We start from the raw sequence: 113725 nt of genomic DNA, 5'->3' as shown, positions 1-113725 counted from the left end.
ACGACGGTGGCGTCCAGGCAGATCATGAAGAAGCTGACGCACAGGGCGTACAGGGCCGCCCGGGGGCTCGCGGACGGGCCGGACGAAGAGAGGTTACGGAGCAGACGTCGCAATTTCGGTCGTGTCCTTCGAGTGCCCGCCCCGGCCGCACGTGACGGCGCGGAGGACCGGAGCGGGGAACGGAAGCCCTTCGCGGGCGATGACGTTCACACACGCTTCGATCAGCACAGCAGGACTCCCGAGGAACTCGACGCAACCGGCTGCCTTGATCGGCACCACTTTCATCATCGCTGCCGGCACCGGCCTACGGGCATCCCCCGGTCAGACGATTCACCGGGGGATGCCCGTAGGCCGTCCTGGCGGCCCCGCTGCCGTCCGCTGCCCGGCGGTCGTGGGTCCCACGGGGAGGTGGGACCCACGGGACCGCTCGGAGGGTCAGAGGGTGCGGCCGAAGTACGCGGCGATCCGGTCGAGTGCGGGGGCGTCTTCCGGGGCCTCGTTGGAGGGGCCGAACATGCCCGTCGCGCCGCGGACGGCGTCGGGGTAGTTGCCGTACCGGGTCTGGAAGTCGGCCTGCACGGCGTCGGGGTCGCCGGTCGCCGGGCCGGCGGTCGCCGATCCGGTCCCGGAGGAACACCGGCCGGCTGTGCGCCGCCCCCGAGACGCCAAGCCGCCGGAGGGCGGTGGGCCGGTCCGAGAGGTCCAGAACGTCGGAGACGGGGAGGCGCCGGACGGCCGCGCGGCCCGCCGACCCGCTGCCACCCGACGTCGCCCCACACGTCATCCGAACGTGCGTAGCCATCCCCAACCACACGGAGTGAAGTAGGTCAGAACCCACCGCCCGTGACCGGAAGGGACGCGCCCATGGCAAGCACACCCCCCGTCACCCCAACCGCCCCCATCGGCGGGAAGGAGCTCGCCCTCGTCCTGGAACTCCTGGGCACCCCGGACCCACGAAACGACTCACCGGCAAGCGGCCTCGCCTGCTTCAGCTGCTTTGGCGTGGCGAAGACGGCAGCCCCGCACCGCACCCTCCACTAGGCAAGCCGCCCCACGGCGGTGGCCCGACCGCCGGCAGTCACCATGGCCGACCAGCCACGGCGGCGACCACCCCCTCCGCCGGGTCGGCACCCGGTCGTGGCGCACGGGCGCGCCGTCCGCGCCCTGAGCGCGGCCGTTCCCTGCAGTGCTGTTCTCCCCCCGGCCCCTGTGCCCATCGCGGCCTCGACAGGGGCGCCGGAGGACTATCGTGGGGGCGGCCGACCCCTGAAGGGACCACCGTGACGACCGCTCCGGGACACCCCTACGGTGTTCCCCCGATGCCCGAGCGCAGCATTCCCGCCCTACGCGCCGCGATCGCCGCGCACGCTCCCGACCTCCTTGCCGATTTCGAGGCCGGGTGGCGGACCAAGGTGGCCGACACCTACGACATCGGCGCGGCCCCGGCGTTCCTGGCCCGATGGTGGGCCGAGTACGCCCTCGCCCGCGATCCCGAGCTCGACCGGTACGTCCGCGACCTGGAAGAGCGTGCCGCGCACTCCACGGACCCGGACAAGGCCCTCCTGGAGGAAGCGGTCGCGATCCACCAGCGTGCCGGTCAACTCGGACCCGGCGAGTGAGCGAGGAGTTCTCCGGGCCGCCCTGGGCCACCGCGGCCGGCTGCGCTACACCTTCGTACGCCGCGCCGCCGAACCCCAGATCGTCATCGAGACCGTCTTCTGGCAGTAACCCCTCACCGAGGGCGCCCACCCGTTCGGACAGTGACTCTCCAACCAACGCCGGCCGAAGGCGGCCGACCGCGCGCACGAAACCGATGCCCACTGTGGCCGAGCGCTTTATCTGGCGGGCCCGCCAGATAAAGCGCTCATACGGAACCGAAGTTTCCTACGGTCGGCCCTGGTCCTGGGCGTATTGAGCCGCGTGCCAGCTGGAGTCGATGGCAGGGTTGCGCAGGGTCCCCCAGAAGCGATCGTCGGGTACCGGTGGCAATGGCGGGCTGCCCAGGTCCGCGTGCAGATCCGTACGCCAGTCGACAGCGAGGCGGCCGCGGATGTTCGCGCTCTCACACACGGACCTGTAGGGCGAGCCCCAGATCCCGTGCACCATCTTCTCCGCCGCCCACCGGCGAGGAGCGTCCCGGTGGGTGTCCGCCTGAACGATCACCGTGCGCAGTCGCAGGGCGAGCGGGCCGGTTTGTCTCGGAGGGGGCGGAGCTTCGCCCCGTTCCAGCGCGTCCAGGACCGTCTTGATCTCCGGGTACTTGTTCAGGCCCGTCTCGACGGCCACTCTGCGCAGCTGCTTGCGTGCGGCTTCGGCCACCTGCTCACGTGGCAGGACCGCGAGGAGCGCCCCGATCTCCTCCAGCCCCTCCAGGGCTCCGACGTGGAGGGCATCGGTGGGGCTGCAGGACAGGTCCAGCTCCGGCACGTCCTCATCCGGCCCGGGAAGGGGGTCGTCGGCGCTGCCCCAGTCCGGGCGGGGAGGCAGGGCCGACTCCCAGAAGAGTCGGCCGTTGAACGTGACGGCGCCCCCGTCATGGCCGCTCTCCAGCCGGTCGGCCAGGTCTTCCAGATACCTGCCCAGCGAGTCGGCCCGTCCGAAGTCGGTGCCGGTCTCGTCGAAGAACCGTCCGATGGCACCGTAGGAGTCCTGCCCACGGCGGCAATCGACCGTCAGACCGTCAGATGTCACCCCGTAGGAACCGAACTTCAGGTACTCGTCGATCCAGTAGTACTCGGCGTCCTCCACGTCCAGGCCCTCGGCGATGTCGCGCATCCACTGCGTGTCCTCGACGATCTCGTCCACTCCGAGAAGCCGGTCGTCCGTGCTGAAACAGAACGCGTCCGGCCCGTCCACAGCCCCGTTGTGCCGAAGCAACGACGCGACCAGGTCGGGAGGAAAGGTGACGCCCAGAACCTCCTGCGCTGCCGCGATCTCCTCATGCCCAGCGGGCGGCCTCAGCGTGGCGAACGTGCGAGGCGCGTGCTCACGCAACCAGGCATCGATGCGGTCCCATGATTCCTGGACCAGGTCATTTCTCATGGGCTGACCCTAGAGACAGCCACTGACAGCTGCGCGCCCGGCGGCCCGTACCGGATGAACCGTCATGCCCGAAACCACCGCCCTGCCGCTGTCCCAGTGACCCCGCACTCGGCGATCAACGCGTTCGGTTCCCTCCGCACCGTCCAGGCCTGGGACGTCGAGGCCGCCCGCGAGTTCGCCGGCGCCGAGCCGCGGAAGGCCGAGCTGCTCGTCGACAAGGTCAGCCGGAAAGCTCCTCGCACATCCACGGTCACCGGTGTGACCGTGTCCCACGTTCACGCGTTGGGGGACTCCGTTGCCGGCGGAATACCGCACCGCCGGCAGTCGTTCGCGTGGTCGTCCTGGCAGACGTAGCGGATGGCGCCATCCACGCACCATTCGGCGGCCTCCTCGGACAGCAGGTCGGGTCCGGCAAGGAGCAGCCGACGAAATTCCGTGGTGTCCGCAATGTCGGCCGGCCGGTTGGTGAACCACTCGTCGAACCAGGGCCTGTCCCGGTGTATGCGCCAGTGCGCGTTCTCCCGGTCGTCGACAGCGTCAAGGAACCGATCGACGATGCGCCCCCAACTGGGTTCTCCGAACCAGCCGTTGTCAAACGCGCAGAAGGATTCGATCAGGGTTCGCAAGCCGAACTCCTTCTCGTTGAGGCAGCACCTTCGCCCCCATGAGATCGCGGCCTGTGCCATCCCCGCGAGTTCCACGCGCGGATCAGCCTCGTGTGCCGGGTCGTCAGGATCGTGGCAGGCCAGCCCGAGCTCGAGAACGGACTGCCCGGTCGGTAGAACCCGGGACGGGTTGACGATCGCGAGACCGAGAGCGATCCAGTCGACATGGTCGAACGACAGCATCGAGCGCACGAGTCGGGTGGTTGCCGTGTTGATCCGCATCATCGTGCCGTCGTGGAGCGGACTCTTCCCGGCATGCCAGTTCTCGACGGGTGTGTTGCGCCACACGGCGAGCGTGATGCGGGTGGCAGCGAGCCACAGCAGGGCGTCGTCGTCGAGGTGCCCGAACCGCTTGGCACACTCCTGGGCGCCGTAGGTGATCAACTCTTCCGGGGTCGGCCACTTGTGGGTTTCGGGCCCTTCAGGCCCTTCAGGCGCGTACTCGTAGTCGTCGGCGTACTCATCGAGGATCACGCTCAACTCGGCCGCGCTGTAGGCCTCGTTGTACTCGGAGCCGTCCGGGTCCTCGACGGTGTACATGTCGTGGTCCCAGGAGACGTACACGTCGCCCCAGAGCACGACGTCATCGCACTCGCCGGCGTCGTCCGTCACCACCGGCCTGATGGTGATCGGGGCAGTACGCCCGTCGGTGCGCTCGCCGTCCTTCTCGGCGGCCCATGCGGTGATGACCCCGAGCGGCTTCGGAAGGAGAGGACCGATCTCGGTGATGCCGAACGGCTCGTCGCCGTCATCGGACTCGAACCGACTGTTGACGAACGCGACCGCCTCGGAGGGCGTGCTGACGATGGACTGGCTACCACTCCCGTTGTCGACTACGCGCCACAACGCCGTGTTCTTCACAGTGCTCTCCGATCGCGGTGAGTGCACCCGGAGCGGGCGCGATGCGCCGGGTCGCTCGGCACTGAGACCAGCCTATGAGCTGATCAACCCATCCGTAGTCCCGAAGGTGCTTGTCGGCGACAACCGGGTCGGTTCCCCACCAGGTGATCAAAGACCGCGCGGCGCCCCGACGGCCTTCGGCATCCCGGTCCGGTGCCGGTCGTGCCCGATCGAGCGTCAATCTTCGGCCGTCCGGTGGGCGATGGCGGTGTACAGCCCGCAGTGGCGCACCGCTCCGGCGCACGTGACCGGGTCGGCCAACAGGTCCGGAGCGAGGTCTACCGGCGGGACGGGATGGGGAAGCCGGGCAAAGCAGGAGTCCGCGCACATCCTCGGCGGATTCCTCCACCTCGATGGCGAACCTGGTCGGCGATCCGCCGGGCGACCTGAAGAACCAGCGGTGCGCGTCGGTCTGGTCGCCCGGGCTGTCACCGTTGCCCGCCCGCCCCGATCCCGAAACGGGCGGGAAGGGCGTGCACGGTTCGCATAGGGTGATCCTTTCGGGGGACGGGGCACGGTCAGGGCGGTTCCGGGGCGGGTACAGGGCTGTCGCACGCGACCCCGTGTGGGGTCTTCCGCCCTCGGTGGGCCGTGCCGGCCCGTTCCGCGGCGCACGCGTCCCGCAGGTGAGGAAGGAATCGGCGTGAGTTTCGGCGGCCAGAATCCGTACGGCCCGACGTGGTACCCGCACAACGGCCAGGCACCGCCTCCGCCGGGCATGCCGCCGCAGGCCGGCCCCTACCCGCACAACGCGTACCCGGCCTCGAACCCCTACACGGTGCCCGGCCAGTACCCGTACCCGGGGGCACCGACCTCCTACCCCTACGGGCCCCCGCGACCCCGTTCGCTGGGGCAGCAGTTCCGCGACGGGGACTGGCCGACGCTGCGGGAGCTGCTGCGACGCGCGCGCGTCCCCGGGTGCGCGTGGGTCGCGGTCCTGTTCTGCTTCTCGCCCGTGCTGCTGTTCCTCCTCCTCTACCCCCTGGTCCGCTCGGCCCGCGTGCGGGCACACGCCAAGTTCCCTGCGCACGCCTACCGACGCGTCCCCGACCCGCAGGTACTGCGCGTGCAGAAGACCAGGGCCGTGGTGGCCCTGGTCGCGTCCTCGCTGATCCTCGTCGTCTACGGAACCGAAGCGGACTTCGCCGAGCTCCAGGGGCAGTACATGCTGCGGCTAGCCATCACGCCGTGGCTGCTGCTCCTCACCGCGCCCGCGGTGATCCTGCTCCTGTTCCGGCTCGCACCCCCGGCCGCGAGGCCGGGCATGCGGGCCCGCCTGCGGCCCGCCGTGCGCTCGGCCCTCTGGTACTTCGGCGCGTTCACGGCCGTGCCGCTGCTCTTCGTGGGCGTGATGCTGCTCGGCGAAGTGCTGCCCTCCCCGCTGATCACGCTCGGCCTGCTCCTGGCGCCGTTGTGGCTGCTGCTCTTCGTCGGCTTCGCCTCCCTGACGGTGGTCCGCCACGCCTTCGGCACCTCCGAGGTGCACGCCGCGCTTCCGGCCCTGCTCACGGGCGTACTGGTGTGGGAACTCGCCGCCATCAACCTGGCCGTGACCGGAATGCCGCCCGGCCCGCCGTTCCTCCAGATCAGCGCCCTGATCGGCGGACCGGCCTCGGTCTCGGCGGTGGCCTGGTGGGAGATCTTCCGCCTGCGCACGAGGTACGGGGTGAGGCTACGGAGCCACTAGCCCCGACGGGAGTGCCGTAGCCACCGGTCGATTCCGACCTGGGGGCCGCTTCCCGGCCGTCCCGGTGATCCACCGCACACCACCCCGCCTGGACTCCTGTCAGCGGTCCCGCGTAAACATGGGGTCATGCTCGAAGAGTCACCCGCTCCTGAACCCCCGCTGATACAGAGCCTGCGCACAGCCGTGGCCGCCGCCCCCGAAGACGTCCCCCTACGCCTGCACCTCGCGGAACTGCTGCTCTCCGCCGGTCTGCACGACGCGGCCGTGACGGAGGCGGCCGCGGCCCTGCAACACGCGCCCGGGGACGCGGCGGCGCGGGAGTTGATGGTGCGGGCCATGGGGGCGCCCACCGCCCCCGCACCCGTGTCACCGAGCGCGCCCACGATCGCCGATCCCCTCTCGCCCGCCGCCCCGCCCACCTCGGCGCCCACCTCGGCGGCCCCGGCCGAGCCGGTGGAGGGCCCCGCCGAACCCGACGAGTCGCCCCGCCCGGCCGGGTTCGACTGGCGGGCCGCCGAGCAGGAGGTCGACGGCATCGTCCAACCCCGCTTCGTCGAGCCCCCGCTCAGCGCCCTCGGCGGCGACCCCGAGAACACCGACGCCACCGACGCCTGGGAGGTGTCCGCTCCCGGCACCCTGCGGCTCGCGGACGTCGGCGGCATGCAGGAGGTCAAGGACCGCCTCGAAGCCGCGTTCCTCGCCCCGATGCGCAACCCCGAACTGCGCAAGCTGTACGGCAAGAGCCTGCGCGGGGGACTCCTCCTCTACGGCCCGCCCGGCTGCGGCAAGACCTTCATCGCCCGTGCGGTCGCCGGTGAACTCGGCGCGAACTTCCTGTCGGTGTCCGTCAACGACGTCCTCGACATGTGGATCGGCAACTCCGAACGCAACATGCACGAGGTCTTCGAGACCGCACGACGCCAGGCGCCGTGCGTGGTCTTCCTCGACGAACTGGACGCGCTCGGTGCCAAGCGCAGCCGCACGCAGCACAGCGGCATGCGCAACACCGTCAACCAGCTCCTCACCGAGCTCGACGGCATCGACTCCGCCGCGAACGAGGGCGTGTTCGTCCTCGCGGCCACCAACGTCCCCTGGGACGTGGACATCGCGCTGCGCCGTCCCGGACGCCTCGACCGCACCCTCCTCGTCCTGCCTCCCGACGCCACCGCCCGCGAGGCGATCCTCCGGTACCACCTGCGCGAACGGCCCATCGAGGCGGTCGACCTCGGCCGCCTCGTCAAGGCGACCGACGGCCTCTCGGGCGCGGACCTCGCCCACGTGTGCGAGTCGGCCGCCGAGAGCGCCCTGCTCGACTCGGTGCGCACCGGCCGGATCCGCATGATCACGACGAAGGACCTGCTCGGCGCCGCGAAGTCGGTGGTCCCGTCGACCGAACCGTGGTTCGCGGCGGCACGCAACGTGGCGATGTTCGCCAACGAGGGCGGCATGTACGACGACCTCGTGACGTACCTGAAGAAGAGGCGGAAGCTGTGAGCATGGATCCGGCGGTGCAGCGCGCCGGCGCGCTGCAGGCGGCAGGACGGTACGAGGAGTCCAAGGCCCTGCTGGCCCCCCACCTCGCCGAGGAGCCGGACGACGAATGGGCCTGGCAGCTGCTCGCCGTCGCCCACGAAAGGCTCCACGAGTACGAGCTCGCCGAGCGGGCGGGCACCGAGATGCTCCGGATCACGCCCGGCCACGTCGGCGCGCTCATCCTGCTGTCCCGCGTGCTGCTGCGCCTGGGCAAGCGGTCCGAGGCCCGGGAGGCGGCGGAGGAGGCCATCCGCAGGGCGCCCGACAAGTGGCCCACGCACTTCGCGCTCTCCGAGGTGCTCGCCGCCTACCCGAACGCCCCGGCCGCCGACCACGAACGGGCCTACGTCGCGGCCTGCGAGACCGTGCGCCTCGCCCCGAACGAACCCGACGCCCATCAGGCCCTGTGTTTCACCGCCGTACGCACGGGGCGCCAGGACGTCGCGAAGCAGGCCCTGGTCGAATGGCTGCGCCTCGACCCGTCCAACACGACGGCACAAGCCATGTACACCGAGGCGATGGCCAGCGGCCCGGAGGTCACGGCCACCCAGGCCGCGGAGATGTACTCCGAGGGCCTGGCGGGCGCGCCGCAGTCCGCGATGCTCCACAGCGGCCTCGACCACGCCACGTACCGCCTGCTGCGGGGGACGCGCTGGCTCGCGCTGGCCTGCCTGGCAGCCGCGGGAGTGACGATCGACCTGTTCGCCACGGCCAAGGACCCGATCCTGCGGGAACTGCCCGTGCCCCTGGGCAACCGACTCTGGGTTCTGGTGATCATGGCCGCGATCTGGGGCTTCGGTGCGCTGTTGCGCTACCGCCGTCTGCGCACCGGAGTACGGCTCAACATCCGCTCCCTGGTACGCCGTGGCCGCTGGTCCCGGGTCGTGGTGGGGCAGGCGGTGTGGACCATGCTCTGCGCACTGGTGATATCCCAGGTCCCGTGGACCGATCGGGAAGTGCCGACGATCGTCTTCTGGGCCGGCTTGGCGGTACCGCTCGTGACGATGGCGTACGACCGCAGGAAGACCGTCTGACGGGTCGCCCCCGACGCGGCGCACCGCTCGGGGCTGTTGCCGAGCGGTGCGCCGGTTCGGGCGCGCGGGCGGGGGTTCACCCGGCCGCCTTCAGCGCCGCGTCGATCTCCGTGGTCGAGCGCGAGTGGACCGCTCGGGCGAGCAGGTCCCGGACGTCCTTCTGCTCTCCGTAGGGGAAGCGGACGTGCCAGTGCGCGACGACGTGCTCCAGCAGGTCGAAGCGGCCCGAGCCGGCGATCGTCGACGCCGCCAGCAGGCTCGGCCCGACACCGAGCGTGCTGGTCGGCGGGTCCTGGTAGTTGCTCTTCCGGACGGCCATCAGGGCCTGCATCGCCAGTACGGGCTCGCGGGACGTGTAGAAGTCCGCGTTGCTCGTCCACGGCGGAAGCACGACCTCGCGATCCGGGGTCCAGTCCTCGAAGTCGGCACGCAGTGCAGGAAGTACCGGCACCGGCTCCTCGCGCCGGCCGAACGGGCGCCCGGCGAGCACGGCCTCGATGCGGGCTGCGTCCAGGGATCGCGTCCTCGTGGACTCGCCGCGCACCAGACGGGCGTTGAGCCAGGGGTCGTCCTGGGCGAGCAGCTCCGGGAGGAGGAGGTCCTCGCACGGCTCCTCCACGTCCCAGCTGAACGGATCGGCGGGACTCTTGAGCCGGGAGGCGTCCAGCAGGGCGTCCCACACGAGTCGGTTTCCGTGCCGCACCAGGGACCGGAGCACGTCGGCGCTCCGGGTGGTCCTGACCAGTACGACGCGGGTGGGAACGTCGAGCCGGCCCACGACGGCGTCCACGACCTCGCCCGGGGCGAGCCCGAGGAGGGCGGCCGGCGCTCCGTGGAGAACGACCGCCCGGCGCGGGCCGACCCGCGGCCCGTCCGTCGCGGCGTCGAGCAGCTCGGGCAGGGTTCCCTCGAAGCCCGCGGTGAGCAGGCAGACGGCGTGCGCCCAGGGTTCGGGGGTTTCTCCCAGTCGGTCGCGTACCCGCTCAACAGCCTCGACCGGCCCGGGGCCGACGAGGAAGTCGGCGGCGGGCACCACGTCGAGCGGCGCTCCGCCCTCGCCGAGCCGGGCGGCGGTGTGCAGGAGCCCGGGCAGGGGGCCCGCGAAGTAGGGGGTGAGGCTCCGCAGCGCGAGCCACAGCCGCGCCTCGGTCGCCGGAGTCGTCGCGCCTTCGTGCCGCAGGAGCTCGGTGACGAGTCGACCGAGCGGTTCGCGGGGGACGTGGGGAAGCAGGCGCTGGACGGGGCGTGCGTGCCGGAGCACGTCGTCGAGGGTGACGGCGGGCGCCCATCCCGGCTGGTGGCGGGTTTCCCTCACGGCGAGACCGCCGGCGCCGGAGAAAAACGTGGGTGGGATGAAGATGTCTTCGGCCAGTGCCTTGACGCCCATGGCTCGGTCGGCGTAGAGGCGCAGCAGAGCGAGTGCGTTGAGATCGCGGCCGGTCAGGGTGGTGGCGATGTCCGGCGGGCAGTCGGCGCGGGCTGCCAGGATCCCGTACCGGTCGCGCGCCCGCTCCTGGTGGTGGCGCATCGCGGGGTCGGCGAGGCGGCCGCGGACGAGGTCCCAGTCGATCCGGTACCAGGGGTCTCGGGTGATGTCCCGGCTCGCCGCGGCCAGTTCGGCCTGGGTGTACAGCCCCGACTCGTACGACGTCAGGTCGCAGGGCATGCGGTGGCGCCACACGTTCAACGCCTCGTCCAGATGGTCGTCGCCCTGGTTCTGCCGCGCCGACGCGGCCGTGCGCAGCGGCTGGGCCGATCCCTCCGCCAGCGCGGCGGCGAACGCGTCCCGCACGTCCTGGTCCCGAATGTCGTCGCTCCGTTCGTCCAGGAGGACGCGCAGTGCGTCGGTCCGGCCCGATTCCCACAGCCGTATGCCGGCCACCAATTGCTGGTACGCGGTCAGCAGCCGTTCCCCGCCCTCGGTCGAGGCCCGAAGTGCCTGGGCGACGAGTCCGGGTTCGCGGGAGTCGTAGCAGAGCCGCAACAGATCGGCCTCCCACGGCACGGCCGGCGGGGCGGCGATGAGGGCGTGCACGGCCGGGGTCCGCGGCAGCGGGTCCACGGCGTCGGGCCCGAAGGGGCGGCCTTCCAGCAGGGCCAGTCGTAGGGTGGGGGCCAGCCGGTATCCCCGGTCCGGGTCCGCTCCGGCGAGGCCGGTGAGCAGCCACTCGTTGATGTGCGGGTCGTCCCGGAGCAGGAAGGCGCGCTCGACGTCGGCCGTGCCACCGCTGCGATGGACGCGACGGTACTCCCCGCCGAACAGGGATCGCCACACGTCGCGGTCGGCGGTGTCGATCAGCGGCTGGACGAGTCGACGTCCACTGGTTTCCCCGCTCAGTCGGTGCAAGGGCCAGGGGGCGATGCGGGCGAGGAGACGCGGTCGCAGATCACGCGGCGCGAGTGCGATCAGCCATGCGACGTTGCTCTTCGGATCCAGGCGTACGTCCGCCGCCGCGTCAGAGTCCGTGTCCGTGTCCGGGTCCGAGTCCGGGTCCGGGTCCGTGTCCGCATCCGTGTCCGTGTCCGTGTCCGTGGCCGGTGCTGTGTAGCGCGCGGCGGCGTCGAGGAGGGTCGTCAGATCGCGCGTGAAGCCCTTCGCGAGCAGTTCGAAGGCGTGGCCCCATGCCCGTTCGTCAGTGCCCAGCCGTGCCCGGACCCGCCGGGCCACCTCCGGCAGCGGCAGGTCGTTGCTCCCGACCCGGAGGAACCCGGGAGGGGACGCCAGCCACTCCCTCTCGACGCACCCGGCCGTCACGGCGGCGCGCCCGCCGCCGACCGCCGCGGTGATGTCGGGTCCGAGACCCTCGCGTGCGGCGACGAGTGCGGCCTGACGACCGGTCAGCCCCCAGCGGTCAAGGAGAGCTTCCACTTCGTCGGCCTCGCCGTGCTCCGCGACCCAATCCGCGAAGCCCTCGGGGACGGACCCCCGTTCCCGCAGGATGTCCGCCCGTTGCCGCGGTCCGAGTGCTTCGGCCACGAGCGCCGCGGCGTGATGCCCGGCGTGCCGGAACAGGTGGAGAAAGGTTTCGCCGCGTTCTTCGGCCATGTCTGTGCTCACGTCACCGCACGCTACCCCTGCGGGAGTCGGGTGGATCCACGGGGCCGGCGCCGGGGCACGCGGCGGCGGCACCACGGCGGATCGACGGAGCCGTCACGGCCAGGGACTGACTAGGCTGCGTGGCCATGCGAATACTCAAGCGCGCCGCCGGAGTCCTGACCCTCGCGGTGTCGGCGGTCTGCTGCGCGGGGGCGTGCACGGTGGTGGGCGCCCTGACGGGCTGCTCGGCGCGCGACGCGTCCCTGTCGGTCGATCTGAGCAAGGATCCGATCCTGGACGCCGCACGGCCCGGCTCCACCCGGGTCGGTGAGCCCTACAGCGGGTGCGACGAGGACGACGGCTTCGCCTACGCCGGCCGGACCTACGACCACCCGGGAAGCCGCGCCGACCTCATCGCCCACTACCGGGCCGCCGCGACCGCGCACGGCTGGCAGCCCGACCTCAGTGAGGCCACCGGTGGTCCGCACTGCTTCACCCGACGGCAGGGCCCCCTCACCCTCCACCTCTCGCTCGGCTTTTCCGACGCCTACGACATCCCGGGCCAGGCGCGGTCCAAGCCGAGCGAGTACAGCATCGAGCTGACGGCCAGCCACGACGGATCCGCCTGGTGCTGACCGGCCCCGAGCCCGGACCGGCCGGCCGCCCTGGCGAGGGGGGTACTGGCGTTCCCTGGGAACGGCAGGCTCTGGTTGGCCGTCCCGGCCGGGCGCAGAGTGGTCCGCATCCGCCCGACGCACCGGCCACCGCCGGGGCACCGGGCCGGCCCACCGGGACCGGCCCGCACAGCAGACCCAGGAGCACCCCATGAGCTACCCCACCCTCGCCGCCCGCACCGCCGTCGTCACCGGAGCGGCCAGCGGCATCGGTGCGGCCACCGCCCGCCTGCTCGCGACGGGCGGTGCCCGCGTTGCCCTGCTGGCCCGGCGCACCGACCGGCTGGACGCTCTGGCCGCCGAACTCACCGCAGCCGGAGGCCAGGCCCTCGCCGTCACCGCCGACGTCACCGAACAGGCATCCGTCGACGCCGCCGCCGAAGCCGTCCACGATGCCTACGGCCGGGTCGACCTGGTGGTCAACAACGCCGGCGTGATGCTGCCCAACCCCCTCTCCGAAGGCCGGCTCGACGAGTGGACCCGCATGATCGACACCAACCTCACCGGCGCCCTGCGCGTCATCCGCGCCTTCGTCCCCGACCTCACCGCCTCCGCCGCCGACGGCCGCACCGCCGACCTGGTCAACGTCTCCTCCATCGCCTCCCACGTCCTCTTTCCCGACTACGCCGTGTACGGGGCCACCAAGGCCGCCCTCACCCAGCTGTCCGCCGCACTGCGCACCGAGCTGGGGCCGCGCGACATCCGGATCAGCACCATCGAGCCGGGCCTGACCGACACCGAACTCGGTGGGCACATCGACAACCCGGAACTGCGCGAGCAGCTCGGCGGCATGTTCACAGCGATCCCGGCCCTCACCGCCGAGGACATCGCCGACCTCGTCGCCTACACCGTCAGCCGTCCCCGGCACGTCAACCTGCGCCAGTCGATCGTCCTGCCGACCCGCCAGGCATGACGTTCCGGAACCCTTGTCGGAGCCGAACGGGGGCGCGTCCCCGCATGGTCCTCGTGACCGGGCGACCGGCGCGGCACCGTCGACGGCGGCCCGGTGACCGCCATCCCGGCGGCGGCGCGCCTCACCAGCCGCCGGGCGTCTCCCGGTAGGGCTGCGGGTCCGTCACCCAGCCCGCGGCGAGCACCAGGCGGGAGACGCGGTGCACGGCGAGGAAGCCGAAGGGCCGCCGGAACGACGCGTGGACCTCCTTGTTCACGTACGTCGGCTCCGGCATGCGCGCGCTGCCTTCGCCCACTTCGAACGCGGTGACCACGGCGGCCTCGAAGCCCTCTTCGGTGAAGGCCGCCGTGGCCGACTGACGGGCACTGAAGCCTGCGAGTGGACGGGCGCTGATGCCGGGGAAGTGGCCCTCCGACCGGTCGGTGGCCGAGCGCAGACCGAACACGTCGGGGTGGGCGGTGAGGTCGTGGCCGGCGGCGATCTCGAAGGCCACCGTCGCGACGTGCAGCTTCGGCCGTACGGGATAGAAGTTGCGGACCGCCTCCACGGTGAGCCCGGGCCCGACCTCGCCGTGGGGCAGCCGGTCGCCGGGTACGAGGGCCTGCCGGCCGGAGAGGATGTCCACGCCCGCGCCGAGCACCCGGTCCGCCGGCATGTCCCGCTCGCCGAGGAGCAGGTGGACGTCGATGCCGCGGTCGCCCACGACGCGCAGGTCGGTGACGTGGCCGGCGGGGGTGTCGGCGACACCGATCCGGTCGAGGAGGGAGGTGGTGCGCGACAGCCCGGCCATGTCCCGGCCGGCCCACGCCCCCGTACCGGAGGCGTGGTCGGCGGTGAAGGGGCGGATCCACCGGGTCGCCAACGCGAGCGCGCTCGCCAGCACCAGGAGACTTCCCGTGCCCAGGTCGACCGGCATCTTCTCGATCCGCCCGCCCGTGTGCTCGGCCGCCCAGGCGTCGAGCGCACGTCGGTCGACGGCCCGGAAGCCCGTCAGCTTGCGGTGGCTGTGCGGCGGCAGCCCGGCGATCCACTCCGGACGCACCTTCAACTGCCGGCGGGTCCACAGGCCCAGGGCCGCGTCGACGCCTCGCAGTTCCCGCAACGCGACGAGGAACTCCCGCGCCCTTTCGGCCGCCTGGTCGGCCGGGAGTCCGACGGCTGCCGCGAGTTCGGTCCGCGTCGGCCCGTCCGCGGCGTCGGCCAGGAACGCGAGGAGGGGCCAGACTCCGGCGGCGGAGAAGACCGTGCCGCGCTTCGCCCCGTCGGACCCGGGGTCCGCGCCTTCGGTGGCCGCGGTCGCCCACCGCGCGGTCAGGGCGTTGACCGCCGCGACCGTCTCCTCGACCCTGCTCCGTGCCCCCGCCGCCGTCGTCGTCCGCATGTCGCCCCTCCATCGCCTCGGCATGTCCATGAACATTGTCCGACACGACGGGGCGGCGGGATCCGCCTCCGGGGGTTGCGGCTCGGCGCGCCGGCCGCCGGTGTCCGTTCCGCGAGCGGCTCAGTGGCCTCGTCGCAGGAACTCCTCCACGCGCTGAGGGGCGAAGTCGGACCAGAGCTCCGCCGCCTCCCGTACGCGAAGACCCGCGGCCTCGGTGTCCCCCGCGCCGCGCAGTGCGTGCGCCAGGGCGACGAGCGCGTCCGCCCGGCCCCTCGGATGGGCGTTCGCCAGCTGGAGCTCCACCGCTTCCGTGGCCCGAAGCGCTGCCTCGGTGTGGTTCCCCTCCTGGCAGGCCGTCTCGGCCAGGAGCGTCAGCGCGTAGCCCCGGAAGAGCCGATAGCCGTTGGTCGTGGCCTCCTCCAGCAGTTCCTCGGCGAGCGAGCGGGCCTGTTCGGTCCGCCCCAGCGCGAGGGAGCAACGCGCGAGTCCGGTCAGGGCGTCCAGCTCGGGTTTGCGCGAGGCGCATTGCCGGGCCAGCTCCCTGGCCCGCTCGAAGCTCCGCAGAGCGGCCTCGTGTCCGCCCGTGCGTTCGGAAAGCATGCCGCGCGCGGTGTGCAGGTGTGCCTCGGCCCTGACTTCACCGCCCGCGAGGGAGAACCCCTCCTCCAAGTGTGCGAGGGCGCCGGCCCGGTCGCCGCACTGGAGTGCCATGACCGCCTTCCAGAAGAGGGTGTAAATCAGGTTGCTGGGTCCCTGACCGGCCCTGCGCTGGATTTCCTCGGCCCGTGCGAGGAGTTCGGCGGCCCGCACCGGTTGCCCCCGGTCGTGCAGGAGGGCGGCGAAGTTGCGGAGGATGTAACCCTCGGTGGTCGGCGCGTGGGCCATGGCCCGGCCGCCCATCATGCTCTCGTAGAGTTCCTCGGCCTCAAGGAGCATGCCCGCCTCGTGAAGGATGGCGCCCAGGTTGGAGCTGACGATGAGTTCGGGGACGACCTCACTCGAGCTCTTCGCCAGGGTGAGACCGCGGCTTCCGTGGGCGACCGCGTCGTCCAGCCTGCCCGCGTACCAGGCGGCGAGTGCGAGGCTGTTGCAGGCCGCGGCCTCGGCGGAAGCGGCCCCCAGGCTCCGGTAGAGGCGTGCCGCGGCCAGGTCGTGCCTGGTGCTGTCCTCGTACCGGCCCAGGACGAGATGGGCGCTCGACAGGATCCGGTGGGTCGCCGCCTGACCGAAGGCGTGCCCGTCCGCCTCCGCCGCCGCGAGACCCGCCTCTCCCACGGCCAGCCAGTCGGCGGTGTGTGCGGAGTGCATCAGGTAGGGCCGGAACACGTCGGCCAGGCCCCACGCGAGTTCGAGGGGTCCTTCATCGGCGGCCCGTTGCACCATCGCCACGATGTTGGCCCGTTCGGCGTCGAGCCAGCCGGCGGCGTCGTCCAGCGTGTCGAAGGCGAGGTCGGCGCCGTCCGCGTACGTCCGCAGGCGCACCATCTCGGGTTGGATCATCCTGGCGGCCTTGTCGACGTTCGCCAGGTACCAGTCGTACAGACGCCGCAGGGCGGCGTCGCGCTCGCTGTCGGGTTCCTCGGCGTGGGCCCGTTCGCGGGCGTAGGCGCGCAGGAGGTCGTGCAAGGCGTACCGGCCGACGGTCCGTTCCTCCAGGAGGTGGGAGCGGGTGAGGGTGTCCAGGAACGCACGGGCGCGGGCGGGGCGCGTACCGTCGAGCGCCGAGGCGGCCCCGGCCGTGATGTCCTTGCCGGGCAGGAGACCGAGGAGTCGGAACATGCGGGCGGTGTCGGCCTCCAGGGTGGCGTACGACCTCGCGAAGACCGTGCGCACCGCGCTCTGGCTGTCGCCGGGCAGTTCCAGGGCGGACAGGGCGTCGGTCCCGGCCAGGAGCGTGACCTGCTGTGCCAGGGTCCGGTCCGGGTGGAGCGCGAGGTCGGCGGCGCTGATGCCGACGGCAAGGGGCAGTCGGGCGCAGGCGGCCGTCAGCGCGGCGGCCGCTTCGGGCTCCCGCGAAACCCGTGCGGGCCCGAGGATGTTGACGAGCATCCGCTCGGCTTCGGAGGGCTCCAGGACCGGCAGGGGCACGGGCAGCGCCCCGTCGCGGGCCACGAGGCCGGAGAGGGCGAGTCGACTGGTCACGATCACCATGCAGTCCGCGCTGCCGGGGAGCAGTGGCCTGACCTGCTCCTCCGACCGCGCGTCGTCCAGGATCACCAGCAGCCGCCGGTCGGCGCACAGTGAACGGAACCGGGCGGCGGCGCGTTCCTCCGTCGTGGGGACGTCGCGCGGGGCCACACCGAGCGCCTCCAGGAACCCGCTCAGCGCGTCGATCGCCCGCAGGGGCCGGCCACCTCCGTGACCACGAAGGTCGACGTAGAGCTGGCCGTCGGGGAACCGGTTGCGTCGGCTGTGGCCCCAGTGGGCTGCGAGAGCCGTCTTGCCGACCCCGCCCTGGCCGGTGATCCGGACGACGCGGGCCGCTCCCGGCAACCGTGGTCCTGCGGCGGGCATCAGCTCGTCGAGTCTTCGCAGGGCCTCCGTGCGCCCGGTGAACACCATGGTGGTGGGCGGGAGTTGACGGGGAAGGTCGGACGGCGCGGGGCCGGTGGATCCGGTCCCGGTGTCACCGCGGTCGTCGGAGTGGCCGGACGGAGCGCTACGCGGGGGCACCGCCGCGGGTCGGTTCTCCATCAGCGCGGGATCGTCGGCCAGGACGCGGGTGTGGAGTGCGGCGAGTTCGGGGCCGGGCTCCAGGCCGAGTTCCCGAGCGAGGTGTGCGCGGGCCTTTCGGACGGCCGCGAGCGCGTCGCCGCGCCGTCCCGAGCGGTAGAGGGCGAGTACGAGTTGCACCTGGAGCCGTTCCCGGAGTGGTTGCCGGGCGGTCTGGGTGTGCAGCTCGGCGATCACGGCGGCGTGCCGCCCCAGCCTCAGGTCGGCGTCGACGCGCTGCTCGAAGGCGACCATCCGGGCTTCTTCGAGGCGGGGCCCCTCCACCTGGCGGAGGTAGTCGGAGCGGCTGCCGGCCAGCGCCTCGCCGCGCCAGTGGGACAGCGCCGCGTCGAGCCGGGCGGAGACGGTGACGTCGTCACCGCGTGCGGCGGCCGTGGCGGCGCTCTGGACGAGCCGCTCGAACTCGCCGAGGTCCAGGAACTCGCCGTCCAGCCGCAGCAGGTAGCCTCCCGGCCGGGTCTCCAGCAGTTCCCGGTGGGCGTTCGTCGGGGGTTGGAGGACTCGACGCAGCCGCTTGACGTAGTTCTGCAGCGTCGTGCGCGCGGTCGTCGGCGGTGTGGTTCCCCAGAGTCCGTCGATCAGCTCCTCCGCCGGCACGGTGTGACCGGCCTTCAGCAGCAGCAGGACGAGCAGATCACGTTCCTTGGGGGCGGTGACGGCCACCGCCTCCCCCGCGCACCGCACCTCAAGGGGCCCCAGTATCCGGAAGTCGAACAACGCGCCTCGCTGACCATGCATGACGGGAGCCTACGTCAGCCGCCCCCGCCCCTAGTGATCCGCTAGCGGGGTCTCCTCATGCTGCGCCAACCTGCCGGAACCACATCGGAGTCTGAGCCTTGACGACGTACGCATCCCGAGCCTGGCGGAGCCAGGAAAACGCGGTGACACACCTGCGCCCGGCATCACATGACGGCGAGAACGCCATGCCCCTGGGCGCCCTCGGACTCGACTCCGGCACCGAGACGGTCTACCGACTCATGCTGAAGCAGCCTTCCTGGGACGTCGACCAGCTGGCTCGGGCGCTGGGCCAGGACAGGTCGGTCGTCACGCGGGCGCTGGACTCGCTCGCCGATCTCGCCCTGCTGCGCACGGCGGAGACGGACGGCCCGGACCCGGGCACCCCGCTGCTGGTGCCGCCCCGGGCGGGCCTCGGCGCGCTTCTGGAGCGCCGTCAGAACGAACTCGCCCGCACCCGGCTGGAGATCGAGGCGAGCCGTTCCGCCGTGGACGCCCTCCTCGCCGACTACGTCGCGCACGGCCGTACCGGCGCGGGGAGTGTGGAACGGTTCACCGGCGCCGAGGCCGTACGACGGGTCCAGTCCGACCTGTCGGCGCAGGCCAGCGGCGAGCTCCTCGTCCTCGCGCCCACCGCCGTGGCCGGTCGCGGCCCTTGGGACCTCGACGTGCCGGTCCTCCTCGATCTGCTCGACCGGGGGGTGCGCGTGCGCGTCCTCCACCTGGCCGGCGCTCAGCGCCGCAGTGCCGTGCGGCCCCTGGCGCAGGCGGGCGCCGAGACGCGCACCCTGCCCTCCCTGCCCCTGCACCTGCGGATCGTCGATGAAGCGCGCGCCGTCCTGCCCCTGGATCCGCAGGTTCCCGACGCCGGAGTCGTCGCGCTGACCGAGTCGGGCGCCCTCATGGGCCTGCGCGCCCTCTTCACGTACCTGTGGGACCTGGCGGCCGAGGAGGAGTCCGAGGGCGAAGCCCCCGCCGACTGTTCACCTCAGGAGCGGGCGCTGTTGCGCTTCTTGGCCGAAGGGCTGACCGACGAGGCGGCGGCGCGCCGGCTCGGCATCTCCCTGCGCAGCGAACGACGGATGATCACCGCCCTTACGGAGCGGTTCAAGGTCAGCAGTCGATTTCAGCTCGGGCTCCAGGCCGCGCAGCAAGGCCTGATCTGACACAACCGTGCCAGGGGAAGTTCATGTCAAACCAAAAGGATGACAACGCCCTTGAACGAATGTCAGAGTTGTTTTCAGAACGGAGCGGGGAATGGAACGGAACGCCACATGGCGAGCCGGGTCCCATCCCGCCCCGGAAGGTTTCGACGCTCCCGCCGGAACCTGTGGAAGAGAACAACGGAAAGAAAGGCTCCACATCATGGAGAACGAGCAGAACCTCGTCATGGAGATCCTCGAAGACGACAACTACGACTTCGAGGCCGAGTTCCACCCGCGTCGGGACGTCGGCCACTGAGTCCGCACCGTCACGTGGTCGGCCGTCCTCACGGACGGCCGGCCGCGCCGGCCGTACCTCCCGAACGAGTGGTGAGCTGAATGAGCATCGACATGAGGACCTGGAAGGCGTTCGCGGCGGCTCACGCTCCGGGCTTCTCCCGCCCCGTCTTCCTTCCCGGCCTGGTGACCGACCCGCAGCGGCTGGGTCGGCTGATCGACCGCAGCCTGCGGACGGCGACCCGCCGGGCCCCCGGTGACCTGCGTCTGCGAGCCTTCCGCCCCGGCGCCTTCGACTACCGGCTCACCAAGCGCTTCGTGGATTCGCCCCTCGCGGACGACGAGAGCGCGGTGGAGTGGCTGGCCCGTACCGCCGGCGACGACGAGGCGTGCGTCGCCGTCAACGACGTCTCCGCATGGGACCTCGGGCTGTCCACCGCGGTCTCCGAGATCGTCGAGGAACTCGTGACCGACGGGGTCCACGAACTTCTCTCCGGAACCGATGCTTACACCTTCATCGCCCATTCCGGATGGACTCCTTTCGGTATTCACAAGGACGACGAGCCCTCGCTGATATTTCACCTCGGCCCGTCTGCCAAAGAGGTCTGGATCTGGCACGAGAACCCGTTCGACGCCTCCCGGACGATCCCGAGCCCTTCCTTCGGCCATATCTCTTTCGATATCGATGAACATCTCGGCTCCGCCGACCGTTACCTCCTGCGACCCGGCGATTTCCTGCTGATTCCGCAGGACACCCATCACGTGTTCCGCAACCTCGGCCCCTCCGTTTTCCTCGGACTCACCCCGTACCCGGCCAGGACCCGATCCGTGATCACCGAGGCACTGTGGCGCGCGGCGGGTCCGGCCGATCCCCTCCCCGCCTACCCGCCCGCCACCGCCGTCGCCGACCGCGCCCGCGCCCTGCTGACCGAGGACACCGCCCACCCGCCTCTCGCCGAGCGCGTCGCCCACGAACTGGCCCTGGGCCGACTCCGGTTGCGTACGAACGGCCATCTCGGCCGGCCCCACCGCGCCGCGCTGCCGGACTCCGGCGCTGCCGTCACCGACGGCCCGTTGCGGTGGTCCCGACCCGGTGCCGTGGCGGTGGCCGCGCACGCCGGTCGTACGACTCTCGTCGTCCGTGGCCGCAGCGTCACGGTCCCCGTCGAGGACCGGGCCGCATTCGACGCCCTGGTGCGGGCGACCGCTTCCACCGCCCCCTTCTCCTTCCCTGAGCTGACGGCGCTCCTGCCCGCCGGGCTCGCCCCGGACAGCCGAGCCGAACTCGCCCGCACCTTGTACACCTTGGGAGCGGTGATCGCCGCATGACCGCGTTCGACGCCTTCCGGCACGCCGACGCGCTGCTCGCGGGCCTGGGAGACCGGCGGCCGCCGGCCGGCGGGGTCCGCCTCCACGAACCCACCGATCCCGACCGGGACCACGCCGCACGTGAAGCCCTGCTGGCCGGTGTCTGGTCCGCGCTGGCCCGACCGGGCGCGCTCGCGACCAACTTCCGGCTCGTCGAGTCCGGCCGCCCCGTCGACCGGAGCCGGTGGATGCGGTCGCGGGTCGGCGACGGGGAGATCCTGCACACCGCTCTCGTGCCCGCCTACCTGCACAACGCCGTCGAACGCGGGGCGACCCTCGTCATCAGCCACCTCGAAGCACTCGACGATCGGGTCACGCTGCTGCGCGAGGCTCTCGAATACCTCCTGTGCGCCCGCGCGTGGGTCAACTGCTACATCACCGCGGGCGACTCCTCCGCCTTCGACCTGCACAGCGACGGCCACCACACCCTCATCCTGCAGCTCCTGGGACGAAAGCGCTGGCAGGTCGACTCTCGTACCGGCGCACGCTCCACCGAGCTGGCGGACGACAGCCTCGACCGCGTCCTGACCCCGGGCATGTGCCTGTCCGTGCCGCGCGACACGGCGCACCGCGTCAGCGGCACCGGCGAACTCAGCATCCACCTCACCGTCGGATACGAACCGCTCGCCGAGCTCGACGACGCGTCCCAAACCGGCCGCCCGGCGGCCCTGCGCCCCGACCGCCGTGCCGGGGCCTCCCTGCGCAGTGCCCTGACCGGAGACGTCGGCCCGAGCACGCGGATCCGTTGGGCCGGCCGGTGGCCCCCGCACATCACCACGGACGACGCGCACGTGACGGTCACCACCATGGGCCGGCGCATACGTCTCGATCGCCGTCTCGAACGTCCCGTCGTGCTCCTGTGCGGCGGTGGCGCCTTCACTTTCGACAGCCTGCTCGCCGCAGCCGGCGTGCCCGCCGCCGACCTCCGTGCGCTGGTCGCCTTCGGCGCCCGCAACGACTTCCTGATCTGCGAAGGATGACCCGCCTGTGCTCACCGCCCCCCTCAAGGACCGGGCCGCGATATTCCGGGAGCGCCGCTTCGCGACGTTCTTCGCGGGTCACGCGGTCTCCAGCCTCGGCGACGCGGCCGTCCCCGTCGCGTTCGCGCTGGCCGCCTACCAGGTATCGGGGTCGGCCGGCGGACTCACGGCGGTGCTGCTCTCCCTGTGGGCGATCCGCTTCCTCCTCGTCGCCACCGGCGGCCGGCTCGCCGACCGATACGACCGGGTGAAGGTGATGATCGGCGCCGACGTGCTGCGGATCCTGGCCCAGGGCGCGCTCGCCGTCGTAGTGGTCAGTCCGCTGCCGCTGCAGACCTGGCACCTGTGCCTGTCCGCCGCCGTGTACGGGGCGGGCACGGCCCTCTACAACCCCGCGCAGATCGGTCTGACCCCCGAGCTGGTCCCCGAAGGCAAGCTCCACTGGGCCAACAGCCTGCTGTCCCTCCTCGCCGACGTGGGCTTCCTCCTCGGACCCGTGCTCGCCGGTGTCCTCATGAGCACGGTGGGCTTCTCCTGGGTGCTCTGGCTGGACGTGGCCTCGTTCGCCGTCAACCTCGGCTGTCTGATCCGACTCACCCGTCTGCACACCCCCGTCCGTCGGCGGCCGGAGCCGTCCGCGGAACCGGAGCACGGCACCGCCCCCGCGGACCGGGTGGACGAGGACGGCGACACCCGGTTCCGCGCCGCGCTCCCCGTCATGGCCCGCTATCCGTGGTTCTCCTTCGGCATGGCCCTGTGGTTCGTGGTATCCCTCAGCATCGGTCTGGCCGCCGTCGCCGGTCCGGTCATCGCCGTGGAGTCCCTCGGCGGCACGGGAGCCTGGTCCGTGCTCGCCACCTGCCTCGCCGCCGGTTCCCTCGTCGGCTCCCTGGCCGTCATGACGATGAACCCGCATCCGTGGAAGGCGGCGTCCGTCGTCGTGACCCTCGGTGTCGTCCTGCAGATGGCAGCCCTCACGCTGCGCGATGAACTGCCCACCGCGGTCATCGGCGCCGCCTTCGCCCTGGCCTCCCTGACCATCGCGGCCTGCGGCATCATCTGGGACACGACCTACCAGAGCGAGGTACCCGAACGGTTCCTCTCCCGGCTCGGCTCCGTGGACAACTTCGTCAACGCCGCCGGCGTCCCGGTCGGCATGCTCATCGGCGGCGTGTTCGCCGCCCACTACGACACCGTCTTCGCCGTCGTCGCCGTTCTCCTCGTCCTGTTGAGCGTTCCCGCCGCGCGCCTCGCCGGACAGACGAAGAAGGCGAACGCGTGAACCCCGACGCATCCGTCACACCCCCTGAACTCGTCGAGACCACCGCGGGCGACCGCATGCGCCGCACCCGGACCGCATTCATCACCACCAAGGACACCCCATGACCCGCATTCCCACCGTAACGCGGCTCGGCCGGGCACCCGACGGCCACGGATGGGCACGAGCAGTCGTCAACCACGGCACCGTCTGCGAGGTCCTCCAGCCCCGCGACGACGGCAGCCTCACCGCGCACACGGTCGGCTCGGCACCCTCCCTGCACGTCACCCCCGTCGCCGGTGACTGGGTCCGACTCGGCCACGACGGCCGCATCCACGCCGTCGCCCCCCGCACCACCACACTCGGCCGGGGTCAGAACTCCGGCCACGGACGCCAGGTCCTCGCGGCGAACGTCGAAACAGTCATGATCGTCGTCCCGCTGGAGGGCGGGCTGAACACCACCATGGTCGAACGCCTGAGCGTGATGGCCTGGGACAGCGGCGCCCACCCCGTCCTCGTCCTCACCAAGAGCGACACCACCGACGACGGCGGTGCCGAGGGCACGGCCACGGCCGAGCACCTCAGCCCCGGTGTCCCCGTGGTCCCCGTCAGCGTCCTCACCGGCGACGGACTCGACTTCCTGCGCGGCCACCTCACCCACGGCACCACCGCCGTCATGCTGGGTCCTTCCGGCGCGGGCAAGACCTCCCTGCTCAACGCCCTGGAAGGCACCTCCGAGGCGGTGGCCGCCCCCGGCCGCGCGGGTGGCCGCCACACCACCACCACACGCCGCCTCCACCTGTTGGCCGGCGGCGGGGTGCTTCTGGACATCCCCGGTATCCGCTCCCTGGACGTGGCGGCGGCGCAGGCATCGGTCGACGACGTCTTCACCGACATCGCCGCCCTGGCCGTCCACTGCCGGTACGGCGACTGCGGCCACGACGGCGACGGCGACTGCGCGGTCGAAGAGGCCGCCCGCACCGGAGCCTTGGACGCCGACCGCCTCGCCACCTGGCGCAAGCTCCAGGCGGAGATCGCCTACCACCGCCGTCGTGAGGATCCGGCGGAGATGGCCGACGTCCGCCGCCAGTGGAAGGCCGTCAGCAAACAGGCACGCCGCACCCCCCGTCGCGGCGGGCACCACTGACCGTGACAGTGCGGCCGGTGGCGGCCGTCGTTGCGTGGAGCCGGTTCAGGACGCGGCGCGAGAACACCGCGTGCATGGGCTCCACGAGTCGACCCGGCGCTTGTTTTCACGGCTGTGACGTGCGGAGCGGGTGCATAGGATCGCCGGCATGACACTGCGACCTGTCCTGGTGAACATAAAGGCTCTTGATGACTCGGCGGTCGGCCGGTTCTGGGCGGAGGCGCTGGGCTGGAGTGTTTCCGGCGAGGGGTCGGGCGCGACCGCCGCCAAGCCCGTCGGCTTCGACTGGCTGGACCCGGTCGGCGTATGCATCGACGTCATCGCCGTCCCCGAGCCCAAGACGGCGACCAAGAACCGTGTGCACGTCGATCTCGCCACCACCTCCGCCGCCCATCAAGCGGAGCTGGTCGCGCGCCTTTTGGGTCTCGGTGCGACGCCCACCGACGTGGGCCAGGGCGAGGTGCCGTGGACGGTCCTCGCCGACCCGGAGGGCAACGAGTTCTGCGTGCTGGAGCCTCGGGAGAGGTACCGCGACACCGGGCCGATCGCCCGGGTGGTGGTCGACTGCACGGATCCGCGGGCCATGGCCGGGTTCTGGGACGAGGCGGTGGACTGGACCCTGCACGAGGTGACGGACGACCATGCGGTGTGGCGCTCGGCCAAGGGGGTCGGCCCGTATCTCGAGTTCCTCCGCTCTCCCGATGTCAAGACCGTGCCGGACCGCGTCCATCTCGACCTGGTGCCGGACCCCGGTGACGACAAGGCGGCGGAGGTCGCCCGGCTGCGGGCCCTCGGCGCCGCCGACCTCGACGCCGGCCAGGGCGACGTCCCGTGGACCTGCCTCACCGACCCGGAGGGTCACGCGTTCTGCGTCCTCGCCCGGTCCTGACGCCGGGCATCACGCCGTGCAGCGCGGTGCGTCCTGCGGCCGCCTTTCATGATCATTACCCCGTCCCTATGCTGGCCCGGCACGGACGCGGTTCGATCAACAAGGGGGTCAGATGAGCAATGTGAGCGACAGCATTGCCGCGGAGTACAGCAACCTGGCGTGGCGGCACAGCAAGAAGGCCGGCGAGGCCTTCGAGAACTGGACGCTCCGCAAGAGCCAGGAGGACCACGCGGAGGCGATGCTCCACGCCCAGATGGCCACCATGTACGCGGGCATGGCCACCGCCACGAGACTGGGCAAGTAGCCCCGCACACAGCCGGGCCACACCGGCCGGCGGCCCGAGGTCGGGGCCTCTGCCCAACGGTGGGCAGAGGCCCCGGTGATCGGCGATACGGTCCGCGGTCGGGTGTCGACGCCTTGGCCCTGACCGCGACGGGCTGTTGCTCGCGGTCGTCCGGTTCCGCGCGCCGCGCGGTGGTTGGTTCCGCCCGGCCGGTGGACGCTGCTGCCGAACGCCCGGCTGGGACACCCCAGCCGGGCGTCGCCGACGGCCCTTCACTGCCCCACGAGAGGGGGCGTCCGGGTCAGGAGCTGATGGGCGTGGTGAGGATCGGAGTGTTGACCACCTTCGCGCAGATGGCGAAGACCTTCAGGGTTCCCGCGTTGGTGGTGTCCGTGTTCGTGGCGAACGCCCACCATGCCTCGCCGTTGATCGGCTGGGTCGAGTGCAGCAGGTACCGCTCGGCGTGCGAGTTTCCCGCGATCACGCTGGCGCCTCCACCGGTCCGGGTTTCACCGGCCGGGCAGGAGGCCGAGGCCGCGGCCCTGCCGGGGTAACCGCCGGAGGCGGCGGGGATGGTCACCGTGTTCTCGACGACGCGCACGATGTCGTCCGCCTGCGCCACGACGGCCGGCCCCATCACCATCGCCGCTGCCGAGGCGGCGACGAGAAGCTTCTTCAGCACGAGATGCCCTGCTTTCGCTTGGTGTCATAGGAGGCGTCACATCGGGGTGTGCGCCGCCACAGACGTATCGCGACACTTGAACGAACCTTCGGACGACATTTCGAAGCCCGCTCGGATGGCGCAAGTGATCCACTCCGACAGTCGCCCCCACCTGCCAACCCACCGCAGCACTCGGAACGCGGCCGTGCGCAGCCCATTTCACCCGGCTCGTCCCGTCCCCGCGTGGGACGGGGTCAACCGCCCGTCGGGATGGTCTTGAACTCGACGGGGCCGGTGCCCATGCGGAACTTGCCGTTGGAGTAGAGCGTCGGCCGCGCCTCGACGTTGCGTCCGCTGTACTGCTCCACGTGCCCGATCCGGACGCCCTCCTCGGCCGTGAAGTCGACCATGGCGATGGCCACCCAGTACGCCTGGGCCCGGGTGCTGAACAGGGGAACGGTGACCGTGGAGCCGCGGTTGTCCGTGACGACCACCCGCGCCCCGTACGACCGGAACGATCCGACGCCGTTCTCCACCGCGCTGTAGGCGCACAGCAGGACGTAGCCCTGGAGGTCGGGGCGGACGATGGAGACGGTCTCGCGCCCCGGTTGGCGGGCGTCGCCGTCCAGGGCGATGAACGGCGGGCCGACGAGCGAGCCGAGGCGGCGGTAGTACACGGTCAGGTCGGAGGCCTTCGGCCGCTGCCCCCGCGCGGTCACGAGGTGCCTCGGGACCGACAGGGCGTACAGGTCGAGGTCCGCGCCGGCCTGCCGGCGCCGGGCGCTCCCGCCGTCCCATTCGAGGGTCGCGGTGACGACGACGCGGGGATCGTCCTTGCGCAGCGAGAGCACGTCCGTGCCGGACTTGGTGAGGACGACGTGCCGCGCGGCGGGGGTTGGCGGGGCGACCGGCCGGGCCGGGGCCGGGATCCGTACGGGTGCGGGCACGACGGTCGGGGCGGGTGTGGCAGGTGTGACGGTAGGGGCGGGTGTGGCCGCTGCGCCAGGTGTGACGGTCGGGGCCGGGCCGGGGTCGTCGACGACCACGCCGAAGTCCGTCGCGAGGCCGGCGAGGCCGGTGGCCCAGCCCTGGCCCACGGCCCGCACCTTCCACGCGCCCGCCCGCCGGTACAACTCGACCACCAGGGCCGCCGTCTCCCCGCTCACCAGCGGCGGCGGCTCGAAGACGATCCGCGTACCGCCGCACTCGACCGCGGCCCGCGGCGTGCTCCTCGCGTCGAAGGAGGCCCGTCCGTCCACGCCGGCATCGAGCGCGGCGACGATCGCGACGCGCTCGACCGACGCGGGGACCGCGACCAGGTCCACCGTGATCGTCGCGTCCGCCAGCTCGACCCCGCTCTCCACCGGATGGTTGAAGAAGACCAGGTCGTGGTCCGCGCGCACCCTGCCGTCGGCTCCGAGCAGCACGGCGCACACGTCGATCTCCGCGCCGGGCGCCGCCAGCCGGACCCGGCACGAGGACGCGGGCAGTGGGGCGTTGGCGCCCTTGGCGAGTCTGATGTCCATCGGTGGCCTTTCGTCGTGTTCCTGCGGGGCGGCCCCGTCCGCGGGTACCCACCCCGTGCGTGCGATCAGCGTCCGGTGGCGATGAAGCCCGCCCAGGCGCTCAGGTCGTCGGGCACGATGCGCGGCAGCAGCCGCGCCAGCCCGTCGGGCGCGTGCGGCGGCAGTGCCCGGCCCGGGTCCGCCATCCACCGCTGCGCCAGCCTCAGGGCCTCGGCGGGTTCGCGTCCCTCGGCCCGCAGGTAGTGGTGGGTCATGAACATCAGCAGCGAGGTGGCCTCGTCGGGCACCGGCCACAGCGAGCCGACCACCGACCGGGCGCCGGCCGTCAGGAACGCCGTGGCGAGGGTGTAGGCCTCGTTGGTGCCGCGCCCGGAGACGTGGCTGCGGCAGGCCGCCAGCACCACCAGGTCCGGGTGGCCGTCGTCCGCGTCGCCGTCGACGGCCTCCGTCAGTTCCTCGGCCGCCAGGTGCCCGCCGTGCAGCAGGAGTGCCGCGCTGTGGCGTGCGTTCTCCACCACCGTGGCGTGGCAGGCCAGGTGCAGCGTGCCGCCCCGGCCGTCGCCGGACCGCAGCCAGGCGAGCACCTCCTGCGGACGGCCCGTCCCGGTGGGCGTCGTGGCGCCGCTGGTACCGGCGCGGCCGAGGAAGGCGGCCCGCGGGTAGTAGGCCTCGCGCACGGCCACCGCCTCGCGGCCGGCGAAGGGCAGGTCTCCGGTCGGATCGCCGACGATGAGCGCCGCGTCCGTGCGGGGCCGTGCCGGGCGTTCGGCCACCTCGCACAGCAGTCGGGCGGAGGCGGTGTAGGTGAACTCCGCCGTGTCCAGCGCGTAGTGGCGCCCGCCGCCGGCCTCGGCGCTCCGGGCGGCGTGCCACGGGACGGCCGACAGGTCGCCCATGGGCACGAGGACCAGGCGGGGCGCCCGGCCGGCCGGCGCGACCCGTACGTCCTGCCGCAGTCCGTGCGCCAAGGGGTCCGCCACCGCCCGCCAGGCCCAGTCGCACACCCCGTCGAGCCGCTGGGACAGCGGCCGCACGGGCTGGGGGACGGGGGCACCCGGACCGGCGCCCACGTCCCGCCGCGACCGCCCGGTGGCGAGGGAGGCGAGGCGGTCGAACGCGGCGACCGGGTCGAAGCCGGTGCCCCACCCCGGTCCGCCCGCTTCCGGCGCGGCGGCGGTACCCCGCGCACGGCGGACCGGCCCGTCCTGTGGCCGGGCGAGGAGCTGACGCATCGGCTCCGCGTCCTCGCGCAGCAGGGGCAGCGGTACGACGCCGGTCCGGCCGTCGGCCGTCACCACCAGCGCGGCCCCGGCGTCCTCGCCGACGGTTCCCGCCGGCCCGGCGGGAAGCAGGTAGACCAGGGCGTCGCGCCCGAGCGTCCGCAGGGCGGCGGCCGTACGAGGTACGCCCGGCGGGGAGAGCAGCCGGTCGGCCGCGCCGCCGTCCAGGGCCGACAGGACGTCCAGGACCTCGCGGCGCAGGGCGCTCGGCGGGGCGCCGGCCGCGAGCGCCCGTGCCCAGCGCTCCGCCAGCGGGCCGTACCCGGCGTCCGTCAGGCGTCGTTCCGCGGTCCGGGCCGTCGTCGCCGCGTGCAGGACGAGGCCGCGGCAGGCGTCGAGCGTGGCGGCGGCCTCGGCCGGCTGCCCGTCGGCCAGGCACCAGTGGGCCACGGTCGTCGCGGTGCCGCTCGCCCAGGCCGCGGCCGTCGCGGCGTCGGCCGTACCGGACTGGAGGAGCACGCCGTACGCGGTGGCCCGCAGCGCGTCCGCGGCGATGCTCCGGGCGGCCTGTCGATCGCCCCGGGCCCGGTCGTCGCGCAGGCGCAGCGACTTGGCGAGCAGGAATCCGATGCGGGCGCGCAGCGGGTGCTCGGGGCCCCTGGTCTCCCGGTACGTCTCTTCCAGGGCCCTGATGGCCTCGTCCAGCCGCCGGCGCCGCGACCAGGCACGACCGAGGACCGCTTCGGCGCAGCCGGCGAAGCCGAGGAGCGTGCCGGTCATGAGCCACAGGTCGTCACCGCGGACGGCCAGGTCCCGGGCTGCGCCCAGCAGGACGGCGGCGTCGCGCAGGGCGGTGCGGTCCTCGCGGTCCTGGGCCCGGGCCAGGCGGGCGGCGCCCATCATGCCCAGCAGCGCGGCGCGTTGCGGCGGCGGCAGGTCCGTCGTGGAGCGGACGAGCTCGTGCGCGGCGACCTCGTGGCCCACCGGTGCGGCGGCGGTCCGATCCAACCCGGGCCGCAGGGCCGCCCACCCCGGGTGATCGGGATCCAGACCGAAGTCCTCGGGGCGCAGGGCGGCGAGCGCCACGTCCCGCCCGTCGGCGGGTCCCGAGATCAAAAAGGTCGAGAGAACGGAGAAGGTGCGCCTCAGCGGAGCGAGGTCGGGCAGGCCCTCGCGTTCGGCCTCGGTCATCGCCTCCATGCGCCGGATCGTGTCCCGCAGCGCCCGCATGCCCGCCAGGACCTCGTCGTGGCCGCCGTTCATCACGCCGTGGAGGATCCTGAGGACGGCCCCCAGGCCGACTATGGCGTCCGGGTGCCCCGCCGCCGCCGGGCCCGCGCCGGGGGCGTCGGCCAGGTTCGCCGCCACGGCGGCCGCCTCGACCGCGCGGCCCAGGAGCGGACCGGCGCGAAGGGCCCCGTAGTGTGCCTGCGCGACGCTGACGGCCATGCCCGCGATCCGGGGGTCGGCGGGCCCGCTCTCGACGGTGTCCAGCAGTGCCTGGCGGAGATCGGGGGTGAGCCGCTTGCGTTCGGGGTCGAGCACGGGGGTGTGCCGCAGCAGGAACATCGCGTGCGCGACGTGGTCCCTGTCGCGGCCGGCCCCCTGCCGCCAGTGGCGCAGCAGTTCCTCGAAGGTCTCGGTGGGGCCGACGAGCCGGTCGACGGTCGCGGTCCAGTGCCTCGCGGCCGTCGGCGTGTCCGCGCCGGTCGCCGCGGCCGTCTCCGCTCGGAAGGCGGCCGCGTCGCGATCGGCGGGGTTCCCCCCGCCGTCGATGAGCTGCGCCCGGACGACGGCGCGTATGAGCAGCGCCGACAGGAGCGGATTGGGGTCCTCGGTCCGGTCGAGGACGACGGCGGCGGCCCGGGCGGCGGCCAGCAGCTCCGCCGGCCGGTCGCCGGACAGGTCCAGGCGGTACGACGCCAGCTTCAGGTACGGGACGTGCGCGGGGCCGTGTTCCGGAAGCCAGGCGTCGGCGGCCCGCTCCATCAGCCGCAGGGCCCGTGCCCGCTCCGCCGCGTCCGTGTCGCGGGTGGGGAGGTCGAGGAGGAACCAGGCCAGTGCGAGGAGGACGTTCGGGACGGCCGTGCCGAGGTGGGCGGGGGAAGCGGTGACGGCTCGGACGCGGGACGCCAGTGCGTCCGTCGGGCCGACGGACCCGTCCGTCCTCCAGGCCTGCACCGCGGAGCAGACGGCCAGGGTCTCGGCCCGCTCCGCGCGGTCGGCCCAGAAGGCCTCCTCCTCGGGCTCCGGAGCCGTCGCGGAGGCGGCCTGTCGGGTCCTGGCCGCCCGGCCCGACTCGGTGAAGGCGGTTTCCGCCTCGCGGAACAGGGCGGCGTCGCAGGTGAGTACCGCCTGGTCGAAGAGGGCGAACCCCCGGCCGCCCGCGAGCAGCGTCACGTCGACGGCGTCCGCGTCCCGCGCCTGCTCGGCGGCCGCCTGGGCCTCGGCGAAGTGGCGGGCGCCCTCGGCGAGGCCGGCGGCGTCGCCGTCCGCCGAGGCCCCTTCGTACAGCAGCCGGGCCAGGGCCTCCCGCGTCGCCGCGAGGTCCGCCGGTGCCAAGGCGGGTTGGCCGGCTGCGCCCTCTCCGCCCTCTTCGCTCTCCAGAAGCTCCGTGTAGCCCGCGACGGCCCGTGCGTGGTCGGCGGGCTCGCCCGTGAGCGACCACCGCAGGGCGGCGATCTCGGGCAGGCGCAGACGTGCCCACCGGGCCGCTTCGGCGTCGGCGGTGCCCGGTGGGAGGCCGGCGACGACGGCCACCAGCGTCTCGGCGCGGTCCACGGTCGCCGGCGTCGGGTGTTCGTCGTCCCCGAGGAGCAGTTGGGCCAGGCGCAGGTGGCCGCGGGCGCGCAGTTCCGCGGGCCCGCCGTCCGCCGCAAGGCCCCGCTCCAGCGCCGCCCGACCCAGTTCACGGTCGTACGGGGCCTGTTCGGGGTCCGCGTCGTCCGCGACCCGCTCGGCGCAGAACACGCCGAGCAGCAGCCAGGCGCCGGCCGCCTCCGGGGACCCGGGGGCGGCCTGGTGCGCCTCCCCCAGCAGGAGGTCGCGGTCCCAGCGGGAGGCGTCGTACCACCGGCTCTCCCACGGGGGCGGCAGCGGGTGCGCGGGATCGAAGCGGGGGTGGCGGGAGCCGGTCATCGGGAGTTCCCCTCAGGGTGCTTCGTCCGGGTGCGGGGCGCTGGGGTACGGGGGCCGGGGTGCGGTGGCGTCCCGGTCAGGGACGCAGGACCACGCCGTGCCGGGTCGTCAGCCGGTGGACCTCCCACCACGTCACGGCGGTGACCGTGAGCGGGCCGCCGAACACGAACAGCAGGGCGAGCGGCACGGGTCCGGGCGGCAGGCCCGCGGTCAGGAGGCCGACGGGCACGAACTCCCACACCAGGAGGGCGGTGAGCAGACCGGGCAGGGCCTTGTGGATCTGGCCGGTCCCGAAGCCGGCGCGCACGACGACGGTCGAGGAGAACAACGTGAACGCCACGGCCCACACCAGCATGGCCAGCAACGCGACACCGACGAAGAAGCCGATGAACGGGCTGCTTTCCCCCAGGGTGTTCGGCAGCGGCACGGTCACCAGTGCGAGCAGCGGTACGGACGTCAGCGCGCCCACGTACTTCGCCAAGGTGATCAGCGGGACCCGCAGCGTGCTCCGCATCCGGGCGTGCTCGCTCACGGACGCCCATCTCATGAGCAGGAAGACGAGCAGCGGGGCGGTGAGCGCCAGCAGCCACGGCGCGATCATCATGCGTACGGCGCTGCCCGCCACGGCGTCCTCGATGTCGTTCTGCGCCCCGTAGGCGAGGAGGAAGACGGACGAGGCCAGCACCGCGAGGACCGCGCGCGCCTTCTTCACCCGTGACAGTGGAGGGTCGAGGACCGGATCGTGGTCCAGGCGGAAGACGCGGTGGGCGCGGTTGCGCGCGGACCGGACCAGCTCGTACAGGAGCACGAGGAGGAGCCCTCCCGGCGTCAGCACGACGAGGATGCTGACGCAGCCGTTCGCGGACCCCGCGAGTTGTCGCACCGACCGCCACTCGCGGTGGCCCTGCGGTTCCTCCGGCGCGGCGGCCGGACCCCAACCCTCGGGGTTCTGCTGGCCGTTGCTCCAGCCCTGGGCGGGGTAGGGGTCCGGCTGTCCCCAACCCTGGGCGGGGTACTGGGGCGCCGGCTGCCCCCAGACCTGCCCGGGCTGCGGCCCGGGGCCCCAGGGCTGCGGCTGGCCGGGTATGGCCCCGTGGCCGTACGGACCGCCGGGGTTGCCCGGCGGTGTCGCGTTCGGAGTGGTGTCGGTCATGGTGTCCCCCTTGCGCCGGAGACCTCCGAGAGGGCGGCGCGGTGCTACGGAACGGATCAGGCGGAGGCATCCGGGCGACGGCGCGGTGTACGGCCGTACGGGCGGGTGCGCAGAGACGTGCTGTACGTGTGCGGTACGAGGGCGTGCGGTACGAAGGCGTGCGCTGGCACGCCGGGTGACGGTGACGTGCGTGCCCGAACGCCGTCACGGCCCGGCCCCCGAGCCCGCGGGCCGGACGGGTGCCGACCCCAAGTGAACCCCAACCCGCCCCGTTCGGGGGCCGTTTCACCGTCTACGCCCCGAAGACAACCCGGATTCGCCCTACGGGCGACCCACCCTCTCTGCCAGGCTTGCCGCATGCCAACGGTCAACTGCCTCCTCGTGGGCATCGACGCCTACCCCACCCACCCCCTGACGGGCTGCCGCAACGACATCGCGTCCGCCGAGCGATGGCTCCGGTCGCTCGGGGACCCCGCGGTGAACATCCGCGTGCTCACCGACGCCGAGGCCCACCGGTCGGCCTTCGTCGAGGCGATCACCACCCATCTGGGCGCGGCCGGCCCCGGGGACACCGCCCTGCTGTGGTTCAGCGGGCACGGCTCCGACAAGCCGACCAAGGATCCACGGGAGGCCACCGGCCGGGCACAGGCACTCGTCTGCCACGACAGCCTCGACGACGACGGCCTGCCCCTGGCCGACGACCAGCTGGGCGCGCTGCTGGACGGGATCGCGGCGAGCGGTGCGCACGTCGTGGCCGTCCTCGACTGCTGCTACTCGGGCGGGGCGACCCGCAAGGGCCTCGGGGCCCGTGGTCTGCCCTGGCAGCCGTCGTGGGACCGGGTCGCCGGCCGCGGCACCGAGAGGTCGGCCCCGGGCCTGGCCGTCGGCACGCGCCGGCACGTCCTGCTGGCGGCGAGCCGCCTCGACGAACTCGCCTACGAGACCCGCGTCCCGGACCCGGCCATGGATCCGTACGCGGACCCGTACGCGGACCCGTACCCCGACTCGTACACACCGACGGAGGCCTCGGCCTCCCCCGTCGAACCGGGCAGCAGCCACGGGGTCTTCAGCGCGGCGCTGTTGGAGGTCCTCGCCGACCTGGGCCCGGGCGCGTCGTGCCGCGAGCTCCTCGACCTGGCGACGGGGCGGATGCTCGGCAGGCCCGAACGGCAGCACCCCACCCTCCACGGCCGGGGCGACCTCGGGTTCCTGCACGGCGGGCACGTGCCCGCGTCGCGCTTCCGGCTGGGCTTCGCCCACGGGTCCTGGTCGGTCAACTGCGGTTCCGTGCACGGAATGCAGACGGTGGGCGGGGAGTTCACCGTACGGACTCCGTCGGGCGGGGCCGGGACCGTCGTGGTGCGCGAGGTGTTCCCCGAGCGGTCCCGGGTGGAACCGCTGGACGGCCTGGCCGGGGTGTTGGACCGCACCCGCCTCACGCCGGTCGTACCCTCCGCCATGGCCTTCCGCCCCGCTGCCGTCACGGTGGCCGGAGGCGGCGCCTGGACGGATCCGCTCAGGTCCGCGATCGAGGACCATCCGCTGCTGTCGACGGGCGGCGACGGGACGCCGCTGACCGTGACCGTCGCGGACGGGGCGGCCCGGGTCACCGGCGGCGTCCGCCCGCTGCCGCCGCTACCGCTGCGCGGCGACGGCGACGTGGCGGGCGTCGTCAACGCCCTGTCACACCTGGCGCACTGGCACCGCGTACGCACCCTCGCGAACCCCGACCCGCTGCTGTCCGAGCTCGTCCACCTCCGGGTGGAGCCGCTCCTCGGCGCCCAGCACGTCTCGGCCACCGGCGAGCTGACGCACGAGTACACCCCCCAGGGGCAGCCGCCGCAGGTCCGCATCACGATCCACAACGCTTCGGACCGCAAGCTCTGGTGCACCCTGCTGGACCTGACGGACAGCCACGGCATCTCGAACGGGCTCTACCCGGGCGACTTCGTGGCACCCGGCCACACGGCGTACGCCCGCAGGAGCGCCCCCACCGTGCTGTACCTGCCCGGCGACCGCCCGGTGCGGCCGGGCGCGTACGTTCAGGACTGGCTGAAACTCATCGTCTGCGAAACCGAGTTCGACCTCGACCCCCTCCTGCTCCCCGCCTGGTCCACCGACAACGCGGGGCGTGCGACGCGCGGGGCGTCCGCACCGCTCCTGCGCCTCGACGCCCTCGCGATCGACCGCGACTTGGGCGGTCCCCCCGCGGCCGGCGAGTGGGGCACGTCCATGCTGGCCCTGCGCGCCGTGGTCCCGGGCCCGGGACGACGCTGAGGGCGGGCGTCCGGGAATCCCCGCGCGGGCACGCGCGCCAGGCGACGCCCGCGCGGGTCAGAACACGCTCCGCGACGTGGACACGGCGGGAGCGACCCTGGCTCCGTATCCGGAGAGCACCTGGTTCAGCCAGTGCTCTCCCTCCGGCGTCCCGAAGTCGATCGGCGGGGCCGCGTCCGCCTCCAGCGGCTTCGCCGGGCAGCGGTCCTCGAACAGCACCGTCGCCCGGTCGGCCGGCTCCCGCTTCGACGGCCACACGAAGCCCGCCGCCCAGGGCTGCGTCCGCTCCCTGATCCACCGGGCCCAGTCACGGGTCTGCGGGTACTCGGGGGGTTCGGCGTGGATCAGCCAGGAGTCCTGGCCGACGGCCGCGAGGTCGGCGCCCGACATCAGCGACAGCACCTCGATCTCCTCGGTCAGCCGCAGGAAGGACAGGCTCCGACGGGCCACCGCCGCCCTCGGCAGGAGACGGAGCCCGCCGTCGGGGCGGAAGGGCACCGACCGCAGCAGCACCTCGCTCACGGCGGCGCCCACGCCGAACCCCGCGTAGAGGAATCCGAAGGGGGCGCGGGCGGTGGCGTCGAACCGGCCGCCGCCGTAGAGCTCGTGCGCCGGAACGGGGTTGAAGGCCGTACCGGGACGGCGCGAGGAGTGCACCCGGTACAGCGGGGTCCCGGCCGGGAGGACCGCCTGGCGCGGAACGCCCGGCAGGGTGGCGGGCGGCGGCTGGTTCGGCACGTCAGTCCTCCTCGCCCGCGCCGGCGGCCTCACGGCCCGCCGTCCACAGCACGGCGTCGTGACCGGTCCCGAGCAATGCCGACGGGGGCCGCCCCCACCAGGTGTGCTCGGAGACCCACCAGTCGGCCGTGCCCCACGGGTCCTCGGCCGAGCCGAGCAGGGCATTGATCCGGGCGACGATGTCCCAGGGGTCGGCGCCCGACTCGAACTGGAACGCCGGGTAGCGTCGCCTGCCCCGTGCGTCGGACAGGGCGATCAGGTCCCGGCGGGCCGGATCGCCGCCCGCCCGCACCACCTCCGCCTCGGACAACGCCGGCACGCCGAGCAGTCGTTCGCGTACCGGTCCGAGCCGGGGTCCCACCATGGGGTTGCCGTCGATGACGAGCATGCACAGGTCAGCGGCGTCGAACCCGGCCGCGACCTGGGCCTGCGCCTGTGCCTGGGCCTGCGCTCCGGCGTACCGGGCCGGGTCGGTGTCGTGGCGCAGGCGCTCCGCCTCGTCCTCGGGCAGGGCGTCGAGCACCGCCCGTACGGCGCGCCCGAGGACCTCCTCGCGCGCCGCGGCCCCGGCCTCCCCCTCTTGCGCGCGGAGCCGGCCCAGCAGCACCGCGAGTTCGTCCCTCGCGGACCGCGGGAGCCGCGGCGCCAGACGGTCCCACCGTGCGGCGAACACGCCCAGCATGTCGGGTGGACTCACCATGTCCCCTCCACCAGCTCGTCGCACCGGTACGCGGCCGGGTCCCCGGCCCCCTCCACCCGGCGGCCGTCCAGCACCCGCAGCAGCGTCCCCGCGACCGCGGGCCGCCGCATGACGAGGTGCACCTCGCGCCCGGCGCCGACGGCGGCGGCGAGCGCCGGCCACAGGGCGCTCACGCTCTCCTGCACGGGCAGTCCCCCGCGCCCGGCGCCCAGCAGGGCGAAGCAGACCGAGCGCAGCGGCGGATCGAAGAGCGGAGCTTCCCGTGCCATCAGGGCCAGGGCGCCGGAGGCGGCGGCCGCGATGTCGCGGGGCAGGACGTCGTAGTCGTTCGAGCCGGTACGCGGAATCGCCACCGCCGCGTGGTAGACGCGGCGTACGCCCTGCCCGGCCAGGGCTCCGGCGGTCGTGGGGACGACGGTGCCCGCCGCCACCGTTCCGTGCGTCAGGCCGTGTCGCCCGCGCCAGGCGGTCAGCCCTTCCTGGAGCGGATCCTGGAGAACGGCCCCCGACGCGTCCCGGACCTCCGCCGCCCGGCGCAGGGCGGCGGCGACCGAGGCCTTGTACGGGCCCGGCAGGTGCAGGTGGGTGTTGGTCGGCGCCACGACCACGTCCACCCCGCGCAGCAGCTCCACGGGGTGGACGTGCAGGACCACCCGCGCGTAACGCCCCGCGCCGCGCAGTTCGACCCGCTGGTGCTGGAGGTCCGGAGCGGGCAGCGGGGCGGCCCGCTCGGCGGGCGTACCGGGGCGTGCGGCCGCGCCGTTCGCGGCGATCCAGCACACCTGTTCGGCCACCTGGTTCAGGACCAGGCCCTCCTGGAACTTGCGGAACCGCTCGGTGCTCACCCCGTAGACCCCCGCCGCGAGCCGGCGTCGGTCGGCGGCGGCCCGGCCGCGCATGGCCGTCGTGAGCCCGAGCGAGTACTCGGCGGCCTGTCGGAGCTCTCCCTCGCCGAGCAGTTCGACGGCCGTCCGCAGCATCCGCTCCACGGCCATCGGCCAGGCGACGGGGGCCGGTTCCGCGACACCGGCCGCGACCCGGCGCAGCAGCGGGACGTCGAGGTGGCTCAGCCGCGTCACGCCCTCGCGTCGGACGACCTTGATCTCGGCCAGCACCGACGCAGGGTCGAGCGGCTCCTCGGTCGGCCATGACATGCCGACCATCGTGGCACAGCCCCGCGCCCGGTACCCCGCACTTCCCCGTTCTCGACCTGGCCCCCGAGCCCTGTGCGCAACGGGCAATGGGCGCTGATCAAGCCGGTGATCCCGGCCGGGAACCAGGAGATGGCCCCCCGATGTCCTTCGACGCAGAATCGGCTACCACAGGACATCAGGACATCAGGAAGAGACCCGCAGGAGGCACCCGTGACCGATGGGAGACGACCGGAGTTCGTGATGATCTCGACCTTTCGCTTGAGGACCGAGGACGGCTTCATGATCGCGGCCTTCGTCATCGACGAGAGAGAGTGCGAGTCTCCCGCGCACTTGAAATCGATCAGGAATGAGGCTCTCACCGAAATTCAGCGTCGCCACATTGCCGGGGAGTTCGAAACCCGTAGGGCCAAGGCCGGCGAGTTGCCGTCCACCCTGCCTCGGTGGGCGGAGTTCAAGCGGCAGTGGGAAGTCGCGCATGAAGAGCCGTAGTTCAGCGCCTGCTCGCTGCCGGTGTCCCGTGGTTCGAGGCAGCCTCACGCGGCCGGTGCCCCTGGGCCGGGGCGGGAGTCGAACGCCGCGACGTGCGCGCGGGATCGGGACCACCGGGGACGGCCGGTGGTCCCGATGCCCGGGGCCCGCCGCTACCGCCGACCGCGGCGCATGAGCCACAGCACCAGCAGGCAGCCGGGGACGGCCACCGCGAGGTAGACCGCCAGCGTCTGCGTCAGACCCTCCCCGCTCGACCTCCACGTGGTGCACAGGAGCACCCCGAAGAGGACGAACAGGCCGACGACGAGCCCGGTCGAGAGTCCGGTGGGACGGCGCACGGCGGGTTCCCCCCTCGTCAGTAGCACTTCGCCCCGGCACCCTTGCCGGTGTAGGTGAACTTCATCTCCACGCCGTTCTTGCACCGGTCGATGCCCTCGTTGCCGAGGGAGACGACGTACGCGTACACGCCGGCCGCGACCGCGGCGCCGATGCCGCCGGTGATGACCCCGATGAGCCCGGCGGCGGTCGCGGCCGAACCGGCGTTGACGGCCTTGGCCTGGGACTTGCTCAGCTTGACGTAGACGTACCAGCCCAGGGACACGCCGCGGGCCACGCGGGAGGGGGCCTCGCCGTTCTCTCGGGGCAGGTCGCCCCGGACGACGGTGACGACGTCGGAGTCCTTGAAGGCCTCGACGGCCTCCTCGTAGGTGTAGCCGGCGGAGCCCAGGTCCAGGTAGGCGCCGCCTCCGTCGACGTTCACCACCTCGGCGACGTTCGCCGGCCCGGCCGCGGCGGCGGAACCGCCGGCGGCCGACGCGACCGGTGCGACGGCCACGAGCAGCGAGGTGGCCAGGACGGTGGCACAGGCGGTCCGGAACGTGCGACCGGATGTGGTGATACCGAAGTTCATGTGGATTCCCCCATCAAAGCGTACGAACGCACGCATCTGTTGATCAGTCACCTGAAGTTGATCATGGGGGCGAAGGGAACCCCATGGACGAAAGTCCCGCACATGCCGCCGAAAGCCCCTGACGGCCAGGGACGTACGTCCAGGTCGCCGCCTCCCCGCCGGACGGACGGCCCCGTCCACGGGGCCGCTCATCGGGACGTGGCCACCAGGCCCGCCTCGTAGGCCAGGATCACGAGCTGTACCCGGTCGCGGGCGCCGAGCTTGGCCAGCAGGCGGGTCAGGTAGGTCTTGGCGGTGGCGACGGTGATGTCGAGCTCGGCCGCGATCTCCGTGTTGGACAGGCCCCTGCCGACGAGGGTCAGCACCTCGCGTTCCCGGGCGGTGATGGCGTCGAGCTCCGCGCGTCGGGCCGGCGCGGCCGAGGGGCGGGCGGTGAACTCCTTGATCAGGCGGCGGGTGACGGCCGGTGCGATCAGGGCGTCCCCGGCGGCGACGATCCGGATCGCGGCGAGGATGTCGTCCAGGGCCATGTCCTTGACGAGGAACCCGGACGCGCCGGCGTGCAACGCCCCGTAGACGTAGTCGTCGTCGTCGAAGGTCGTCAGGACGAGGACCCGCGTGGACGGGGAGCCGGAATCCGAACCGGCGTCGAGGCCGCCCGTCCGCTCCGTGATCAGCCGGGTGGCCTCGATGCCGTCCATGCCGGGCATCCGGAGGTCCATCACGATCACGTCGGGGGCGAGTTCCGCCGTCAGCCGGACCGCTTCCGCCCCGTCCCCGGCCTCGCCCACCACCTCGATGTCCGCCGTGTCGGTGATGACCATCTGGAGGGCGGTGCGGACCAGGGGCTGGTCGTCGGTGAGTATGACGCGGATGGTCATCGGGCTCTCCCTTTCTCTTCTGTCTCGGTCGTCGCCGGTATCGGCAGACGGACCGCCACCCGGAAGCCGCCCCCGGGGCGGGGCCCGGCCGTGAAGTCGCCGTGCAGCAGGGCGGCCCGCTCGCGCATGCCGATCAGCCCGAACCCGGCGTGCCCGACATCCGGGCCACCGCTGCCCCGGTCCGAGACCTCGACGGTGAGTTCGTCCGCGCCGTACGCGATCTGTACGAGGCAGGAATCGGCCCCCGAGTGCCGTACGGCGTTGGTCACCGACTCCTGGACGATCCGCAGCGCCGCGAGGTCGACGTCGGCGGGCAACGGGCGTTGCACGCCCTCCCGGCGCACCTCCACGCGTACGCCGGCGGCCGTGGCCGTCTCCGCCAGCCGCTCCACGTCCGCCAGACCGGCGGCCGGACGCAGGGACTCCGACGTGCGCCCCGCCGAACCCGAGGCCGGGTCGCGGTCGTGCTCCCGATCCCGGTCGGCCCGGTCCACCTCGGCCCGGTCCTCGTCGGCCTGACGCAGGGCGCCGAGCATCCGCCGCAGCCCGGACAGCGTCTCGCGCCCCGCCTTCTCCACGGCGACCATGGCCTCCCGCGCCCTGTCCGGCTGGGTCTCGACGACCCGGGCCGCCGCGCCCGCCTGCAGGGCGATGATGCCGATGCTGTGCGCGACCGTGTCGTGCATCTCGCGCGCGATGCGCAGCCGTTCGGCGATGACGGCCTGTTCGGCGGCCCGCGCGTACAACTCCTCCGTGTGCGCGCGGGCCTGGTGCACGGAATTGCCGATGAGCCAGGCGATGACCACGGTCAGGGCCAGGAAGGGCTCGGGCGCGACCCCCGAGTCCTCTCCGGTGACCAGCCGCAACACGAAGTAGCAGGTGAGCACGGCGAGCGCACCCGCCCCCGCGGTGAGCGAGTCCCGGCGCGGCCGTACGGCCGCCATGTGGCAGAGGGCCACGTCCACCGTCAGGAACTGCAACGGCGGGATCTCGTCCTGACGCCAGGCCACCGTCGAGGCGACCACACCGGCGATCACCAGCGCGTACGCCGACGGGCCGGCGCGCCGCAGCAGCGCACTGCCGGCCAGGACGAGGACGAAGGCGAGCACCAGCAGGAGCCGGGAGGCGAGCGAATCGAGCCCGTCGCGGGGGAAGTTGAGGGAGTGGGTCGGGCCGGGCGGCATCACGACGTACTCGACGATGGGCTGCACCGACGTCGCGCACCACGCCAGCGCCGTCCACAGGCCCGGCGGTATGCGCTTGAGCAGCGGCAGGGACACGGAGGCTGACATCCGGCGATCGTAACCGGGCGCCGTCCGGGGGCCATCGACCCCCGGACGTACAACCCGGGTCGACACCCGGGCCCCGTTTTTGCCGGCCACGGTCCGACGACGGGAGGGGGTCTCCCCCGGCACCGTTGTCCTCGTGATCGAAGTCAACGAGCTCACGAAGCGATACGGCGGCACGACCGCCGTCAAGGACCTGACCTTCACCGTGCGACCCGGCCAGGTGACCGGGTTCCTCGGACCCAACGGCGCGGGCAAGAGCACCACGCTACGGATGATCCTCGGCCTGCACGAGCCCACCGGCGGCAGCGTCCGCGTCGGCGGCCGTGCGTTCCGCGATCGTCCCCGGGGCCTGCGCCACGTCGGCGCCCTGCTCGACGCCCACGACGTCCACGGCGGCCGCAGCGCCCGGGCGCAACTGTGCGCCCTGGCCCGCAGCAACCGCATCCCGAGCTCCCGGGTGGACGAGGTCCTGCGGGAGGTCGGTCTCGCCGACGTCGCCCGGCGACGCGTCAGCGGGTTCTCGCTCGGCATGAAGCAGCGGCTCGGCATCGCCTCCGCCCTGCTCGGCGACCCCCCGGTCCTGCTCTTCGACGAGCCGCTCAACGGCCTCGACCCCGAGGGCGTGAAGTGGGTGCGCGACCTGTTCAGGCGGCTCGCCGACGAGGGCCGCACCGTATTCGTCTCCAGCCACCTCATGTCGGAGATGGAGCACACCGCCGACCGCCTGATCGTCATCGGCCGCGGCGAACTCATCGCGGCGGAGGGCCTCGCGGAGTTCTCCGCCCGCGGCACCCGACAGAGCGTCACCGTGGGCACCCCCGCGGCGAGCGCCCTCGCGAAGCTGCTCACCGCCGAGGGCGCGACCGTACAGACGACGGGCGACGCACTCGCCGTGACCGGCATGACCGCCGTCCGCGTCGGCGAGATCGCCATGGAGCACCGCCTCCCCCTGCATCACCTCAACGCCCGGTCCGCCTCCCTGGAAGAGGCGTTCATGGAACTCACCGCCGACAGCGTGCAATACCTCGCAGGAGACCCCTCATGACCACGCCCCCGACCTACGCGGTCGCATCCGCCGTGTCCCCTTCCGCCGACCCCCGCGCGCGCTTCCACGACCTCCTGGCCGCCGAATGGATCAAACTCCGCTCGCTGCGCTCGACCTGGATCGCGTACGGGGCCACCGCACTGGCCGTCATCGCCTTCAACGTCGGCACCGCCTACGACACCTACACCTACTGGCCGGCGCGCGGCGCGGCCGACCGGGCCGACTTCGTCCGGGCCGGCATCCCGCTCCAGGAGGCGTTCACGGCGAACGCGGCCATGGTCATGATGCTCGCCCTGGCCGCCATCGGCGCCGTCGCGATCACCGCCGAGTACAGCACGGGCACCATCCGCACGACGTTCGCGGCCGTCCCGGCCCGCCGCTCGGTGATGGCGGCCAAGACCGCCGTCGTCGCGGCCGTCGCCACCGTCTTCGGCGCGCTCGTCGCCGGGGCCTCGTTCGGGCTCACGCAGGCGATCCTCGACGAACGGGGCGCGGGCGTGTCGATCGGCCACCCCGGGGCCTGGCGCGTCGTCACGGCCTCCGCCCTCCTCGCACCCGTCGCCGCGCTCACCGGCATGGCCATCGGCTCCCTGATCAGGCACACGTCGGCCACCATGGTCGGGGCCGTGGTGCTCCTCCTCGTGCTGCCCCTCGCCTTCACCGACGGGCGCCACTGGTCGGCGGTGGCCGGGCACGCGACGCTCTTCCAGGCCTGGTCCCGTCTCGTGGAGGTCGGCGCACCCCGGACCGAGTTCCCGTGGACGACCGGCGGAGCCTGGACCGCGTACGCCCTCTGGGCCCTCGCCGCGGCCGCTCTCGCGATCACCAGCGCACACCGGCGCGACCAGTGAGGGGAGCACCCCGGCACGGTCCCACCGCCCGACCCCGGGGCCGGGCGGTGGGGCGTAGGGAAAGCCGGGCCGTTCTTGCTCGGCTGCCCCGCCGTCCGGCGGGCTCAGGCTCCGAAGTGCGTGAACGCTCCCCAGAGCGTCGGACGTGCGCCGTCGGCGGCCGCCCGCGCCACGGCGCGGCCGAAGGCCTGGGCCGGGGTGGTACCTCGTACGAGTTCCTCGTGGAAGTCGCCCATCAGTGCGACCGCTTCCTCGGAGTCGGGGACGGCCCAGAGCCCCGCGACCACCGTGCTCGCGCCCATGGCGAGCAGCGCGGCGGGAAAGCCGAGCTGCTCACCGGGCAGGTGCGTGCCGATCCCGCCCAGGTGGCAGGCCGACAGGACGACCGTCGATCCTCGCCGCAGGTCGTGGCGCAGGAGGTCGGAAAGGGGAATGGGTCGGCCCAGCAGAACGGCGGAGTCGAGCGGGCGGATCGGTTCGAGCACACCGTGGCCGATGAGGTGGATGACGCTCGCCGAAGCCATCAGGGTGGCCGGCTCCACCGGTTCGGCCGCGCCCGCCGGTTCGGCCCCGCCCGCCAGTCCCTCCGCCGGTCCCTCCGCCGACGCGGCCGCGGGGCTCACTCCACCCGGCTGTCCGGCCGGCCGCTCCTCGACCGTGGCGCCCGCCTCCCGGCTTACGATCAGCGGCTCGACGCCGTACGCGGCGGCCACCCTGCGAGCCTCCGGCACGGTGAAGGGCATCGCGCCGAACCCGGTGGGGCCGTCGTACCAGGGGTCGGCCACCACCAGCGCCTCCCTCACGGGGCGGGGCCAGGCACTCGCGAGCATCAGGGCGTTGCCGGAGGGGGCCACGGTGAGGTCCATCAGCCCGCAGGCCGGAACACCGCTGTCGTCCACCGGCGCGGTCCACAGGGGCAACCGTGCGCTCTCACCCAACGGAACCAATGCCACTTCGGACCCCATGAGGTCCGGCCAGGCCGCGAGGAGCGGCTTCCACACCGTGTCGCCCACCATCGCGTGCGCCGCTCGGACGGCGCGGTCGCGGATCCCCCGGGCCGGCACGCCCAGTTTCGTCCACAGCGTCTCCAGCTGGTTGCGGACCGCGTCCGTGCGAAAGCCGGGCAGTTCCGTGCTCTCGCACAGCGCGCGTCCCGTCCCGGGCGCGTTGAGGCGGATCGCCGCACCGGCCACCGCCCCCGGTGCCAGGTAGACGACTGACCGCCCGGTCTTCACCGCGGCGAGAACCGCGCACGCCGAACTGGATCCGGCGATCAGGTATCCGCGCTCCAGCCGTTCGAGCGCCTCTTCGAGGTCCTCGGCCACGATGCCCTCGACCACCGTCGTCAGGGTCGCCACGCTGTCGATGCCCGGATCCGCAGGCTTGCTCGTCGCCCGCCGGCGGAGCTCGCGGGAATGCTGTCGGAACTCGCGCAACCGATCGGCGGCGTCAGGTGCCGCGAGGGCGTCGGCCATCTCTCGGGCCGAGGCGCGGCCGCCCATCCGCAGGCCGATCAGGGCTTCCGCCACGAGGTAGCCCACCAAGGGCGTTCCCGCCCGATGGGCGACGTCCACCGCCATTTCCGCCATCATCTGCATGTCGGCGTACAACTCGTCGGGGAAGGTCGCTTCCCGCGTGCTGAACTCCGATTGCAGGGTCCGGACCGCCACGCTGTACCACAGGCTGCTGGTGGCGGCCGTGAACCAGCGTCCCAGCTCGGCGTGCATGCCGAACGAGACCCGCGCGGTGTCGAGGACCATGGGCGCGTACTCGTCTTCGCCCCGTCCCAGCTTGTCCGTGCAGCGGCGCATCAGCCTCCAGGCGTCGTCCGCGGCGGCGGCCGTGCCGTGCTGTTCGCGCCGGACCTGCAGGGCTCGGAGCTCCTTGGCCACCTTCGCGTACCTCGCCGCCCGCAGGTGGGCGGCGAAGCCCGTCATCCGGCCGTCTCTGAAGGGGTGCCCGGTGCCGGACGCGTCGCGTCGATCGCGGTGACGAGACCGTCGACGAGTGCCGCCGAATCCAGCACGGGGGTACCGTCAGGGCCCGGGGTCGACCGGATCTCGATCCGGACGGGATCCTCCGCACCCGCCGTGACCGTGAGGACGAGCGAGGCGCCCTCAGCCGTCGCGGTCTCGGGCCCGGAGCCGGAGGCGCGACCGGAGGCGACCCGGAAGCCGAACCAGGCGGCGGTGCGGCGGCCGAAGTCCGCGATCTGCTCGCGGGCGAGGTAGATGCCCACCGCGCCCGCGGACACGTCGAGTCCCTCGACGCCGACGGACAGGACCGCCCGGGCCACATCGAGCCACTGGTCCCCGGACCGGGTGTCCGACTCGACCTCGCCGAAATCGGCCTCCTTCAGTAACTCACCCAACTCCGAAGGGACATCCACGAACATGAAGTCGTCCATGCGTTGAGGCTAGCGACCCCATCACCTCGCGGGTAGGGCCTTCGGACCGAACGGTGACGGGCGCCCCCGGTCCGGCCGGGCGAGCGTGAGGTCGGAGTGCGGGTGCGCCGCTGCGGGTGAGCGGGGTCAGCGGATGCCGATCGTCGCGTACGTCTCTCCGGGGCCGGGTGGGCGGCTCCAGGAGAGCGATTCGAAGGTGTGCAGCCGGCCTTCGGTGAGGGCGAGGCGGGGCACGGTGACACCGTGGAGCCGAGCGACGGCGTCCAGGGCCTGGGCTGCCGCCGCGGCCTGGCCGTCCGTGTCAGGGGCGTCGAACCCGAGGGAGTGGGGGGCCAGTTCGGGGGGAACGGAGCCGGTGGTGGCTTCGAGGGTTGCGCCCCGCACGGTGAACGCGTAGCGCGGCGTGCCGCCCTCGGCGGCCGACACGTGGAAGACCGGGGTGCCTCCGCGCCGCTCGTGCCAGATCACGATCGCCCGGCCGCCGTCGGCCGAGGCGGCCGACGCCGGAGAGACGAAGCGGGCCGGGTCGAACCTGGCGGAGGGGTCCTGTTCGAGGGCGAAGCTCCAGTCCGGCCCGGCCCGGCCGACGCTGAGCAGTGCCTTGTCCTCGTAGCCCGATAAGACCCGTCGGCCGGATCGGTGGTGCCGGGTGACGTCCCACTGGCGCAGGGGCGGCGAGAGCCGCGTGCCGGGCGATGAGCCGAGCAGCGCGGGTATCCCGTCCGGGGCCACGCCTTCGAGGAGGATCATCCGGTAGTCGGTGACCGAGGTCTGCCGGGGGCGCAGCGCGCCGGGCCGGACGAGCCAGGACAGGCCTTCGGGGTTCCGGTCGCCGGCGGGGGCCGGGGCCGGGCCCCTCTCGCCGCCGCGCGGGGTCCGCAGGAGTTCCAGGCGCCGCTCGGAGGTGAGCACCGGGGCGAGTAGGGGGTCCGCGAGCAGTCCCACCGGCGCGATGTGGCCCGGGCCGAGCGGCTCCCACGACGGGATCGCGGCACGCAGGACCTGCCAGGCGGCATCGGTGTCGCCCCACCGGGCCTGCTCGCGGGCCTCGTGGACGCCTTCGCCGAACGCTCCGCCGGGCCGGTAGCGGTAGGTCCCCTCGCGTACCGAGCGCTGGATGTCGGCCGCTGCCCGCGCGGTGTCGGGGAAGAGGGCGGGGTCGGAGTAGTGCCAGTCCTCCGGGGGCCGGCCGCTGTCGAGCAGGTCGGCGGCCTTCAGGGGGAGCTGTTCGCCGATGAAGCGGGGGTTGTCGGGGTGCGGCGCCTCGACCCCGTACCCGCGCGTGCCGTCCAGCTGCGCGATCTGGTGCAGGAGTTCGTGCGCGTACGGCCGGCCGTACTTCCGTGCTTCCGCCAGCCGGGCGGTCGCCTCCTCGTGTCGGCCCGACAGTGCCTCGGTCCTGGCCCTGGCCACGGCGGCGTCCTGGGCCCGGGTCGTGTCGTTCTCGAACGCCGGGCCGTCCTCCCCGCTCCGTTCCGGCGCGAGCGTGTGGAACTCCTGGTGCATGGCGATCATGAAAGCCGCGAACGACGGATACCGCTCGGGATCCGCGGCCCGCCAGGAAGCCCACACCCGCACCGCCCATTCGCCGTCCGGCCCCACGTCCTGCGGGTCGAGCAGTACGAAGGTGGCGTCCGACTCGACGTCCAGTTGCAGCGCCCGGGACCACAGGCCCACCTGCGCCCGCGTCTCCTCGGAGTTCTCCTCCTCGCCCCAGAATGCGTCGAAGCCCTCGCCGAGGCCCATGGCATCGTCGTGCCAGTGCGCCTCGCGGGTGCCGGCCAGTCTCACGACGAAGGCGCCGGCGTGCCGCCAGCCGTCACTGACCCGCAGGAACTCCCGGTAGGAGGGCGGCATCGCGCGGCCGAGCCGGCTCTCCATCGCGGCGATGTCGGCCTCGGCGGCCGGGTCCGCGCCGAGCCATCTGCCCTGCCGCGAGGCGACGTCGTCGGGGCCCAGCTCGTCGACGTGCCCGTGGGCGTCCGCCCACTCCTCGCTCCACCGGGACAGGAAGTTCCGCCAGTCGACGTCTTTGATCTCCATGCCGACGATCCTCGCAGCGGGCACCGACAGCGAGGCGTGCCGCGGGCGACGTCACTCACCCCTACAGGACTCCACACGGCCGCCCATCAGCACGAGCGGAGCCCGGCTCGGCGCACGGCCGAGCAGGGCTCGCCGCCCGAGCGACGCGGCGTGCCGACCGTGTTCGGCTGGACCTCGACGTCCTGGAGGAGTGGTTCACCGAGGGTCCGCCCGCAGCTCGGTGCCGACGGCGACCTCGTGGCCCGGCCCTGCGATCGCGGGCTTCGGATCGCCTGCCGGCACGGCACCACCTCCCGGAACAGGAGTGATGGATGGCATGAATGTTCCCAGTGCGACAAAATCCAGCTTTTGCAGCTATTTATCCACATTTCAAAGGCACTTCTGGGTCACATGTGACAGAAGGGGCAGTTGCTCATGATCAACAACCTCGTTGCACTTCTCCGAGGGCCGCGCGCCGGTGCGCGCTCCCGAGCGCACCGCTCCGTGCGCGCTCCTCCATCCGAGGACCCGCCAACCCCGAGGACCACAGTCATGCCTCTGGCACCCCAGTCCGCGAGTCCACCCCGCACCCGGCCCGACCGTGACCTCGCGCTGCGCCTGCTCGACGAGAGCGTCCGGCGGGCCGACTCGGCGGACGACCTCGACGATCCGGGCCCGGCCGCCCGGCGCAGCCTGGACACCGTCGAGCGGGCCTTCGCCCTGTACGAGGGGCGCGATGCCCCCGACCTGCCCGCCGACCGAGTCTTCGTCGTCCCCAGCCTCATCAGCCGCGACGACCCTTCGCGCGGGCCCGAGATCCGGCACCTGCTGCCCCTGCTCGACAGCCGCTACGGGGTCTCGGCCACCACCGCCCAGCACCTGATCGCCGCCCTCCCCCCGCTGGTGATGGCCTCCTACGGCGAACACGCCGGCCACCGCGGCCTGGTCCTGCAGACGCCGGTGACCGCCGACCTGGTCACCGACCTCGGTCCCGATGCGGCCGCCGCCCGGATCTCCGGGATCGTCCGCGAGACGGTTTCCTTCGCCCACGACCGCCTCGGCGCACGCGTGGTCGGGCTCGGGGCCACGCTGCCGGCCCTGACGCGCTTCGGCCGCGAAGCCGTCCCCCCGGGTCCGGACGCCCCGATCGTCACCACCGGTCACGGCGGCACCGTCCATCTCATCCGCCTCTTGGCGCGCCGCACCGCCGACACCCTGGACGCGCCCGGGTCCCCCCTACGGATCGGTGTGATCGGCGCGGCCGGCTCCATCGGCTCCTCGACCCTGGTGACGCTGCTGGCAGAGTTCCCCGACAGCGCGTTCCTCGCCTGCGACCGACCTACCCGGCTCGGGCGGGTGCGCCGTCTGGTCGAGGCGGCCGGAGCCGAGCGGCGCACCGACGTCACCGCGGACCCCGGCGACGTCGTCCGCCGGTGCCGGCTGGTCGTCAGTGCCATCACCGAGCGGCTCGACGTAGACGCCCTGGCCCCAGGTATGGATCTCACCGGGCACGTCCTCATCGACGACAGCCAGCCCGGTTGCGTCGACCGTGAAGCGTGGGAGAAGCGCGGCGGCCGACTCCTCTGGCCCATCGGCACGGGCACCGCCGGCCCGGGGCCCCTCAGTCGGCGCGACGGATACAGCTACGGGCCGGGGGTGGGGCTCCTGCACCCGCACGACCTCTGGGGCTGCGAGGCCGAGGCCGCGGTCCTCGCGCTCAGCGGTGAACACACGGCCGCCGTCAGGGGGCCGGTCACCCCGCAGGCGGCCGCCCGTGTCGGCGCCCTGTGCGAACAGGCGGGCGTCCGGCCCGCCGACCCGCAGTCACACGCGAGGCCGACGACGATCTACCGACCGACCTCCGCAGCCGTCGGCCGGCGGGCTCACGGCCGCCCGGCCGGCTCCGAGGAGCCCTCGACGACCTACACGAGCGGCTACCAGAGCCGCGTCTTCGCCGAGGGTGGCAGCCGATTCCCGTTCACCGCGCAAGGGCTGGCGCACGCCGCGCGGGATGTGCTCCCGCGCCACGCGTTCGACTACATCGCGGGCGGCGCCGGACGGGAACGCACGGTCGCCGCGAACGAGGAGGCGTTCGCCCGGTGGAGCCTGACCTACCGGATCCTGCGCGACGGCCGACCCGCCGACCCGTCGTGCACGGTTCTGGGCACGCCCATGTCCTTCCCGGTCATGCTCGCCCCGGCGGGAGTGGCCGAACTGGCTCACCCCGAGGCCGAGAAGGCAGCCGCGCGGGCCGCGGCCGAGGCGGGCGTCGTACAGGTCCTCTCCTCCGCCACCTCCACGCCGTTGGAGGAAGTGGCCGAGGCCGCTCCGGAAGGCCGCCGCTGGTTCCAGTTCGCCTGGCCCGACGACGAGAGACTCGCCCGCTCCCTCCTCGACCGCGCGAGGAAGGCCGGGTACACGGCAGTCGTCCTCCAGGGCGACTGCCACGTGGCCGGCTGGCGGACCCGCGAACTGGACTCCGGATTCTTCCCCTTCGGCAGGGGCCACGGCCTCGGCAACTACCTCTCGGACCCACGCTTCCGCGAGCTCGCCGGTCTGCCCGCCGCCGCCCTGCCCGGGCAGCTCGGCCCCGCAGCGGTACGGGCCGCGGCCACGGCCTGGAACCGCCACTACACCCGCCCCTCGCTCGACCCGGCGGATCTGGAACTGCTGCGCTCCTGGACCGACCTGCCGCTGGCCGTCAAAGGCGTGTGCCGGGCGGACGAGGCGAAGCGGTTGCGGGACGCGGGAGCCGACGCGCTGATCGTCTCCAACCACGGCGGACGCCAACTCGACGCCGGTCCCGCCGCTCTCGACTGCCTGCCGGCCGTGGCCGAGGCCGCCGCCGGCCTTCCCGTCCTCTTCGACTCCGGCGTCCGTACCGGCACGGACGTCCTGATCGCCCTGGCGCTCGGTGCGAGTGCCGCCATGATCGGCCGCCCCTGGCTCTACGGCCTGGCCATCGGCGGCCAGGCCGGCGTCGAGCACGTCCTGCGCTGTCTGGAGACCGAGTTCACCGGCGCCCTCACCCTGACCGGCCACCACGACCCGGCCGGGCTCTCCGCCTCCGACCTGACACCCGTAACCGCGTTCCCCGTACCCGCGTTCCCCGCCCTCCGGAGCATCCGATGACCGCATCCCTCAGTGCCGCCGACCGGCCCGCCCCCGACCGCTCGTCCGCCCCCGCACCCGCACCGGGCGAAGGGTCGGAACGCTACGGAGAGCGGATCTTCGGGCAAGGCGGCGCGGACGAACACACCCGGCTCCTCGCCCTCGCCGACGTCCTCGACCCGCACTCCCGGCGCGCCCTCCTGAACCCCGCGACCGGCACCCGTCGCCCCGTCCGCCAGGTCCTCGAACTCGCCGCCGGAGCCGGCACCCTGACCCGGCACCTGCTCGACGGCCTCCCCACGGCCCACGTCACCGCCACCGACCTCGACGGCCGCTTCCTCTCCCGCACACGGCACGAACGTCTGACAGTGCTGCGACACGACGTGACCCGAGACGAACTCCCCGAGGCCCACTACGACCTGATCCACGCCCGCTACCTGCTCCACCACCTGCCCGACCGGGACGCCGTGTTCGCCCGCATCGTGCGGTGGCTGGCGCCCGGGGGTCGGCTGGTGATCGAGGAACCCGCGCTGTTCTCTCTGGAGGCCGCGGTCGACGCCCGCTACCGCCGCGTGTCACTGGGCGCACTGCGCGTCCTGGCGAACCGGCTCGGCACCGACTGCACCCATTGGGGGCCCGGCCTGCCCCGGACAGCCGCCGCCCACGGTCTCACCGGCATCACGCTGCACACCGCAGTGCCCACCGTGGCCCACGACACCCCGATGGGCCGGTTCTGGAGCCTGACCGTCCAGCACCTCGCCGACGACATCGCCGCGCTGCCCGGCATCGCGCCCGCCGACGCCCCGTCGGTCGTCGAGGCCCTCTCCCGCCCGGGCCTGGTCGACATCGGCATGGCCACCGTCACCGTCACCGCCACCAAACCCCGAGACGACACCCACGCAGCCTGAGGCACCGTCCCCCGGCCGAGCCGGAACCGAGGGGCCTGCTTCGAAGCGGGCTTCCGCCTCATCGTGGCGCGGGTCCGGCGCGCGCACCCGCCGGCAAGCTCGGCGCGAGGGCCGGGGGCGTGGCGCCCGCCGACCCGAGCCGGCGCGTCGTCAACGCGGCTGGGCTTCGGGCCGCTCGGAGCAGGTCGCGGCGACCGTGTCGGCGAAGGCGCGGGCGAGCGGGGTGAGGGCGTCCCAGCGGCGTACCGCCCAGCCCACCGGGAGCGGCGGCAGGGCGGGCACCGGTACGAGGCGCAGCGGAGCGGTACCGGCGGAGCGCAGGCCCGGTACGGCGGGGACGACGGTGTGTCCGAGGCCGAGTTCGGTGAGGAGCAGGGCGGTGTCCCAGTCCGCGACGCTGGTGTCCGAGCCCACCCGGACGCCCAACTCGGTGAAGGCGGCGTCCAGGCGGGCGCCCGAGATGGAGTTCGGGGGCAGTCGTACCAGGCGCATGTCCGTGAGTTCGGCGACGTCGATGGCCGACCGGTCCGCGAGCGGGTCGTCCGCGCGGACCGCGAGCACCCAGGGCAGGTCGACCACGGGTCGCTGCTCGATGCCGGGCACCGGTGCGCCGATGGTGATCCACGCCAGGTCCAGGGTGCTCGCCAGGAGCGCGTCGAAGCAGCGACGGCTGGAGGTCTCCGTGCGGAATTCCAGGCTCAGCCGGGGGTGGCTGCGTCGGAATCCGACGATGGCCTCGGCCATGAAGTGCCGTACGGTGGCGCCACCGGTGCCGACCCGTACGGATCCGGCTTCGCCGTCGGCCAGTTCGCCGATGCGGCGCAGGGCGCGGTCCAGGCCGTTGATCCCGTCGGAGACGGCCTCGTAGAGGATCCGCCCGGCCGCGGTCGGGACCGTCCCGCGCGGTCGGCGCTCCAGCAGGCTCACGCCGGTCTCGCGCTCCAGCCGCTTCACGTGCTGGCTCACCGCCGACTGGGTGCATCCCGACTCCCGCGCCACGCCGCTCAGGCTCCCCACCCGGCACACGGCCACGAACACCCGTAGATCGTCCAACGTCACGACACCCAAGCTAATGCTCGGGGGTCGTCAAGGAAACCCCAGGATTGACTGGGCTCGTGACGAGGCGGCAGGATCACCGGTGGGCCCAGGCGGCAACCTGTCCGGCGACCCGCGACCGGATCCGGATCCTCTCGCGGGTTGCCGGACGGGTGCCGACCACTCACACGCGCACCTGGCACGACCGACATCGGAGGACCGGCACACCGTGGCTTCCGCACCCCCGAGAGGGGCCGACCGCAGCTTCCCCACGGCGCTCACCGCCACCGGCACCGGTCGGATCCGTCTCGTCGCGGCCGCGGGGGCGGTGGCGACCGTCGGCGCGGCGTTGGCACTCAGGGCCGTGGCGGCGGGAGATCTCGCCAAGTACGGCGGGGACGCGCTGTACACCGTCCTGCTCGCCGCCCTCGTCGTCCTCGTCGCACCGAGGGCGACACCGACGAAGGCCGCCACCTGCGCCCTCGCCCTGAGCTGGGCGGTCGAGTTCCTCCAACTCACCGCCGTCCCGGCCGAGCTCTCCCGGCGCAGCACCCTCGCCCGCCTCGCCCTCGGCTCCACCTTCAACGCCCCCGACCTGTTCTGGTACGTGGTGGGCGCCGCGTCGGCCTGGGCCGCGCACACGGGCCTCCTCCGGATCCGGGCGCGACACCGGACGTAGCCGCCGAGGACCGGCTCGCGCCCGCGCCGCCGTAGGCGCCGTGGACCGGCAGGCACGGCCTCCTCCGAGCCCTGGCCGCCGACCGGGCGGCGGCCATCGGCCGTCTTGACGACGTCGCCGTTCGGTCCCGGTTGTCAGGACGTGTGCGCCCCTCCTGACTCGGGGGCCGTCCCGGTTCGCCACAGGTGGAGCGCGTCGGCGTCGCTGAGTTCCTCGGTGACCTGACGGCGTTCGGTGTCGGTGAGGTCGAGGGCGGTCAGTCGGCTGCGCCAGTCGTCGACGCAGTCGGTGTCCTCCAGGGCGGTGGCGAGTTCGATCAGGGTGGCGAGGGTACGGGCCACGTCCAGAAGGGGTGCGGTGTCCCCGTACTTGCGCAAACCTGTGGTGAGAACACGCAGGGCTGCGCGGTCGTCGTTCTTGAAATCGCTGAAGACACGGGCGTTGTCGAGGACCTTCGCCAGACCCGTGAGGCTCTTCGAGCCGCCGTACTCCAGCTCGGCGGGCTCGTCCCGCTGGATGAAGATGATCGAGTTGCCGGACGGGTCGACGAGGGTGAACCGGCGCGCTCCAGGCCGGAACCGGGTGATGCGCGGCCTGCCCTTGACCAGGACCTTCCCGTAGGCGGCCCGCAAGGCGCGGGTGAACTCGGCGTGGTACGCGGCGACCTCGTCGACCATGACCAGGCAGCCGACCTCCTCCTGACTCGGGTCGATGTTCTTCGGCGGCGGCCCGAAGTGCAGGACGAAGCCGGACCATTCCAACGCCAGGTAGACGTAGGGCCGGGTCTGCTGGTAGCTGACCTCGAACCCGAGCGCCTGGTAGAACTCCAGCGTCTCCTCAACCGACACGCACGGCATCACCGGCACCGTCGTCTCGTTCGCCTGCACCATCGCGTCCCCCACCCTTGCCGTCTCTCCCGGTTCCGGACCTGCCCAGGACACCGAGACTGCACCAGAACCGAGCCCGGCGCCTATGGCATTCCTGCCTTTCTCGATAGTGGTCCAGGCCGCCCGGCGCGTGGCCGTGGGCGACGGAAGGCAGCCGTACTCGGCGTCGAAGGCGTCGGCGATGCCCGGCGCGCCGACGGCTTCGCTGAAGGCAGCGGCGGCCCGCGAAGGGGCGGGTGGGAGCCGAGCGCCCCGGTCAGCGGCCGCGCCCCGTACGCACGCGAGCCGTTCTCCTGCCGTGGCTGACACCCCTCCCCTGCCCGTCCGTACCTGCCACCCCGTGCCCCAGCCCCTGCACGGGGTCGCGGGCGGGCTGTACGGGTGGTGGGGATGAGCCAGAAGACGGGCTTTCGCCCGTCAGATGTCAAGGCGACGGGCCGAGCGGGCACCCTCGCGTGCGTCCGGACCGGGTCCGATGGGCCGGACGGCCGCGGCGGCCTCCCGGCCGGCGGCCAGGCGCGATCCGCGCTCCCGACAGGGAGCCGGAAGAAGCGAGGAGAGTCCATGGTGAACCACCGCCGTCCCGTCCTTGGACGGGCGCTGACGAGCGCGGCGATCGGCCTGGTCCTGGCCGCCGCGGGTCCCGCGGGGCTCGCGCAGGCCGGCGGGAGTGCGGCCTCGGCCCACACCGGAACCGCCGCCTCCAAGGCGCGTGCGGTCTGCCCGCCCACACCGTTGTGGGCGAACACCGGTGGAGCCACCCGCAACCTCATCCAGTACGACGACGCGGGCAACACCCTCAGCACGGCCCCGCTGGTCCGCGACTACGGCGACATCGCCTTCAGCCCGAACGGGTCGACCCTGTACGGGGTCGACTTCCCCGGAGCCGCCGGCTCGGCCACGCTCTACACGATCAACCCCGTCACCGGCGCGGAGACTGCGAGCGTGGCCATCACCGGACCGCTGGCCGCGGTCGGCCCGGTGACCGCCGTCAACGGTCTGACCGCCCGTGCGGACGGCATGCTGATCGCGGGCTCCTTCAACAGCAGCCAGGTCTTCCTGATCGACCCCGCCACCGGCGTCTCCACGCTGCTCCCGGCCTCCTTCCCCGCCGGGATCGTCTCCGCGGGCGACTTCATCACCCTGGACGACGGCGACGTCCTCGCCTTCGGCACCCCGGACACCACGAGCCCCTCCCCCGTGTTCCGGATCCGCCCCGACAACACCGTCCTCCAGATCGGCACGGTCCCCCAGACCTTCGGCGCCGCCAAGTCCGCCGGCACGGTGTACGCGTTCGCCTCCAACGGCGACATCAACCAGATCAACAGCCTTCCCACCACCGCCTCCACCGCGGCCCTGCCGGTCACGACCGTCAAGGCGACCGGCAGCGGCTTCTACGGGGCCACCTCCACCCAGGACTCCGGCACCTGCGTCACCCCGGCCTACACGATCACCAAGAAGGCGACGCCGGCGAAGAAGGCCGAAGAGGGCGACACGATCAGCTACACCATCACGGTCAAGAACACCGGCCCCACCGCCGCCGCCGGCAACTTCACCGACGACCTCGGCGACGTCCTCGACGACGCCACCCTCGTCCCGGGCTCGGTCAACGCCACCACCGGCACCGCGACCGTCACCGGCGAAACCCTGGACTGGACCGGCACCCTCGCTCCCGGCGCCACCGCGACCATCACCTACCAGGTACGGGTCAACGCCCCCGACACCGGCGACCGCGTCCTGACCAACACCGCCGTGCCCACGGCACCGGGCGGCACCTGCACCACCTCCCGCTCCTGCACCGTCACCATCAAGGTGAAGGCCGAGGAGAAGGACTGCGACAAGCCCGGCCACGGCAAGCCCGGCCACCACCACGGCGACAAGCCCGGCCACGGCAAGCCCGGCCACGACGACCACGGCTACGACGACGATTGCGTTGACGAGGTCGAGGACGAGATGAACCGGAAGCAGGCCGCCGCCCGCCCCTGACCGCCCCGTCCCCGTCCGGCCACACGGCGCGCAGCGTCCGACAGAGGCAGGCGCGAGATCGTCCAGGGCCGTCTCCCCCGCTTTCCCATGGGTGAGACGGCCCTGACCACGTCCGCGGTCCAGCCACTACGATCGCGCGCATGCCTCCGCACCCTCATCTCCCCGCTGTCATCGCCGCCGCCGGCGCCCTGTCCGCCGGGCTGCGAAATCCTGCGTTGCTGGTAGGCCTTCACCGCGACATCGACGGCTTGACCGGGAAGGACGGCAGGTCGCTCAAGGGCTCGAAGAAGCAGTACGCACTTCGGTGGGGGATCTTCACGACCTCCTACGCGGCCGTCGAAGCCTTCTTCAACGACGTGCTCGCCCTCGATCCGTCCCGTACACGGCATCTTCCGCTCAACCCGGACAAGCTCCGCCACGTCGCGCAGCAGCAGGGGGTCCGGCTCTTCACCAACGACTGGGGGGTCCGTACCAGGACTCTGGGCACCGCCGCCGGAAACCGCTCACGTTGGACGGCCTACGTCGGCACCCGAGAGGTGAACCTGTACCTCGCCGACATGAAGACCCTCCGCGACGTCCTGAGCCACGGCGGGAACCCGTACGCGGTGTCCAACCACTCCGGCGCGTTGTGGCCCCTGAAGGGGGGCGGGCACTCGATGCGCCTCATGGGCGCAGAAGGCTTCATCCAAGCGTGCTGCGACCTCGGCTCACAGACCCTGCTCGCCTTCGGTGGGACCTCGGCCGACTTTCCCGAGTGGCCGGAACCCGAGCGGTCGGGGCTCTCCGCGGAACGACGCCCGTCGCTGCCTCTGTTGCACTGATCACCTCCCGCCCGGCTGCCTCGGCGGTTCCGACCCCCAGGAGGCCGATACCTTCCACGAGTGGGTGGGCGTGAGGCCGATCGACGGCCCGCTCACGCCTTCGGGTCGCTCGTACGGAGACACCCGGCCCACACGCGCGAGGGCTGCCGACCGGCACGCTCCGCCCCTAACATCACGCACATGTCGATCACTTCTCACATACCCGTTCTCCACGCCGGCGGGAAGCCGTCGTGCTCGTGGAGAACGATGTGCTGATCGTGCGCCGTCCGCACGAGCAGGTGCACATCCCGTTGGAGGCCATCAGTCGCCTGTTCGTCGAGGGACGGTGCGTCACGATCGAGCTGACCGCCGCGCCGACCACGGAGATGACGCACGTCCACCGGGTCTGGGACGTGGTGGACGACGAGGCCGCCGCCGCCTTCGCCGATGCCGTGAACGCGGCTCTGCCCGAGCGGACCGAGGAGACGGAGGCGATCGACGGCGCGGACCTCGTCTCGGGCGAACGCCTGTACCAGCCCAGCTACCGGAACTGGCTTCGCAGGATGAAGCGCGGCGCGCTCGTCGCGACCCTGCTGGCCATCGGCTCATGCGTGCTCGTGGCCTCGGCGGGCAACCCGGCCGCCCTGACCGTCATCATCCCGCTCTCCTTCCTCGGGATACCGATCCTCACGCTCGGCGTCTTCCTCGCGTACGCACCGTTCGAGGAGTGGTACCTGCGCAAGCACGGCGTCCGGACGTCCGCCATCCGGCTTCGGGATCAGTCCGGTCTGTACGCGTACACCGACCCGGGCGGCACGGTCCGCACCGTGCGGCACCCCATCCCGACCTGGAACATCGAGGCGGCCTACGACCCGCGCGACCCCGGCCGCGTACGTTCGCTGCAACCGCGGGGCCGGCGGGTCCGGGACGCGGTCCTGGTCGCCTCCACCCTCACCGTCGGCCTCCTCTTCACCGGCGGCGCCGTCACGGCGGTGATCGGCGCCTTCTTCGGCATGTTCGACAACCTCACCTGACACGAGCCCACTTGGGGATCCCCTGACCGGCGGCACGCCCGAGTGACTCACTCTGGCAGGGGCGAGAGTAGGGGTGCCGTGATCGAGTCGGTGCCGAGTATCCGTGGGCTCGACTGCGAGGGGGCGGGCAGGGCGTTGTTCCCGGCGGCGGCTGCTGCCGGGCCACGCCCCTCCCGAGGGACGGGCGTGGTCACACCGTCGGCGGTAGGAACCGGACATCGAGCGCGAGGTGGCCCGACGAGGTGCCCGTGACCAGAAGACCCCGGTGCTCCGTCAGTGCCAGAGCCGGGTCGGCCAGCGGCAGCGCGTGCCCCGTCCCCGTACGTGGGTCCCAGACCCGCACCGTCATGTCGTCGCTCGCGGTGACCAGGCGGACGGTCCCGTCCGGTGCGGTGAACACGGACACCGCCCGGACCCCGGCGGTGTGGCCGATGAGGGGCGGACCCACCTGGGTTCCGGTGGCGGGGTCCCAGACGCGAACCGTCTCGTCGTCGCCGACGGAGACCAGACGGGGACTGCCGTCCGGGTCGGTGAACGCGGCCACCGCCGTGACCCGGCCGGTATGCCCCAGGAGGGCCGGGCCTTCCTGAGTCCCGGTGGCGGGATTCCAGATCCGCACCGTGCCGTCGCGGCCGCCCGAAGCCAGGCGGAGCGCACCGTCGCGGGCCGTGAACGCCGCCACCGCCGTGACCTCGTCGGTATGCCCCAGGAGGGCCTGGCCTTCCTGGGCCTCCGTGGTGGGATTCCAGATCCGCACCGTGCCGTCGTCACCACCCGAAGCCAGGCGGGGGGTACCATCGCGGGCCGTGAAGGCCGCCACCGCCGTCACCACCATCGCCCCGCCGGTGTAGTCGGCGAGGGCCGGGCCCTGTTGGACCCCGGTGACGGGGTCCCAGACGCGAACGGTGCCGTCCTCACCGCCGGTGACCAGGCGGGGGGCGCCGTCGGGAGCGCTGAAGGCCGCCACCGCCCTCACCCGGCGGGTGTGGCCGACGAGGGGTGGTCCCACCTGGAGTCCGGTGGCCGGGTCCCAGATCTGGACGGCGTTGTCGAGGCCGGCCGAGGCGATTCGAGGGGTACCGTCCGGGTCGGTGAACACCGCCACGGCCCGGACCCCGTCGGTGTGTCCGCTGAGGGGCGGGCCCTCCTGCCTTCCCGTTTCCGGCTCCCAGAGCACCACCGTCCCGTCGTCTTCGGCGATGGCTACCCGGCTCGTGCCATCCGGTGCGGCGAACGTCCCCAGGAGGCGCGGGGAGTTGACGTGCTCGACGGGGGAACCGCTCACCGGAGTCCCCGGTACCGGTTCCCAGATCCGCACGGTGTCGTCGTGGCCGGCCGAAGCCAGGCGGGGAGTACCGTCCGGCGCCGCGAACACCGCCACCGACTGCACCCAGTTGGTGTGGCCCACGAGGGGCCGGCCCTCCTGGGCCCCCGTGGCCGGATCCCAGATGCGCACCGTCTTGTCGTCGCTGGAGGTGGCGAGGCGCGTCGTGCGGTCGGGGGCGGTGAAGGCCACCACCGCCCAGACCGAATCGGTGTGACCGATGAGCGGATCCCGCACCTGGGTGCCGGTCTGCGGATCCCAGATGCGCACCGTCCTGTCGTCGCTCGCGGTGGCGAGACGGACGGCGCCGTCGGGGGCTGTGAACACCACCACCGACTGCACCCAGTCGGTGTGGCCCACGAGCGGGTTCCCCACCTGGGTGCCGGTCTGCGGATCCCAGATGCGTACCGTCATGTCGTCGCTCGCGGTGGCGAGGCGGGGGCTCGCCTCCGGTCCCGGTCCGGTGAACGTCACCACCGCGGTCACGGACGCGGTGTGGCCCGTGAGGGGCGGCTCCACCTGGGCTCCGGTCGCCGGGTCCCAGATCCGGACCGTACCGTCCCATCCCCCGGTGACGATGCGGGGGGTTCCGTCGGGTGCGGTGAACGCGGCCACCGCCGTCAGCAACTCGGTACGGCCGGTGAAGGGCGGCCCCACCTGGGCTCCGGTGGCCGGGTCCCAGACCCGCAGCGTGTCGTCCCGGCCGGCCGAGGCGAGGCGGGGGGAGCCGTCGGGGGTGGTGAACGCCGCCACCGCCCGCACCCGGTCGGTGTGACCCGTGAGGGGCCGGCCCACCTGGGTTCCGGTGGCCGGGTCCCAGATCCGTACCGTCTTGTCGTCGCTGACGGTGGCGAGGCGGGGGGTGCCGTCCGGCGCGGCGAACACGGCCACCGCCCACACCGCGGCGGTGTGGCCGATGAGTTGCAGGTGGAGCCGGTGGGGTTGGACGGCACCCGCGATGAGGGCGGGGGGCCACGGACTGCCGGGGAGGAGGTGCTGATGGGGTACGGCCGGAGGTGGGGTGCCTTGGAGGTAGGTGGTGCCGAGGCGACGCCACCACCGGCGCCATCCCCTATCGGTGCCGGGTCGTCCGTGGGGGGTGGTGTCGCGGGCGTGGTGTTGGAGGAGGACGGTTCCGGCGATGGCGGCCGGGAGCACGTTCGGAGCCAGGCCGTGGTGGAGGGCGTTGGTGGTGATGCTGGACAGGTCGAGGGTGTCGAGGACGTCCGGGTGGTCCGCGAGGGTCTGGAGGGCTCCGGCCGGGTGGCCGAGGCGGGCGTGCGTGGCCAGGTGGTGGCGGATGTAGGGGTTGACGTCCTCGGGCGGTGGGGGCGTGGCCTCGGGGTGGGCGTGCGTGCCCCGGAGGGTTTGGCGGGTGTGTCGGATGAGGGTGGTGGTGATGGCGGCGTGTGCCTGCGGGGTGTCCGGGGCGGTCGTGAAGTGTTCGGCGAAGGTGCGGTGGGCGAGGCGGTAGACGGTCTGACCCTGTTCGTGGTCGAGGGCCAGGTAGGGGGCGGCGTCGCGGAGCAGGTCGCGGATGCCGGCGCCGGTGCCGAGGCCCGTGGGGGTGGTGGTGAGGGCGTCGGCGGTGCGTGCCCAGAGGTTGTCCTGGTCGGGCAGGCCACGGCCCTGGGTGAGGCCGAGGGCTTGGAGGAGGGGGGTGTAGTGGGGGTCGGTGCGGTGGAGGCGCTGGAGGGCCCGGGTGAAGAGCCGGCGGTGGGTCTGGCCGATGAGGGGGGTCGGGTCGGCCAGGAGTGCGGGGTCGTTGAGGAGCTCGTGGGCGGCGAGGCGCGCGTAGAGGAACTGTTGGGGTTCGGCGCCGGTGTGCGGATGGTCGGCGACGAGGCGACGGACGGCGTTCGCGATGTGGGTGTCTTCGGTGTTCAGGGTGCCGCGCTGCTGGGCGGCGTGGAGTTTGGCGCGCAGATATCCGGCGAGCGCCTCCCGGTCCTGGGACACCTCGACGTACTGCGGGATGGGTGTGCCCGACCCGTCCGGGGCGGTGGGGCGGGGGTGGAGGGCGTCGAGGATGTTCGCGTCCGCGGGTGAGGGCTGGTCGGGGCCCTCGTGGGTGGAGCGGCGGGTGCCGACGATCACCCGGACGGTGGGCAGGGCGGCGAGGGGACGGAGCAACTGGTCGGCGATGGTGAGGGGTTGGTCGGCTTCGTCGAGGGCGTCGAAGAGCATGGTCAGCGGTTCTCGCCGGTCCTTCAGCCGGTCGAGGAGCCGGCCGGGGAGGTCGACGGTGGGCCGACCGTCCGCTGCCTCCTCGGCGAGGTCGGGGAGGCCGGCGGCTTCGGCGATGAGCTGGAGCGTACGGCTGAGGGTGACGCCGGTCAGGTGGGCGACGAGGTCGAACGGCTCGTCGGGGCAGGGGGTTCCCGCGGGGAGGGGCTGGAGGTGACCGTGGCGGACGAGGACGTCGCGGAGGTGGGTACGGGTGTGCAGGAGGATGTGGCCCAGGAGGGCCGACTTCCCGGCTCCGGCGGGGCCGGTGACCACCAGAGCGCCGCTCGTGGCGGTCGCGAGCCAGTGGAGGATCTGGTCGCGCTGGAGGGTGCGGCCGTGGAAGTACCAGGCGAGCTCGCCGAGCTCGGCGCCGGAGGCCTTGGGCAGGAAGTGGCGCTGCTCGTCGGCGGGGAGCCGGTCGATGACGGCTTGGATCTCATCGAGCTGGTCCAGGGGTGCGGAGGTGGTGGCGGCGGCGTCGGGCACGACGCGCACCAGCCGGTCGCGGTGATCGTCGGCGGTGTCGCAGCGGTAGCCGCCGAGTTCGGCGCCGAGTTCGATGCCGAGGGTGGCCAGGCCGATGGCCGGCCGGCCTCGGAAGGTGACGTTCAGGGCCCGGTCGAGGGCGCGGGTGAAGGCGCCGAGCTCGGCGTACCCTTTGGCAGCGGTGGACAGCAGCAGGTACCGCTTCGCACCTTGGTGCCGGGTGAGGAGTTCGACGTGGACGCTCGCGGCGAAGCTCTCGGAGAAGCAGGCGTCGATGACGACGATGGCCCAGCTGTTCGCGGTGTCGGGGTGGACCTGACGACTGCCGATGGCGCGGGCGATTTCGGAGGGGGCGACGCCCTCGTCGATGGGGGCCGGTGCGCAATGGTGGGCGAGGAGGTCGGCGCTGCCGTGACCGACCCAGTAGAGCACCGTGTCGCCCGCTTGGTGGGCAGCGGGCCTCTTCCAGGGGACGAGCCGGTTCGACACGGCCTGCAGGTCCCGGTCCTCCGCCGGCACGGTCCAGGGAGTGACGCGTACGCCGTACGGAACGAGCAGGTCGGCGATCGCCCGGACGTGCAGGTCGGTGTCGAGGTCCTCGTGGTGCTGGTAGGCGGTGAAATGGACCGGGAACAGCTCGACCCCGCCGCTCACGGGGAGCGCTCCGCCCGCGTCCTGGTCGCGGGCCGCGGGTATGAAGGCGGACGCGCTGTGCGGGACGGGGCCTGATGAGGGGGCCGAGGTCATGGGCGGGAAGCGTGGTCAGGCGTCCGGTGCGGCAACGAGGACGAGTTGGGAGACGGGCGCGTGCCGTCCGGTGTCCAACACCACCCGGTACAGGTCCGGTGCGTCGGCGAAGAACAGGGTCGTGAATGCGCCGTCCCCGCGGTCGGGATCCCGCTGGAGGCCGAGGGGATGACCGGCGCGGCCGGTGGTCGCGGACCGGACGCTCAGGCTCACCCCGGCGGGGGTGTCGAGACCGGTGACGGTGAGGGTGAGGGGCTCGCCGTAGGTCCCGCCGAGCCAGGGGATTTCCAGACCGGGCCCCGTGGTGGAGCCGTCGCCGCCGAGGTGGACGCCCTGGGGGCGCTCCAGGGCGATGCGGCGGATCTGGCGCAGGACCTCGTCGTGGCGCATGAGCGTGCCGTGCTGGCCGAAGACGTAGGTGACCGCCTCGGTCCCGGTGCGGGCCGAGGGCATGTGGACCGTTCCGTCGCCGGAGGCGTCGAGGCGGGCGGGGATGCCGGTGGCCGGATCACGTACCAGGTCTCCGTCCTCGCCGACGTCGAAGGAGTGGCGCAGGCCCTCGGCCACCGCGATGCCCTCCCGCGTCCGCTCGGTCAGGGTCTGCACGGTCGCCTGCGCCTCGCCGACGACCGCCCGGTGCCCCGGCAGCACGAACCCGTCCCTGCGCAGGCGCGCGTGCTCGCCCAGCGACCGCGCGGCCAAGGCCTCGTCACCGCCGAAACGAGCGACGTCCTGCGCGGTGAGCCGGTCCACCTCCAGTCCCCGGTCCAGGCAGCGGTATCCGGGCAGCAGGTCGTGGACGCCGGGCAGGGTGGCCGCCATCGCCTGCACCCCGTGCAGCAGCCGACGCGGTTTGGCCCGGGCGTTCAGGAGGTTCAGCGCGAGGACGGCCTTCGCGGACCCCAGGAACGGCGTCCCGACGGTGATCACCGCCCGGGTGTCGGCGGCGAGTTCCGGGTCCTGCTCCAGCGCGGCACGCACCACCAACCCACCCATCGAGTGCGCCACGAACAGCAGCCGTGGCTGCCGGCCGGGCACGGCCGCCGCCTGCTCACGCCACCGGGTCAGGTGGGAGCGGGCCGCGCGGGCCAGCAGAGCGCCGTTGTAGGAGACCGCGAGGCGCCAGTCGTACGGGAACGGCGCCACGGCCGCCGGCGCCAGGGTGACCTTCCGCAGGGTGTCGACCACCTCGCCATAGGGGTCGAGGCCCTCGAACACGGGCAGCCACCACGGCTTGTCCAGCAGGCGCGTCGCGCGGATGCCGGTCAGTGGATCGCGCCGGGCGGTGTCGGCGTGGGCGGCCTGCTCCCGCTCGTCCGCGTGCAGCCTGGCCAGCAGGCTCCCGCCGGTCGCCGCGTTCGTCAGCTTCGCCAGGTCGACGCCCCACAGGGGCTCGCCCGTCTCCGCGTCCTCGAGGACGCTGCCCATGATGCCGGGCACCACGACGCAAGCGTCCCTGGTCCGGTCGTCGAACACCGGCGGCAGTGCTGTCAGCGGCATGGCACGCCCGGACCCGTCATCCCCCACAGTCGTCCCCATGCCCCGACGATAGGGGCACGCCCGCGCCCGCGCAGGAGCTTCGCCGAAGGAGCACCCCACCGAGCGGGGCCGTACCGAGCGGCTATGGTGTCGGGGACGAGAGAAGAGATCCGCCGGTGGACTCACAGATCACCCGCATACGCACCAAGTTGGCGAAGGTCCCGTACCAGCCGCACCGGAGCCACTCCGTGTTCGAGGAGCGCCACCGGTTCCGGCTGGGCCCCCGTATCAGCGCCTCGGAAGTCGACGCCTTCGAGGCCGAGCAGCACCTCGCCCTGCCGGCGGCCTACCGGGCGTTCCTCACGGGCCTCGGGGGCAGCGGCGCCGGCCCCTTCTACGGTCTTCTCCCGCTGGACGAATGCCGGTTGTACACGATGAACCGGAAACCGGCGGACGGCGGCCCGAGGGGATTCACCCACGTGGACCACCCGGACGCCGAGCGGGGCGACCTGTTCCTCCACATCGTCGAGAGGGGGTGCAGCGACCTGTGCCTCATCGCGGTGACCGGCCCCCTCACGGGTCGTGTGGTCAACGGCAACGCGGACGGGTTCCGGCCGCCGAACGTCTCGTCCGCGCGGGACTTCCTCGGCTGGTACGAACGGTGGCTCGACCACATGCGCGACGGCAAGGACAACCGCGCGCTGGGGCTGACCTCCCCGGCGATCGTCGCGAGCGCCCCGTGGGGCCCGAGAGCCACCGTCCGTGCGGGCTCAGTGGGTCGGGCGGCGCGGGGCGCCGGCCACCCCTGATGCCCGCCCGCTGAGTTCGGCGTCCAGCGTCTCCTGGGCCGTGCGCATCGCCTCGGCGTACTTCGGCTCGGACATGCGCTCCCAGGCCCGGTCCGGGGCGACGTCCTCGACGCGGCTCACCACCCACCAGATGTTGCCGAACGGGTCCCGTACGCGGCCCCCGCGATCCCCCCACGCGCTGTCGGAGGCCTCGGTGACGACCCGCGCCCCGTGGGCGACGGCGGCGGCCATGGCGGCGTCGGCGTCCGGGACGTAGATCCTGAGCAGTGCCGGCATCACCGGCCAGTCGGACCGGCGGTCGAAGGCCAGGACCACCGTGTCGCCGACACGGATCTCGCCGTGGCCGATGGTGCCGTCCTCGACCGGGACGCGGGCGATCTCCTCCCCGTCGAACGCGGCGGTGACGAAGTCGAGCAGCGCACCGGTGTCGTCGGTGACGACCCACGGTGCGACGCTGGTGTAGCCCTCGGGCGCGGTGTGCCTCATCGGGACTCTTCCCCTCTCTCGGCCGGAACCTTCGCGATGCGACGACCCTAGGAGCCAACCAGGACAGGACCTGTCCTACATCGGGCCGGGGGCGGGGCGAGTCGCCGGAGCCGGACAGGTCCTATTCCTGGGCCTGGTCCTGGTCCAGGCCGTGGTACATGACGTGCAGGCCGACCGGTCCGAGCGCGGGATGCCGGAACGCGCCGGGAACGGTGCCGATCACCTCGAAGCCCAGGCGCTCGTACAGCCCGAGTGCCGGCGTGTTGGAGGCCGCGACGGCGTTGAACTGTACCCCGGCGAATCCCTGGTTCCGCGCCCAGTGCAGCAGGTACTCGCCCAACGCCAGGCCGACGCCCCGACCGCGTGCTTCCGCGGCGACCATGAAGTTCCCGCTCGCGATGTGCGCACCCGGACCGGGGCGATTGGCGTACATGTTGGAGGTACCGAGCACGCGCCCGCCCTCCACCGCCACGACGACGTGCCCCGGCGGCGGAACCACCCACAAGTCGTGGGCCTGCTCCTCGTCTTGCAGCGGGTCGTAGCAGAAGGTGTCCCCCTTGCGAACGATCTGCTCGACGATCGGCCAGACCTGCGGCCAATCCCCTTCGTCGTACGTTCGGATGTCCATCCACGGGAGACTAGCCAACGGGGAGAAGGGCTCCCACCGGATATTTCCGGGGTCCGTGCCGCGTCCGGACCGCGTCCGGATCCGTCCGGATCAGGTCGTCGGGTCGGCGGCGCGCCGTTCGTGGCGTGCGCGGGCGAGGTGATGGGCGGTCCGGAGCAGCTCACGTGTCGCCTCGTCCGTGTGCGCGCCCGGGTTGACCACGGCGAGCCAGCCGGCCCCGCCGTAGACGGGGTGTGCGATCACGGTGTCGGCGGCACCGTGATCGGCCCCGGTGGGGACCGATGCGCGCGGCGCGTGGCCGGTCCACCGGACGAACGCCTCCTTGCCGGCGGCGATGTTCACGCGGAAGGCGTCCGGTCGGTCCAGGCGGGACGAGGCGTCGCCGGGGTGGTCCTTGGTCACGATGGTCGCGAAGGGCTGGGTCGCCGTGGGCACGATGCCGTCGGGGGCGTAGTAGAAGAACGTGTCGCCCCAGGCGGCCTCGGGCGTGCCGTCGCCGGGTCCGGGCCTGAGCGTCAGGACGCCGTCGAGGGCGTCCACGAAGTCGATGATCTCTTCACTGGTCATGTGCTCCAGCGTTTCATTCATGTGCTTCTGGAGACTTTCGGCGGGAGAGGGGCTCCGGCATAGGCTTTCCCGCATGGGAAGTCTCCATTCATCCGGTATGCGCACCGCCGAGGTCGCCGGTCGTGTCGGGTGCTCGGCCCAACACGTTCGCGACCTCGAACGCGACGGCGTGCTCCCGCCCGCGGCCCGTACGGCGACCGGCTACCGGATGTACGGCGAGGTGCACCTGCGCTCCGCCCTGGCCTATCGGGCCCTCACCCCGGCCGTGGGGCCGGTCGAGGCCAAGAGGATCCTCCGGGCCTTCCACGAGGGCCCGACCTCCCGGGCCCTGGCCCTGCTCGACGCGGCGCACGCCCGGCTGCACGGGGAGCGCGCGGACCTGGAGCACGCCAGGGAGGCGGCCCGCGCGATCTCGCGCGAGCCGATCGACGACGTACGCGCCTCGGACTCGATGGGCACCTCCGAACTCGCCGCCGCCCTCGGGGTGCGCCCGTCGACGTTGCGGCACTGGCACGCGGAAGGCCTCGTCGTCCCCGACCGCGATCCCGTGCGCGGAGCGCGGCGCTACACACCGAGTCAGGTGCGCGATGCGCGGATCGTCCACCAGCTGCGCAAGGCGGGCTACCGCATCGCGCCGCTGAAGGCCCTCGTGCCGCGGCTCCACGACGCCCGCCGGGCGCGGGACGTCGAGGCGGCACTGGCCGCCCGGGACGCCGACATCACCGCCCGCTCCGCGGCCCTCCTCGACGGCGCCTCGGCCCTCCGCGCCGTCCTCGCCTGGCACGGGCGGAGCGACTGAGGACGAACCGAGGCGAACGGAGCATGGAGGGCCGGGCCGTCCGACGCGATCAGCCCATCACCCGGTGCGGGTGGTCGCGTGGGACAGTGCCACCCCGCCGATGATCAGGGCGAGGGCCAGAAGGCGGCCCGGGGTCACCGGGTCCTTGTGGAGCACGACGCCCAGGGTGATGGCGCCGGCGGCGCCGATCCCGGTGAAGACCGCGTAGGCGGTGCCGACCGGCAGGCCCTTCATCGCCAGGGAGAGCAGGTAGACCGCGACGGCGGCGAGCGCGAAGCAGAGCAGCGTGGGCAGGGGGCGGGTGAAGCCGGCCGTCGGCTTGATGCTCTGCGACCAGGCGACCTCCACCAGGCCGGCGGCGAGGAGGAGCAGCCAGTTCACAGGGCCGCTCCCGTCGCGCGGGCGAGCTCCAGCGCCGCCGCCCTGGACCGGTCGTGCTCCCCGCGCCGTCCGGCGAGGGCGGGGTCGGTGCGGGAGTTGACGAGTTCGGTGCCGAGGAAGGTCATGTCCTCATCGGGGACGGCGAAGTGTCCGGTGAGGAAGTCGCGCAGGTAGCGCTCCTGGTGGTCGTAGGGGTGGCGCGGGGTACCCGGCCCGTACGCGCCGCCGCGGGCGTGGGCCACGACGAACCGCCGTCCGGTCAGGGACATGCGGGGGAAGGTGACCTGGTCGATCCAGGCCTTCAGGGACGCCGGGATCGAGTAGTTGTACATCGGCGTGGCGATCAGCACGACGTCGGCGGCGAGGAGTTCGGACAACAGCGGCTCGACGACCGCCCAGGCCTCCTCCTGCGCGCGGGTGCGCACGGCTTCCCGGTAGCGGGCGGGGTCGGTGATCCCGTGCTCCAGGACGTGGTCGCACAGTTCGGTCCACGCCTCGTCGATGTGCGGGACGGGGGCCGCGGCCAGGTCGCGACGGACGTGGACGCCCCCCGGGTGGGAGGCGCGCCAGGCGGCGGCGACGGCGTCGCCCACCTCCCGACTGAAGGACGGGCGGCGGGCGCTGGCGTCGAGGTGCAGCAGCGTGGACATGACGGGACCCCCTCGGTACGGCCGGAACATTAACCGGACACGGCGTCCAGTTATACCGGATGCACGACCCAACCGGACAGTGCGTCCACTTATTCCGGTAGGCTGGGCGTCATGGAGACGAGGGAACGCGCGGACGCCGCCCGCAACCGGGCCAAGGTGCTCGCGGCCGCCGCCGAGCTGTTCGCCGCCGGCGATCCGCGGTCGGTCACGATGGACGACATCGCCCGGGCCGCCAGCATCGGCCGCGGCACGCTCTACCGGCGCTACCCGGACGTCACGTCCATCGCGGCGGCCCTCCTCGACGAGCACGAACGCCGCCTCCAGGAGGAACTGCTGCACGGCGCGCCCCCACTGGGCCCGGGCGCGCCGCCGCTCGACCGGCTCGGCGCGTTCTACGCCGCCATGGTCGACCTGCTCGACGGCCACGGCCATCTGGTGCTGGGTGCCGAGACCGGCGAGAAGCGCTTCACGGTCGGCGCGTACGGCTTCTGGCGCGCCCACGTCCTCGCCCTGCTGCGCGCATCGGGCACCCCGGACCCGGAGGCCCTCGTGGACGGCCTCCTCGCCCCGCTCGCCCCGGAGGTCTTCCTCCAGCAGCGCGCGCGGGGGGTGACGCCCGACCGGATCAAGGCGGCGCTGGGACGACTGGCGAGGTCGCTGCCGGGCGACTGAACGAAGGCCACCGGGCCGGTACCGGGCCGCCCCGGTCGGACGGTGCCGGCGGCCCGCCCGCGGATGTCGGTGCCGTGTGGGTCCCGTGTCGGTGGCGGCTGACACCTTCGAGAGGTCCGGCCGGGTGAGCACCCGGCCCCGGCTCGACGGGCCGGAACTCGGGAATGGGGATCTCTCATGCATGACGTGGTGATCGTGGGCGCGGGCCCGGTCGGGCTCTTCCTCGCCTGCGAGCTCGGCCTCGCGGGCTGTTCCGTGCTGGTCCTGGAGCAGGAGCCGGTGCCCGAGTCGCCGTGGCGTACGGAACCGCTCGGTCTGCGGGGTCTGTTCGGCTCCTCCCTCGCGGCGTTCCACCGCCGTGACCTGCTGGACGAGCTGATGGAGGCGTCCTTCGACTTCGACGGACGACGCGACGTCGGCGTCGGCGCCGACTCCGACGCCAACACCGACTTAACGGACGGGCCGTCACGACCCCGGATGGTGGGCCACTTCGCCGGGATGATGCTCGACGCGGCCCGGCTCGACACGGCCGCGTTCCCGTTCCGGTCGACCGGCCCCGTCCCGGACATCGCCATGATCAGCCTCCAGGCCCTGGAGTCGCTGCTGACCCGACGGGCCGTCAAGCTGGGCGTCGAGGTCCGGCGCGGCGTCACCGTGGACGCGCTCGCCCAGCACGAGGAGCACGCGGTCGTGTCGGCGGGCGGGACCGGCTTCGAAGCCCGCTGGGTCGTCGGCTGTGACGGGGGACGCAGTGCGGTGCGCCGTCTCGCCGGCTTCGCGTTCACGGGCACCGAACCGGAAGTGACCGGCTACACCGTGCTCGGCACCCTCGCCGACCCGGACGGGCTCCGTCCGGGCTTCAACCTGACGCCGACGGGCATGTACGTCCGCATGCCCCTCGCGGGCCACATCGCCATGCTGGACTTCGACGGCGGCGCGTTCGACCGCACGCGGCAACCCACCCTCGACCACCTCCAGACGGTTCTGCGCCGCATATCGGGCACCGACGCCACCTTCACCGAGGTCCGAATGGCCTCCAGCTTCACCGACCGGGCCAAGCAGGCGACCACGTACCGCAAGGGCCGCGTCCTGCTCGCGGGCGACGCCGCGCACATCCACTCTCCGCTCGGCGGCCAGGGCCTGAACACCGGTATCGGCGACGCCGTGAACCTGGGCTGGAAGCTCGCGGCCACCGCGCGCGGCCACGCCCCGGAGGGGCTCCTCGACACCTACGACCGCGAGCGCCGGCCGATCGGCGCCCAGGTGCTCGACTGGTCGCGCGCCCAGGTGGCCGTCATGAGGCCGGACCGGCACGCCCACGCCATCCAGAACGTGGTCCGCGACCTGCTGGGCACCCGGGACGGAACGACGTACGTCTTCGGGAGGCTGTCGGGTGCGTCGCTGCGCTACGACCTCGGCGACACGCATCCGCTGGTGGGCCGCAACGCCCCCGACTTCCTGCTCGGGGAGGGCACCCGCCTGGGCGAGCTGATGCGGAACGGGCGCGGCGTCGTCCTCGACTTCAGTGCCGACCGCCGGTTGGGCGGCCCGGCGGCGGCCTGGCGGGACCGCCTGGAGCACGTGTCCGGGACGCCGGCGGAGGACTTCGGGCTGGGCGCCGTACTGGTCCGACCGGACGGCGTCGTCGCCTGGGCCGCCGACCGCGACTTCACCGTCCCCGGCTTCGACCGGGCGGCCGCCCGATGGTTCGGCCGTCCGTAGACCTGACGGGCAAGCGACCTCACACCGCTCGGTGGACGCCGGGCTCCTGGGCACGGTCACGCGCGGGCCGTTCCGAGGCCTTCGGTGGGATGGTTCGACCCCTACGATGCGTGGATACGGGGCGCGAGCGGGGGCGCGTATGCCGAGATCGAGAGGGAGACCAGGGTGGCGATACCGAAGCGTCCGGAGCCGTTGGATCCGCAAGTTGAGCGGGCCGCGGAGGCCGGTGACGTGGCAGCGATGCGCCACGTGGGCATCCACCGGTACGAGTCCGGCGAGAACGCCGCGTCCGAGAAGTGGCTGCTCGCCGCCGCACAGGCCGGTGACGCCGAGGCGATGTACACCCTGTCGCGGGTCCACCACGACCGGGCGGTGAGCGCGGGCCTTCACGGCAAGGCCTCCGACGTCACCGCCGCGTCCTGGTGCAGGCGTGCGGCCGAGGCGGGCTCGGTCGACGCCATCCGAGCCATGAGGTCGTGGGCGGAACCCGACGAGCGTGAGTTCTGGCTTCGAAAGGCGGTGGAAACCGGCGATCCGTACGCCGCATCGGGCCTTGGAGCACTGCTCGACAGGGAAGGAAGGACGGCGGAAGCGGAGGAGTGGCACCGTAGGGCTGCTCGTGAACCCGGCTACCACGGCCACAAAGCCCGCCATGAACTGGCCAACTTCCTCGTCGGACAACGGCGGCTGGAGGAAGCCGCCGCATGCCTGATGCAGAACGCGGAGGAGGGCGATTCGTCGGCCGCCAGGTACCTGGGCGACATCTACGAATGGCTCGGCCGGGCGGACGAGGCCCGCTCGTGGCGCCTGCGAGCTGACGTGCTGCGGGCTGCCGAACCTGAACCGAACCCCGAACGGTAAAGTAAGCCCTGAGCCCGGCTCGATCCGATGAACCGGCCTCCGCTTCGGGCCTGAGCGGGGTGCGCCCCTCGCCGGCGAGAGGCGCGACGTACCCGTCGGGCGGTCAGTCGTCGAGGGGAACGGGCTCGGTCTCCCAGACCTTGATGCGGCCGTCGTCGGTCTTGGTGCTCCAAGCCCCGAAGCGGCCCTGGCTGGTGATCACGCAGTAGTCCCCGATGGTGGCGGCGAGGGGCGTCGTCTTCCGCTGCCACGCGGAAGGCGGCACCGTCAGGCAGTCCCCGAGGCCGGGCTCGTACTCCATGTACGCGAAGCGGGCACCGTTGAGGGCCTCGACCACGAAGGCCCCGGCCTCGACGTCGGCGTCCTTGTCCGTCACCTTCGCGGTGTCGAAGTCGAAGTCCTGGTAGGGCAGCGGGTAGTACCCGCCCTCGATCCTGACGGGGTCCTCCGGGCTGTCCACGATGGCCACCGTGGTGTCGGTGGTCTCGGCCTTGATGGTGAGGGTCCGCTTGGCTGGCGAGAGGGTCCCGAGGACGGTGCCCTTGGCGCGCACGCTCACCTCGGCGTCAGCCGCGACCACGTACACCTCAGAGCGGGCTGCGGTGCCCTCGCCCCGGGTGATGACGAGCCGCCAGTCCTTCGGCGCCCCCTCGCCGAGGAGGAAGGCGCTGAGGGCGTCGGCGGCCAGGTCCCCGGCGGTACGGGTGACCTTCATCCCGGCGGAGGACCGGATCACGGTGCGGCCCGCCTTGTCGGTCACGACGCGGGCCACCGCGACGGCCGCCTGCCCGGTGACCACCCGGGCGGCGGCGCCCGTGCAGGCCGTGAGGGCGCCCGCCATCAGGACGAGGGCCAGGCCGATCGCGCGGAGGGCGCGGGGGCGGGTACGGCGGAGCCGCAGGAAGGGGATTCCGGAGCGGTGTCCGGGTATCGGACCTCGGGTCATGACGTACCGCCTTTCGGCAGGAGGTCGACGGGGCGGCGGGTCCTCGGGCAGCAGGGGCCCGCCGGGGGATCCGTTCCCCGTTCCCCACCCGTCATGCGCCCCGGGTCGGGCGCCCGGGTCACGCGTCCCAGGTGACCGGGAGGCTCTTCACCCCGTAGATGTCCGCGGCCTCCGGACGCAGGACGACCTCCTCGGCCGGTACGGCCAGGCGCAGCGTCGGGAACCGATCGAGCAGCGCGCGGAACGCGACCCGCATCTCGATTCGGGCCAGTTGGGCGCCCAGGCACAGGTGGATGCCGTGGCCGAAGGCCAGGTGCCCGCCGTCCTGGCGGTGGATGTCCAGGAGGTGGGGGTCGGCGAAGCGCTCGGGGTCGCGGTTGGCGGTGTTGTACGACAGGACGACGGTCGTGCCGGCCTTGATGGTCTGGCCGCCCACCTCGACGTCCTCGAGCGCCGTGCGGTGGAACGTCTTGGCGACGCTCAGGTACCGCAGCAGTTCCTCCACCGCCTGGTCGATCAGCGCGGGGTCGGCACGCAGGGCCGCCAACTGCGCCGGGTTCTGGAGCAGCGCGAAGGTGCCGAGGGACAGCATGTTCGCGGTCGTGTCGAATCCGGCCGCCAGCAGGATCAGGCTGATCCCCTTCAGCTCCTCGTCCGTCAGGTCGCTGTCGGTGAGTTCGCTGAGGACGTCGTCGGTGGGGTTGGCCCGCTTGGCGACGACCAGCTCCGCGAGGTACTCCTGGGTCGCGGTGTAGGCCGCGATCAGTTCCTCGTCGCTCGTCTCCCCGCCCATGAACGTGTCGATCTGTTCCTGGAAGGAGGCCCGGTCCCGGTAGGGGACGCCGAGCAGTTCACAGATGACGATGGTGGGGATGGGCTTGGCGAAGGCGGTCACCAGGTCCGCGGTCGTGCCGGCCCGCTCCATGGCATCCAGGCGGTCGGCGGTGATCTCCTCGATGCGTTCGGCCAGCAGCCGCATGCGGCGGGCGGTGAACCTGCCCACCAGCGGCTTCCGGTAACGCCCGTGCAGGGGCTCGTCCATGAGCAGGAACTCGCCGGGCGGCGCCGGAGGAAGCTCGAAGTCGACCACGTTCATGAGGTCCCTGCGCGAGCTGAACCGGGCGTCGGCGAGGACGGATTTGACCAGGTCGTATCCGGTGATGACCCAGCCGGGTTTCCCACCGGGGTGGGTGTACTTGCTGATGGAGCCGTGGCTGCGGGCATCCGTCAGCTCCGACGGCGGGTCGAAGGGGCAGCCGGATCGACGCTCCGTCGGCATCGCGGTGACGGTGTGCACGGAATCGCTCATGACCAGTCCTCGTGTCCTCGTGCGCCACGTGGTTGACGCATCACGAAAGCTACGTTGCGTTCACGATCTGGTCAATGAGGTTGAAGGATATATTGCAGCTGAGAGCCGGCTAATTGATGCAATGACACTGAGCATTAACGCAATCGGCCGTTGCATTGACGGGCCACGAAGGCAACGCTGGCGACAGACCGTGAGGACCAGCGACAGCCGATCCCGCAGACGGCGAGGCCGCGCCGCGGGCTTGACCCTGACCCGCGGGTCAGGGGTTGGCGCCCCGGCACCCGTCGCTCCCCCGTCCAGGAGGCCCGCCCGTGCCGACCACCGTCCTGCCCCGCACCGCCCGCGAGGTCCGCCTCACCGCCCGCCCCGACGGCCTGCCGGCACCGAGCCACTTCGCCGTCGCCCGGACCCCGCTGCCCGAACCGGGGCCCGGCCAGGTGCTCGTACGGAACGAGCACTTCCTGGTCTTCCCCGTCTCCCGCTGCTCGCCCGTGATCCGGCGCCGACCTGCGCGTCCGGGACCGGTGACGGCAGCTTCGGGCCCGTGGTCGACCGTCGCACCGCGGCCCTCGACACCGAGCCGGCCCGCCTCGCCCGGCAGACCGGGCGCCAGACCCGCCTGCGGACCGACTGACGCCGCTCGGCGACGCCGCCACCGCGCGGCCGGCGAGCAGTGCGAGGGACACTGGGGATGGACGGCAGGACGGGGGGGGAAGACCGTGGCGCAACACCTGGGGCCGTTGGAGCTGATCGGGGACGGGTGGGTGATCGGGGACCCCGGACGGAAGGAGGGCCTGTCCATCGTGCTGGGCGCGGCGGTCGCCAAGCTGTCGTCGTACACCTCCTGGTACGCGCCCGGGGGCAACCGCCTGGTGCAGGAGACGATCGAGGGTCTCGGCGAGCCGAAAACCCGTGGAGCCCGGCTGCGTGACGTGAAATGATCTTGGCCGCTGTTCATGAAGGGGAAGGCCGAAATCGTGTACGTACCGTCATCCGCACGCCCTCTCGATGACGACGAGCGTGAGCTCGTGGAGCTGGCACGCCGCACCATAGACGCGCATACCGACGCCGGTCCCGACGAGGACGGGATCCACACGATGGGCGCCGCGGTCATGGCCGCCGACTACCGGATGTTCACCGGCGTGAACCTCTACCACTTCACCGGCGGCCCCTGCGCCGAACTCGTGGCCCTGGGGGCCGCGCGGGCCCAGGGCGCCCGCCAGATGCGCTGCATCGTCGCCGTGGGAAACCACGGGCGCGGCGTCATCGGCCCTTGCGGGCGCGATCGGCAGGTCTTCGTGGACTACTACCCCACCATGCGCGTCATCGTGCCCACACCCGACGGGCCCCGGTCCGTTCTCGCCGCCGACCTGCTGCCGCTGACCCAGCGGTGGACCCCGGAAGGCATGGTCGGTCTCGACGCGTCGCTCTACCAGGACCCCGAGACGGCCGGGCCCCCGATCATCCGGTTCAATCCCCGCTACCTGGAAGCCGTCCGTTCCGGCGCCAAGACCAAGACCACCCGCTTCCGGGACCCGGCCGAACTCGGGCCGGCACGGCTGGTGTTCGAGAGCGACCCCGAAGTCGTCCTGCCGGCGGAGGTGACCGACATCAGGCACTGCCGGGTGGACGACCTCACCGACCAGGACGCCCGGGCCGAGGGCCTGACGACCGCGGCCGAACTCCGGGAAGGCCTCCGGGGCCACTACCCGGACCTGGCGGGAACCGACGAGGTCGACGTCGTCACCTTCCGGATCGGCGACGGGGCAGGGACATCCTGAGCCCCGGACCGCCGGTGACGCGGGCCCGGTCGCGGCGGCGCTGCGGGCGGGCTCGGTCGCGGCGACCGGGCCCGGTGACGCCCCGAGGCCGCCTTACGGGGGTGCGGGCCCGGCGCCGCGATCGACGAACCCGGCGAGGAGTCGTGTCCCACCGGCTGGGATCGCGGCCCCCCGCCCCCGTCGCGTCCTACTTCTCTTCCGGCTCCCAGGCGCGGAGCAGGTCGAGCAGCCCCGCGTCTCCGTCAACGCGCAAGGATTCGGCCTTGATCCGGTCGTACAGGTAGAGGACCAGCTCACTGGCCGTGCCGTGGACGGAGGCGCCGGCCGCGTCCGGGTCCTCGTCGGTCGCGGCGGTGGGCGCGGGTATGCGGGTGATGCGTGCGCCGTCGCCGTCGACGGCCAGGCGCCAGGAGAGGCCCTCGGCGGCGTGGAAGTCGAAGGCCGTGGGCTTGTGCGGCCAGGCACTCGGCGTCGCGCAGACGGTGAACAGGAACTCCTCGACACCGTCGAGTGCGAGCTCGACCGGCAGCGGCTGCGGGGAGCCCCCGGCGAGCTGGGCGTCGTACGTGTGGACCGCGGACTCCTGGACCCGGTGCCGGGCGGTGCCGCCGGCGGTCTGCGGTGACTGCGACGCGGGCCACCACGTCCAGCAACCGCTGTCCGGTCCCGCCGCGCGCAGGGCCTCCAACAGCAGCTGCGTCGACGCGTCCAGCCAGGCCAGCAGGGCCTCACGGTCCTGCGGCAGTTCCAGCGCGGCGCGCTCGGCGACGGCCTCGGCCGGGGGACCGTCGGCGGGCCCGGCGCCGACGATGGCGGCCCAGAAACGGTCACCCCCACCCAGGTGCTTCACCAGATCGAACAGCGTCCAGCCGGGGCAGGACGGCACCGGCGCGTCGAGACCGGGCGCGGCGGCGACCACTGCACGGAAGGCGGTCGACCGCTCGTCGATCAGTCGCAGCAGGTCAGGGAACTCAAGATTCTTTTCCACGCCGGATGTCTATCACCATGTCCGGTGATCGGACAGTGATTTTCACAGTCGCCGCCGATTGGCCCCCTCGCCGGACGTCTCCCGGAGTCCGGCCTCCGGCTTCCCGCTTCTCGGCCGCAGCGCATCCGCCCTCGGCCAGGGGCGGTGTCGGACGGCTCTGTCACAGTGACGGCATGACGACCGTCGAGGCCTCCGGGGCCATGCCACTCCACTGCTTCTGGCAGCTCATCGATGCCGCGCGGGCCGGAAGCGCATCGTCGGAGCGACCGTTCGCCGACGTGCTCAGCGACCTGCTGGCGGCACGCTCGCGGCGTGAGATCGTCGCGTACGAGCGGACCTTCGGGCAGGTGCGATCGACGCTGTACCGCTGGGACGTGTGGGCGGCCGCGTACGTGATCGGCGGAGGGTGCTCCGATGACGCCTTCATGGACTTTGGGGCGGGCGTCATCGCGTTGGGACGGACCGGGTACGACGAGGTCCTGGCCTCGCCGGACAGCCTTGCGCAACACCCCGTTGCGAGGGACGGCGATCCCGGACGGCTGGAGGACCTCCTCTTCGACGAGGAGGCCAACTACGCGGCGGCCAGGGCGTTCCCCCGGGCCACGGGGGACGGGGCCTGGGAGGAAGTGGCCGGCGCGGACGACACGGACGCCGTGGACGACGGCGACACGGACGTCGACCACGAAGGGCTCGATCCGGCGGAGGCGTTCGACTTCGACGACACGCAGGAGATGCGACGCAGGCTGCCGGCCCTCGCCGCCCTGTTCCTGCCGTGAGGCCTCCAGGACCTCATCGGTGGGGGACGGGTATCCCCGCGGCGCGGAGTCTGGTCTCGGTGAGCGCGGTCAGGCGGGCCGCGACCGGTGCCCGGTCCTCGCCGTGGCTGTTGATCAGCCGGTACTGGGCCGAAGCCTTGGCCCATGCCTTCAGGCTGGCCTGGTCCCCCAGCAGCGCGGGGTTGGCGAGGTAGCGCTCGGCCATGGCGGCCGCGAGTTCATCGATCCTCGGGTCGTCCGGCTCCCAGGTCTCGGCCTCCCAACCACGCTTGGCCAGGTCGACGTACTCGGGGTCGTCCAGACCGTGTTCGAGCTGGGCCAGGAAGCCGTCGAAGCCCTCCGGCACCAGCGCGCGGGCCAGGACCAGGGCCTCGCGCTGCGCGGCCACGTGGTCGGGGCCGAAGCCGAGGCCGGGCATCCGGGCCAGGACCGCGCAGGCGCGGTCGGGCAGCAGGGCCCGGTCGCCGTCCGCGAGCCGGTGCAGCGTGTCGCGGCGAGGCGACCAGTTCGTCGATGCGCTCGGTGAGCTGCCGCTCGACGTCGGTGAGAGCGGCGCCGAACCGCGCGGCGTCGGCGTCGAGCATGGAACCGATCTCGGCCAGCGGCACCCCTGCGGCCGCCAGCGTACGCACCTGGACCAGTTGCAGGAGGTCGTCGGATCCGTACCGTCGATAGCCGGAACCGTCACGTTCCGGTTCCGGGACCAGGCCGAGCTTGTGGTAGTGCCGGACCGTCTTGACCGTGATGCCGACGAACGCCGCCGCCTGCCCGATCGTGATTCCGTTCCTCATCGGTCCACCTTGCCGCAGAACACCGTGTCGACGAGCATCTGTTGGGCGTTGCGGAATGCCGGGGCTATCGACAGGGCGGCGTCGTCCACCCAGGTCAGCCCGGCGGTCAGGGTCCTGCTGCCGTCGGGGGTGCTGTACATCAGTGCCGCCGAGCCCATGATGGCGCCGTTGTGGTGGAAGACGGTTCCGCCCTCCGTTTCCTGCGCGAACACTCCCAGACCGTAGCCGACGGTCGGCTCCGGCGTACGCATCTCGGCCAACAGCCCGGCGGGCAGGAGCCTGCCGCCCATCAGCGCGGAGAAGTACGTGTGCAGGTCCCGGGTGGTCGAGATCATGTCGCCGCCGGCCCCGACCCACGACGGGTTCTGCCGGGTCACGTCGATCGTCCGCTCCCGCCCGGCGTCCTCGTAGCGGTAGTAGCCGTGGTGGTGCGGCTCGGGCATCTCCGGCGAGGCGCCCGGCGCCACGGTGCCGGTCATGCCCAGCGGTTCCAGGATCCGCCGCCGCAACTCCTCGGTGAACGAACGGCCGGTGACCTTCTCGACCAGCAGCCGGGCCAGCACGTAGTTGGTGTTCGCGTAGCTCCAACCCTCACCCGGCGCGAACCGCGCCGGCTTGGACAACGACAGCCGCACCAGCTCCTCGGGCAGGTAGGTCTTGAACCGGTTGTCCACCCAGTCCTTGCCCTGCCAGGGGACCCCCGGGACGATCGTCCCGTCCTCGTAGAGCTCGCCGGTGTGGTTGAAGATCCCGCTGGTGTGCTGCAGCAGCATCCGTACCGTGATCCGCCGGTCGAGACCGAACTCGGGCAGGTGGTCATCGGCCGGGGCGTCCAGGCCGATCCTTCCCTCGGCCACCAGCATGAGCACCGAGGTGGCGACGAAGTTCTTGGTGCTGCTGCCGATGCGGAAGTGCCCGTTCGTCAGCGGTTCGGTGCTCTGGCCCAGTTCGCGCACGCCGGCGCCGCCGACCCACTCGCCCCGCTCGTCGTTCACCCGGAGCTGGACCCCGACGAAGCCGGACGCGGCCAGCTCCTGGATCGAGTTCCGCAGCTCCGGACGGTCCTGCCCCTGGTCGGAAAGGTTGGCGGACATGTTGCTCCTTCACATCGGTCGATCGTTCGTACCGGGTCGGCGTCGTGCCGATGCGATGAGCCTCCACCCTGCCCCGAGGTCAACCTCAAGCGTGATCCGGCCCACAGTGCCGGTGTCGGTGCCGCTGTCGGTCGGCGAGCGACGCCGATCAGGGTGAGGGGGGCGAGGGGTGGTAGCGGACGGTGGGGCCGGGGCGGTAGCCGCGGAAGTGGTCCACCAGGCTGGTGCCCCGGGCCAGGTCCAGGAGGAAGTCGGTGAAGGGGCCGGGCGCTTCCTCCCAGTTGTCGTCCTCGTCCTGGATGACGATGCGCCAGTCGGCCGGATCGGGCTCTTCGGGGAGGAAGTAGTAGAAGCCCATGCCGTCCTCCGCGCCGCCCCAGAGGATCAGCCCGCCGGGATCGGGGTGGATCGGGAACGGCCGGCGCTCGGGATGTTCGAGGTGCGAGCCGGGACCGGACGTCGGCCAGAGCCGTTCGAGCTCCTCCGGGCTCCCGTCCACGGGCCGGTCGATCCACAGGAAGCCCTCGAAGGCCCCCGGACCGTACAGATCGAGGAAGGCCTTGTAATCGGGCGGCAGGGCGGTCCCGAGGTGTTCCTCGGCCGCCTCCCACAGGCTCGGCCGGGCCCAGCCCCAGCAGGCGGGCTCACCGAGCAGTTCCCGCAGTCTCTCCAGTGGGGACGGCATCTCTTCTCCTGGGTCGCGTGATCCGGTACGCGGCGCAACATCTCACACGGGTACGACAGCCCGCGCCGTGGCCTTCCGCGACGTCACGCGCCTGAACACCGTGCTGCGCGTCGTCCGCCGTTTCGTCCGTTCGGAGGACGGGACGATCAAGGAAGGTCGGTGAGATGGAGGAGTCCGTTTCCCCTCCCTCCGGTCGTCTCAGGAGATGCCCATGCCTACCGTCACCGCTCCCCACGCTCTTCGCGAGCCGCAACTCGACTTCCTGGAACTGCTTCGGATTCCGGTGCTCTCCAGCAGGCACGCGCAGGAGACGGAACTCTGCGTCGCCGCCTGCGGTGCCTTCTGCTTCCACAGCGGGAGCGGGCGGCGCTCACCGAGGGTCCGCGCCGGGGCCCAGGCGCCCGCCTGATGGCATGATCGAGACGTGATCAGTGAACGCGCCCGTCCCGGCGCCAAGCGGTATGTGCTGTTCGATGTCGATGGCACGTTGATGGATGCCGTGGCCAATCAGCGCCTGGTCTGGCGCACGTGGGCGGAGCGGTACGGGCTCGACCCCGACGAGGTCCACCGCGTGGCGCTGCGGACGCGGCCGACGGAGACGTTCGCGCAGGTCGTCCCGGACCGGGACCCTCAGGAGTGCCTGGCCGCCCTGCACGAGCTGGAGGACGAGGACGTCCGGGTCGGCTCGTACGCGGCCTTCGACGGCGCCTCGGAACTGCTGAACGCCCTGGAGCCCGGGAGTTGGGCCCTCGTGACCTCGAACTACGAGCACCGGGTACGCGGACGCTTCGCGCGGACGGGCCTGACCGTCCCGGAGGTCGTCGTGGACGCGGCCTCCGTGGCGGACGGCAAGCCGTCGCCGGTGCCCTACCTGCGGGCGGCGGCACTGCTCGGCGCCGAACCGGAGGACTGCCTGGTCATCGAGGACGCCCCCTCCGGGGTACGGTCCGGGCTGGCCGCCGGGATGACGGTGTGGGGCGTCAACACCCCCGAGCCGGTCGAGGGCGTGCACCGCCACTTCGGCAGCCTGCGGGAGGCGGCCCCGGAGATCCTCGCCTTCGCGTCCGGGGCCCGCCGCCCAGCTCACGGCGCGTCTACGGGTTCGTAGAGCACATCGGTCCTGAGGATCGTCTTCGTGCCCTCGACGATCGGGGCCGAGTCGTGAAGGGTCCGATGCCAGAAGAGGAGCACATCGCCCGGTTCGGGGCGGTGGGTGCTCAGTATTTCCTCAGGCTTCGCGGGCCGGGTCCAGTCCGAGAAGTCGCGTTCCGCGAAGGGGAGATCGTTCTGCTCGTCGGCGATGAACCGGGTCTCTCCGCCCACCGCCTCGTACGACAGGTAGACGACGACCGTCAGGAGGGTCCGCGTTCCGTCGGGGGCGAAGTAGGGCGAGTCGTAATGCGGGACGAGGAGTCCGCCGCCTTCGTACGTGATGAAGCGCATACGCGGGTTGACGGCCGTCGGCTTCCAGGGCTTTCCGTCCGAGTCCGTCGGATCGTCCGGTCCCACGTCGGACGACAGGAAGGTCCGAAGCCTTCGGTAGAACTCCGCCGCCAGGGTTTCGGACTCGGCCGTGGCGCGGAGATGGCCGACCGGATCTCCGTCCGCGTAGTTGGCGGCGTCGCCGTCCAGACCCACCGGCACGAAGGGCTGGGAAGCCAGTTCGGCCGTGAGTACGTCCACTTCGGCCGGAGTGAGGAAGTGGCGAATCAACCTGGCACCGACGTTCGGGAGCTCCGACTCGATGGGGGCCCATGAGTCATCGGCGGATATGCGACCCACCGCTTCTTCGGAGAGTTCGAATGGGTTGACCGGTATTGCAAACATGCTCACTTCTCCGCCTTGAGGTCATCGTCGACACCGTCGGGGTCGTGGACCCGATCACCCGGCACGGTCGTGGGCCACGCACTCGCGTGCGTTGAATCCGTAGGGGACTCGCGACCCCGGGCGTCCGCGCCCGCAGGGTGCGGGGACCGGACCGCCGAGTAGTTATCGTCGTGGTGACGATATTAAGCCCGGGGGAACCCGCGAAGCAAACAGGACCCAGCCAACGCGGCGGAAGCAAGGGGGAGGTGAGCCGGCGCACCTCACCGGTCGAGTCGGCGGATTCCGGTGGCGCTCAGGACGGCGGCGGCGCCCAGCGCGACGGCGGCGCACACCAGGCCGGCGCGCAGCCCGACCAGGAGGTTCGCGGTGGCGCTCCGTCCGACGAACAGGCCCATGACGGCGACGCCGATCAGGCCGCCCAGTTGGCGGGAGGCGTTGAGGACGCCCGAGGCGATGCCCGCGTGGGCCGGGTCCGCCGCGCCGAGCATGGCGTTGGCCATGGCGGGGACCACGAGGCCGATGCCGAATCCCGCGACGATGAACTGGAGGACCACGGCCGGGTACGCGTCGGATCCGAGGGCCGGGACGACGGCCAGGTAGCCGAGGGCGGCGAGGAGGTTGCCGGTGAGCAGGACGCCGCGTGCGCCGAACCTCTTGACGAGTGGGGCGCAGGCCAAATTGGCGGCCATGATGGCGCCGGTCATGGGCAGGAAGGCGAGTCCGGTGGCGAGGGGTGAGTAGTGCCGCGCCTGCTGGAAGAAGAGGCTGAGGACGAAGATGAGGCCGTAGAAGGCGAAGTTGAGCAGGACGCCGATGAGGGAGGTGGCGCTGAAGGCCCGTCGACCGAACAGGTGCGGGGGCAGCATCGGGTCCGCGCTGCGGCGTTCGACGAGGAGGAAGGCGACGAGGGCAGCCGCGAAGACGAGGACGCAGGTGAGGACGAGGCCGTCGTCCCAACCCCGGGCGTTGGCTTCGACGAAGGCCGCTGTCAGCGCGCCGATGCCGACGATGGCGAGCGACTGGCCGGGCAGGTCGAGCGAGCGACGTCGCTCGGGGTCGCGCGGCGGGGCGGCCTGGGCGTGGCGCCGGATGAGCAGGATGCCGAGGACGGCCATGGGTATGTTGACGTGGAAGATCGAACGCCAGCCGAGGGTGTCGACCAGAAGTCCGCCGACGACGGGGCCGAGTGCCAGTGCGAGGCCGCCCGCGGCGGCCCAGACGCTGACGGCCCTGGCACGGAGGGCCGGGTCGGGGAAGTGGCCGTTCACCAGGGAGAGCGAGGACGGCACGATCAGGGCCGCGCCGACTCCTTGGAGGATGCGGGCGATGACGAGGGTGACGAGCGTGGGGGCGGCGCCGCAGGCCAGTGAGGCCACGGCGAAGAGGGCGAAGCCGGTGACGAAGATGCGCCGGAGGTCGAAGCGGTCGCCGAGCGCGCCCGCAGTGAGGAGGAAGGCGGCGAAGGTGAGGGTGTAGCCGTTGATCACCCACTCCAGGCCGGCGAGGCTGCCGCCGAACTCGGCGCCGAGCGCTTCGGAGGCGACGTTGACCACGCTCACGTCGAGGATGACGACCACGAAGCCCAGGCAGGCGGCGAGGAGGGTGGGTCCAGGCCGGGCTGCGGGGGCGGGTTCACGGCGAGTCACGTGCTGGTCCTTCCGTGCTGGATGAGGGGGTGGTCCGTAAGGGGGGTCCGTGGGTGGCCGCGCGGTCGGTCCGCAGGGGCGGACGGGTGGCGCGGGACCGTCCGGACACCCCTAGAATGTTCGTCACGAGACGAACACTCGGGAGTGTACGCAGATCATCGAACACTCTGCAATCGGTGATCAGCGGGATACGGTCACCCTGAAGGACGGAGAACGGCCATGACGGCAGCGGACACACCCCCCGGCCCCGGGCACCGGCTCCCGCCGGTCCACACGGACCCGGCCGACGTTCCCCTGGAGAGCGCCCTGCTCGCGCTCGCCGACCCCGTGAGACGCACGTTGGTACGCGAACTGGCCGGGGCCGAGGACTGGGAACGCTCCTGCGGGAGCTTCGACGTGCCGGTCACCAAAGCCACCTTGAGCAGGCACTTCGCGGTGCTGCGGGACGCCGGGCTACTGGAACAGCGCGACGCGGGGCCCAAGCGGCTCAACCGGCTCCGGCGCACGGAGTTCGAGGCGCGCTTCCCCGGTCTGCTCGCACTGGCACTACGTCAGGACTGAACCGCGGAGCCGCCCGTGAACCCGGCTACGTCGGCCAAGCCGAACGGCCCCGCATTCCTCGGAGGAGGAACGCGGGGCCGCCTGTGATCGGGGAAGTGCCGTTCTGTGAGGGTTACTTGGGCATGAGGACGGTGTCGACGATGTAGACGTTGGCGTTGGCGGTCTTGACGTTGCCGCAGACGACGTTGGACGTGTCGTTGACCTTGTAGGCCTCGCCGGAGCCGGTGGTGGTGACCATGCCCTTCTGGAGGGTTTCGAAGCTGCCGTTCTCCAGTTGCTGGGGGGTGAGCTTCTGGCCGACGACGTGGTAGGTCAGGATCTTGGTGAGGGTGGCCTTGTCGGCGAGGACCTTGTCGAGGTCGGCCTTCGGGATCTTCGCGAAGGCGTCGTTGGTCGGGGCGAAGACGGTGATGTCCTTGGCGTTGTTGAGGGTGTCGACGAGGCCGGCCTGCTTGACGGCGGCGACCAGGGTGGACAGGGCCGGGTTGTTGGAGGCGGCGGTGGCGACCGGGTCCTTGGCCATGCCGTCGAAGGAGCCGGCGCCCTCCTTGGGCACGCCCGCACAGGCCGCGCCGAAGGGCTGGTCGCCGGTCATCGAGTCGCCCGAGGGGGTGGCGCCACCGGTCTTGGCCTCGTCACCGGAGGCCGCCGAGGGGGCGGCCTTGGTGTCGCCGCCGGAGTCGGAGCAGGCGGCCAGGGAGAACGGCAGCAGGACCGCGGCGGTGACGGCGATGGCGGTACGGCGGATCTTCAGGCTGTTCATGATCTTCCACTCCGTGAAGGTTCGGTGGTACGGGGATTGCGAAATGGCTGGTCGGGCTGGTCGGGCTGGTTGCACTGCCGGATCCGGCCCCGGGGGGGGCCGTTCCGGTGGTCTAGGGGACGGTGACGAACACGCTGTGCCGGCCGCTCGCACCGTCGGGGATGGTCCGCGTGCGCTGTTCGGTCTGCACCGTCCCGGTTCCGTCGGTGGCGCGGACGGTGATCGTGTGGCCGCCGGGGGTCGCCTGCCAGGGGTAGGACCACTGGCGCCAGGTGTCGACGCCCGCCTGGGGGGCCAGGTCGGCGTCCTGCCACGCGCCTTCGTCCACGCGTACCTCGACGCGGGCGATGCCGCGGCGCTGTGCCCAGGCGACTCCGGCGACGGTGACCGTGCCGGCGGTGGGGCGGGCGAAGGGCTTGGGGGTGTCGATGCGGGCCTGCGTCTTGATCGGCGCCCTGCGGGCCCACTGGCGCTTGACCCAGTACGGGTCGTAGGCGTCGAAGGTGGTGAGCTCGATGTCGGTGATCCACTTGCAGGCCGACACGTACCCGTACAGACCCGGGACGAGCATGCGGACCGGGAAACCGTGGTCGAACGGCAGGGGTTCGCCGTTCATGCCGACGGCGAGCATCGCGTCGCGGCCGTCCATGACGTCCTCGACCGGTGAGCCGAGGGTCATGCCGTCCACCGAGCGCGCCACCAACTGGTCGGCCTTCCCACCACGGGACGGCGGCCGGACTCCGGCTTCGCGCAGGAGGTCGGCGAGGCGTACGCCGAGCCAGCGGGCGTTGCCGATGTAGGGGCCGCCGACCTCGTTGGAGACGCAGGTCAGGGTGATGTCGCGTTCGATGAGGGGGCGGGCGAGGAGCTGTTCGAGGGTGTAGGTGAGGGGGCGGGTGACGCCCTTGCCGTGGATGCGCAGCCGCCAGGTGCCCGCATCGACCCTCGGTACGGTCAGGGCGGTGTCGACGCGGTAGAAGTCGCGGTTGGGGGTGCTGAAGGGGCTGATGCCGGCGACCTTCAGCTGGACACCGGCCGGGACCGCGGGCGCCGGGGAGGCGGGCGCAGGCAGGACGAGAGCCTCTCGGGAGGCGACGGCGCCCTGGCCTTGGCGGCCGGTCAGGAATCGGCCCAGGACACCGGCGGATGCGGCCGCCGCGGCGGTCACCCCGGCCGCGGCGAGGAATCCGCGCCTGCTCCAGCCCTCGTTGCCGTCCTCCCGTCCGTCGGCATCGGCCCGGGCAGGGACGGGCAAGGCCTTCGAGGCGAGGACGTACAGGGCGACCGCTCCCGCGAGGGCCCCGGCGATCGAGGGCAGCGCGTCGGCGATGCCGGTGGAGTCGGGGCGGCCGAGAGCCGCCGCGGAGCCGACGATCCCGAACAGCAGCACGCCCGCGGCGCCGGCCCACCGGTGGGACAGGGCCAGGATGCCCAGGCCGACGGCGATGACGGCGAGCACCGCGAGGATCCCCAGCTCCAGGACCGCCTTGTCGTTCTCGCCGAACGTCCGGATCGCGAAGTCCTTCACCGCGGCCGGCGTCCGGTCGATCACCGCGCCCCCGACGACCGTCACGGGCCCGGCCGCCGGACGCACCAGCCCGGCGACCAGCTCGGCCACGGCCAGAGCCGTGAACGCGGCCAGAACTCCGGCCAGGGCGCCCCGTGCGGCGCGGGAGAGGGTGTCGCGGAAGCTGCTCACGTCCGGGATTCGGCAGCACCCACCCGGCGGATTGGTCAGACCCTCGAAAGAGTGACTCGCCGGTTCGTGTTGCCTTCACAGCACGGGCTCGCGACGCCCTCCGTCCGCTCGACGAATGGGCGACCACCTGGGCACAGGCGCAGGAACACGACGATCAGGAACCCACGGGGACCTGAAGGCCACGGCCGACCACGTCGGGTTGGCGCGTCGGGCAGGACCGGGGGGAGCCTGCCCCGGCGAGCACCGTCGGTGGGGTGAAGTAGCGTCGCACACATGATCTACGAGCAGACGGGCCGGACCGCGGGCCACCACGACGCCGGCTTCCTGCCACGACTGCGGATGTCCTTCCGGGCCACGTCCGAGCCGGTCACCGAGCCGGTGTCGAAGTTCGGCGGGCAACCGGTCTGGCTGGACGAACCGGCCTGGCCGGTGGATCCGCATTCGGGTGAGCCCCTGGTGTTCATCGCCCAGTTCCGGGTACCGGGGGACGAGGTGCGCCTCGCGTACCTGTTCCTGCACGAAGACGACATGGTGATGAGCGGCAACGAATCGGAGGACGGCGGGGCCGTCGTTCTGGTCCAACCGAACGGGCGGATACCGCCCTTCGCCTCGATCGGCTCCCCCGGCACCCGGGGAAGGACCCTGTGGCGGTGGGGTCCGGACGCCACGGAGGTTCCGGTCGAATGGCTGACCGAGCTGACTCCGCTGCCCCCGGAACTCGATGCGGTGGCGGACCAGGCAGCCGCCTCCTCCCGGTATCTGCGGCGCGAGGGCCCGTACGTCGACTGTCCCGAGGAGGATTGGCCCAGGGACTTCCTGGGAGGCGAGGCCGTCTACCCCAACCATTGGATCTCCGGCATCGACTCCTCCTGGCGATTCCTCTGCCAGTTCAAGGACCGGGGCGAGGCGGCGGACGATCCGTTCTTCCTGAACTTCGGCTACGGAAGCGGCTACGTCTTCGTCAGCTCCGACCACCTTGAGGGCCGGTTCATGTGGGACTGCGGCTGAGGCGTGTCGGTAAGGTGACGGTCCGTCGACGGCTGATCGCCGAGGCGGAAGAGCACCGCCCTCACGACGTGGAGGAGGGGCGAAAGGGCCGCCGCGTCCTGACCTGCTTGCGGCAGGCCCCCGGCGGCGACCCGAAGTGTCGTTTGAAGGCTTTGGCGAAGGCGAACTCCGACGTGTACCCCGTGTGCTGCGCGATGGTGCACAGCGGGGTCCGCGATCGGTGCAGCAACCGCGCCGCGGTGGCCATCCGCCACAGCTCGTCGAGGTGGGCATCCCGCCGGCTCCGCGCCTCATCGAGCGAGTCGTGGTGCAGAGCGAGGCCGACCCGGTCCTGCCGACGTCCCGTGGTCCGCTCTATCGCCCCACGGTGCACGCCGACCCCGATGCACCGGCTGAGCGGTCATCGTTCGGTGCCGAACCGGAGACCGGGGCGGTCTACTTCGTCATGCCGGGGATGCCAGGCCCGTCGCTGAGATGCTCTCCTTGTGGGGGCGTCTCCCCTCCCCCGACGGGACTCCCACGTACCCCGCCTGTGCGCCTTCGGCGCCGGCATCACCACCGCGGAGGCCCGCCGATGGCGCAGCTCGTCCCGTTCACGTCCGCCGACACCGCCCGCCTCCGCGAAGCCCTCGACCGGGCCGTCGCCGACGGAGCCACCCCCGGCGGCGTCATCGCGCTGGGCACCCTCGGCGAGCCCCCGCGCTTCCTCAGGGCCGGCCGGATCGCCGACGAACTCGGCGACACCGCCCCGGGCCCGGACACGCTCTACGATGTCGCGTCCCTGACGAAGGTCGTCGCCACCTGGCCGCTCGTCTGCCGGGCCTTCGACGCCGACGTACTCGCCCGTACCGCCCCGGTGCGCCGGTTCCTGCCCGCCATCGACGGGCCCGCGCCCAGCGGCGAGGCCACGATCGAGCAGCTCCTCACCCACACCGCCGGGCTGAGGGCCTCCACCCGCCTCGACCACTACCGCGGCGCCGAGAAGCCCCTGCACGAACTCCTGTGCCGCGAGCCCCTCGAAGCCGAGCCCGGCACGCATCGGTACCTCAACCGCGGCTACGTCCTCCTCGGCCTGGCCCTCGCCCACACCCACGGCCGGCCCCTCGACGAACTCGCCCGCGCCCTGTGGGACGACCTCGGCATGACCGGCACCACGTACGGGCCCGTCGCCCGTGGCCCGCAGGTCGCCCCCACCGAGCAGCGGATCCCCGGCGCCCCGCGGATCTGGGGGCAGGCACACGACGACAACGCCGCCCTCCTCGGCGGCGTCGCGGGCCACGCGGGCGTCTTCTCCACCGCCCGCGACCTCGCCCGCTACGCCGATCACCTCGTCGACCCCGCCGGCCGCCTCCACGGCCGGCTCCGCGCCTCCATGGTCCCGTTCGCCCCGATCGAGCCGGGCCTCGACCGCGGCCTGTCCTGGATGTGCGCCCCGGGCGACGTCGCCTTCCACCACGGGTTCACCGGCACGAGCCTCTACCTCAAGCCGGACGCGGGCCGCTACCTGGTCATCCTGACGAACGCCGTCTACCACGGCGAAGCCCGCCGCCGGATCGGCCCCTTGCGCTCCCTCGCCCTCAAGACCATCACCACCACCTGACACCACGGAGGCGCCACGGAGGCCGCCACGGGGCACACCGACCGTCCGACCACACCGCGCTGCGCCGCGACCCCTTTCAGGAGGCCATCCACGGAACACGGCAGGCGTGGGGGGCCGTTCCCTCCGGGCACAGCGTCCTGATCACCGTCTTGCGGACCGCCCGCCATGTCCGCAGCGAACACGCCAAGCGGACGCGCAGCTCGACCGGCTGCCGTGCGCCGCTGCTCTGATCGGGATGTTCCACGGCCCATTGTTCCGCCAGGAAGTCGTACACGTCAGCGGTCGACGGCCCGCCGCCGGGATGGGTGCGCGCGACGGTCTCGCCGATGATCCGGGCGCTCCGGGGGCCTGCCGCGTCCTCAACGAGTCGCCTGACCCATGCCAGTCCCTGCTCGTCCGCGTACAGGCCGAACCTCAACTCGCGCGTCCTCATCGGATCAGTCCTTCGTGGTGGTCTTCGTGGTGGTCTTCCCCGCTCTTGGCGAAGGCGGCGGTGAACCAGGAGTGGACGGGCGCGAGCGTGGGAGACGTGGGCCATCCGTTGATCGTTGCCAGGAGCTGCCAGTAGCGCTCCGCCCGCGGGTCGGCGGTCGTCCGCAGGCGGGCGAGGAGCCAACGGCGCAGATCGTCCTCGTCGGCCCGCTCGAATGCGTCGGCGTAGAGGTCGCCCAGCAGGTCGGCAAGGGAAGCGTCCTGGGCGGAGGCCGACGGACACGGCCTCGGCGATCCGTTCGCGCATCGCCTGGTCGAGGGCGTCGTGCAGTGCGGTGACGTCCTGCCGAGAAGGTTCCTGCGCCTGGTCCTCGGCCGTGCGGCGGATCGCGGCACGGAAGTCCGCGTCCTGGCAGAGTCCGGCGAGTTCCACCCAGGCCTCGATCTGTTCGGGCGTGGGATCGTCGGGGAGCTCGGGCACGGCGGATCGCATCAGGGTCACGAATTCGGGGTTGGCGTGAGGACCACCTTCGAAGGCGTCGTCGATGAATCCGGCGACGAGCCGGCTTCGTTCGGCCTGGGAGAGCGTGGCGAGTCGGTGCATGAGATCCATAGTGTCCACGGTCATGCGTTTCCCCACGGTCCACATCCGGGCGGTGGGCACACGATGCTCAGGCTGAGGAGGCCCGGTTCGATGGTCATCGGCCCATGATCGTGGAGCGGTTCACCGCTGTCACACGAATTCGCGCGGCCCCGCTCGGGGCGGCGTAGTGGTCAGGAACTACCCGTTTCCCAAAGCCTGTTGCGAAGACCTCCCGCAAGGAGTAGCTTCTCAGAAGAGAGAGATTTGCAAACCTGGGAGGGTCTGTTGAGTGTGATCATCCGTGTTGCCATTCCCGGCGTCACCGTGGAGACCAGGACAGTCGGCGACGACGTGCACATCGACATCAGTCCGGTAGGAGGCACGACCAGCCCCGCAACGCAGACGACTCCGGGAGGGCTCTCGCCAATGATCGAGACCGGCGATCTGAGGGTCGGCGAGGTGCTCTACTGGTCCCGCCCTCGCCTCGGGGTGCGACACGAGGCAACGGTGCTGTCCAACGGCTGGCTGTCGTTCCAGGGCAAGCCCTATCGAACTCCGTCAGGGGCAGCCGTCGCCGCAGCCGGGTCGCAGGCTGACGGCTGGACCGCATGGCGGCGGGAGCGTGACGGCGTAATCATCGGCTCCCTCCGCCAAGCGCAGTAGGCGTATGACCGAGTTGGGGTGTGAAGCGACACCTGTTGCCGCACGCCCCAACACCGAGTCAACTTTCTCGCCGCGGCACGGCCGAGGGGATTCCCCAGCCTCGGCGCCTCGCGCACCACGATGAGCGCCCGGTTCGCCGGCTGCGCGGGCCTCTCCGGTCTTGCCGGACAAGTTCCGGCGACCCCGGCCGAGGCGTGCGTCGCTTCCGCGATCCAGACGCGCCCGCGGACGGCCACGAGGAGTACCCAGGGCCGTTCCGGACCGTAGCGGTGCCCCGTTCAGGCCGTGAGCAGGCGGAGGCCGAGGTCTGCCGTGTCGAGGTGGGCGAGGTCGCTGTTGCGCTCGGCCCACCGGCCGGAGTCGAGGTCTTCGCGGAGGCTCCGCACCGCCCGCTGCTCGGCGTCGGGCCCGACCCTCGTCCACACCGACATCGCGCGGCGGACGTGCTCCTCCAGATAGGCCTCCGGGCGGCGCCAGTACGCCTCGAACAGGCCGTCCGCACAGTCCCACGGAACGGGCACCGGCTCGACGCGGGCGCCGATCGCGTCGGCCATCCCCGCGAGTGAGGGGAATCCCGCGAGGATGCCGGCGAACTCGGGCAGGTAGTCGCGGGTGAGCCAGAACCGGTCCTGCCATCCGGCCTCGTCGGTGTCGAACGTCAGCACCACCACGCGGCGGGCCACGCGCCGCATCTCGCGCAGCCCCGCCATCGGGTCCGCCCAGTGGTGAACGGTGGAGACGGCCATGGCGACGTCGAAGGAGCGGTCCTCGAACGGCAGGCTCTCCGCGGCGGCGGCCACGCACGGCGCCGAGCCGGCGGGCCGCCGGCGCCGCATGACCTTCGACGGCTCCACCGCGATCACCTCGCGGTCGGCAGGCTCGTAGGAGCCGGTGCCGGCCCCGACGTTCAGTACCGTCCGCGCGTCCCCCAGCGCGTCCGTGATCTGCGCGGCGATCCGCGGATCGGTGCGCCGCGTCGCCGTGTAGGCGCCGCCGATCGCGTCGTACAGCCGTGCGCCGAGCATCCCCAACTGCTCCTCCGGTGTCACCTTGAGCCCCCTCGCGCGTGCCTCGAGTTCCCTGTCGATGGCCGCCACCATGGCGCCGGCACGATCACGCCGCTCCAGCAGCAGGCCACGCAGTCGGCGCAGGTGCGCGACCGCGTCGGCGGTCGGGTCGCCGACCAGTTCCGCGACCTCCCGCAGACCGAAGCCCAGCCGCCGGTAGGCCAGCGCCTCCCGCAGCCGCTCGACGTCGTCCGCCGAGTAGGCGCGGTACCCACCCGCGGTCCGCGCCGACGGGCGCACGAGCCCGATCTCGTCGTAGTGATGCAGCGTGCGGACGCTCACGTCGGCCAACTCGGCCACGCGCCCCACGGTCCAGTGATCTTCCACGGCACCGACTATGCGGCCTGACGCCACGTGAGGGTCAAGGGCCGACGCGGAACCGTGGCCGCACGCTGCGGGGTCGTCGATGCGTCCGCCCTGGTGGCCCGCCGGCATCCCGCCGCAGGTCGAGGGCGTCCGTGGCCCGGTGGGCCGGCTCGCCCTCGGGATGCGGGGCGGGTCTCACCGTACGCCGGCGCCGGCGCTGCTCGGACCGGCGTGCGCGGGGTTGCCCCCACCGGAGCCGTGGCGTTCGGCGAGGAGCCGCTTGCGATGGCGCCGGCGACGGAAGGCGGTGACGAGGACGATGACGACGCAGAGGGTGACGCCGAAGACGGGGAGGGCGACGGCCAGTACCAACCAGCCGGCCAGCGAGAAGTAGCCCACGGAGTCCCCGATGGCGTACTTGGTGGGCACCTCGGACGAACAGGTGATCCGGTACTCGCCCGCTTCCGTCACGTCGATGCCGTGGAGCGGATTCCACTCCTCGTTACGGGTGAGGAACACGTCGATCACCGGTTCGGTGAGACCGGGCTCGCCCGGACCGGTGATGCCGCACGTCGGGGTGGCGTACGGGCCGAACGGCTCGTCCCGCTGCCAGATGGACTTCTCGCTTCCCGGCTCCAGCCGAACGGTGACGACGTCGCCGTCGACGAACCGATGGTCGGTGTCCACGGCGTCGATCGTGTGGCCGATCCGGAGGGCACCGATGACCACACCCGTCACGATCAGCACGACGGCGATCACGCCTGCCGTGACGTACCAATGACGGCCGGGCCGAAGTTCGTTCGCCGCGATTCGCGGTGGTGGGAAGGCATTCACCGACACACCGTAGATCATCTTGTCCGACCGGCGATCCGTCGGAGCGCGGGTCAGCGGTTGCCGGTCCAGACGATGCGCTGCGCGAATCCACCCCGCTGCTCCGCCTTGGCCGCCCGGAGCCTCTCCAGCCCATCGGCGTCGATCCCGAGGTCCGCCGCGAGCGCGAAGGCGACCTCCAGGACGTCCGCGAGCTCCTCGGGGGCGTCCGTATCGTCCGCCTCCATGTACTCGGCGACTTCTTCGGCAAGCTTGGCGCGAAGGCGCCGACGGTACTCGGCCGGATCGGCCACGTAGACCTCCGGTTCGGCCCCGGTCGCGCGGATGATCTCTGGGATCCGGTCCCGTACCAGCTTGGCTTCGGTCACCACGCACGCTCCCGCACCGCTTCGTCCTCGGCCCGCCGCGCGGCCGGCCCCCTGGCGTCCGAGGGTAGCGGCCGGCTCGCGTGCCGCGGCGGGGCTAGGACGGCTCGTCGCGGGCGGTGTCGAGTCGGGTTTCGAGGTCGGTGGCCCAGGTGCGGGCCCAGGCGCGGAGGGTGGCGATGGCCTCGTCGTCGAGGTCGTAGGCGGTGAACTCCTCGTCGTCGTACCAGTCGGCGCCGATCAGGCGGGCGTGGAGGTCGTCGAGGCGGAACTCGTCGCGGCCGTGGCGGGCGCCGAGGCGTTCCAGGTCCGGGAAGGCGCGGTGGTGGCGGCGGTGGGCGGCGTGGACGTCGATGAGGTCGCGGGGGGCTCCGCGGTCGGCCAGGGCGCGGACCTTGGTGCCGATGACGTCGTCGAGGGCGAGGACGGGCCCGTACTCCGTGGGCTTCGGGTCCGCCCAGAGGTTCTCCTTGAGTACGTCGACCTCGCACCGCTCGCCGTCGCGGGGGTCGGTGACCATGAGGCGGGCGGCCAGCGGGTCGACGCCGAGGACCTCGACCCGCCAGCCGCGTTTGGCCAGCTCGTGGACGAGGTCGGTGGCGATGTCGTCCATGGGGGCGGGGTTCTCGGTGGCGACGTCGAGGTCCTGGCTGAGGCGGTCGACGAGGCCGTGGGCCTGGACGGCGTAGCCGCCGGTGATCACCAGGGGGTACGGGCTGCCGATGGCGATGACGTCGGCCAGCAGCCGGCGGTGCAGGGCGCTGAGGTTCACCCCGGCGGCTACGCGGCCGTGGTCGCGCGGGCGGCGAGCTGCGGGAAGGCGTCCTCCCAGACCTGCCGGACGTGGCGGCTGACCAGGGTGCGCAGGACGGGCCACTGCGCGATCAGCAGGCGCCGATCGAGGAGGGTGGTCAGGTCGTCGCGGAGGCCTTCGGCGAGGACGGTGCGGTAGAGGCTCATGCGCTGGCGCGGCCGGTCCAGGTCGTAGGTGCGCAGCCCCGACCAGGCGACGTGCGGGGGCAGGGTGACGGGCCCGGCGGTGGGCCCGGCCAGCTCGGCGAGGGAGGCCGGCAGACGGTCGGCGTACCGGGCGCGCAGGACCGCGCCGGCCTTGGCCGGAGGGACGGGAGAGGACAGCTGCGCCATGCGGCCAGTATCGCGCGTCGCACCCGCCCCCTGCACCGCAGGGGGCGGCTTGCCGCCGGCTGCGGTCATCGGCGCCGGCGGCACCCGGGCGGGACGACAGCCGACGCGAGGGGGCGCATCCGCAGGGGCGGCTCCGACACGTCGTAGGCGGTCGGCGGGAAGCGTTGGCCTCTGGATCCACCGCCGCTGTCGCGGTGGGCAGTAGTGCTCACCTGTCTTGATGTTGATCTGCCGTGCCCACCCCGCGGGCGCGGGCACAACGGTGCGCCCCGAGTGAGTGCTCTACGAGTGGGTGTCGTCCCTGCGGCCGAGTGAACCGGGCCGACGCCGGGTCGCTGGGCAAGCCTGTGCGGGGGTCATCCCTGCGGGCGCGGGAAACAGCCTCCGCTGAGCGGAGACTCCCACGTGGGATCGTGCAGGGATCTTCTCGTGAGGTGGGCCAACAGGTGCTCCGCCGTGTGGGAGGCAGTGTCATGCGGCGCGCCGACCATCACCAGGGCGGAGGTGAGCCTGGCCGGCGCCTCTTCTGGCACATCCGGGTCGGCAAGAAGAGGAAGAACCAGCAGAAGGCGGGCTTCAGCGCCCTGGACACCTTCGATACCGGAGGAGGGGGTGTCCGCGATGCGGACCAGTTCGCGCCACGTCAGCCCATTGCCCCTGAAATCTCCGTCCCAACTCGCGATCTGCTGGACGTCGTTCCTGCCAGGATGGGTGAGGAAATAGTCGATGCCGTAGTCGCCGTCCAGGTTCCGGTAGATCACCACGGCCCCAGGACCGGTTTCGGTGGGCACCCGAAACACCGGCCAGTGTTCGGGATCGAAGAGGGCCTCGGACAGGGCATCGGTATCGGCCCCGTCATCGCCGAACCACTCAGGAACCGGCCGCTCGGCACACCCCCCGTCGCTGCACATCATCAGAAGGTGGTTCGACCAGAAGCCCGAACGGGCAAGCAGTGACTCGCCCGCCACCAACGGGTCGGCTTCAAATCCCTTGATCAGCACCCCTTGATCCTGGCACCAGCCACTGACACGGTCCGATCCGGGATCGACAAGTGGCCCTGCGCAGTTACGGAACAGGCTTTGGTCGACCTCGTAGGGGTCATCCCCACGGATGCGGGGAGCAGTTCGTCGGAGAGGAGTCCGTCCAGCGGTTCGTCGGGGTCATCCCTGCGGGTGCGAGAAACAGGTCCTCGGCGTCATCGTGGGCGGCGGCGCCCTGGGGTCATCCCCGCGGGTGCGGGGAGCAGGCCTCCGGGTTGTGGCGCAGCACCTGGCGGATGGGGTCATCCCCGCAGGTGTGGGGAGCAGTCTTCGTTACCCAGCGGCCGGACGCCGACAGCGGGGTCATCCCCGCGGGTGCGGGGAGCAGCTGACCGGGGTGTTGCGTCCGATCAGGCCGTAGGGGTCATCCCCGCGGGTGCGGGGAGCAGACGCGGACGCCTGGCAGGTCCTGCACGACCAGGGGGTCATCCCCGCGGGTGCGGGGAGCAGCAAGGCGGCCTTCGGAGGCCCAGCGCCAGATCGGGGTCATCCCCGCGGGTGCGGGGAGCAGCCGGCGGAGATGCGCGCCGGCGACGTCGAAGAGGGGTCATCCCCGCGGGTACGGGGAGCAGCCTGTACGTCATCAACAAGTACGGCGGATACCGGGGGTCATCCCCGCGGGTGCGGGGAGCAGCGACGGTCGAATACCGGTCCGTGGTGGTCTTGGGGGTCATCCCCGCGGGTGCGGGGAGCAGGCCCCGGTCGCCGGAAGCGAGGTCCACCCGGAGGGGTCATCCCCGCGGGTGCGGGGAGCAGGAACACCTGTTGCTGCCGTTCCGGGGCGGGGGGGTCATCCCCGCGGGTGCGGGGAGCAGTAGGCGTGCGCCGTGACCAGGACCGCCGGCACGGGGTCATCCCCGCGGGTGCGGGGAGCAGGCCCCGCCCGGCGAACCGATCGACCTGATGGCGGGGTCATCCCCGCGGGTGCGGGGAGCAGACCCCATCGACGGGCCGCATCTGCGCCGGCCGGGGGTCATCCCCGCGGGTGCGGGGAGCAGGGAGCACCCCCACCAATTCCCAGACGAGACAAAGGGTCATCCCCGCGGGTGCGGGGAGCAGCACGACGCCTACCGGCCCGTGCAGCAGGCCGCGGGGTCATCCCCGCGGGTGCGGGGAGCAGGAGTTCGAGATCCCCGTGATCGCGCTCGCCCAGGGGTCATCCCCGCGGGTGCGGGGAGCAGTAGGGCCAGGTACGCCGGCGCTGGCCCGTGTTGGGGTCATCCCCGCGGGTGCGGGGAGCAGCCGAAGTGCAGGTCGATCGCGTCGTCGTCGCCGGGGTCATCCCCGCGGGTGCGGGGAGCAGCGAGTGCCGTGATGGACCGGACGTAGCCCTGTGGGGTCATCCCCGCGGGTGCGGGGAGCAGCATCGAACTGACGACCCTACCGCCGCCATCCTGGGGTCATCCCCGCGGGTGCGGGGAGCAGAGCGCCCCCGGACGGGGCCGTCGTCGTACGTCGGGGTCATCCCCGCGGGTGCGGGGAGCAGCGCACCGAACACCCCGCGCTGCGACAGCAGCAGGGGTCATCCCCGCGGGTGCGGGGAGCAGTTCGAGGCCGGCCTCACCGACGCCGGGGTCGCGGGGTCATCCCCGCGGGTGCGGGGAGCAGTCTCCTGAAGCGCGGTCATCAACGCGATGAGAGGGGTCATCCCCGCGGGTGCGGGGAGCAGGGTGTAGTCCATCCACAGCGGCAGCTCGCCGAGGGGTCATCCCCGCGGGTGCGGGGAGCAGCCGCGGTCGATGGCCGATGCGGTGGTGACGCCGGGGTCATCCCCGCGGGTGCGGGGAGCAGACGAAGTGGGCCCGTGACGAGGACGGGAACCAGGGGTCATCCCCGCGGGTGTGGGGAGCAGGCCTTCGCGGGCGGGGTGATGGGTGGCCGGTCGGGGTCATCCCCGCGGGTGTGGGGAGCAGCGCTACACCTGATCGCAGACGTGCTGATGGTCAGGGTCATCCCCGCGGGTGTGGGGAGCAGCCGAATTCACCGCCCGCCACACGAAAGGCCCGAGGGTCATCCCCGCGGGTGTGGGGAGCAGATCCTCGGAGTTGAGAGGATGACTGGCCGGGAGGGGTCATCCCCGCGGGTGTGGGGAGCAGCGGACTCAGAATCGGTCTGGGCCAGCACGCTGGGGGTCATCCCCGCGGGTGTGGGGAGCAGGCGTTCTCGTCGTGGAGGGGTGCGCGCTTGGTGGGGTCATCCCCGCGGGTGTGGGGAGCAGATCTGGGCGTTGACCTCCGGGATCCCCTTGGCGGGGTCATCCCCGCGGGTGTGGGGAGCAGTTCTGCAAATCTTCAACATCCTGCTGCGGGTCGGGGTCATCCCCGCGGGTGTGGGGAGCAGGGCTGCGACGCGCTCGTCGGCGTCGCCCTTACGGGGTCATCCCCGCGGGTGTGGGGAGCAGGCCATGGTCCAGTGGCTGCCGGGAAGGAACCCGGGGTCATCCCCGCGGGTGTGGGGAGCAGGCTTCCTGACCTGCGACTCTACGCAGCCTGTCTGCTGCTTACGACCACTTTCACCGATTCCGGCAAAAAGACTAGATAGAGCAAATCGCCAGCAATGCCCGCAGCCCACTCCAACGCCGCGCATTTCTGATGATCGGGACCTGATGATGGGGCTGCGCGCGGGTGATTGTGCAGTTCGGCCCGCTCGGCGCCGAGTTCGCCGCGCACCACGGGCTGCATCCCACCGATGTGCGCGGTGATCCAGCTACTGGACGCGGCGCGGGCCGGTACGTACCCGACGCCCGGGTGGCTCGGCGAGCAGTTGCGCCTGAACTCGGCCGGGACCACCGCGCTGGTGGATCGGCCGCAGCGGCTCCCACTGGTCCGGCGCAGCAGGGACACCGCCGATCGGCGACGCGGGGCCAGGGAACTCGGGTGGGCCTTCTTCGGGGCCGCGATCGGCGAGGTGGTCGAAGCCGCCGAGGGCTTCGAGGCGAGCGAGCTGGAGACGGTACGTCGCCTCCTGGCCGCGGTCGTGGAGTCCGCCGGGCGGGCGCGGTCGGCCTGAGGAGGGTTCGGGACGAAGCGGTGGAGGCCGACGCTCCGCATGGCGGGTGGCCGGGGCTTCGATGCGGGTCGCGGAGCCTTTCGGGAAGGGGCTCCCGGACCGGGAGCCCCCGTTCGTAGTGCGGCGGCGGAGTGGAGCCGCGCGGAGCGGCGTGCGGCCGTAGGGGGTCAGTAGAGGCCGACGAAGTCGGCGAAGAGGACTCCGGCCGTCGTGAGCGGTCCGAGGCCGACGAAGGCGCCCAGCGGCACTCCGGCGATCGCTCCGGCGATGGAGACGAAGGTCAACAGGTCGCTGTAGAGGGTCCACGGCTTGCCCGATGTCGCTTCGTCCAGGACGCTCGCGGCCCCGACGACCGTGGTGGACGTGATCACGACCAGGGCGGTCAGGCCCAGGAGTACGTAGAGCGCGAGGAAGCCGACGTCCGGCTGCGGATCGGTGTCCAGTGCCCGACGGAACCCCGCGGCGCCGATCGCCGCCAGTACCGCCGGCACCAGCGAGACGACCAGGGCGGTGGTCCAGCCGGGAAGTCCGTCGAGGAAGGCGGGCAACGGGCGTGCGGGTCCGCCCGATGCCGTCGGCCACCCCGCGACGACGAGGAAGGCGACGAGCGCGCACACCACGACGGCCGACAGGACGTCGCCGTAGGCGTGGGCGAAGATCTGCTGGTCCGTCGCCGCCACGCCACCATGGCGGTATCCCGTCAGCAGGACGTCGGCGATCGTGCCGGCAACGGCCACCCCCAGGGCGCCCGCCGCGCACGTCGTCGACCAGAGCGCCTGGGGGAAGGACGCCGTCGGGGGTGCCTGCCCCAGGCGGATCGCCGCGGAGCCGACGCCGATCACGACCAGCGGCGTCAGCACCCCCCACAGGCTCCCGCCGCCGGCTCCGCCGGCCCAGGAGGTCCACAGCAGGCCGCCCGCCGCGCAGAGCAGGCCGAGGGCGTGCAGGCGGCGCCGGCCCAGGAGGGTGAAGTCGTGATCGACCCAGCTCGCCGCCGCCTGCGGGATGATCACCGCGCACATCAGGGCCGCGGTGGCGAGGACCTCGTGGCCGAGGGCGTCGTACAGGTGGAGGACCAGGTACACGGGGGCGACGTACAGGACCTGTCCGTCGAGGACGGCCACCAGGTTCTGGGACGGGAACGGCAGATCCGGGGGTAGTTCGCGCCGGCCCTCCTCGCCACGCCGGTACGACGCCTCCTGGTTCCAGGTCGTGGAGACGAGGACGGCGTAGAGGCCGGCGGCGAGCGGGACGAGGACGAACGGGGACAGCCACGTGCGGGAGTACGCCTGCCCGATGCCGACGAGGGCGATGAGCAGGCCCGCCAGGCGCGTTCCCGTCACGAGCAGGTGGAGCCTGGTCGTGCGGCGCACGCCGCTGCGGCCCTCTACCCCGGCGGGGTCGGGCGGCAGGGCGAGGAAGGCCGCGACCGCCAACAGACCGCTCAGCCACAGGGGACCCCGGAAGATCCACTCCCAGCCCCACCACCGCGTCGTCACGGCCGCCGCGATTCCCGTGCCCAGACCCGCTACGGCGAAGGCGGCCGCGCACCGGGACCACGCCGTGCCGGGAAAGGCGTAACCCGTCTTTCCGGGCCGTGGGCGGCCGGTCCGGACGGACTCGACGAGCGGCAGCAGCGAGGCCAGGAGCAGGCCCTGCCCGAGCCCTTGGAGGACGCGGCCGACCGCCAGCCAGGTAGCTCCCGGCCCCCAAGGGGGCACGGCGAGGAAACAGCCCGCGGCGAGGACGAGGGCGCCGGTGAGGAACAGGCTCCGGCCGGTCGCCCTGGCTTGCACGGGGCGGCACCACAACAACCCTGCGGCCAGCCCCGCGAGGTCACCGGCGATCACCCAGTGGGTGGCGTTCGGCGTCAGGGACAGGCTGTCGCGGATCTGTGGCAGGACCAGGAGTGCGGCACTCGCGCTGAACGAGCACAGGGTGACGGCCGTACAGACGACGGCCATCACGAGCCGCTCCCGGGTTCGGGTTCGGGTACCGCGGTCCTCCTCGCCGTCCCTGGGCCGCGGCGGCCGGAGAGACTCGGGTGGCGGCGCGGCCGCGGCCGGGTGTCCCGAGGCCTCGGACGGGGGCGGCGTTGTCGTGTCCTGGCCGGTCAGGAGGTTGTCCGGGCTTGTACGGGACAACCCCTCGCGGGGTGGCGGCACGACGACCCCGACGATATAGGGCTTGTCCGCGGGACGGACGAGGCCGAGCTCCTTGCTGGCCTCCCCCACCGCTTCCCGGTTGCGCTCCAGGCGCTCACGCGCGATGTCCACCGCGATCTCCGCCGTGTCCAGGACATCGGACTCGTACTCCGGAGGGACCGCTGCCGGCTCCTCGGCCGGGTCCGCCTCGGGCCGCGCCGCCGGCTCCTCGACCACGACGGTCTCGGCCGCCGCCTCGCGCAGACGGGCGATCTCCCTCTCCTTCTCCAGCAGGAGCCGTGTCGCCTCGTCCGCCACCTTGCGCGCCGCGTCGCGGTCCCGCTCCGCCTCCCTGAGCGTCGCGGCCGTGGCGTCCCTGCTGCGCCGCGCCCGCTCCAGGCGCGACTGCAACACCACCAGCTGGGCCTGGGCAGCGGGCAGGGAGGCGGCCTGCGCCTTGAGCCGTGCCCGCTCGCGGGTCAAGGAGTCGATGGTGTTGCGCATCTCGTCGAACTGGAAGTGCATCGTGATGGCCACGGCCTGGGCGGCGAAGCACGCCTGATCGCTGAGCCGTTGTGCGTGGCGGAGCGTGTCGATCTCGCCCTGCGCGGTGGCGATGTCCTTCCTGGCCCGCTGCAGTTCCCGGAAGACGGCGCCGTCGACAGCGGCGGGCGTCGGGTCCTCGTCGATCTTCCTGAACAGGCTTCGGACCCGTGTGAGGCGTGCCTGCTCCAGGGCGGCGTCGCGGGTGGTGACGTCGATCACCGCTTCGGCCATCTCCCTCGTCAGGATCTTGCCGTTCAGGAACTCGTACATCCTGCGCGCCGGCGGTACCCGGGAGGCGCCCGCGTCAGCTCCGGGTACCGGGGAGAAGTGATCGTCGGTCAGCAGGCCGTGGAGCGTCTTCACATTGATCGAAGCCTCGTCCATCCACTCCCTCAAGAGAGTGGCGACCTCGTTGATCTCCTCGGTTTCGCCCTGCAACGGCCCCCATGGCCTACCGGCCCGAGCTCGTGGTGGCATTCCCCTCCCGCCCTCGATTCCTCCGGGACAAACCCCGTCACAGCCGCGTTACCCCCGGACAACCCCGCCGTCACTCCCCGGTGCCCCGCGAACGGGGGACCGTTATTTCACCACCGCACACGGCGAGTTGGTAACCCAAGGCCCGCTGTCGGAGTCGCGAACGCCACGGTGGGCCCAGACCCCAGGAGCCAGTGATGGACCAGCCCAGGACCGGCAAGCCCGGCACGTCCCGCACCAACATCGCCCTGGCCGTGATCGGCGCGGCCGTCTCCGGAGCGGTCCGCGCCGTCACCACCTACCTCCTCAACAAGATCAACGACTGACGGAGTGTGGGTCCCAGCCGGAAGGCTGGGACCCACACCGGCCGCGCGACGGCGGCACGACGACCCGCCCACACAACCCTTCCGTAGATCCGGGCCCTCTGGGGCCCGTTCCTCCGGAACACCGGATCGATGACGGTGTGTCATCGGCTGCTGAGCAGCGGCCGAGGATCGAACTGGTGCCGCTGCACCGAACTCCTCTGCTGTACACCGGACGGCCTGATCGTCGGCAGGCCCTGGAAGACACTCCTTCGCGTGCGGGTAGCAGTTCTCTTCGTCCGTACCGAAGTTGCGGCGCGGGGGGGGCCATCCCCGCGCATGCGGGGAGCAGCGGGTGATGATTCCGAGGCGTCGTGCGACGGCGGGTCCATCCCCGCGCATGCGGGGAGCAGGTGTGGGCGGTGATTACCGTCCCGGTCCTTGTGGGGTCCATCCCCGCGCATGCGGGGAGCAGGAAGCCCACGCCTTGTGCAGTTCCACGAAGGCGGGTCCATCCCCGCGCATGCGGGGAGCAGAGGGTCTGAACTCGCAAGTTCGGAACGTCGAAGGGTCCATCCCCGCGCATGCGGGGAGCAGTCCCACCTGTTGAACCCCGAGGAGCTCGGCAAGGGTCCATCCCCGCGCATGCGGGGAGCAGCGGGGCGGTCTCGCTCAGGGCGAGGTACAGGGCGGGTCCATCCCCGCGCATGCGGGGAGCAGTCGGCGTCGCCTGCGGCCCGGCCGGACTGGTCGGGTCCATCCCCGCGCATGCGGGGAGCAGACTTTCTGAGCTGGGAGTCTATGTCGGCGGAGGGCGCTGACGGACCAGCTTCATCGAATCCGACATTCGGAATAGAAAACTCATACCATTCTTTTGAGATCAAAATGTCGCAAAAGCATATTGTGCGGGCCCAGCAGTTGTCGGTTGAAGTCGAGCGGCGGCGTGCGACCCTTGTGCCACGACGAACGGCACTGGTGCGCACGGCGCGGCTGAGCCCCGCCGATGCCGCTTGCACTTGACGGTCGATCTTCATGGGGCCGCTCCCCCGCAGGTGAAGGGCGCGAGAGGCCTGCCTCTGTGATCAAGGCATCGGCGGAAGCCACCCCGCACCCGCCGGGGAGCTCGTTGTGCTGTCCGCTGCGACGAGCGGGGGCGGTGCGCGCAGCGTTGATAATCCGTCATGCTGGCCCTTCACCACGCACGTCCAGGGGGGACCATGCGACACAGCACCACCATCACGGCATCACTGAGCACGACGCTCGCCCTCGCCGCGCTCACCGCCTGCGGAGCTTCGGACGCCACTGTCTCGTCCAAGGGCCAGGCCACTCCCGAGGTCTCCGCGGGCGCGTCGGGGACGGTCCACAGTTCGCCGGCTCCCTCGCCAACGCAGGCCAAGACGCGGTTCCCCGTCGGCGAGGTCGTGGAGATCACCAACGCCGACACGAAGTTCACCGTCGTCGTCCTCGCCTACACCCAGCCCGCCGAAGGGCCTCAGCCTCCCGATCGCAAGACACTGGGTGGTGATGCCTGGGCCACTGCCGAGGTCAAGGTCTGCAACACCGCGCCCAAGACCTTCAGCGTCAGCCAGTTCCCCTGGTCTCTCGCCTACGAGGACGGGACCCGCATCAAGGTCACCGGGCTCAACGGCGGGGACCTGCCCAAACCGGAGTTCCCCAGCCTCGACACGGCGGTCAAGCAGGGTGACTGTGTACGGGGCAAGATCCCGTACCCGGTGCCCGGCGACAAGCGGCCGTCGCGGGTCGTGTACGCACCCGAGGGGCTCAAGGAACCGATCGATTGGGTCATTCCCGCCTCATAAGGGGTGAGCACTTCGCACATCGGAGACACGGTCGGCCGGCGCAGGGCGATGCACCCGCGCCCGTCCGGGCCCGGTGGATGCTCCGGGAAGACCCTTCTGCGACGCAGGCGCGCAAGGCCCTCACTTCGGTGGGGGCCTTCCGTCTTTCACGGGTCCGGCTCCGGGCCTCGCGGTTGGCGATCCGACTCAGACGACCTGGAGCCTCGGCCTGCCCGACGTCGGGGTGGGCGGGGCCTGCCGGTACGTCGGCGACTTCAGGTTGGGCAGGCTACCCGCCCGGATGCGGACGTGGGCCGCGCGGAACGCCACCTCCATGACCCCGAGGCTCGCGTACTTCGCAGCAAGGGGTGGAGTCGGCAGGAGTTGCCGTTGCGCTCCTCGCTGCCCGCCCGAGGGCACCGGCATCACCCACTACACATAGCAGGAGATCACCGACGGAGTGAACAGGTTCGACGCCGGCACCCGCCCGCCGACCACGAAGAGGAAGGGCACAGCTGTGACTTGGTGATGCCGTTCGCGAGGCGTTTGCATGTGGGGCTGGAGCCTGCCGCTTGGGGTCTTGTGGGCGATCTGAGCACATCGGCCATGTACGGGCGAGGTCGAGCAGTACTCTTCTGGAGAGGGCGCTCGTGGACGGTCTTGCACTCGAGTTGGCTCTGTTCCCCGTTGTGTCGCGGGGATGACCCTTGTGCGTGCTCAGCGCGCCGTTGCTCCCCGCTTCGGTGGGGATGGCCACTGACTGATGGACACTCTTTCGCTGCCTGCTCGCAACTGTGCCTGTTCAGCGCGAAACCCCACCAGAGGCCTGAACCAGGAGTCCGAAGAGTTCTTGCGACAGCGTGAAAGGATCTTTAAAGGTGCTGTAGCGTCTGCGCCCGACGGGGCCTCAGGAGCACCTGCGTCGCCCCGACAAGCCCGCGCGTCCTCGCGCGGGCCGAGCCCGCCCGTCCGCCAAGACATCAAGCGAGCTCGACCCAGAATCGCGTAAGGAGAAGCGATGTTCGCAAGGTTAGCGGCCCGGGCTTCCCTGGTCGTCAGCGGGCAGCAGTCACGGTCGTGGCTGCTGCCCGTACTCGTTGCCGTGCTCGCCGGGGGTGCGGGTTCTCAGGTCCCGGTGGATGTCTGGATCCGCGGCGGCACGTTCATCACCGTCGTCGTGATCGTGCTGTTGATCGTCGTGCGCCCATCACCCACACGAGTGATTGTCTCGGAATGAGGTTCGGGGCGTCCCTGATGCCTTGATCATGAGCGGGCTCCCCACAACTCACGGGAGAGTGAGGGGGCGCCCGCTCCCACCGATCGATCGACACCGTGATCCTTGGGGGGATTTCGATGCATCACGACACTCCACACTGGAGTGCCGGGCTGACGAGGGCAGCTCGCTCGGTTTGGGCCAAGCACGACCGGGACACCGAGAAGTGGCTCCAACTCTGGAGGCACATGGCCGACTCGGCCGCGATGGTGGAGCGGCTGTGGGACGAATGGGTCCCGCACAACGTGCGCGCCCTGATCGCCGAGAGCCTGCCCGGCGGGGATGCGGACGCCCGGGTGCTCGTGGTGTGGCTGGCCGCGATCCATGACATCGGGAAGGCCACCCCTGTCTTCGCCTGCCAGGTAGACCAGCTGGCCTCCCGCATGCGCGACGCGGGGCTGGACATGCCGACGGCGAAGCAGTTCGGGGACTCGCGCAAGCGGGCCTCCCACGGTTTGGCCGGCCAGGTCATCCTGGAGGAGTGGCTGGAGCGCCGGGGATGGTCCCCCCGGAGCGCAATGGCGTTCGCGGTCGCCGTGGGGGGACACCACGGAGTGCCGCCCGGGCACGACGCCTTTCCGTACCTCCACCAGCACTCCGAGCTGCTGCGGACGCCCGGTTGCAGTGAGCACCTGTGGCGCGGCGTCCAGACGGAACTGCTTGACGCCTGCGCCACGGCATACGGCGCACGGGACCGCCTTGACGACTGGCGGACCGTCAAGCTGCCCCAGCCCGCCCAGGTCGTGCTCAGCGCGCTGGTCATCATGGCGGACTGGATCGCCAGCAACTCGGATCTCTTCCTGCTCTTTCCCGAAGAGCGACCACGCAGCGATGCGGATCGGATCGAATCCGCGTGGCGCGGCATCGAACTCCCGGCCCCCTGGTCCCCACACGAGGTGACCGAAAGCGCCGCCGATCTCTTCAAGGCCCGATTCGCCCTCGCCGCGCCACGCCCCCTCCAGGAAGAGGCGCTGCGCCTCGCGCAAGCGGCGACGCACCCCGGGCTGATGATCATCGAGGCGCCGATGGGTGAGGGGAAGACCGAGGCCGCCCTCGCGGTCGCCGAGGTCTTCGCCTCCCGTACGCGCGCCGGGGGGTGCTTCGTCGCCCTGCCCACGCGCGCCACGGCCAACGCCATGTACGGCCGCTTACGCCACTGGCTGCGCCGGCTTCCCGGAGACGAGGAACGCACCGTCTCCCTGGCGCACTCCAAGGCCTTCCTCAACGACGACTTCGCGCACGATCTGCGCGCGGGCGCCCGTACGATCGCCGCGGTCGATCTCGACGGGGCCGCCGAATCCATTCGCTCCGAACGAACCGACCAGCGCGCAGCCGCCTCCGAACTCGTCGCACACCAGTGGCTGCGGGGCCGCAAGAAGGGCATGCTGGCGCCCTTCGTCGTCGGAACCATCGACCAACTGCTGTTCGCCGGCCTCAAAAGCAGGCATCTGGCGCTGCGGCACCTGGCCTTGGCGGGCAAAGTCGTCGTCATCGACGAGGTCCACGCCTACGACGCCTACATGAACGAGTACCTCGAACGCGTCCTTTCCTGGCTCGGTGCGTACAAGGTGCCCGTGATCATGCTCTCGGCGACCCTGCCCGCAGACCGCCGTCAGGCGTTGGCGCTCGCCTACTCCGGAGCGGACGAAGGCCTCCGCGGATTCGCGGAGGAGACGTCCTATCCGCTGATCAGCGTGGTCTGCGCCGACAACACCACCGCCACCGGCCGTCCCGCGGCAGCGGCCGACCGGCGTACCGAAATCCGGCTGGAACGACTCGACGACGGCCTCGGCGCCCTCGCGGACCGGCTGGAGGCCGAACTCGCCGGTGGAGGCTGCGCGCTGGTGGTCCGCAACACAGTGGACCGCGTCCTGAAGGCGGCCGAGGTGCTCCGGGAGCGGTTCGGCCCGGACACGGTCACCGTGGCCCACTCGCGGTTCGTGGACCTTGATCGTGCCCGCAAGGACGACCGACTCGTGGAACTCTTCGGGCCCTCCGGAGCCCGTCCGGCAGGTCGCCACATCGTCGTCGCCAGCCAGGTCGCGGAACAATCGCTCGACATCGACTTCGACCTCCTGGTCACCGACCTGGCCCCCGTCGACCTGGTCCTGCAGCGCATGGGGCGCCTGCACCGCCACCACCGCGGCGAGGGCCAGTCCCGACGGCCCCTTCGGCTGCGCACGCCTCGATGCCTGATCACAGGAGTCGACTGGGCAGCGACGACACCGACGCCCGTGGAAGGGTCGGCCGCCGTGTACGGCAGTCACGCCCTGATGCGCTCCCTGGCCGTGCTGAACCCGCACCTGGCCGGTGTTCCCCTCGTCCTCCCGGACCACATCAGCCCCCTCGTGCAGAGCGCCTACGGACCGAGCAGGCCCCCGGTGCCCGAAAGTTGGATCGAGGTCATGGACGCCGCGCTCGCCGCGCACGAGCAGACCATGGCCGGGCAGCGCCGGCGAGCACAGACCTTCCGCATCGATGAGGTCCGTAGGCCCGGTCGCTCGCTCGTCGGGTGGATCGACGCGGGTGTGGGTGACGCCGACGACTCCAGGTCGGGCCGTGCGCAGGTCAGGGACGGCGAGGAGTCCTTCGAGGTACTCGTGGTCCAGCGCCGCCGCGACGGCACGTACACCACGCTGCCGTGGCTGGACCGGGGCCTGGGCGGCCTCGACCTGCCCACCGACGCCGTACCGACGCCCCGTGCCGCGCGAGCCGTGGCGGCCAGTGCACTGCGCCTGTCCTACCACTTCTACCGGCCGTGGGTCATCGATCGGGTGATCGACGAATTGGAGCAGTTCTGCCCGGCCGCCTGGCAGGTCAAGGAGAGCCACACCCTGGCGGGGGAGCTCTTCCTCGTCCTCGACGAGGATTGTCAGACCCGCCTGGCAGGCTTCGACCTTCGCTATACCCAGACCGACGGCCTGGAAGTGGTTCCGGCCGGCGCCGAAGACGTGAGGTTGGTGAAAGGCGTGCCGGGATTCGATCTCGTCTCCCGCCCGTGGCTGCCCGTTCAGTTACGCGACGGCACATCAGCGGAACTCTCGCTGAAGGAGGTCTTCGCCCGTGCCCCCGAAATCCGGCGGCTCGTGGGCGACGTCCCCACCCAGGAGTTCGCGCTGATGCGCCTCCTGCTGGCCATCCTCCACGACGCCGTGGACGGCCCCGAGGACATCGACGCCTGGCAGGAGCTCAGTGAGAGCCCCCAACCGTTGGCCGCCGTCGGTCCCTACCTCGACCGCCACCGCGAGCGGTTCGACCTCCTCCATCCCACCCGGCCGTTCCTTCAGGTGGCCGATCTGCGGACGGGGAAGGACGAGGTGGCGTCCTTGAACCGCATCGTGGCGGACGTTCCCAACGGCGACCCCTTCTTCACGATGCGCCAACCCGGCGTCGACACGCTCCCCTTCGCGGAGGCGGCACGCTGGCTCGTCCATGCCCACGCCTTCGACACCTCCGGCATCAAGTCCGGCGCAGTGGGCGACCCTCGCGTCAAGGGTGGCAAGGGCTATCCGCAGGGCGTCGGGTGGGCCGGAAACCTCGGAGGAGTGTTCGCGGAAGGGGACGACCTCCAGCAGACCCTCCTCCTCAACCTCGTCGCCTCCGACGCGTCGGGCTTCGTCGTCGACAAGGACGACCGGCCCGCCTGGCGCCGTGAGCAGTGCGGGCCTCACGTACAGAACGACCTGGCATGCAGGCCGACCGGACCCCGTGACCTCTACACGTGGCAGTCCCGCCGCATCCGCCTCCACCACGACGGCCAGGTCGCAAACGGCGTGGTCCTCTGCTACGGAGATCCCCTGCCGGTCCACAACAGCCATCCACGCGAACCCATGAGCAGCTGGCGACGCAGCATCCCGCAGGAAAAGAAGCTAGGGGAACCCCGGGTCTACATGCCTCGTGGCCACGATCCCGCCCGCTCCGCGTGGCGCAGCCTGGGCGCCCTCCTCACGTCCCAGACGGAGGAACAGACCACCCAGGGCACCGAACCCGCACGCTACCTCCGAGCCGGCGTGCTGAAGTGGATCGCCGAACTCACGCATGAGCGCCTGCTGCCCCGTGACCTGCTCATTCGCCCTCGGCTGATCGGCGCCGTCTACGGTACGCAGCAGTCGGTCATCGACGAGGTCGTCGACGACGCGATCGCCATGTCCGTGGTGCTGCTGCACGAGCGCGACCAGAAGCACGCGCTGGAGGCGATCGCGGCGGTCGAGGACAGCACCAAGGCCGTCAGGGCCCTGGGAGACCTCGCGGCCGACCTGGCCAGAACAGCCGGCCGGCCCACCGAAGCCCCCGGCGAGACCGCCCGCGACCTCGGCTTCGGCCTGCTCGACGGCCCCTATCGGCAGTGGATCGTCACCCTTGACGGTTCCCGTGAGCCCTCGATGGCCCGCGCCACTTGGCAGCGAACGGCCTACCGAATCGTCCGCGATGCCGCATACGACCTTCTGGCCGCCGAAGCCGACGAGACCGGATGGCTGGACAACGCCAGGTCCGAACAGGTCTTCCGATCCAGGCTCAACAAGGCGCTTCCCCTCCACGACGGCGCTCGCCTCGACGCGGCCGCCCCGGAGGGAGAAGTCGACGACCCCAGCAAGGAGAAGGAGACAGTGCGATGACACCCTCCGCGCCGCAGGTCCCGGCGCCCGCTCCACCGCCGGATCCGCACCGGCCCTCCCCCACCTCGCCCGGTTCGGCGGATCGGGACCGCGGACCGCTGCGCAAGGCCGTAGCGCAGCACATCGGCATCCTCCAGGACGCCTACCACAAGGACAGTTCCCAAGCCGTCCAGGCTCTCGCCCGCCTGCGCAGGGGCATCGGCCGTCAGGCCAATGAGACGCCCGACCTGTGGGGGCTCGTAGGCGTAGAGGCGTTCTACGCCGCATGGCCCGAAGGCCGTCGCCCGAGCGATGCCGAAGCCCTGCGCGCCGAACGCGCCGCACACGTCGCCGTGACCCTGTGGGCCCTGCACCAGCAGTCCAACCGCGCCCACCGCATGCACGTGGGGGACGGCATTTCCCTGGGCACGGCCGTACGCCGGCTCATGTCCGGCTCCGACCGCGACGAGGCCGTCCAGAAAAGGCTGTTACGGGCCGGGACCTCCACGACCTTCGACGTCCTCGGACACCGGCTGCGTGAACTGGTGGTGCTCCTGCGCAAGGCCGAGATCCCACTCGACTACGGCCTGCTCGCCGAACAACTCGTCCAGTGGCAGCTGCCCGGAGGGCCCCGTCTCGTGCGTCAGGCCTGGGGACGCAGCTTCCACGCATACCGCCGACCGGCCGATGTCGGCCCGTCGGAGAACAACGCCTCCGAAGCGCCCCGCAGCGGCGCCGCCGACAACGAGCCGAAGGACCAGACATGAGCCGCACCATCGTCGACGTGCACATCCTCCAGACCGTCCCGCCGAGCAACATCAACAGGGACGACACGGGCGCGCCCAAAAGCGCGGTCTTCGGTGGTGTACGACGTTCCCGCGTGTCCAGCCAGGCGTGGAAGAAGGCGACCCGCAAGGCCTTCGAAGAGCTGCTGAATCCCGCGGAACTCGGCGTACGGACGAAGAAGGTGGTCGATGCCCTCACCGACCGCGTCAAGGCACGCGAAGAATCGCTGACGGCGGACCAGGTCTGGCCGATGGCAGCCGAGATCATCACCGCGGCGACCGGAGCCAAGATCGAAGCACCGTCGCGCGGCAGCGCGGCCAAGGGAAACCGCAAGGGCGACGCGGACAACCCTGCAGCCGAGCCGCAGGCGCCACAGTCCTCCTACCTGCTCTTCCTCAGCGCCCGTCAGCTCGACGGACTCGCCGACCTCGCCATCGAGGGTCTCGGCAGGAAGGCGGACCCCAAGGTGTTCGTGAAGGAAGCCGGCCTCAAGGCGCGGGCCAAGCAGATCGCCTCCACCCGTCACTCCGTCGACATCGCCCTCTTCGGGCGCATGGTGGCGGACACCACCGACATCAACGTCGACGCCGCGGCACAGGTGGCCCACGCACTGAGCGTGCACCCGGTGGACCTCGAAACGGACTACTTCACCGCTGTCGACGACCGGAACAGCGATGCCGAGAGCGGCGCCGGAATGATCGGCACGGTCGACTTCAACTCGGCCACCCTCTACCGCTACGCGGCAGTCGACATCGACCTGCTCACCAAGAACCTCGACGCGGGACTCACCGACGGCGAGCGGAGCGGAGCACCGGTTCGTCGCGCCGTCGAAGCCTTCATCGAGGGGTTCGCCCTGTCCATGCCCACCGGCAAGCTCAACACCTTCGGCAACAACACCCTGCCGGACGCCGTGATCGTCAAACTCCGCTCCGCCCGCCCCATCAGTTTCGTCGGCGCTTTCGAGAACCCGATCGCCCATGACACGGCAGACGGTCACGTCCGCGCGGCCTGCCAGGCCCTCGCCGAGCACATCCCCGCCGTCGAGGGGGCCTTCGGCGACCCGGCCGACCACACCTGGATCGTGCGCGTCGGCAAGCAGACGCAGGACCTCGCCGACCTGGGTGACGAGGTCAACCTGCGGGACCTCGTCACCCGGGTCGGACAGGCCGTGGAGGGCCGACTGGAGAAGCGTGGATGAGCGTCCTGGCCCTTCGCCTGGCCGGACCCCTGCAGTCGTGGGGGTCCTCGGCCCGCTTCGCCCGCCGAACCACCGAGACCGCGCCCACCAAGAGCGGCGTCATCGGCCTGCTCGCCGCCGCTCTGGGCCGTGACCGCACCGCCGACCTGAGCGACCTCGCGGCGTTGTCCTTCGCCGTGCGGATCGACCAGGCCGGCACGCGGCTACGTGACTTCCAGACGGCCCGCCATGCCGTCACCGGCAAGGCCATGCCCGTGTCGGAGCGCTTCTACCTGGCCGACGCCGTGTTCGTCGCGGCGGTCGCCGGCGACGACGAGCTGATCCGCTCCCTCCACGAGGCGGTGCGCGCACCCACCTACCTGCCCTTCCTCGGCCGACGCTCCTGCCCCCCGCAGGGACCGATCGACCTGGGCACGAGAAGCGGACACGACCCGGTGACCGTACTGAGGAACGAAACCTGGCAGGCCGCCGAGTGGCATCAAGAACGCCATCACAAGAAGGCCCTCGTCACCCTGCCCCTGCTGAGCGAATCCGTGGGCGACGGACCACGCGGCACCACCCTGCGAGACCAACCCCTCAGCTTCGACCCGAACCACCGCCGCTACGCACTGCGCAACGTCGTCTCGACCACCGTCGACGTACCCAACCCCCGGTTCCGGCCCGCTCAGGAACCGAGCGGCACGACACGACCCGTGCCCGTACCCCGACACAACCCCGAAGCCCTCCTCACCCAGCTGCCCCCGCAGGCCCCGTTGGACGGTCACTGATGTTCCTGACCCGCTTCCGCGTCAACACCGCACGCCTAGGAGCGCGCCCGCTGCTCGCCTCACCACAGCGGATGCACGCCGCCGTGATGTCCTCCTTCGCCGGGGCGCTGCCGGGCGAAGGCTCCGCCTCACGCATTCTGTGGCGCCTGGACCGCAACTCCAGGGCGGAGGTGTTGCTGTTCATCGTCAGCGAAGAGCGTCCCGACCTCACCCACCTCGTGGAGCAGGCAGGATGGCCCACGACCGCCTCGTGGCAAACCTACGATTACAAGCCCTTCCTCGATGGCCTCACCGCCGGCAGCACCTGGGCCTTCCGACTCACCGCCAACCCCGTCCACAACGTGCGCCGCACACCCGACGAACCCCTCAAGCGCACCGCACACCGCACGCCCCGCCACCAGATGGGCTGGCTCCTCACCCACCAAGAGACGGCCGGATTCCGGATCCTGGAGACTCCTGCGGACCGAAGGCGGTTGGCACACGGCG

At 72.1% G+C, this 113725-nt stretch carries 99 protein-coding genes, 2 pseudogenes and 2 CRISPR repeat arrays (2 of these 103 cut by a window edge); of the genes and pseudogenes, 49 read left to right on the top strand and 52 right to left on the bottom strand.

The annotated features are described in order from the left end of the window. A protein-coding gene (locus tag AB0D01_RS07015; RefSeq protein ID WP_363054006.1) for a DHA2 family efflux MFS transporter permease subunit crosses the window boundary here: on the bottom strand, positions 1-113 show its 5' portion. Its footprint begins 1303 nt before the window's first position; the window shows 113 of its 1416 coding nt (coding positions 1-113); its start codon is at positions 111-113; its stop codon lies beyond the left edge, outside the window. A gap of 322 nt (positions 114-435) precedes the next feature. Further along, entirely contained in the window at positions 436-579 is a 144-nt protein-coding gene (locus AB0D01_RS07010; RefSeq protein ID WP_363054005.1) for a hypothetical protein, read from the bottom strand. Positions 580-864: 285 nt separating this feature from the next. On the opposite strand from AB0D01_RS07010, the gene AB0D01_RS07005 reads away from it, so the two are divergent. The 3 genes from AB0D01_RS07005 to AB0D01_RS06995 all read left to right on the top strand — a co-directional run bounded on the left by AB0D01_RS07005 (position 865) and on the right by AB0D01_RS06995 (position 1728). Continuing rightward, on the top strand, positions 865-1041 hold the full coding sequence (locus AB0D01_RS07005) for a hypothetical protein (protein ID WP_363054004.1): 177 nt from the start codon (positions 865-867) through the stop codon (positions 1039-1041). Between the two features lie 278 nt (positions 1042-1319). Beyond that, positions 1320-1619, top strand: coding sequence for a hypothetical protein (locus tag AB0D01_RS07000; protein ID WP_363054003.1), 300 nt, complete (start codon positions 1320-1322; stop codon positions 1617-1619). Next, complete coding sequence (locus AB0D01_RS06995; protein WP_363054002.1) at positions 1591-1728, top strand: hypothetical protein; 138 nt, start codon at positions 1591-1593, stop codon at positions 1726-1728. The genes AB0D01_RS07000 and AB0D01_RS06995 overlap by 29 nt, the downstream gene beginning before the upstream one ends. 156 nt (positions 1729-1884) lie before the next feature. On the opposite strand, the gene AB0D01_RS06990 is transcribed toward AB0D01_RS06995, so the two are convergent. Beyond that, on the bottom strand, positions 1885-3042 hold the full coding sequence (locus tag AB0D01_RS06990; protein WP_363054001.1) for an SMI1/KNR4 family protein: 1158 nt from the start codon (positions 3040-3042) through the stop codon (positions 1885-1887). Positions 3043-3317: 275 nt separating this feature from the next. Next, positions 3318-4568, bottom strand: coding sequence for a hypothetical protein (locus tag AB0D01_RS06985; RefSeq protein WP_363054000.1), 1251 nt, complete (start codon positions 4566-4568; stop codon positions 3318-3320). 682 nt (positions 4569-5250) lie between these two features. Between AB0D01_RS06985 and AB0D01_RS06980 the strand changes: the two genes are divergently transcribed. The 3 genes from AB0D01_RS06980 (at position 5251) to AB0D01_RS06970 (ending at position 8861) form a co-directional block, all read left to right on the top strand. Beyond that, positions 5251-6294: a hypothetical protein gene (locus AB0D01_RS06980; RefSeq protein ID WP_363053999.1), complete on the top strand. Its 1044-nt coding sequence runs from the start codon at positions 5251-5253 to the stop codon at positions 6292-6294. Positions 6295-6420: 126 nt separating this feature from the next. Further along, positions 6421-7788 (top strand): AAA family ATPase, encoded by a 1368-nt coding sequence (locus AB0D01_RS06975; RefSeq protein WP_363053998.1) that lies wholly within the window; start codon positions 6421-6423, stop codon positions 7786-7788. Positions 7789-7790: 2 nt separating this feature from the next. Continuing rightward, positions 7791-8861 carry a hypothetical protein gene (locus tag AB0D01_RS06970; protein ID WP_363054036.1) on the top strand — a complete coding sequence of 357 codons (1071 nt, stop codon included), beginning with the start codon at positions 7791-7793 and terminating at the stop codon, positions 8859-8861. Positions 8862-8937: 76 nt separating this feature from the next. Here the strand turns inward: AB0D01_RS06970 and AB0D01_RS06965 are convergent, their stop codons facing one another. Beyond that, the gene (locus AB0D01_RS06965; RefSeq protein WP_363053997.1) at positions 8938-11919 is read right to left on the bottom strand and encodes a hypothetical protein; all 2982 of its coding nucleotides are present in this window, start codon (positions 11917-11919) and stop codon (positions 8938-8940) included. 125 nt (positions 11920-12044) lie between these two features. Between AB0D01_RS06965 and AB0D01_RS06960 the strand changes: the two genes are divergently transcribed. Both AB0D01_RS06960 and AB0D01_RS06955 read left to right on the top strand, forming a co-directional pair. Continuing rightward, on the top strand, positions 12045-12533 hold the full coding sequence (locus AB0D01_RS06960; RefSeq protein WP_363053996.1) for a hypothetical protein: 489 nt from the start codon (positions 12045-12047) through the stop codon (positions 12531-12533). A 190-nt stretch (positions 12534-12723) separates the two neighbouring features. After that, complete coding sequence (locus tag AB0D01_RS06955) at positions 12724-13485, top strand: SDR family oxidoreductase (RefSeq protein ID WP_363053995.1); 762 nt, start codon at positions 12724-12726, stop codon at positions 13483-13485. Positions 13486-13606: 121 nt separating this feature from the next. On the opposite strand, the gene AB0D01_RS06950 is transcribed toward AB0D01_RS06955, so the two are convergent. Beyond that, positions 13607-14866: a serpin family protein gene (locus tag AB0D01_RS06950; protein WP_363053994.1), complete on the bottom strand. Its 1260-nt coding sequence runs from the start codon at positions 14864-14866 to the stop codon at positions 13607-13609. A gap of 120 nt (positions 14867-14986) precedes the next feature. After that, positions 14987-18337, bottom strand: coding sequence for a BTAD domain-containing putative transcriptional regulator (locus tag AB0D01_RS06945; protein ID WP_363053993.1), 3351 nt, complete (start codon positions 18335-18337; stop codon positions 14987-14989). 143 nt (positions 18338-18480) lie between these two features. Between AB0D01_RS06945 and AB0D01_RS06940 the strand changes: the two genes are divergently transcribed. The 7 genes from AB0D01_RS06940 (at position 18481) to AB0D01_RS06910 (ending at position 25719) form a co-directional block, all read left to right on the top strand. Further along, positions 18481-19500, top strand: a complete 1020-nt coding sequence (locus AB0D01_RS06940; RefSeq protein WP_363053992.1) for a LuxR family transcriptional regulator — start codon at positions 18481-18483, stop codon at positions 19498-19500. 375 nt (positions 19501-19875) lie between these two features. Next, a complete protein-coding gene (locus AB0D01_RS06935; protein ID WP_363053991.1) occupies positions 19876-21102 on the top strand; it encodes a cupin domain-containing protein in 1227 nt (408 codons plus the stop codon). Next, positions 21099-22121, top strand: a complete 1023-nt coding sequence (locus tag AB0D01_RS06930; protein ID WP_363053990.1) for a cupin domain-containing protein — start codon at positions 21099-21101, stop codon at positions 22119-22121. The genes AB0D01_RS06935 and AB0D01_RS06930 overlap by 4 nt, the downstream gene beginning before the upstream one ends. Before the next feature lie 7 nt (positions 22122-22128). Then, positions 22129-23403, top strand: coding sequence for an MFS transporter (locus AB0D01_RS06925; protein WP_363053989.1), 1275 nt, complete (start codon positions 22129-22131; stop codon positions 23401-23403). A gap of 100 nt (positions 23404-23503) precedes the next feature. Continuing rightward, positions 23504-24526: a ribosome small subunit-dependent GTPase A gene (gene rsgA / locus AB0D01_RS06920; protein ID WP_363053988.1), complete on the top strand. Its 1023-nt coding sequence runs from the start codon at positions 23504-23506 to the stop codon at positions 24524-24526. Between the two features lie 148 nt (positions 24527-24674). Beyond that, positions 24675-25415 carry a VOC family protein gene (locus AB0D01_RS06915; protein ID WP_363053987.1) on the top strand — a complete coding sequence of 247 codons (741 nt, stop codon included), beginning with the start codon at positions 24675-24677 and terminating at the stop codon, positions 25413-25415. Positions 25416-25527: 112 nt separating this feature from the next. After that, positions 25528-25719, top strand: a complete 192-nt coding sequence (locus AB0D01_RS06910; protein WP_363053986.1) for a hypothetical protein — start codon at positions 25528-25530, stop codon at positions 25717-25719. Between the two features lie 280 nt (positions 25720-25999). On the opposite strand, the gene AB0D01_RS06905 is transcribed toward AB0D01_RS06910, so the two are convergent. From AB0D01_RS06905 to AB0D01_RS06890, 4 genes are all read right to left on the bottom strand, one after another. After that, positions 26000-26380, bottom strand: coding sequence for a hypothetical protein (locus tag AB0D01_RS06905; RefSeq protein WP_363053985.1), 381 nt, complete (start codon positions 26378-26380; stop codon positions 26000-26002). Between the two features lie 233 nt (positions 26381-26613). Further along, a complete protein-coding gene (locus AB0D01_RS06900) occupies positions 26614-27885 on the bottom strand; it encodes a TerD family protein (protein ID WP_363053984.1) in 1272 nt (423 codons plus the stop codon). A 65-nt stretch (positions 27886-27950) separates the two neighbouring features. Next, positions 27951-32243: a CHAT domain-containing protein gene (locus AB0D01_RS06895; protein WP_363053983.1), complete on the bottom strand. Its 4293-nt coding sequence runs from the start codon at positions 32241-32243 to the stop codon at positions 27951-27953. A gap of 76 nt (positions 32244-32319) precedes the next feature. Further along, positions 32320-33396 (bottom strand): hypothetical protein, encoded by a 1077-nt coding sequence (locus AB0D01_RS06890; protein ID WP_363053981.1) that lies wholly within the window; start codon positions 33394-33396, stop codon positions 32320-32322. Positions 33397-33753: 357 nt separating this feature from the next. Between AB0D01_RS06890 and AB0D01_RS06885 the strand changes: the two genes are divergently transcribed. Next, positions 33754-35673: a caspase family protein gene (locus AB0D01_RS06885; RefSeq protein WP_363053980.1), complete on the top strand. Its 1920-nt coding sequence runs from the start codon at positions 33754-33756 to the stop codon at positions 35671-35673. Positions 35674-35730: 57 nt separating this feature from the next. Here AB0D01_RS06885 and AB0D01_RS06880 read toward each other — a convergent pair whose 3' ends face one another. Genes AB0D01_RS06880 through AB0D01_RS06870 form a run of 3 tightly spaced genes read right to left on the bottom strand, consistent with a single transcriptional unit; the run spans position 35731 to position 38265 of the window. After that, positions 35731-36411 carry an RES family NAD+ phosphorylase gene (locus AB0D01_RS06880; RefSeq protein ID WP_363053979.1) on the bottom strand — a complete coding sequence of 227 codons (681 nt, stop codon included), beginning with the start codon at positions 36409-36411 and terminating at the stop codon, positions 35731-35733. A 1-nt stretch (position 36412) separates the two neighbouring features. Further along, positions 36413-37111: a hypothetical protein gene (locus AB0D01_RS06875; protein ID WP_363053978.1), complete on the bottom strand. Its 699-nt coding sequence runs from the start codon at positions 37109-37111 to the stop codon at positions 36413-36415. Further along, on the bottom strand, positions 37105-38265 hold the full coding sequence (locus AB0D01_RS06870; protein WP_363053977.1) for a hypothetical protein: 1161 nt from the start codon (positions 38263-38265) through the stop codon (positions 37105-37107). The genes AB0D01_RS06875 and AB0D01_RS06870 overlap by 7 nt, the downstream gene beginning before the upstream one ends. A gap of 210 nt (positions 38266-38475) precedes the next feature. Between AB0D01_RS06870 and AB0D01_RS06865 the strand changes: the two genes are divergently transcribed. After that, positions 38476-38754: a hypothetical protein gene (locus AB0D01_RS06865; RefSeq protein WP_363053976.1), complete on the top strand. Its 279-nt coding sequence runs from the start codon at positions 38476-38478 to the stop codon at positions 38752-38754. A 152-nt stretch (positions 38755-38906) separates the two neighbouring features. Here AB0D01_RS06865 and AB0D01_RS06860 read toward each other — a convergent pair whose 3' ends face one another. From AB0D01_RS06860 to AB0D01_RS06845, 4 genes are all read right to left on the bottom strand, one after another. Next, positions 38907-39092: a hypothetical protein gene (locus AB0D01_RS06860; protein ID WP_363053975.1), complete on the bottom strand. Its 186-nt coding sequence runs from the start codon at positions 39090-39092 to the stop codon at positions 38907-38909. 17 nt (positions 39093-39109) lie between these two features. Further along, positions 39110-39664 carry a hypothetical protein gene (locus tag AB0D01_RS06855; protein WP_363053974.1) on the bottom strand — a complete coding sequence of 185 codons (555 nt, stop codon included), beginning with the start codon at positions 39662-39664 and terminating at the stop codon, positions 39110-39112. Positions 39665-39852: 188 nt separating this feature from the next. After that, on the bottom strand, positions 39853-40545 hold the full coding sequence (locus tag AB0D01_RS06850) for a response regulator transcription factor (protein WP_363053973.1): 693 nt from the start codon (positions 40543-40545) through the stop codon (positions 39853-39855). Beyond that, the gene (locus AB0D01_RS06845) at positions 40542-41837 is read right to left on the bottom strand and encodes a sensor histidine kinase (RefSeq protein ID WP_363053972.1); all 1296 of its coding nucleotides are present in this window, start codon (positions 41835-41837) and stop codon (positions 40542-40544) included. Before AB0D01_RS06845 ends, AB0D01_RS06850 begins: the two co-directional genes overlap by 4 nt. A 133-nt stretch (positions 41838-41970) precedes the next feature. On the opposite strand from AB0D01_RS06845, the gene AB0D01_RS06840 reads away from it, so the two are divergent. After that, the gene (locus tag AB0D01_RS06840; RefSeq protein ID WP_363053971.1) at positions 41971-42879 is read left to right on the top strand and encodes an ABC transporter ATP-binding protein; all 909 of its coding nucleotides are present in this window, start codon (positions 41971-41973) and stop codon (positions 42877-42879) included. Then, entirely contained in the window at positions 42876-43730 is an 855-nt protein-coding gene (locus AB0D01_RS06835) for an ABC transporter permease (RefSeq protein ID WP_363053970.1), read from the top strand. The genes AB0D01_RS06840 and AB0D01_RS06835 overlap by 4 nt, the downstream gene beginning before the upstream one ends. A gap of 104 nt (positions 43731-43834) precedes the next feature. Here AB0D01_RS06835 and AB0D01_RS06830 read toward each other — a convergent pair whose 3' ends face one another. The 3 genes from AB0D01_RS06830 to AB0D01_RS06820 form a co-directional block, all read right to left on the bottom strand. Further along, a complete protein-coding gene (locus AB0D01_RS06830) occupies positions 43835-45667 on the bottom strand; it encodes a CHAT domain-containing protein (protein ID WP_363053969.1) in 1833 nt (610 codons plus the stop codon). Beyond that, on the bottom strand, positions 45664-46137 hold the full coding sequence (locus AB0D01_RS06825; protein ID WP_363053968.1) for a hypothetical protein: 474 nt from the start codon (positions 46135-46137) through the stop codon (positions 45664-45666). The genes AB0D01_RS06830 and AB0D01_RS06825 overlap by 4 nt, the downstream gene beginning before the upstream one ends. 126 nt (positions 46138-46263) lie before the next feature. Beyond that, a complete protein-coding gene (locus AB0D01_RS06820) occupies positions 46264-48180 on the bottom strand; it encodes an SMI1/KNR4 family protein (protein ID WP_363053966.1) in 1917 nt (638 codons plus the stop codon). A 531-nt stretch (positions 48181-48711) separates the two neighbouring features. Between AB0D01_RS06820 and AB0D01_RS06815 the strand changes: the two genes are divergently transcribed. Next, a complete protein-coding gene (locus tag AB0D01_RS06815; protein WP_363053965.1) occupies positions 48712-51291 on the top strand; it encodes an alpha-hydroxy-acid oxidizing protein in 2580 nt (859 codons plus the stop codon). Further along, a complete protein-coding gene (locus AB0D01_RS06810) occupies positions 51288-52178 on the top strand; it encodes a methyltransferase (RefSeq protein ID WP_363053964.1) in 891 nt (296 codons plus the stop codon). Before AB0D01_RS06815 ends, AB0D01_RS06810 begins: the two co-directional genes overlap by 4 nt. Positions 52179-52328: 150 nt before the next feature. On the opposite strand, the gene AB0D01_RS06805 is transcribed toward AB0D01_RS06810, so the two are convergent. Beyond that, a complete protein-coding gene (locus AB0D01_RS06805; protein WP_363053963.1) occupies positions 52329-53237 on the bottom strand; it encodes a LysR family transcriptional regulator in 909 nt (302 codons plus the stop codon). Positions 53238-53514: 277 nt separating this feature from the next. On the opposite strand from AB0D01_RS06805, the gene AB0D01_RS06800 reads away from it, so the two are divergent. After that, entirely contained in the window at positions 53515-53892 is a 378-nt protein-coding gene (locus AB0D01_RS06800; protein ID WP_363054035.1) for a DUF2809 domain-containing protein, read from the top strand. Positions 53893-54026: 134 nt separating this feature from the next. Here AB0D01_RS06800 and AB0D01_RS06795 read toward each other — a convergent pair whose 3' ends face one another. Next, positions 54027-54782 carry a glyoxalase gene (locus AB0D01_RS06795; protein ID WP_363053962.1) on the bottom strand — a complete coding sequence of 252 codons (756 nt, stop codon included), beginning with the start codon at positions 54780-54782 and terminating at the stop codon, positions 54027-54029. 561 nt (positions 54783-55343) lie between these two features. Between AB0D01_RS06795 and AB0D01_RS06790 the strand changes: the two genes are divergently transcribed. From AB0D01_RS06790 to AB0D01_RS06780, 3 genes are all read left to right on the top strand, one after another. Further along, complete coding sequence (locus tag AB0D01_RS06790; RefSeq protein WP_363053961.1) at positions 55344-56765, top strand: hypothetical protein; 1422 nt, start codon at positions 55344-55346, stop codon at positions 56763-56765. A gap of 140 nt (positions 56766-56905) precedes the next feature. After that, positions 56906-57586 carry a hypothetical protein gene (locus AB0D01_RS06785; RefSeq protein ID WP_363053960.1) on the top strand — a complete coding sequence of 227 codons (681 nt, stop codon included), beginning with the start codon at positions 56906-56908 and terminating at the stop codon, positions 57584-57586. 230 nt (positions 57587-57816) lie between these two features. Further along, on the top strand, positions 57817-58599 hold the full coding sequence (locus tag AB0D01_RS06780) for a hypothetical protein (protein ID WP_363053959.1): 783 nt from the start codon (positions 57817-57819) through the stop codon (positions 58597-58599). Positions 58600-58789: 190 nt separating this feature from the next. On the opposite strand, the gene AB0D01_RS06775 is transcribed toward AB0D01_RS06780, so the two are convergent. Next, complete coding sequence (locus AB0D01_RS06775; RefSeq protein ID WP_363053958.1) at positions 58790-63385, bottom strand: WD40 repeat domain-containing protein; 4596 nt, start codon at positions 63383-63385, stop codon at positions 58790-58792. 15 nt (positions 63386-63400) lie between these two features. Then, positions 63401-64924: a hypothetical protein gene (locus AB0D01_RS06770; protein ID WP_363053957.1), complete on the bottom strand. Its 1524-nt coding sequence runs from the start codon at positions 64922-64924 to the stop codon at positions 63401-63403. Between the two features lie 116 nt (positions 64925-65040). Between AB0D01_RS06770 and AB0D01_RS06765 the strand changes: the two genes are divergently transcribed. Further along, positions 65041-65673 (top strand): SMI1/KNR4 family protein, encoded by a 633-nt coding sequence (locus AB0D01_RS06765; protein ID WP_363053956.1) that lies wholly within the window; start codon positions 65041-65043, stop codon positions 65671-65673. On the opposite strand, the gene AB0D01_RS06760 is transcribed toward AB0D01_RS06765, so the two are convergent. The 3 genes from AB0D01_RS06760 to AB0D01_RS06750 all read right to left on the bottom strand — a co-directional run bounded on the left by AB0D01_RS06760 (position 65635) and on the right by AB0D01_RS06750 (position 67354). Beyond that, on the bottom strand, positions 65635-66159 hold the full coding sequence (locus AB0D01_RS06760) for a VOC family protein (RefSeq protein ID WP_363053955.1): 525 nt from the start codon (positions 66157-66159) through the stop codon (positions 65635-65637). The genes AB0D01_RS06765 and AB0D01_RS06760 overlap by 39 nt on opposite strands. A gap of 121 nt (positions 66160-66280) precedes the next feature. After that, entirely contained in the window at positions 66281-66787 is a 507-nt protein-coding gene (locus AB0D01_RS06755; protein WP_363053954.1) for a GNAT family N-acetyltransferase, read from the bottom strand. Between the two features lie 90 nt (positions 66788-66877). After that, on the bottom strand, positions 66878-67354 hold the full coding sequence (locus AB0D01_RS06750) for a DUF6194 family protein (protein ID WP_363053953.1): 477 nt from the start codon (positions 67352-67354) through the stop codon (positions 66878-66880). Positions 67355-67427: 73 nt separating this feature from the next. Between AB0D01_RS06750 and AB0D01_RS06745 the strand changes: the two genes are divergently transcribed. Beyond that, a complete protein-coding gene (locus AB0D01_RS06745) occupies positions 67428-68153 on the top strand; it encodes a MerR family transcriptional regulator (RefSeq protein WP_363053952.1) in 726 nt (241 codons plus the stop codon). Between the two features lie 57 nt (positions 68154-68210). Here the strand turns inward: AB0D01_RS06745 and AB0D01_RS06740 are convergent, their stop codons facing one another. Together AB0D01_RS06740 and AB0D01_RS06735 are read right to left on the bottom strand one after the other, a co-directional pair. Beyond that, entirely contained in the window at positions 68211-68534 is a 324-nt protein-coding gene (locus AB0D01_RS06740; RefSeq protein WP_363053951.1) for a multidrug efflux SMR transporter, read from the bottom strand. Beyond that, positions 68531-69184, bottom strand: a complete 654-nt coding sequence (locus AB0D01_RS06735) for an NAD(P)H-dependent oxidoreductase (protein WP_363053950.1) — start codon at positions 69182-69184, stop codon at positions 68531-68533. The genes AB0D01_RS06740 and AB0D01_RS06735 overlap by 4 nt, the downstream gene beginning before the upstream one ends. Positions 69185-69295: 111 nt before the next feature. Between AB0D01_RS06735 and AB0D01_RS06730 the strand changes: the two genes are divergently transcribed. The 3 genes from AB0D01_RS06730 (at position 69296) to AB0D01_RS06720 (ending at position 72439) form a co-directional block, all read left to right on the top strand. Next, the gene (locus tag AB0D01_RS06730; RefSeq protein WP_363053949.1) at positions 69296-69856 is read left to right on the top strand and encodes a TetR family transcriptional regulator; all 561 of its coding nucleotides are present in this window, start codon (positions 69296-69298) and stop codon (positions 69854-69856) included. A gap of 177 nt (positions 69857-70033) precedes the next feature. Next, the gene (locus AB0D01_RS06725) at positions 70034-71578 is read left to right on the top strand and encodes an FAD-dependent oxidoreductase (protein ID WP_363053948.1); all 1545 of its coding nucleotides are present in this window, start codon (positions 70034-70036) and stop codon (positions 71576-71578) included. Positions 71579-71743: 165 nt separating this feature from the next. Beyond that, positions 71744-72439 (top strand): hypothetical protein, encoded by a 696-nt coding sequence (locus AB0D01_RS06720; RefSeq protein ID WP_363053947.1) that lies wholly within the window; start codon positions 71744-71746, stop codon positions 72437-72439. Positions 72440-72542: 103 nt separating this feature from the next. Here AB0D01_RS06720 and AB0D01_RS06715 read toward each other — a convergent pair whose 3' ends face one another. Further along, positions 72543-73385 (bottom strand): hypothetical protein, encoded by an 843-nt coding sequence (locus AB0D01_RS06715; protein ID WP_363053946.1) that lies wholly within the window; start codon positions 73383-73385, stop codon positions 72543-72545. Positions 73386-73503: 118 nt separating this feature from the next. Next, entirely contained in the window at positions 73504-74694 is a 1191-nt protein-coding gene (locus AB0D01_RS06710; protein ID WP_363053945.1) for a cytochrome P450, read from the bottom strand. 311 nt (positions 74695-75005) lie between these two features. On the opposite strand from AB0D01_RS06710, the pseudogene AB0D01_RS06705 reads away from it, so the two are divergent. The 3 genes and pseudogenes from AB0D01_RS06705 to AB0D01_RS06695 all read left to right on the top strand — a co-directional run. Beyond that, positions 75006-75167: pseudogene (locus AB0D01_RS06705) on the top strand (NADP-dependent oxidoreductase); the annotation flags it as partial. Between the two features lie 246 nt (positions 75168-75413). Then, on the top strand, positions 75414-75635 hold the full coding sequence (locus tag AB0D01_RS06700) for a hypothetical protein (RefSeq protein ID WP_363054039.1): 222 nt from the start codon (positions 75414-75416) through the stop codon (positions 75633-75635). Between the two features lie 87 nt (positions 75636-75722). Then, complete coding sequence (locus AB0D01_RS06695) at positions 75723-76475, top strand: ASCH domain-containing protein (protein ID WP_363053944.1); 753 nt, start codon at positions 75723-75725, stop codon at positions 76473-76475. A gap of 187 nt (positions 76476-76662) precedes the next feature. On the opposite strand, the gene AB0D01_RS06690 is transcribed toward AB0D01_RS06695, so the two are convergent. After that, positions 76663-77463, bottom strand: coding sequence for a maleylpyruvate isomerase family mycothiol-dependent enzyme (locus tag AB0D01_RS06690; protein WP_363053943.1), 801 nt, complete (start codon positions 77461-77463; stop codon positions 76663-76665). 173 nt (positions 77464-77636) lie between these two features. Here AB0D01_RS06690 and AB0D01_RS06685 point away from each other — a divergent pair, with 173 nt between their 5' ends. Continuing rightward, positions 77637-78239, top strand: coding sequence for a DUF4240 domain-containing protein (locus AB0D01_RS06685; RefSeq protein WP_363053942.1), 603 nt, complete (start codon positions 77637-77639; stop codon positions 78237-78239). Positions 78240-78252: 13 nt separating this feature from the next. Here AB0D01_RS06685 and AB0D01_RS06680 read toward each other — a convergent pair whose 3' ends face one another. From AB0D01_RS06680 to AB0D01_RS06665, 4 genes and pseudogenes are all read right to left on the bottom strand, one after another. Continuing rightward, complete coding sequence (locus tag AB0D01_RS06680; RefSeq protein ID WP_363054038.1) at positions 78253-78657, bottom strand: hypothetical protein; 405 nt, start codon at positions 78655-78657, stop codon at positions 78253-78255. Positions 78658-78871: 214 nt separating this feature from the next. Beyond that, positions 78872-79030 (bottom strand): annotated as a pseudogene (locus AB0D01_RS06675) (MerR family transcriptional regulator); the annotation flags it as partial. After that, the gene (locus tag AB0D01_RS06670; RefSeq protein ID WP_363053941.1) at positions 79027-80124 is read right to left on the bottom strand and encodes a serine hydrolase domain-containing protein; all 1098 of its coding nucleotides are present in this window, start codon (positions 80122-80124) and stop codon (positions 79027-79029) included. The pseudogene AB0D01_RS06675 and the gene AB0D01_RS06670, both read right to left, overlap by 4 nt. A gap of 148 nt (positions 80125-80272) precedes the next feature. Beyond that, positions 80273-80809 (bottom strand): SMI1/KNR4 family protein, encoded by a 537-nt coding sequence (locus AB0D01_RS06665; RefSeq protein WP_363053940.1) that lies wholly within the window; start codon positions 80807-80809, stop codon positions 80273-80275. 211 nt (positions 80810-81020) lie between these two features. Here AB0D01_RS06665 and AB0D01_RS06660 point away from each other — a divergent pair, with 211 nt between their 5' ends. Beyond that, positions 81021-81218, top strand: coding sequence for a hypothetical protein (locus AB0D01_RS06660; protein WP_363053939.1), 198 nt, complete (start codon positions 81021-81023; stop codon positions 81216-81218). A gap of 15 nt (positions 81219-81233) precedes the next feature. After that, complete coding sequence (locus AB0D01_RS06655) at positions 81234-81917, top strand: HAD-IA family hydrolase (protein WP_363053938.1); 684 nt, start codon at positions 81234-81236, stop codon at positions 81915-81917. On the opposite strand, the gene AB0D01_RS06650 is transcribed toward AB0D01_RS06655, so the two are convergent. Then, positions 81893-82636: a 2OG-Fe(II) oxygenase gene (locus AB0D01_RS06650; RefSeq protein ID WP_363053936.1), complete on the bottom strand. Its 744-nt coding sequence runs from the start codon at positions 82634-82636 to the stop codon at positions 81893-81895. The genes AB0D01_RS06655 and AB0D01_RS06650 overlap by 25 nt on opposite strands. 260 nt (positions 82637-82896) lie before the next feature. Further along, positions 82897-84282, bottom strand: coding sequence for an MFS transporter (locus AB0D01_RS06645; protein ID WP_363053935.1), 1386 nt, complete (start codon positions 84280-84282; stop codon positions 82897-82899). A 219-nt stretch (positions 84283-84501) separates the two neighbouring features. Between AB0D01_RS06645 and AB0D01_RS06640 the strand changes: the two genes are divergently transcribed. Next, the gene (locus AB0D01_RS06640) at positions 84502-84843 is read left to right on the top strand and encodes a helix-turn-helix domain-containing protein (protein WP_363053934.1); all 342 of its coding nucleotides are present in this window, start codon (positions 84502-84504) and stop codon (positions 84841-84843) included. 112 nt (positions 84844-84955) lie between these two features. On the opposite strand, the gene AB0D01_RS06635 is transcribed toward AB0D01_RS06640, so the two are convergent. Both AB0D01_RS06635 and AB0D01_RS06630 read right to left on the bottom strand, forming a co-directional pair. Next, positions 84956-85606, bottom strand: coding sequence for a fasciclin domain-containing protein (locus AB0D01_RS06635; RefSeq protein ID WP_363053933.1), 651 nt, complete (start codon positions 85604-85606; stop codon positions 84956-84958). A gap of 112 nt (positions 85607-85718) precedes the next feature. After that, the gene (locus tag AB0D01_RS06630) at positions 85719-87314 is read right to left on the bottom strand and encodes a sulfite oxidase (protein WP_363054034.1); all 1596 of its coding nucleotides are present in this window, start codon (positions 87312-87314) and stop codon (positions 85719-85721) included. 264 nt (positions 87315-87578) lie between these two features. On the opposite strand from AB0D01_RS06630, the gene AB0D01_RS06625 reads away from it, so the two are divergent. Next, entirely contained in the window at positions 87579-88313 is a 735-nt protein-coding gene (locus tag AB0D01_RS06625) for a hypothetical protein (RefSeq protein ID WP_363053932.1), read from the top strand. Between the two features lie 61 nt (positions 88314-88374). Here the strand turns inward: AB0D01_RS06625 and AB0D01_RS06620 are convergent, their stop codons facing one another. Next, the gene (locus AB0D01_RS06620; RefSeq protein WP_363054033.1) at positions 88375-88560 is read right to left on the bottom strand and encodes a helix-turn-helix domain-containing protein; all 186 of its coding nucleotides are present in this window, start codon (positions 88558-88560) and stop codon (positions 88375-88377) included. 327 nt (positions 88561-88887) lie between these two features. On the opposite strand from AB0D01_RS06620, the gene AB0D01_RS06615 reads away from it, so the two are divergent. After that, complete coding sequence (locus tag AB0D01_RS06615; RefSeq protein WP_363053931.1) at positions 88888-89913, top strand: serine hydrolase domain-containing protein; 1026 nt, start codon at positions 88888-88890, stop codon at positions 89911-89913. Between the two features lie 76 nt (positions 89914-89989). On the opposite strand, the gene AB0D01_RS06610 is transcribed toward AB0D01_RS06615, so the two are convergent. Beyond that, positions 89990-90346 carry a hypothetical protein gene (locus AB0D01_RS06610; protein ID WP_363053930.1) on the bottom strand — a complete coding sequence of 119 codons (357 nt, stop codon included), beginning with the start codon at positions 90344-90346 and terminating at the stop codon, positions 89990-89992. Next, positions 90343-90741 carry a hypothetical protein gene (locus AB0D01_RS06605; RefSeq protein ID WP_363053929.1) on the bottom strand — a complete coding sequence of 133 codons (399 nt, stop codon included), beginning with the start codon at positions 90739-90741 and terminating at the stop codon, positions 90343-90345. Before AB0D01_RS06605 ends, AB0D01_RS06610 begins: the two co-directional genes overlap by 4 nt. A 478-nt stretch (positions 90742-91219) precedes the next feature. Here AB0D01_RS06605 and AB0D01_RS06600 point away from each other — a divergent pair, with 478 nt between their 5' ends. Then, positions 91220-91591, top strand: a complete 372-nt coding sequence (locus AB0D01_RS06600) for a hypothetical protein (RefSeq protein ID WP_363054032.1) — start codon at positions 91220-91222, stop codon at positions 91589-91591. Positions 91592-91869: 278 nt separating this feature from the next. On the opposite strand, the gene AB0D01_RS06595 is transcribed toward AB0D01_RS06600, so the two are convergent. From AB0D01_RS06595 to AB0D01_RS06570, 6 genes are all read right to left on the bottom strand, one after another. Further along, positions 91870-92967 (bottom strand): MerR family transcriptional regulator, encoded by a 1098-nt coding sequence (locus AB0D01_RS06595; protein WP_363054031.1) that lies wholly within the window; start codon positions 92965-92967, stop codon positions 91870-91872. Positions 92968-93159: 192 nt separating this feature from the next. Further along, the gene (locus AB0D01_RS06590) at positions 93160-93723 is read right to left on the bottom strand and encodes a hypothetical protein (protein ID WP_363053928.1); all 564 of its coding nucleotides are present in this window, start codon (positions 93721-93723) and stop codon (positions 93160-93162) included. 125 nt (positions 93724-93848) lie between these two features. Beyond that, positions 93849-94163: a nucleoside triphosphate pyrophosphohydrolase gene (locus tag AB0D01_RS06585; protein ID WP_363053927.1), complete on the bottom strand. Its 315-nt coding sequence runs from the start codon at positions 94161-94163 to the stop codon at positions 93849-93851. Between the two features lie 94 nt (positions 94164-94257). Further along, positions 94258-94932 (bottom strand): nucleotidyl transferase AbiEii/AbiGii toxin family protein, encoded by a 675-nt coding sequence (locus tag AB0D01_RS06580; protein WP_363053926.1) that lies wholly within the window; start codon positions 94930-94932, stop codon positions 94258-94260. Positions 94933-94940: 8 nt separating this feature from the next. Continuing rightward, entirely contained in the window at positions 94941-95306 is a 366-nt protein-coding gene (locus AB0D01_RS06575) for a hypothetical protein (protein ID WP_363053925.1), read from the bottom strand. Between the two features lie 356 nt (positions 95307-95662). Continuing rightward, entirely contained in the window at positions 95663-96307 is a 645-nt protein-coding gene (locus AB0D01_RS06570; protein ID WP_363053923.1) for a hypothetical protein, read from the bottom strand. A 93-nt stretch (positions 96308-96400) separates the two neighbouring features. Next, positions 96401-98809: a CRISPR direct-repeat array (repeat unit 29 nt; unit sequence GGGGTCATCCCCGCGGGTGCGGGGAGCAG). Positions 98810-99043: 234 nt separating this feature from the next. Here AB0D01_RS06570 and AB0D01_RS06565 point away from each other — a divergent pair. Continuing rightward, entirely contained in the window at positions 99044-99355 is a 312-nt protein-coding gene (locus tag AB0D01_RS06565) for a MarR family transcriptional regulator (protein WP_363053922.1), read from the top strand. 167 nt (positions 99356-99522) lie between these two features. Here the strand turns inward: AB0D01_RS06565 and AB0D01_RS06560 are convergent, their stop codons facing one another. Continuing rightward, the gene (locus AB0D01_RS06560) at positions 99523-102429 is read right to left on the bottom strand and encodes an MFS transporter (RefSeq protein WP_363053921.1); all 2907 of its coding nucleotides are present in this window, start codon (positions 102427-102429) and stop codon (positions 99523-99525) included. Between the two features lie 287 nt (positions 102430-102716). On the opposite strand from AB0D01_RS06560, the gene AB0D01_RS06555 reads away from it, so the two are divergent. Next, complete coding sequence (locus AB0D01_RS06555) at positions 102717-102845, top strand: hypothetical protein (RefSeq protein ID WP_363053920.1); 129 nt, start codon at positions 102717-102719, stop codon at positions 102843-102845. Positions 102846-103144: 299 nt separating this feature from the next. Then, positions 103145-103602: direct repeats of the CRISPR family, unit length 29 nt; unit sequence GGGTCCATCCCCGCGCATGCGGGGAGCAG. 436 nt (positions 103603-104038) lie between these two features. Then, the gene (locus AB0D01_RS06550; RefSeq protein WP_363053919.1) at positions 104039-104641 is read left to right on the top strand and encodes a DUF4352 domain-containing protein; all 603 of its coding nucleotides are present in this window, start codon (positions 104039-104041) and stop codon (positions 104639-104641) included. Between the two features lie 186 nt (positions 104642-104827). On the opposite strand, the gene AB0D01_RS06545 is transcribed toward AB0D01_RS06550, so the two are convergent. Beyond that, the gene (locus tag AB0D01_RS06545) at positions 104828-104956 is read right to left on the bottom strand and encodes a hypothetical protein (RefSeq protein ID WP_363053918.1); all 129 of its coding nucleotides are present in this window, start codon (positions 104954-104956) and stop codon (positions 104828-104830) included. A 682-nt stretch (positions 104957-105638) separates the two neighbouring features. Between AB0D01_RS06545 and AB0D01_RS06540 the strand changes: the two genes are divergently transcribed. The 6 genes from AB0D01_RS06540 to cas6e form a co-directional block, all read left to right on the top strand. Then, complete coding sequence (locus AB0D01_RS06540) at positions 105639-105857, top strand: hypothetical protein (protein ID WP_363053917.1); 219 nt, start codon at positions 105639-105641, stop codon at positions 105855-105857. Between the two features lie 116 nt (positions 105858-105973). After that, positions 105974-110509 carry a type I-E CRISPR-associated protein Cse1/CasA gene (gene casA, locus AB0D01_RS06535; protein ID WP_363053916.1) on the top strand — a complete coding sequence of 1512 codons (4536 nt, stop codon included), beginning with the start codon at positions 105974-105976 and terminating at the stop codon, positions 110507-110509. Continuing rightward, positions 110506-111255 (top strand): type I-E CRISPR-associated protein Cse2/CasB, encoded by a 750-nt coding sequence (gene casB / locus AB0D01_RS06530; protein WP_363053915.1) that lies wholly within the window; start codon positions 110506-110508, stop codon positions 111253-111255. The genes casA and casB overlap by 4 nt, the downstream gene beginning before the upstream one ends. Then, on the top strand, positions 111252-112472 hold the full coding sequence (gene cas7e, locus AB0D01_RS06525) for a type I-E CRISPR-associated protein Cas7/Cse4/CasC (protein WP_363053914.1): 1221 nt from the start codon (positions 111252-111254) through the stop codon (positions 112470-112472). Before casB ends, cas7e begins: the two co-directional genes overlap by 4 nt. After that, a complete protein-coding gene (gene cas5e, locus AB0D01_RS06520; protein WP_363053913.1) occupies positions 112469-113239 on the top strand; it encodes a type I-E CRISPR-associated protein Cas5/CasD in 771 nt (256 codons plus the stop codon). Before cas7e ends, cas5e begins: the two co-directional genes overlap by 4 nt. Then, positions 113239-113725, top strand: the 5' portion of a protein-coding gene (gene cas6e / locus AB0D01_RS06515) for a type I-E CRISPR-associated protein Cas6/Cse3/CasE (protein ID WP_363053912.1). The gene runs 218 nt beyond the window's last position; only the first 487 of its 705 coding nucleotides appear in the window; it begins with the start codon at positions 113239-113241; its stop codon lies off the right edge, out of view. The genes cas5e and cas6e overlap by 1 nt, the downstream gene beginning before the upstream one ends.

Origin of the sequence: Streptomyces sp. NPDC048606, assembly GCF_040650855.1 — a bacterium.
Lineage (GTDB): Bacteria > Actinomycetota > Actinomycetes > Streptomycetales > Streptomycetaceae > Streptomyces.
This window is presented reverse-complemented; position numbering and strand designations above follow the sequence as displayed.

Bases quoted from the DNA above. Each gene is read 5' to 3' on its own strand.
- AB0D01_RS06685 (WP_363053942.1), top strand. From the start codon at position 77,637: ATGACGACCGTCGAGGCCTCCGGGGCCATGCCACTCCACTGCTTCTGG.
- AB0D01_RS06930 (WP_363053990.1), top strand. From the start codon at position 21,099: ATGACCGCGTTCGACGCCTTCCGGCACGCCGACGCGCTGCTCGCGGGC.
- casA (WP_363053916.1), top strand. From the start codon at position 105,974: ATGCATCACGACACTCCACACTGGAGTGCCGGGCTGACGAGGGCAGCT.
- AB0D01_RS06665 (WP_363053940.1), bottom strand. From the start codon at position 80,809: ATGCCGTCCCCACTGGAGAGACTGCGGGAACTGCTCGGTGAGCCCGCC.
- AB0D01_RS06710 (WP_363053945.1), bottom strand. From the start codon at position 74,694: ATGAGCGATTCCGTGCACACCGTCACCGCGATGCCGACGGAGCGTCGA.
- AB0D01_RS06650 (WP_363053936.1), bottom strand. From the start codon at position 82,636: ATGTTTGCAATACCGGTCAACCCATTCGAACTCTCCGAAGAAGCGGTG.
- AB0D01_RS06855 (WP_363053974.1), bottom strand. From the start codon at position 39,664: ATGAACTTCGGTATCACCACATCCGGTCGCACGTTCCGGACCGCCTGT.
- AB0D01_RS06575 (WP_363053925.1), bottom strand. From the start codon at position 95,306: ATGGCGCAGCTGTCCTCTCCCGTCCCTCCGGCCAAGGCCGGCGCGGTC.
- AB0D01_RS06670 (WP_363053941.1), bottom strand. From the start codon at position 80,124: ATGTCCGCCAACCTTTCCGACCAGGGGCAGGACCGTCCGGAGCTGCGG.
- AB0D01_RS06975 (WP_363053998.1), top strand. From the start codon at position 6,421: ATGCTCGAAGAGTCACCCGCTCCTGAACCCCCGCTGATACAGAGCCTG.
- AB0D01_RS06545 (WP_363053918.1), bottom strand. From the start codon at position 104,956: ATGGAGGTGGCGTTCCGCGCGGCCCACGTCCGCATCCGGGCGGGTAGC.
- AB0D01_RS07000 (WP_363054003.1), top strand. From the start codon at position 1,320: ATGCCCGAGCGCAGCATTCCCGCCCTACGCGCCGCGATCGCCGCGCAC.
- AB0D01_RS06915 (WP_363053987.1), top strand. From the start codon at position 24,675: ATGACACTGCGACCTGTCCTGGTGAACATAAAGGCTCTTGATGACTCG.
- AB0D01_RS06730 (WP_363053949.1), top strand. From the start codon at position 69,296: ATGGAGACGAGGGAACGCGCGGACGCCGCCCGCAACCGGGCCAAGGTG.
- AB0D01_RS06885 (WP_363053980.1), top strand. From the start codon at position 33,754: ATGCCAACGGTCAACTGCCTCCTCGTGGGCATCGACGCCTACCCCACC.
- AB0D01_RS06900 (WP_363053984.1), bottom strand. From the start codon at position 27,885: ATGGACATCAGACTCGCCAAGGGCGCCAACGCCCCACTGCCCGCGTCC.
- AB0D01_RS06620 (WP_363054033.1), bottom strand. From the start codon at position 88,560: ATGGCCACCGCGGCGCGGTTGCTGCACCGATCGCGGACCCCGCTGTGC.
- AB0D01_RS06680 (WP_363054038.1), bottom strand. From the start codon at position 78,657: ATGCCCGGCCTCGGCTTCGGCCCCGACCACGTGGCCGCGCAGCGCGAG.
- AB0D01_RS06745 (WP_363053952.1), top strand. From the start codon at position 67,428: ATGGGAAGTCTCCATTCATCCGGTATGCGCACCGCCGAGGTCGCCGGT.
- AB0D01_RS06825 (WP_363053968.1), bottom strand. From the start codon at position 46,137: ATGGACGACTTCATGTTCGTGGATGTCCCTTCGGAGTTGGGTGAGTTA.
- AB0D01_RS06785 (WP_363053960.1), top strand. From the start codon at position 56,906: ATGCCTCCGCACCCTCATCTCCCCGCTGTCATCGCCGCCGCCGGCGCC.
- AB0D01_RS06960 (WP_363053996.1), top strand. From the start codon at position 12,045: ATGCGAATACTCAAGCGCGCCGCCGGAGTCCTGACCCTCGCGGTGTCG.
- AB0D01_RS06715 (WP_363053946.1), bottom strand. From the start codon at position 73,385: ATGACCCGAGGTCCGATACCCGGACACCGCTCCGGAATCCCCTTCCTG.
- AB0D01_RS06725 (WP_363053948.1), top strand. From the start codon at position 70,034: ATGCATGACGTGGTGATCGTGGGCGCGGGCCCGGTCGGGCTCTTCCTC.
- AB0D01_RS06945 (WP_363053993.1), bottom strand. From the start codon at position 18,337: ATGCATGGTCAGCGAGGCGCGTTGTTCGACTTCCGGATACTGGGGCCC.
- AB0D01_RS06775 (WP_363053958.1), bottom strand. From the start codon at position 63,385: ATGACCTCGGCCCCCTCATCAGGCCCCGTCCCGCACAGCGCGTCCGCC.
- cas5e (WP_363053913.1), top strand. From the start codon at position 112,469: ATGAGCGTCCTGGCCCTTCGCCTGGCCGGACCCCTGCAGTCGTGGGGG.
- AB0D01_RS06540 (WP_363053917.1), top strand. From the start codon at position 105,639: ATGTTCGCAAGGTTAGCGGCCCGGGCTTCCCTGGTCGTCAGCGGGCAG.
- rsgA (WP_363053988.1), top strand. From the start codon at position 23,504: ATGACCCGCATTCCCACCGTAACGCGGCTCGGCCGGGCACCCGACGGC.
- AB0D01_RS06795 (WP_363053962.1), bottom strand. From the start codon at position 54,782: ATGGTGCAGGCGAACGAGACGACGGTGCCGGTGATGCCGTGCGTGTCG.
- AB0D01_RS06750 (WP_363053953.1), bottom strand. From the start codon at position 67,354: ATGACCAGTGAAGAGATCATCGACTTCGTGGACGCCCTCGACGGCGTC.
- AB0D01_RS06830 (WP_363053969.1), bottom strand. From the start codon at position 45,667: ATGACGGGCTTCGCCGCCCACCTGCGGGCGGCGAGGTACGCGAAGGTG.
- AB0D01_RS06550 (WP_363053919.1), top strand. From the start codon at position 104,039: ATGCGACACAGCACCACCATCACGGCATCACTGAGCACGACGCTCGCC.
- AB0D01_RS06875 (WP_363053978.1), bottom strand. From the start codon at position 37,111: ATGGTGAGTCCACCCGACATGCTGGGCGTGTTCGCCGCACGGTGGGAC.
- AB0D01_RS06755 (WP_363053954.1), bottom strand. From the start codon at position 66,787: ATGGACATCCGAACGTACGACGAAGGGGATTGGCCGCAGGTCTGGCCG.
- AB0D01_RS07005 (WP_363054004.1), top strand. From the start codon at position 865: ATGGCAAGCACACCCCCCGTCACCCCAACCGCCCCCATCGGCGGGAAG.
- AB0D01_RS06560 (WP_363053921.1), bottom strand. From the start codon at position 102,429: ATGGACGAGGCTTCGATCAATGTGAAGACGCTCCACGGCCTGCTGACC.
- AB0D01_RS06970 (WP_363054036.1), top strand. From the start codon at position 7,791: ATGGATCCGGCGGTGCAGCGCGCCGGCGCGCTGCAGGCGGCAGGACGG.
- AB0D01_RS06615 (WP_363053931.1), top strand. From the start codon at position 88,888: ATGGCGCAGCTCGTCCCGTTCACGTCCGCCGACACCGCCCGCCTCCGC.
- casB (WP_363053915.1), top strand. From the start codon at position 110,506: ATGACACCCTCCGCGCCGCAGGTCCCGGCGCCCGCTCCACCGCCGGAT.
- AB0D01_RS06850 (WP_363053973.1), bottom strand. From the start codon at position 40,545: ATGACCATCCGCGTCATACTCACCGACGACCAGCCCCTGGTCCGCACC.
- AB0D01_RS06895 (WP_363053983.1), bottom strand. From the start codon at position 32,243: ATGACCGGCTCCCGCCACCCCCGCTTCGATCCCGCGCACCCGCTGCCG.
- AB0D01_RS06735 (WP_363053950.1), bottom strand. From the start codon at position 69,184: ATGTCCACGCTGCTGCACCTCGACGCCAGCGCCCGCCGCCCGTCCTTC.
- AB0D01_RS06910 (WP_363053986.1), top strand. From the start codon at position 25,528: ATGAGCAATGTGAGCGACAGCATTGCCGCGGAGTACAGCAACCTGGCG.
- AB0D01_RS06770 (WP_363053957.1), bottom strand. From the start codon at position 64,924: ATGGGGACGACTGTGGGGGATGACGGGTCCGGGCGTGCCATGCCGCTG.
- AB0D01_RS06955 (WP_363053995.1), top strand. From the start codon at position 12,724: ATGAGCTACCCCACCCTCGCCGCCCGCACCGCCGTCGTCACCGGAGCG.
- AB0D01_RS06790 (WP_363053961.1), top strand. From the start codon at position 55,344: ATGGTGAACCACCGCCGTCCCGTCCTTGGACGGGCGCTGACGAGCGCG.
- AB0D01_RS06815 (WP_363053965.1), top strand. From the start codon at position 48,712: ATGCCTCTGGCACCCCAGTCCGCGAGTCCACCCCGCACCCGGCCCGAC.
- AB0D01_RS06870 (WP_363053977.1), bottom strand. From the start codon at position 38,265: ATGTCATGGCCGACCGAGGAGCCGCTCGACCCTGCGTCGGTGCTGGCC.
- AB0D01_RS06810 (WP_363053964.1), top strand. From the start codon at position 51,288: ATGACCGCATCCCTCAGTGCCGCCGACCGGCCCGCCCCCGACCGCTCG.
- AB0D01_RS06635 (WP_363053933.1), bottom strand. From the start codon at position 85,606: ATGAACAGCCTGAAGATCCGCCGTACCGCCATCGCCGTCACCGCCGCG.
- AB0D01_RS06935 (WP_363053991.1), top strand. From the start codon at position 19,876: ATGAGCATCGACATGAGGACCTGGAAGGCGTTCGCGGCGGCTCACGCT.
- AB0D01_RS06555 (WP_363053920.1), top strand. From the start codon at position 102,717: ATGGACCAGCCCAGGACCGGCAAGCCCGGCACGTCCCGCACCAACATC.
- AB0D01_RS06625 (WP_363053932.1), top strand. From the start codon at position 87,579: ATGATCTACGAGCAGACGGGCCGGACCGCGGGCCACCACGACGCCGGC.
- AB0D01_RS06835 (WP_363053970.1), top strand. From the start codon at position 42,876: ATGACCACGCCCCCGACCTACGCGGTCGCATCCGCCGTGTCCCCTTCC.
- AB0D01_RS06660 (WP_363053939.1), top strand. From the start codon at position 81,021: ATGCCTACCGTCACCGCTCCCCACGCTCTTCGCGAGCCGCAACTCGAC.
- AB0D01_RS06610 (WP_363053930.1), bottom strand. From the start codon at position 90,346: ATGAGGACGCGCGAGTTGAGGTTCGGCCTGTACGCGGACGAGCAGGGA.
- AB0D01_RS06950 (WP_363053994.1), bottom strand. From the start codon at position 14,866: ATGCGGACGACGACGGCGGCGGGGGCACGGAGCAGGGTCGAGGAGACG.
- cas7e (WP_363053914.1), top strand. From the start codon at position 111,252: ATGAGCCGCACCATCGTCGACGTGCACATCCTCCAGACCGTCCCGCCG.
- AB0D01_RS06640 (WP_363053934.1), top strand. From the start codon at position 84,502: ATGACGGCAGCGGACACACCCCCCGGCCCCGGGCACCGGCTCCCGCCG.
- AB0D01_RS06760 (WP_363053955.1), bottom strand. From the start codon at position 66,159: ATGAGGCACACCGCGCCCGAGGGCTACACCAGCGTCGCACCGTGGGTC.
- AB0D01_RS06890 (WP_363053981.1), bottom strand. From the start codon at position 33,396: ATGACCGACACCACTCCGAACGCGACACCGCCGGGCAACCCCGGCGGT.
- AB0D01_RS06820 (WP_363053966.1), bottom strand. From the start codon at position 48,180: ATGGAGATCAAAGACGTCGACTGGCGGAACTTCCTGTCCCGGTGGAGC.
- AB0D01_RS06990 (WP_363054001.1), bottom strand. From the start codon at position 3,042: ATGAGAAATGACCTGGTCCAGGAATCATGGGACCGCATCGATGCCTGG.
- AB0D01_RS06845 (WP_363053972.1), bottom strand. From the start codon at position 41,837: ATGTCAGCCTCCGTGTCCCTGCCGCTGCTCAAGCGCATACCGCCGGGC.